Source organism: Paenibacillus sp. FSL R5-0519 (genome assembly GCF_037974275.1).
In the GTDB taxonomy this organism is placed as follows: Bacteria; Bacillota; Bacilli; order Paenibacillales; family Paenibacillaceae; genus Paenibacillus.
In genome coordinates this window covers 519,042-634,384 of record NZ_CP150234.1, presented here as the reverse complement: position 1 = coordinate 634,384, position 115,343 = coordinate 519,042, and the positions used below count along the sequence as shown (strand labels likewise).

Genomic DNA, 115,343 nt, shown 5'->3' with positions numbered 1-115,343 from the left:
CGATAACCGGCCAGTTCCACCCCAAGCTGTTCGCCGGCAGGCTCCATCAAGCGACTATGAAACGGCGCACTCATCATCAATGGGGTTGTCTGGGCATCTTGATCCAGCAAGATGGATTCCACTTGTTCAATCGAATCCTGATGACCGGAAATGGCGTACTGACTCGAAGCATTGTAACAGGAAATCGCAGACCATGCCGTATCGGTTGACACTTGCTCACAGGCTCTGCGGATCATCTCCTCATCCGCACCATCAATGATGGTCATAGCTCCATCTGCTTCATCTGCGATAAACTCCGTCAATTCCCCGCGTCGCTTGGTGATCCGCACAGCATCTCCAAATGTCATGGCACCGGAGCACGTTAGCGCTGCGTATTCACCCAGGCTGTGGCCTGCGCAGAATTGCGGGTTGATCCCGATCTCCTCCATGTAGACACGATAGGCAACCACACTCGCTGTCAACAGCGCTGGCTGCATATTGGAAGGTTTGTTCAGATCAAACAGGCTGCCTTCAAAACTCATTTTGGCCAAATCAAAGCCCAGTATATGGTTGGCTTCTTCATACGTTTGTCGTGCAATCTCGTACTGATCATAGAAGTTTTTCATCATCCCTACATATTGAGAACCTTGCCCTGGAAACAGAAATGCTATTTTTTCCATTGATTACACACCTCGCCTCTTAGATTGGGTTTACGCGATAACTTCCATGGACACATACGCAGGCTGATCCTGAATCATGCTTAGATCGCTCTCAAACAAATAAAAATCTCCGTTCTGCTCAATCTCACGGAATCCGGCAAATTTGTAAGTGATCATCATCGTACGATTGCGATCTGTTGATACAAATTCGGCCTGCAAACGGACATTTGCTTCCTTGGCCATACGCATTACATGATGCAGCAGCAATGTGCCTGCTCCTCTAGACATGACGCGGCAGGACACCAGTAGCAGTTTCAGTGTCCACACTTCGTCATTTAATTCGAGTAGAGCGAGGCCTATTTTTCCGTACGTACCGTACTTGTCTTCCAGTCCTGCTATAAGCAGTTTGTGACGTGGAGAGTACCGGAATTGATCGAGCTCCTCATAAGAATAGGTATAGCCTGTGGCATTCAGTTGATGTGTTCTAACCGTCAGCTCTTCCGCACGTTGCAGATCCCCTTCCTTCACTTCAGAGATCGTGAAGATCATGCCAAGAGAGGCCAGAAATTCATCCTGAGTACCTTCAAATTCCTCCTCCTTCTCATTACGAGCAATATCATTCATGTACATCTTTCTGCGTAAGGCAGAATCCTCAGTAATGAAACGTGGCTTCATCTCTTCCATATCCGTCAAGTCAAGATAGGCCATCGCATCAATACAGAGTACGTCGGGATGAGTGAATAATACTTCCTCACGTTCGAAAGGCTGATCATCGACAAAGGCTATCGTGTCCATTCCAATATTGATGGACTCCACAATGGTTTTTACCGATCGGGATTTGGCATTCCAATTGATTTGCGGATAGATGAAATATTCACGCAGACCGAATTCCTCCAATTTGGCCATTGCCAGTTCATGATCGTTACGGCTGGCAACCGATTGCAGAATTCCCCGTTCATCCAGCGTACGGATGACCTCCACAATATTTTCTTTCAGCGTGACCTCTTCATCCTCCAGCAAAATTCCGTTCCAGATGGTATGGTCCAGATCCCAGATCACACATTTAATTTTTTTCATAACAGGACAGCCTCCTCTTGTACGGATTCATGAGTACTCGCAGCGTATGAAGCAATAACCATCTCATGCATTTGTGTGGTACCCTCAATAATCTCATTCACACGGGCATCCCGGTAGAAGCGCTCCACCGGATACTCCGCACTGCAGCCTTTGGCTCCATGAATCTGTACCGCACGGTGCGCTACCTTGTTAACCATGTCTGCCGCGTAGTACTTAGCCGTCCAGGTTTCCATAATGGAATCCGGATCCATCACTTCTTTCAGATAGCCAGATTGATAACATAAAAGCCGTGCCGCTCTCACATCCACAATAATCTCAGTAAGCATTTTTTGAATTAACTGATTTTCCTGCAAGAGGGCTCCGAACTGACAGCGGCTGCCCGCATAACTCAGCGAAGCCTCTAGACAGGCTTGTCCCAGTCCAACACAACCCCAAGCCACGGTGTAGCGACCATAATCCAAACAATGCAAGGCCACCATAGAGATACCTGTACCTGGGCTCCCCACCATACGATCGGATTCAACGTAAACCTGCTCCAGATGCAGTTCCGCCAGCATCGAACCTTTAACCCCTAACATCCCGTTGATCGGCTGTATCTTCAATCCCGGGTTGTTCCGTTCCACCAGGAACGCGGTTGGTTTACCCTTCACCTGAGCAAAGATGAGAAATAGGTCAGCGAGCTGACCCATTGTGATCCACTTTTTTTTCCCGTTCAGCAGATATCCTTCGCCATTGGACTCAGCTACGGTCTCGATGCTTTTGGCATCACTACCAACTCCCGGTTCGCTCAGACCAAAGGCTCCAGTGATTTCACCCGAGGCCAGACGTGGCAACCAATAGGAGCGCATCTCTTCAGAACCAAACTTCTGAATGGCTATGGCAACCATACCGTGAACCGTAAGCAGACTTCGCACGGATGAACATCCTCTTCCGATCTCCTCATTCAGCACTCCAACCGATATTGGATCAAGCCCCATACCCCCATACTCCCGAGGAATCATGGAACCCAGATAACCTGAGGATTTCAGCGAATCGATCACCTCTGGATGAAGCCGTTCTTCCCTATCGTGCAAGCCTGCGTACGGAACGATATATTGATCGGTAAATGATGCAGCATCCTGCTTGCATTGGAGCTGCTGTTCGCTCAATTCCATTTTCAATACGTTAACCTCCTATAATGGACCGGATGAATGCACATTCTTCACACTATATTGGGATGAGAATCGGTGACTTCTTAGGAACTGACCGTCTTGCTCTCAATCAGCTCAACGATGGCATTAATGGACTTGAAGTTCTGCAAATCCAGATCTTTATTATCGACCCGAATGGAGAATTCCTTCTCCAGGAACATAACGAGCTGCATCGCAAACAACGAATTCACAAAGCCAAGGGCAAAGATGTCCTCATCATCCTGAAGCTCATGCTTTTTGAAAAAACGACCCAAAAACTTGCGAACTCTGCCTTTAACTTCTTCCATGCGTATAACTCCCTTTCTCTCATTAAAATGGTTTTGAATAAGCAAAAAACTTGTTTATGCCATGAACTATTCATGCCATTGATTAGTAACTATAGAACCCTTCCCCTGATTTTCTTCCCGTCTGTCCGGCGTGCACCATCTTTCTCAGTAAAGGACAACAACGGAATTTGGGGTCCTGGTAGCTCTCATACAGCACATCAAGCGAATCCACAACGGTATCCAAGCCGATTAAATCCGCAGTCTCCAAAGGCCCCATCGTGTGCCCATAACATTTGACAAAAATATCATCTACTTCACGTGCTGTAGCCACCTGATCCTGAAGAACAAACGCAGCTTCATTCATAAACAGATGGGAAATCCGGTTAGAGACAAATCCGGGATAGTCGTTCACCAGAATCGTCTCTTTACCGATTGATGACAATAGTTCAGTTACTTCTTCAATGGTACGTTCCGAGGTATGCATCCCTTTGATCACTTCAACAGCTGATTTCAGGGGAACCGGATTCATAAAATGAGTACCGATGACCCGATCAGGCCGGTTGGTTAATGCCGCAATTTTGGTAATGGAGATACACGAAGTGTTCACCAGAAATATGCATGCCTCCTGACAGATCGGATCGATCCGGCCGTACACTTGCCTTTTGATGTCCCACTGTTCGTTTACATTTTCAACGATGATATCCGCTTCACGAAGCATCTCCAGTTCCGTCGTCATATGGATACGCTCCATGATGATCTCCGGGTCTTCCAGTCCCTCCACTTTCTTGAATAACTTCAGCATTCGGATATTGTTATAGATCTCTTCACTAGCGATCTCCAGCACTTCATCCTTGATGTCCACCAAGACAACCTCATGACCTGTCTGTGCAAAACTCTGGGCTACACCACGGCCCATCACTCCTGCTCCGATTACCCCGATCTTCTTCATCGTCCCTGTTCCTCCTGTTTGTATGGGAGAAGCCTCGCTCTCCCTGATCAGAAATTAAAATCAAGATCTTCTGCGGCTGAATCGTAAGAAACCAGCATATGCTTGCTGCTTTCCAGTTCAATCTCGCCAAGCTTCTGTTCCGGATAAAGCAATAACTGTTGCAGCAGCGCTACATAATCGTGAAGCATCTTCTCCGCCGTTTCCCGTTTGAAAAGCTTGGTTCGATACTCCAGATTAAATCGCAGCTTGTCATGTTTCTCGATGATTTCGAGATACACGTCATAACGGCTTTCCGCAGCTCCAAACTCATATGGGGTTGTGGTGAATTTGCCCACTGTAACGTCCACTGTACCTACATTCTGAAGAGCAAACATCGCATCAAATAAAGGATTACGGTGTCTGTCTCTATTCAGGTTAAGCTTCCGCACCAGATCTTCGAACTGAAATTGTTGATTCTCATAAGACTTCAGGGCAGCTTCTCTTACCTCGGTCAACAGCTCCATGAACGTTTTTTCCGATTGTGGCTTGGTACGGATCGTGATGATGTTAATAAAAACACCCACAACATCCTCCAGATCGGCGTGTGATCTGCCCGCAATGGGAGAGCCCACAACGATATCATCCTGATCTGCATATTTGGCCAGCAACACGTTGTACGCTGCAAGCAGCAACATAAACAAGGTTGTTCCTGTCTTGGCAGCCATGCGCTCCAGATCCATAGTCAAGGTTTCATTGCCAATAAACACGACCTGATCTCCTTCGAATTCATTGGCCAAAGGACGAGGATAATCGGTAGGCAATTTGAGCTGTGGGATGGAATCCTTGTACAGGTTCAGCCAATACTCTTCCTGTTTGAGCAGAGCACCGGAAGAGAGCAAGGCATTATGCCACACCGCATAATCTTTGTACTGGATGGTGAGTGGTTTCAGCTCACGCCCTTCATACAGATCAATGATCTCCTGCATAATGATGTCCATCGACATGCCATCCGTAATAATGTGGTGCATGTCAAAAAATACGGCGTGTACACGATCAGCCAGCTTAACCACTTCAAAACGGAATAACGGCGCCTGATCGAGTTCAAAAGGTCTCACGAAACCAAGGAGCTTCTCGGTGAGTTGTTCCCGAGTGGACTCTGAGTAACCCACATTGAAATCGACCTGATCCCAAACCTTCTGATAAGGAATTCCATTCAGAAATTCAAATGAAGTCCGGAACGATTCATGACGTTGAATCAGCTTGCGAATGATCTGTTCAAATGCCCCATGCTCAAAATCTCCCTCCATGATGGAGGCTCTTGGTATGTTTGCATTGGTATTTTGACCCTCCAGCCGGTCTAGAACGACGAATCTCTTCTGAGCAGAAGAAACCGGGTAATAAGGTTGGGGCTCCACACGTTTCAACACAGGTAGTGCTCCCTCGGAATCTCCGCTTATGGATAGACCATAGGACTCTTCCAGATAAGCAGCCGATTCCGCAATCGTTGGATACATCAGGATTTCTGCTGTATTCACAAGGATCGACAACTCTTTGGTGAGACCATTGGCGATCTTGAGGCCCAGAATGGAATCTCCGCCCATCTCATAGAAATCATCGTAAATACTGAGTTCATTCACCCCAAGCGCGTTACTCCATAATCGACCTAAGGTGCTCTCAATAACGGAATAAACTTCGTCTGTCCTACCCAACAACTTCATATCGCCCGCTTCTTCCTGTGAACGACTGGCATCACCCTTGCGTCCGGTTTCAATGGCCTCGCTAATGTCAGAAGAGAACAGCATGAGCGGCATGTCATCAGAGACATGTTGGTAGATTCCCTCCCGATTGAGCTCCCCGATCAGAACTTGGGTTACATCCTTACCCATGGCTTCTAGCAGCCCCTGTATACCTCTCGCTGTCGTGATTGCCTTGAATCCACCATCTGAATTGGCATGAAAATCCCGGGCCATGCCGGTTTCCTTCCACGCCGTCCAATTCACGGCAAGGGTGGACAGACCCGCTTGCCTGCGATGAGCCGCAAACGAATCCATATAAGCATTGGCGGCAGTATAGTCCCCTTGTCCAGGTTCACTAAAAAATGTTGTAGCCGTGGAGAACATGACAAAGAAGTCCGGTTGATCTGCACGTGTCAATTGATCCAAGCTCCATGTCCCCAGCACTTTAGGGCGCATGACACGTTCAAAGGCTTCACGGTCTTTGTTCATCAGGAAACCTTCTCCGGCAACACCAGCGCCGTGAATAATACCAGACACTGGACCGTGCTGCTGTCTGATCTTGCTTAGCACCGATGCGAGCTGAAGGGGATCAGCAATATCTACGCTGTACAGATGTACTTCTGTACCCCGAGCTTCCATCTCTTTGATCCGCCCAATCTGAGCAGCTAACTTGGTTTCCTCCCCTGAGGACAGCACAGCTTCCCATGTTGCCCGTTCTGGAAACGGTGAGCGATTCATCAACACAAGTTTGATTTTCTCCGGCGCTAAAGATAATGCACTCGCCGTCTCCAATCCAATCCCGCCTGTCCCTCCAGTGATGAGGTACACACCACCTTCGCGCATCTGTATCGGTCGTTCGGGCAACAAGGACATCGGAATTTCACCCAGCTCCTGGACGTATCGACGCCCCTTACGGTAAGCGGCAAGATATAACATGTCAGGCTCCCGAATTTCCTGTAACCATTGCTCCATCGGTGTCTCAGCATCGATATCAATGCTTCGACAGCGGAATTGATTCATCTCATGACAGATGGTCTTGCCAAGCCCCACCATAGGTGCGTGTTCTGGACGAATGTACAGTTCACTGCCCGTAACGCTTTGTGTACAAGATGTCACCAGTACCAGATCGACTGGTCGTTTGAAATGAACCTTGGACATCGCTTTGGACAAATAAAACAGGCTATACACGCCGCGATCAAGCGATTCTTCCAATTCCTCCACTGTACCTTCATCTCCATGCTGATCCAGTGCGAAGAAATGAAGAAGCTGCGAGATTTTATAAGGCTCTACCGCTCGAATGAACCGTTCATAATCTTCTTCACATGATCGAATGGTAAATTCAGCATTGGCTTGATTGGTATAGGAATCTCCGCGGTAAACCTTGATTACGAGCCGCCCTTCCGCTTCCAGTTTCCCGGCAACAGATGAGGCGATACCACTTCTATCCATCAATATCACAACCGGTTCTGTATTGCCTCCATGCTGACCAGTCGATATTCGATTCATTTCCTTCCACATGGCCGCATAATGCAATGGAGCCGCGGTCTTTTCTACAGAGACCTCACGCAGCTGTGGACGTTCGGGAATATTGATCCAGCAGCGCTTCCGTTCCAACGGATACGCGGGCAAGCTGACTTTACGAGGATGTTCTCCTTCGTACAGTTCTTCCCAGTCTGCATCTGCTCCCTGTACATACAGATGGGCAATCTGCTTCAACAAATACTCCGACTCGCGTCCATCCTGTACAAAGCTCTGGATGGCCGAACGCATTAATTGGCTAAGACCCATTTTGTCAGATTCGGTCATTTCACCAGGCGCCTTATCCTTCTTACTCTTGGGAACAGTCTTATGTTCGCCGAACTCGACTCCTGTCAGTGCAATGGATCGGAACGATGTGTTCTCCAGCTGCCTCAGCGTATTCAGCAGCCCTTCCGTATCCCGCATCATCATTGACAACCTGAACGGGTAATGCCCTCGTCCTGTGCTTGCTGTACTGCAAATATCTGCGAGTTCATATCGCACGTTCCGGTCAAGCAGACGAACATAATCAGTAACCAGCCGCTGAAGGGCCTCTTCGGATCGAGCAGACAGTACCAACAAATGAGGACGTGCTGGTACAGATACGGGTACAGTCACTGGTGGTTCTTCCAGAATGACATGACAATTCGTTCCGCTGATGCCAAATGCGCTGACCCCACAGCGACGAGGTCCATCCTTCACCTTCCACGGTCGTAATCGTGTATTCACATATACAGGCGAAGCATGAAAATCAATATTTCGGTTAGGACGATTAAAATGAAGATTCGGCGGAATCACGCCATGTCTAACAGCCAGAGCCGCCTTGATCAGACTGATCATACCTGCTGCCTCAGAGGTATGACCCAGATTGGTTTTAATGGAACCGACCGCACAGAATTGACGTCGATCTGTGAATTGTCGGAACGCATTTTGGATACCTTTAATTTCAATCGGGTCACCCAGTGCGGTTCCTGTGCCATGCGTTTCCATGTACGTGATCGTCTCGGGATGAATACCCGCCTGTTTCCAGGCCTTCGTAATAACTTCCTGTTGAGCCGCTGGATTCGGAGCCGTAATGCCGGCTGAACTGCCATCCTGATTCATCGCAGTGCCTTTGAGTACGGCGTATACCTGATCCCCATCCCTGAGCGCATCCTCCAGTCTTTTTAGCATGACTACTCCGATGCCTTCACCAAGCCCGGCACCATCAGAATCATCATCAAATGCTCTTGTCTTTCCGTCACCAGACTCCAGACCTTGTAGCATGTTTTCATTCTTTTTGGTGATCGGCATGGTTGAGATTTTGATTCCACCCACTGCGGCCATGCTGCACTCTCCGCTTAACAGGGCACGCGAAGCAATGTGTACCGCTGTGAGAGACGAAGAACAGGCCGTATCTACCAACATGCTAGGCCCTTTGAGGTTCAGCAAATACGATATACGAGCAGGAATGATGGATGGTGTGTTACCCACCACGGCATCCGGCAGAGCGCCCAAATCGGTCTCATATATGAATCGTGAATACATATCAACAGTGTTTGTTGAATAACCCAAATAGACACCGGTATCCGATCCGGCCAGTTTCCCGCCGCCGTAACCCGCATCCTCAATGGCCCTCCACACGGTCTCCAGGAAGAGACGCTGATTCGGGTCTGTCAGACTTGCTTCTTTCGGTGATAATTTGAAGAATGAATAATCGAATAAGTCAATGTCTTCTATAAAAGCTCCCGCTTTGGAATCCAGTTCCGGGAGGTCCAACCTTGTATTCTGCAAATACCAATCCAGATCTTGTTGTCGTCGTTCCGGGAGAGGACGGATATGATCCACCTTGCCTTGAATATGCTCCCAGAATTCGGATACATCCGTTGTGGAAGCGACATTCAGAGCCATCCCTATAATGGCTAGATCCTCTGACAATGGTCCCGAAGCAGTGTGTCCTGAATGCTGCTGATCTTGTGGACACATCTCTGCTTGCTTCACTGCATCTGATGATGTCTGTTCGTGGCTGCTCACAGGAGCATCCATGTCGCTCAATACATTAAGCGTGTTTTCTTCCGATTCACCGTGTTCCTTGAAAATATATTCGGCCAGCTTGTGAATCGTCGAAAATTCAAACAAGTCCGTTACGGCAAGGACGCCCGGATATCTTTTGGAAAGTCCCGCGTGAATTTTCAACAGCAGAATGGAATCAGCACCAAGCTCGAAGAAATTCTCATAGATATCGATCTCGTCAAATCCGAGAACTTCTTTGCATACGCTGGCAACATGCCGTTCGGTAGCCGTATATCCACCCTCGCTCTTGCCTGTTAATTTCACTTCACCGCTTGATGTACTGCCAACCTTCTTGGTCGACCTCGTTTTGGAAGCAGCACTTTGCAGATATTCAGCCACTCTGCCACTAAGTTCTGTGGACAATCGAACCTGCATTTTATCCAGCAAACGCACACCACCGCCACTGAAGTTCAGCTGCCCGATAAGCACCCTGCGAATGGAGGAATTCATGGCTTGTTCCAAGCCATGTATGGCCTGTGCCGTAAGGACCGTTTTGAAAATGGTATCTGCGGTGAAACCAGCATCCACCGACATGCCCGTCTCTTTCCATGTGGTCCAATTCACGGTGAGTGTGCGCTTTCCTCTTAGGGTACGCTCATCAGCGAAGGCATCCAGGTAGGCATTTGCCGCCACGTAGTCTGCCTGTGTTACACCACTGAACATCGTCGCTACAGATGAATACATCACAAAGAAATCCAGATCGTCACTGTGAGTCAGTTCGTCCAGATTCCAGGTACCATATATTTTGGATGCCAGCACTTCACTGAACCGTTCCTCACTCCGATCCACCAGAAGTTGATCTCCACCGACGCCCGCTCCATGAATGATTCCATGAATAGCACCATAACGTGTACGCATATCCCGAATCACCCGATCCATCGCTTCCCGGTCAGCCACATCCGCACTGTACCAGGAGACTTCCGAACCTGCGGCCTCCAGCTCCATAACGGCTGTAATGAAACGGCGAAGCTTGGCTTGACCGGGCTGATTCATCAGGTTGTCCCAATGTACACGATCCGGTATCGGGGTGCGATTGATCAGAGCCAGACGCACGGGAGCTTTGGAAGCCAGGAAACGCGCTGTTTCCAAACCAATACCACCGCCGCCACCTGTAATCAGGTACACGCCCTGAGGGCGTACAACTAATGGGGCATCTCCTGCAACCTGCACACGCGTAAATTCTTCAACGTAACGTTGTCCATTACGGTAAGCTATCAGGTAGTCCCCCTGATCTTCTGTCCCCAATGCTTCTTCGATCCAATCCTCTGCAGTGGTATCTGCATCTACGTCAAAGGATCGGAAAGAGATGGACGGATGCTCACGGTTCAGTACCTTGCTTAGACTAAGGAATGGCGCATGTTCCGGCCGCTGAGCGGATTCTTCTCCCGTAATATGGTGTGCATTTAATGCAATCAGTGTAATACCAGCAATCTCGGCAAAGTCACTTCTCATCAGGGCACGCACCAAATAGTACACACTGTACGTACCTCGGCGCTGACTGCGCTGCAATTCATTCAGACTTTGAACCCCCGGCTGCGGGGTATCCAGAGAACAGCCAACATGTATGACGTGATCCACCGATTTGCCTTGAAGGCTTGCGAAGAGACGGTCGTAATCCGCTTCCTGGTCACCAAGCGTATAGCGATTATTGATCAAGTCTGCATAAGCAGAACCCAGTGCTGCCCGGATGACCTTCACCCCGGTACGTTCTAACACACGAGCTACGGAGTCACCTGCACCATACTTGCCTTCAATCAACAATACTGTTTCCGGCATAACGGAGATCCCGCTACCTGAACGTTTCCACTCAGCAGTTCTCCATTGCATCGTATAATGAAAATCTTCCGTCTGTTGTGTAGACACTGCCATGCCTCTGTCGATTCGACTGGATGCCAGTTCTTCAGGGAGATCAATCCAGCAGCGATGAGATTCAAAAGGATACACGGGTAAGCTGACACGTCGCACATGCGTACCTTTGTACAATTCCACCCAATCCACATCGGCCCCTTGTACGTATAACGAACCAAGTTCGGTCACCCCTGCTTCATCATCCCACTCGGAGAGGTTAACCCCTTGTGTAAGCTCCTGTACCTGTCGATCAAGCTTCTTTCGTGACGCTTCAGTTATGTCACCAGGTTCAAGCTGTGATTTGCTGGCAGGTACAATCTTGTGCTCCCCATAGCTGAACCACGACTCAGGTTCATTCCACGTTTCTGCCAAGCATAGCACTTGCAGCTTCAAGCCCAGATCCGCGAGATTCTCTGCCACTATAGCCAATCTGAAGTTGTAGTGTCCTCGGCCAACACTGGCGGTATAACACAGGTCCTGGAGATGGCATGTGGGCGGTTTGTCCTGTACAAATCGGCTATATGTTGTGACCAGCTCTCGCAGAGCTGACTCAGACTTGGCGGACAACACGACCAGACCTGCCTTCGCATAAGAAGCGTCAACAACCGTGGCAACCGGTGCTTCTTCCAGCACCAGATGACAGTTCGTCCCGCTAAAGCCAAAACTGCTGACCGCACAGCGCATCGGGGACTCTTTCCCCTCCCATTTGCGGAGTCTTGTGTTAACATACACAGGTGATGTCTTGAAATCGATCTGTCCATTGGGTCTGTCAAAATGAAGAGACGGCGGAATTTCGCGATTTTTGATTACCAGTGCTGCCTTGATCAGACTGACCAGACCTGCCGCTTCATAGGGATGACCCATATTCGATTTCACAGTACCAATCGGACAAAACTGCTTTTTATCCGTATACTTCTGAAAAGCAAGCTCCAAGCCTTCAAGTTCCAAAGGATCTCCCAGCTTTGTGCCCGTCCCATGTGTTTCAATATAGGACAGGGTCTCGGGGTGAATTCCCGCCTGATCCCACGCTCTGGATATCACATCAGCCTGGGCCTCCGGATTGGGAGCGGTGATCCCGATGGAAGCTCCGTCCTGATTAATAGCACTTCCTTTGATGACCGCATAGATCTGGTCTTTGTCCTTGAGCGCTTTACTCAACGGCTTCAGTAATACCGTAGCCACCCCTTCGCTGATTCCAGCCCCATCCGATGAATGGTCAAAGGCTCTTGTTCGTCCATCCGATGCTTCAAGACCCCCGCGGTAATACTCTGTATCCAGTGGCATCAGGTTCACACGCAATCCACCGGCAAGTGCCATATCACAGTCGCCATTCCGAATGGATTGACAGGCAAGGTGTACAGCAACCAAAGAGGATGAACAGGCTGTGTCCACCACCATCGAAGGCCCTTTTAGATCCAGAAGGTATGAGATTCGTGCAGGCATCATGGCAGAAATATTGCCCACAGCTGCATCGGAAGTTAATTGAATATCAATGTCCTGGATCATTCTCAGATAGCTGTCCTTAATGTTACTGGCGAATCCCAGGTATACGCCTGTCCGGCTGCCAGCCAGACTTTTCCCGCCATATCCCGCATCTTCGAGTGCACTCCAGGCTGTTCGCAGGAATAGTCTCTGAAAAGGGTCCATCAGAGCGGCGTCCCGAGGCGGAATCCGAAATAATTTGTAATCAAATTGGTCGATGTCCTTTAGATAGGAACCATCACTGTATTTGATGTCCTCTCCATAGCCTGCATATCGGAGATAGGCATCTATATTTTGACGACGAGAGTCCGGAAAATTGGCAATGGAATCACAACGATCACGGATGTTGTCCCAAAACTCCCCAATATTGTCCGCAGAAGGAAGCATGGCCGATATGCCTACAATGGCAATTCCCTCCGAGTCGCTCCGCCTCCCCTCCGATTTCAATCCTTTGAGCAGCTGGGCAGCAACCTGTTTATCAATTTTGCCCGCGGCTGCATTCTCAATAATGATTCTCAGCATCTGGCTTGTTTGGTTCATCGGGTTCTCCTTCCTCAACGATCCTCGAAGCTCTTGACTGCATCGTCAATGCTCAGACTACCGGCTTCAATGTCTTTAAACAGTTGTTCAAAATCATCCACCGGTTGGGCTGGCTCAGCAGCCGGTTTTATGTCCAACTTGGTCATGACAAATTGGGATAACGCATGCACACTGGTGTACGAAAACAGATGGATCAGCTTCATTTTGCCTGGATAAGCATCTTCGAGCAGAGAAAATAATCGATTTAACAAAATCGAATCTCCGCCCAGATCAAAAAAGCTGTCGTGGATATCCAGCTCTTCAAACCCGAGCACTTCGTTATACATGCCTGCAATCTGCCGTTCGATGCTGTTGTAATCCTCGCCGTCTTTCCCTTTGAGCTCAACATGTGCATTCACCGATTTGTTACGTTTAGCCGCAACAGGAGCCATCTGACGCGACTCTTCCAACTTCTCGGCTTCTTTCAGCCTGTTTGTCATCTCTTCGGTGAATCGGAATGGAAACTTGGTCAACAGCGCTTTGGCAAACCGTGGATGGTATGTAAATTCCCCGATCAACACACGCGGCACCTCTTTGTTCAATGCTGCAAAAAATCCGGCCGTTGCCTGTTCGGTCGGAAGGGCTTTCGTAATGGCGTCCACATTAAAACCATAATCCACAGACATACCCGCTTCTTTCCATGAAGACCAGTTGATCGACAAGGTCTTCAGACCACTTTTGCTGCGTGAGTAAGATAAGGCATCCAGATAGGCATTAGCCGCTGAATAATCCCCTTGTCCAACTTCACTTGACAGCGACAGACCGGAAGAGAAAAAGACCAGGAAATCAAGCTCATCCTGCCGGGTCAGTTGGTCCAGTATCCAGGCTCCCTGCACTTTTGGATGAAGGACTTCGTCAAACGTTTCCTGCGTTTTGCGGATCAAATATCCAACTGCTGGTACACCTGCACCGTGGATCACACCCGTGATAGCCCCATACTTCTCCCTGACATCGGCCAGCACATCCTGCATCGCTGCATAATCCGATACATCGGCTGCATAACAGGATACTTCTGAACCCTGTTGTTCAATCTCCAGGAAATTGCGGAGACGAGCAGCCGTCTTGGATTCGAGCTCAGGGTTGTGAAGCAGTGTTTCCCATTCCGATCTTGCAGGAACTGGGGTACGCCCAATTAGCACAAGCTTGACCTCTGCTTGGGAGGCGAAGAATTTTGCCATTTCCTGACCAATCCCACCTGTTCCACCGGTAATGACGTACACACCATCCTTTTGGATATGGACAGGGGAATCCCCCAACTCATCAGCTTGAACTTCACCCAATTCCTCAATGTATCGAATCCCATTACGGTAGGCAGAGGTATAACTCTGATCTTGGGAACCCATTTCCTGAAGCAGTTCATCTGCCCCTGTGCTCTCGTCCAGATCAATGCTTCGACAGGTAATATGCGGATATTCCAAGGCGAGTACTTTACCCAAACCATATAACGAGGCCGCTTCAGGAGAGAGTCGGCTCTCACCCGTTGTAACTTCGTAGACCTGTTCAGAGACCAACATCATATTCAGTGCGTTGTCACTTCCATGTTCAATGAGCGCACGAATCAGATAAAAGAGGCTATATACGCCTTTTTGCTGACTATGTTCCAAGTCCTGAAGTGTACGAATCTCCGCAGAAGTCGGCACTGCAAAGAGATGTATAATGTCACTGATGGATGTATCCCCCAGCGCTGCAAACAGCTCCGTAAAGTTGCTTTCGGACCCATTCAACGTAAACGATCCGTCCGGTTCGTGCTTGAAAGATTCTCCATATCCGACCTCAATCACTTGGCGCCCCGACTGCTTAAGACGTTCAATCAATACACTTCCCCGATTGCCCTCGTCCTTCAAAATCAAAACTGCACCTGTTCCTTGAATCTGTTCAGGCTCAGTTAGATCCGCTCTCGTCCAGTTCATCCGATAGAATCGGGCTGGCATCGGTTCTTCCGAGACCGCATTGCTGCAAGCTGCTGTAGCGGCGGTACGAGCCGCCTCGGGAACTTCAAACCAGCAGCGAGTCCGGGTAAATGGATAGGTTGGCAGACTTGTTTTGCGCAGTCTGTCTCCTGTGTATAGAAGCTCCCAGTTCAGTTCTGCACCTTGCACATAATTTAGTCCAATCCGGTCCAATATGTCCTGTTCAGCCTGCTGACCCTTACCCATCTTCGCCAGTTCCGGATTCAGACTCATCGTCTGATGGCCTGTGTGCCCTTCTTCTCCACCTGTAGCCGGTGAATCTGGACGACCTTGATCGTTGATAACCTTATGATAACCGTAATAAATCCCTGGATTTTGGTGTCCATTGGGTCCACTACTTTTGCTAAAACTCTCATCTGATCCGATCATTCGTCCAGCTTCATTCAAGCGAAGCAAAAGCTCTTCCGCATCCTGCCCGGTGACCAGTAAACGGTAGGCGTAGTGCCCCCTGCCTGTGTTGGCGGTATAACACAGAGAAGGTACATTCTGAGCTTCAACTTGAGAGAGAACGTGAGCATATTCCGTAATCAGCGTCTGGAGCGCTGCCTGCGTTTTGGCCGATACGGTTAGAAGATGTTCTCCGCGTATTTCCGGCTCTTTAGCCGTAGTGGTCGGTGCTTCTTCCAGCACAATGTGACAATTGGTCCCACTGATGCCAAATGCACTAACACCGCTACGTCGAGGGGTGGCAGCGGTATCCCAATCCCGCAAGCGGGCATTCACATAGACCGGGGATGCCGCAAAATCGATGGCCCGATTCGGTCTGTGAAAATGTTTGGAGGCCGGAATCTGTTTATGTTTCAATGACAAGGCCGATTTGATCAAACCCACGACACCAGCCGCCTCTGACAGGTGACCGATATTCGTTTTGACCGAGCCGATTCCGCAAAATTGACTTTTACCCGTGTGACGCCGGAATGCCTGCTCAATCCCTTGCACCTCCAGGGGATCGCCCAGCATGGTACCACTGCCATGTGTCTCAATATAAGAGACCGTCTCGGGATCGATACCGGCATCCGCCCAGGCTTGAAGAATCGCTTCAGTCTGTGCCTCCGGGTTCGGGGCAGCAATGCTGATGGATTTACCGTCTTGGTTTACACCATATCCTTTGATAACAGCGTAGATCTGATCACGGTCTTCCAACGCTTTATCCAGTGGTTTGAGCATCACCACCCCTGCGCCTTCACCAATACCCGATCCGTCCGAATCGTCATCAAACGCTTTGGTTCTCCAATCGGTAGACTCAATCCCAATTTTGATATGATCACTCTTTAGCGGAACCAGATTAATCTTGATTCCCCCGACGAGCGCCTGATCGCATTGCCCCTCCTTGATTGCCTGACAAGCCAGTGTAATCGCAACCAGAGAGGATGAACAAGACGTATCCACCACCAAGCTTGGCCCTTTTAAATCCAGTAAGAAGGATAACCGACCAGCCGCTACAGAAGCCAGATTACCAACAAGCGAATACGCAAAAGATTCCGGTTCCGCATCGTAGATAAAACGTGAGTATAAATCCCGAATATTGTTGGAAAGACCCAGGTATACCCCCGTACGGCTGCCCGCCAGTTTCCCTCCACCATACCCTGCGTCCTCGATCGCTTTCCATGCCGTTTCCAGAAACAGCCTGTGATTGGGGTCCGTAAGACTGGCTTCTTTGGGTGACATTTTAAAATAGGCATAATCAAATTTATCAATCTCATCCAGATAGGCATTTTCGTTGAATTGAATCTCGTCTGGTGACATGCCTAAATATTGCAGATACGAATGAATATCCGGTATTCTGGATGCCGGAAAGGAACGAATACTGTCCGTACCACTGACGATGTTGTCCCAGAATTCTCCGGGAGAATCAGCTTGGGGCAATTTCAGAGCCATGCCCACAATGGCAATATCTTTGGCAGCATTGGTTGACCCGGACGCAGTATTGGCGTCCTCCTCCGCTTTGAGCTTTTTGAGCAGCTGCACGGCCACTGTTTTGTCCAGACTTCCGTCTTGCAGATGTTCCATGACAAACTTGTATACACTCTCCACCACAGTTCCTCCTTTACAGGTTAATCAGGTTATTCAACGCCTGCTGCAGCGTAACGTCGCCGCTTTCCATCTGGTCGATTACACGCTTCAACTCCTGCTCCATGTCTTGTGGCTTCGAAGTAGACTTCTCATCCATAAAACGAGCCAACCTGGTAATATTGGAGTTCGCAAACAGATCCGTGACTTTGGTCAAACCAGGAAACTGCTGATCAATCCGGGCCTGAACCTGTATGAGCACAATGGAATCAGCACCCATCTCGAAGAAACTATCCCCTACATTAATCTCATGAAAACCAAGCATCGTTCGACAGATGGAAGCGAGTGCCTTTTCGGTTGGTGTATAGGATGCATCTGATTTACCTGTCAAAACCACTTCTCCGTCACGATCCTCTGACGAGGATACTGGAAGACGCTTGCTTGCCAACTGCTTCATCCGTTGGTCCAGTTGAACGCGAATAGAGGAAGAAAGATCAAACGGACTTTTGGCCAGTGCGGATATCAATTGACCCTCATAATGAATCTGACCAATAAGTACTCGGCGAACCAAGGGTTGCCGCATCACAAGAGATAACTGATTCATCGCTTGTTCTGTTGGCATGGCTTTGAACAGCGTATCCACAGCAAACCCGTGCTCTGCTGACATACCCGTTTCCTTCCAGGTAGACCATTGCACCGTCAGCGTGCGCTTGCCCATCATTGATCTGTAGTCGGCATATGCATCCAGGTAGGCATTGGCAGCAATGTAATCCGCCTGTCCCGGAGCGCTGAATACCGAAGCGATCGATGAATAGAGCACCATAAAATCGAGATGATCCTGTTCGGTAAGTTGATCCAATACCCAAGTACCATGTACTTTGGGAGAGAATACCTCGGTGAATCCCGCCTGTGAACGGCTTGTGATCATCTCCGAGCTTCCAACCCCTGCGCCATGGACAACTCCTTTAATTTTCCCGAACTTTGCCCGAAGCTGATCCAGAACTTCACGCATGGCATCCAGATCCGACACATCTGCAGCATGGCAACTAACCTGATGTCCCCGTCTCTCCAGTTCACGAATAACTGTAATTTGGTGAATCACTTTGAGTCTCGATTTTTCCGTAACAATGGCATCCCATTCCTCACGTGCAGGCATCGGTGTACGGCTGATTAATGCAAGGTTCACTGGAGCGTCGGAAGCCAGATATCGCGCGGTTTCCAAGCCTATTCCACCGGTCCCCCCTGTAATGATGTACACACCATCGTTGTCAAAAATAAGGGCATCTTCAGAAGGTACGGATTCGTTCAATGCTCTGAACTCCTGAACATACCGTGTTCCATTACGATAGGCCACTTCATAATAGGAAGATGCCGTACCGATCTCCTGCAGCAACAGCTCCAGAGACGAATCCTCATCCATATCAATACAACGGCAATGAACCTGTATGTTCTCCTTGCCTACCACCCTGCCCATGCCAAAGGCAGAAGCCAGATGAGGTTTTATCCGCTCCGCACCAGTGATGCAATTGACTTCACGGGAAACCAGAATTAGCTCCATGGGCTGACTCAGAGAATTGGACAACAGCGCTCGAATAAACCGGAAGAATCCGTATACACGTTCATCTAGAACAGACTCTAATGATTCCATGTCACTAGCTGCACTTGCTGCATGTTCATCACTGCCCACGCCGTTCAGATACACAACTCTTGAAAGTTGGTCTAGACCCGCCTCTTGCAGCACACGTTCATAGACTTCCACTTGTTCCACATTTCGACCGTCCGGGTCAGATCGCAGAACATCTGCCTGAAGTACGGTATATACCTGCATCCCCGACTGTTCCATACGTGCCGCTATCTCAGCTGCATATTTGGACCCATCCAGCAGTATCAGTGTAGTACCTTTGCTCGCTTCGATCGGCTGATCGGAAACTTCTTTCGCTATCTCCTTCTGCTGCCATACAAGCTCGTAGGCTTCCGGTACCGATCTGGTGCTCGCTTGTGCATACACTGAAGACTGCTCGGGAAGATCCACCCAGCAGCGTGTATTATCGTATGGATACAATGGAAGACTGATTTTACGAATTTCCTCTTCCCTATACATCAGGCTCCAGTCCACGTCACTGCCTGTTGTGTACAGTCTGCATAATTCATGTAATAATCCCGGGTCTGAAGACTCCATGTATCGGGATAGACAATCTCTGCCCTCCTGTTTCAAGATGGACTTCTCCTGTCCAGTCAATTCGTGGTCTTTCCCTTCGATCTTCTCTGTGACTACTTTATGCACGCCATAATAGAGCTGATGCTCACCTGCGGATTCGAGACCTGATGTAGCGAGTAGCCGCAGTTTCATGAGCAGATCGGATGTGTCCGTTACTCCAAGGGCGATCCGATATACATGATGCCAGCGGCCCGTATTCGCGGTATAACATATGTTTTTGAGCGAAAGATCCTGCTGACGTTCCGAGATAAAACGGATATAGTTATCCACCAGCGCAAGCAACGACTTGCGGCTCTTGGCACTTAGCGTGAACACTTCGACATCTCTGGTAATCTTCCGTTCCTGGATCACAGGCGGCTCTTCCAGTACCAGGTGGCAGTTGGTTCCGCTAAATCCAAAAGCACTGACTCCGCAGCGAAGCGGCTCACCATTCCCGTCCCATGGTCTCGACTTCGTATTGACATACAACGGCGAATCCTGGAATGGAATGGATGAGTTGGGCTTGTCAAAATGAAGCGTAGGTGGTAATACCCGATGCTTCAAAGCCATAGCCGCTTTAACCAGACTGCCCACACCAGCTGCTTCAAACAGATGGCCTATATTGGACTTGACCGAGCCTATGGCAACAAACTGATGCTTGTCTGTATATCGGCGCAGTGCTGTGGTAAGTCCATCCATCTCAATAGGATCGCCGAGCTTCGTCGCAGTGCCATGCGTCTCCACGTAACCAATGGTCGAAGGATCAATGCCGGCATCCTGCCATGCCTTCACAATGACATCCGTCTGTGCTTCAGGATTTGGAGCCGTAATGCCAATCGAAGCTCCGTCCTGATTAATGGCACTTCCTTTGATCACCGCATAAATATTGTCTTTATCTGCAATCGCCTTGCTTAGTGACTTCAATACAACGGCGGCTCCGCCTTCACCAAGTCCCGAACCATCTGCTTCCTGATCAAATGGTTTGGTTAATCCATCCGAAGATTCAATGCCCACTTTCAAATAATCGTGATCCAACGGACTTAGGCTGATCCGTGCACCCGCAACAATCGCCATCTCACAATCACCATTACGAATGGCCCGGCAGGCCAGATGGGTAGCGACAAGGGATGCGGAACATGCCGTGTCGATGACCATCGTAGGCCCCTTGAGATCCAGTGGATAGGCAATACGAGTCGGCATCATCGCTGTGATATTTCCTACGATGGACATCGGATATTGATAGGGATCGAGATCACAGATCATTTTGAGATAGGAGTCATTCAAACTACTGGCAAAGCCCATATAGACACCCGTGTTGGTTCCTTCGATGCGTCCACCGTAACCTGCATCCTCTACCGCATGCCATGATGTCTTCATGAATAACCGCTGAATCGGGTCTGTTAATCCTGCCTCCTTCGGAGACAAGCGGAAATACTTATAATCAAACTGGTCAATATCATCCAGAAATGCACCCTGAAGGTACTGCACTTCTTTGTCCGAACCCAGCTTGGCATTCATCCATTGATGATAGACATCCATGTCTTTTTTGCGTCCCTCTGGAAAATCCGTTGTACAGTCCACACCGTTCAAGATGTTGTCCCAATACTGCTCTGCCGTATCAGCCATTGGCATTTCCGCAGCAATCCCAATAATGGCGATGGCCTCATCCTGTTCAACGATTGGTTTCTTTTGCTCCAGGGCAGCAGCAGCTTTTGTTTTTACAGCCGTGCCATTACCCTGATTCACATGCAGTGCCAGCTTATGGATAGACGTATGTGCAAATAAATGAGCAATCTTCACTTTACCCGGAAACTCCTCGTTCAGCCTCTCATGCATACGGATGAGCATGATGGAGTTGCCCCCGAGATCGAAGAAATTATCATAGATATTGATCTCCTGATAACCCAGAATCTCACTGTATATGCGTGCTACCTGCTGCTCGGTTTCCGAATAGAGTCCCCCTTCATTCCCGGAAAGATCTACGGGCCCCGTATGCTTCTCCTGTGGTACGGCCCGGTTGCCACGATTCGATGCTCCCTGATCAGCGATTTCCTTACTCCGCTTCACTCCAGCTTCCAACTTCTCCGACAACCGGAACGGGAACTGCCCAAGTGCAGCGAGATGTTTGCTTCCATAATTCATCGCACCGATGAATACTCGCGAGAGCCGTCTGCTCATGGCTGCTTCCATCGCTGCAATACCATCCGTGGTAGGAATGGTTTTGAACATGCCATCGACATTGATACCAAATTCCACGGACATTCCGGTCTCTTTCCACGATACCCAATCAATGGAGAGTGTTCTGCGACCCTGCCCTGTCCTCCATGCAGCGAAGGAATCCAAATAACAATTGGCAGCCGTATAATCCCCTTGTCCAATCTCACCGATGACAGATATCCCGGAAGAGAACAATACCATAAAGTCCATGTCCTGATCCCGCGTCAGTTTCTCCAGAATCCAGGTTCCCTTCACCTTGGGTCCAAGAATGGTCTGGAATTCCTCATCGCTTTTGCGATAAATAAATCCGTCTCCGGGAATACCTGCTCCATGAATAACACCATGTATATTACCGTAGCGGTGGGTGATATCCTGAATCACGTCCGTCATGCCCGCAACATCGGCCAGATCTGCACTATAATAATGAACGGTTGCGCCCAATGCTTCCAGTTCAAGGATGCCTTGCATCTTGGTACAGCGGGAGTCTTGGCCTGCTTCCAATATGTCTTCCCACTCTTCCTTTGCTGGAAGAAGTGTCCGACCAACAATCGCGAGCTTCACTTGCTCCGAAGAAGCCAGAAACCGTGCTGCTTCCAGACCAATACCGCTTGTACCACCCGTCACGAGATATAAACCGCCTGGACGCACCTTGAAAGACACGCTCTCACTTTCATTAAGATCTATCTCTGTGAAGGTCTCCGTATAACGCTGGCCTTCACGATACGAAACAGCGTATGCTTCACTGTTGATATGTCTTTCCTTGAGGATATCCTTCGCAGATATGGACTGATCCACATCTATAAACTTGCTGCGAATATGTCCATATTCCTGCTGAATCACTTTACCAAGTCCCATTAAGAGTGCATTATGAGGGGTGATCCTCTCTTCTCTTCCTGTGACTTGTCCAGCGTACTCAGCAATCAGGTTCAGATGAATCTCTTCAGCAAAGCCTTTGCTCATAAGCGCCTGAATCAGATAGACCGGTGAGTAGAAAGCTTCCTGTTGTCTGGCTTCAATAGCTGCCAAATCTTCAGGATATAATGAATTGCCCATCATGGATAAATAGATGATTTCGGTAATTTCTCCGTCTGTGAACAAATCTAGTAGCTCAGTATAAGCCGCCGGATTATTTCCGCCGACTTCATATTGATTCTCCGATATTTGCCGGAACTGGTTACCCGGTCTCACATGGACTACCCGCTTGCATTCGTCCTCCAGTTCTGCCGACAGTTCCTGTTCCAATTCGGTACCATTACCGATAATCATAACTGTGCCTGAAGAGGAAGGTGCCGAGGTATGCGAATTCGTATCCCCATCGTCCTCTATCCAGCGCACCGTATGAAAATAGTCTTTTAACGACACAGCCGTCGGGTCTTGAATATCAATCCAGCATCGACTGGGCTCAAACGGATACGTAGGTAAACTTAACTTCCGTACCTGTCTCTTTTGATATAGCTGCCCCCAATCCATCGTTGCACCCTCGGCATAGAGTAAAGCCAGCTCCCGAAGTGCTGATTCATCCCATACAAGAGGACTGGCAGCAAGTTCTTTGATCCGTTCCTGTGCCTGGGATGATTGACGTCTGGTACGCTCACGTTCTTCCGATGCCATTCGCTCGGCTCCAGTAGGCTTAGGCGCAGGAGCACCGATATAGACTCCCTCTTGTGTCTTCAATTGGGTCCACGGTTGTTCCAACAGGTGAATCAGTTGAGCCGTGTCCTCCACAAGCAGAGACAGACGATGTTCATAATGCCCACGACCTGTAGCTGCCGTATAACAGACATTTGCAACAGGAACTTCACGATTCTCCTTCAAGAAACGCTCGTACCGCTGGAGCAATCGAACCAGAGCTTCTTCCGTCTGAGCCGAACACACAAACAGCTGCTTGCCTGAAGCCTGATCCTCTCCCGGGTCTTGAGCAGTAATGGCTGGAGCTTCCTCAAGCACGACATGACAGTTGGTTCCACTGAATCCAAAAGCACTGACACCACATCTGCGCGGGACGCCCTCTTCCGCCTCCCAGGGTCGGAGTTGTGTATTCACATACACGGGTGTTTGCTCAAACCGGATGTTGCGATTGGGTTTGGCGAAATGAAGAGACGGCGGCAGTTTCTGATGTTTCAAAGCCATCACTGCTTTGAGCAGCCCAGTCACGCCTGCACATTCATATAAATGACCGATATTGGATTTCACAGACCCGATCGCGCAAAATTGTTTTTTGGAGGTAAACTGTTCAAATGCATTGGTAATCCCTTTAATCTCAATCGGGTCTCCCAATTCCGTCGCTGTACCATGGGCTTCAATATAACGGATGGTCTCAGGATCGATCCCCGCTTCTTCCCACGCCTTCACGATCGCTTCGGATTGGGCACGCGGATTCGGTGCAGTCAACCCGATGGAGGTTCCATCCTGATTGGCAGCAGTTCCCTTAATGACGGCGTAGATATGATCTCCATCCTCAATGGCCCGACTTAACGGTTTCAAAAGAATGGCTGCCACACCTTCACCCACACCTGCCCCATCAGAGGCATCATCGAATGTCCGCGTCTCCCCGTCCGAGGACTCAATGCCAAATTGCTCATATTTATTAAAAACAGGGAGCGTGTTCACCTTCACCCCACCCGCTATGGCTGCATCACACTCACCACTTCGGATCGACTGACAGGCCATATGGACGGCAACAAGAGATGAGGAACATGCGGTATCCACCACCATGCTGGGGCCTTTCAGATTCAGCAAATAGGATATTCTTCCCGCCAGTACCGCTGTCACATTGCCCGTTACCGAGATGGAGATGGATTCCGGTTCTACATCGGCGATAATATTGGCATAATTATCCCGGGTACTGCTGTAATATCCTACATACAATCCCGTATTGCTGCCGGATAACTTTGCGCCTCCATAACCTGCATCTTCCACGGCTTCCCATGCCGTCTGGAGAAAAATTCTCTGGTCAGGACTCATCAGGGCTGCTTCTTTGGGTGTCAGCTTAAAGTAGCGATAATCAAACTTGTCCACTTCATCCAGGTAGGAACCTTTAATAAAGCTCAACCCATCTTCATCCTGCTGTTTGAAACGTACATATTTCAGAACATCCTCTTGTCTCGCTTCAGGGAACTCCACAATGGAATTCACTTTGTTCTCGATATTGTTCCAGAACTCCTCCACATGATCAGCCATGGGCATATGGGCAGATATGCCGATGATGGCAATGTCTTCACGAGTGTTCTTTTTCTGCTGTTTCAACAGCGTAATCATGTCAATCGCCGTTTTTTTGTCGATTTTGCCGCCAGATGTATTCTCAATAATGTATTTAAGCAACTGTTCCAATATATCGTCCCCTTACATATCAGATATGTTTTAATCCTTTGAGCATATCCTCCATGCTGATCTTGCCATCTTCCAACTGATCAAAAAGAGAATGGACCTCCTCGTCCAGCGCAATTGCAGCACCTGCAGGCTCCTCTACCTGTTTCTTCTCCTGTGAATGGCCTGTTTTATCAGCCAAATATCCACCCAACCGGTGCACAGACGGATGTTCGAACAGATCTGCAACAACGAGTACTCCCGGATACTGACGGTCAAGTTGTGCATACATTTGTTTCACCAGAATGGAGTCAGCTCCAAGTTCGAAGAAACTGTCATGGATATCAATTTCATTAAAGCCCAGAATAGCCTGGCACACTTCCGCCACCTTTCTCTCCCATGGCGTGTATTCACCGTCATCCGCACCATTCAGCACGGTATCCTGCCGGGCTACACTTTGCGGGGTCACTGGCGCTGGAGCCTTCGGTGATGACGCTCTCTGTAGACGTGAATCAATCCAACTCTCGATTGCAGGAGAAAGTCTAAACGGGTAGTTGCGAATCATCTTCAACATGCCACGGTCTGTCGACATCTGTCCTATCAATACACGTTCAATCTGACGCCCTTCCACCTGATCCAGCCAGGTCAGAGCCTCTTTATTGGTCATCGCTTTGAAAAGGGTGTCTACGCCGTAGCCGGTTGCAGCAGCTGCGCCTGTTTCTTTCCAGGTTGACCAGTTGACCGTCATCGTTCCGTCCATCTCTTGGTTGCGATAGGTTGCATAAGCATCCTGGTACGCATTGGCAGCAACATAATCGGCCTGGCCCGGCCCGCTAAATATCGTTGCAATGGATGAAAACATCACAAAAAAGTCTGGATTGTCCTCTCTGGTGAGTTGATCCACGACCCGGGTTCCTTGCACTTTAGGGCATAATACACGTTCAGCTTCTTCTATCGTTCTATCCTTAAGCGGATGATCTCCGCCTACAGCGACCCCCGCACCATGAATGACCCCTGCAATGCGAACATATTTCTGTCGCAATTCACTCAAAATCAATCGCATGGATGCTTCATCTGAAACGTCTGCTTGGTAAGGAAGAACCGTCGCTCCGGCAGCTTCCATGTGTTGCACAGCTTGGATTTTCCGAACTAACACTTCGTTGAATGATGCAGCTACAATACTGTCCCACTCTTCCCGTGCGGGGAGCGAGGTTCTGTTCAACAGTGCGAGTGTAATTCCTGGGTATCGCTCCGCGAGTTGTAGTCCAAGCTCCAGCCCGATGCCACCCAGTCCGCCAGTAATAAGATACAGTCCGTCATTGCGAATGTTGTAGTTCCATTTGGGATACGCAATCGGGTCCAGCGCTCCAAACTGTTGAATGTACCGCGCACCTGCACGATAAGCTACACCATAATCATCACTTTCGTGATCCAGTTCGGCCACAATATCCTGGAGCGAAGTCTCCGCATCCACTTGGATGGAACGGCATTGCAGACGTGAATCTTCTTTGCGTCCTGCCAGACCCAGGCCAAACATCAGGGCAGCCTGAGGAAATACATTTTCTTCGGTTCCCGTAATCGAGTGGATTGGATTCGTTAACAACACCAGGTCAACAGGCTCAAGCGATTGGGCACCTATCATCTCCTGAAGAAGATAGAAAAATGGATGAAAGGACTGATCCTGTTGAATATAGATAATCCGGGTGATCGTCAATTCTCCCAGATGAGCCCACAATTGTTCCATGCTCTCACGCTGGTCTGAAATGACGTACTCCTCGGCAGATACTTGAACGAACGAAGGTCCATTAAACACTTCGATAACCTCATGTCCCTGCTGCTGTAGTGCCTCACGAAGAGATAAATCTTCTCTTTTTCCCTCTCTTTTATTGTTCCTAAAAATAACGATATGACCTTCCGATAACTTCCGAGCGGAATTACGTTCCGGTTCAGGAACCCAACCTAACTCATAATGGTGTATGTTCTCCATAGCGATGGCATCCGTCTTGGCTAGGGAAGGAGGAGCAGATAGCTCAATCCAGCAGCGATGAGCTTCAAATGGGTACGTCGGGATGCTGATGCGACGAACATCCTCACCTGAATACAGGCTTGGCCAGCTTACCTCCCCACCCCCAAGATAGGTTTCACAATGAGCGGTTAAATGCAGCTGACTGGACTCCGGGACTGACTGCTCTCGAATGGAATCCACTCCGCCCTCTTCAAGTTCAATTAGTTGCGCGAGCAACTCCTCTTTGCTTGAAGCAATCTGTACCAGACGGTGTTCATAATGCGTCCGGGATGTGCCTGCCGTGTAACATATATCGGCTAACGAGTGATCGGTTGTTTTCAGATATTTCGTATATTTGGATATATATTGTTGCAAGGCTTGAAGCGTCTTGGCTGAAAGAGGGAAAAGGTATTCCCGCATCTCCGTCTCGCTGTTCGTTTCCACTGCACCCGCCTGCTCCAGAATAAGATGACAATTGGTACCGCTGAAACCAAATGCACTGACTCCCATTCGCACAGGTTCACCCGCAGCAGGCCAGATCCGGTTACGTGTATTTACATACACAGGTGTGCCACTAAAATCAATATTGCGATTCGGGCGATCGAAATGCTGCACCGCAGGTAAAATCCCTTTTTTCAAGGACAATACGGATTTCACAAGTCCGGTAATCCCGGCACTCTCATACAAATGTCCAATATTGGACTTCACCGAACCGATGGCACAAAATTGCCTCTTATCGGTGTATTGCTCAAAGGCTCCCTTAATGCCATCGATTTCAATCGGATCTCCCAAGACCGTCCCGGTTCCATGGGTTTCAATATAAGCGATACTTTCCGGATCGACCCCCGCCGCTTTCCACGCCTTCACAATGACCTCACTCTGGGCTCTGGCGTTCGGCGCTGTAATCCCCATGGAGTTCCCGTCCTGGTTAATGGCACTGCCCTTAATGACCGCATACACCTGATCCTTGTCCTTGATGGCATCCTGAAGTGGTTTTAGCATAATAACTGCCGCGCCTTCACCAATTCCCGAACCATCCGAGCTATCATCAAAGGGGCGTGTCATGCCATTTGATGATTCAATGCCCATTCGGTAGTAGTCCTTGTCCAGCGGAAGCACGTTGAGTTTTACGCCTCCTGCCAACGCCATGTCACACTCACCCAAACGAATGGCATTACAGGCATGATGCACTGCAACCAAAGATGAAGAACAGGCTGTATCCACCACCATACTCGGTCCTCTCAGATCAAGTAGGTAGGATAAACGGCTGGGTAAAATGCAGGATAAATTGCCTGTGACCGAGATCGGCAGAGACTGTGGCTCCACATCATGAATCATCTCTTTATACCGATAACCTTCCAGATCGGACACCAGTCCAACGTATACTCCTGTATTGCTCCCCGCCAGCTTCTCACTGGTATATCCTCCATCTTCAAAAGCGGCCCATGCCGTCTCCATAAAGATACGTTGAGCCGGGTTCATCAAACTGGCTTCTTTCGGTGTAAATCGAAAAAAAGGATAATCAAAGGTATCAATATGTTCCAGATAAGAGCCATCCAAGTATTTGCTGTCTTCACCAGGGTTCATTTTACGTGAGATGTAATTATCGGCATCCTGGCGTCGCTGCTCCGGCAGATCCCTCGTACAATCCAGACCATGCAGCAGGTTATCCCAGAACTGCTCCGCATCATCTGCCAAGGGCATACGAACACTGAGCCCAACGATCGCGATATCACCCGGACGGGTGGTAGCTGGAGTTGCCATTGGTGGAAGCTGACTAGACGACTCCGCCTGAGTAGTGTCACGAATCGCCAGTTCACTGAAATCCATCAGTTTGTTTTTCATTGTTTTATCCCCTTTCAGCCGCTGGGCGGAGACTTTCAATCACTTTGGCAAGCATTTGATCATAGGTTCTGAAAAAAAGATTCCATTGAACGGTATTCATTCGGGGTTTACAATACAGCGTTACCACCATATTTCGTTTTTCATTTTGAATTTCACAGATGACATCAAACAGTTCCTCCAGCGCCCCCCTGCCCCCACTGACATAATCGGCCTCGTAGAATAGCGGACGGATGGCGTCATGTTGCGATTTCACCCCTGCTCTTACCAGATCCTGAATATGATGACCAGGCTGTTCGTCTGCTGTATGTAAAGCTTGTTTAGCTACGGCAAACAACTCATTGAAATCCTGCACCTCTTGCACATCCAGCGGAATGGAACTGATATGGTTCATGCGATAAATCAGTGTATAGACCGTAAGTTGAGGCTGATTGCCAATCTCCGTCAACAGATATGCAAACAAAGACCACAACCATTCTACAGGCGTGCAGCCTGCATTTTTGGACAAGTTTCTGATTTCATTGAAGCGCTCCTTCTCGATCCTGAATTCATATCGATGGTCTTGAACGGCCTGTCCTGCATGCTGCATGTAATCCAAAGGAACAGGATATGCTTCCAGTTCCATGCCTTCCTGGTCTGCGATGAATTTGGCAAGTCTCGAGATCGTGGGATAGGCAAACATATTGGTTAACGTAATCTGAGCCGGATATAATTTTTCAAGTTGATTATAGATCTGGGCAAGAAGCAATGAATCGCTCCCTAAGTCAAAAAAATTAATTGTGGTTGTGACTCCCGCATCAGCTCCCAGTACAACATGAAATACGTCCAGTATGGTTGCTTCCAGCTGTTCAATTGATGTAATCTGCCGTTGATTCATTGGACACCTCACCTCGGTATAGGATTCTACTCCATATAACTTGTTAATGTCTGATTGATCGTGCTTGTAACCCGATGCATACTGCCTTCAAATAAATAAAAATGCCCCCCTTTGTATATCCGGGCGGCACTTCCTTGTTCCGTATAACCTCTCCAGCGTTCTGCACAATCCAGAATATAGCCTTCATCCTCTGCTCCGTTCAGTATCGTAATATCACATTGCAGCTTATAAGGCTTCTCCTCATAAGTATACGTCTCATTCATCTCCAGATCCTTACGTAATACGGGGATAAACATATCCATCAGTTGCTGGTTCTCAAAGAACTCATCCGGTGTACCGCCCATTTCCTTAATGCGGTCTATGAACTGTCCTTCGGGTAAATGGTAATAGACCTGTTCTTTTTTGTAATCCGGTGTTTCTCGCCCAGAAAAAAACATGTGTATCGGTTTCCTGAACTGCTCTTCATGCATTTTGTTATACAGTTCATAAATAATCAGACTTCCTAGACTATGTCCAAATAGGGCATATGGCTCCTCATCTGGCAAATCGCGAGCTATATACTCAAATACATCATCTACACTCTGCTGAATACTTTCATAGAGCGGCCTGGAGAATTTCAATCCTCGTCCTGCAAGTTCAACAGGAGTCAGCACGATAGATTCGGATAACCCTTTTTTCCATTTGTTATATATTGATGCTGACCCTCCTGCATAAGGAACACAATATAATCGCATCTTAGCCATATAATCTCCTCTCCACTTACACGATTTCTCCCCATCTGATCGCTGTAGCGCAATAATACGTTCCAGCTCCAGCCCCAACCAACACGACCCGATCACCCGTTTTCAGTTCGCCTTGATTCACAGCCTCGGCCACTGCAATTGGCAAGCAGGCGTTAGAGGTGTACCCGTATTTCTCCATCGTCATATAGGCCTTTTCTTGCGGGATACCCAAGGCAACGGCCAGTTCTCTAATCAGATTACTGTTTGTTTGTGGGAAGATAAACAGATCCACTTCCCCCATATTCCATTTTACTTTGCGCAAAAGACGGTTCACGAGCCGTGGGATACCCCTGACCAATTGTTCGTATAAATATCGGCCATTGGATGTGTATACGGAAACAGATCCGTCAGAAATGTGTCCATAATGAACAGGCAGTGTTCCGTAACTGATATCTTCCATATTCTCGTGATGCATAATTCCGTTCAGAAAAACGCTGTGATAGGAGTCATGCTCATCTAATTCTTGTAAAACAAATGCCCCTGCTCCATCCCCTACACTGGAACACGCTGCTCGATCCTGCCAATCCGTTACTTTCGAATAGGTATCTGCGCCGATAACCAGAATATTGCTTATATCTTCTTCAGCCTGAAACGTATAAAACGCATTCATTAATCCATAGCTGAATCCGGCACAGCCCGCACGGAGATCCAGACAAATGGCTTGGCCTGCTCCGAGCTTTTCCTTCACGATAGCGGACGGATGAGGTATTAAGCGATCCGGTGTGAAGGTCGCCATAATAATCATGTCTATATCTTCGACATCAATCGCAGCCTGTTCTATAGCTTGTCTCGCAGCCTTCAAGCCCAAATCGCTGGTGTACTCATGCTCGTGCGCAATTCTTCGTTCACGAATTCCAAGATTATGATAGATCCAGCCCGCATTTGCGTTAATGTCCATGGCCTCCAGCCCCTGATTCGTTAACACGGATTCCGGCACATACATGCCAATACCCCGAATGGTCATTTGTCTCATGCAACACGTCTTCCTTTCCTGAATCCAAGGTAAGCAGCCCTCTCTGAAACAATAAATTTCCTGAAGACAACAAAAAAAACAGTTCAGCCGCTTGTTTGCGCTTTACTGTCACATAAATACCTTATTCAACAAAATGTAGGGGTAACTGCTCCAACGTACATAGCTTCGCCCTGTCGATACACGTGGGTGTATTTCAGCATTTATGCATATGACTCCTTTGGTTGCATAATGTGCCTAAGCTTCATTCTGCTCCTCCGGTTTTGGTTGTCGTATGTGACCATAACATATCTGAGTACCTTATCGTTTTTCTTGTGTTGCATATAAAATTTCAACACCCAAATCAACTAATTTAGGTTCATCATTACCTGTTAGATGAAGCCACACCTTTGCTCTGCGTGTATGCTTGTCAATCTTCTTAATGATGCCTTCGTGTCCCACCAACGGACCATCCAGCACCACAACTTTCGTATTTTCCATATATACGGTTGAATAATCGATAATATCTTCCGGATTGATGAGGTTTAGCAATGTGGTCATTTCATGATCCGGGATTGGCGTGCAGCTTGCATTCGTTCCCAGCATTTTAATGATATGAGGAATAGAACAGATTAAGTGGTATGTTTCGGCGGTCATGTTGACTTGAATCAATACATAGCCAGGAAAGACTTTTTTGGTACAGGCTTCAAAAATACCTGATTTCTTCTCCGGAACTTTTCTCTTGGGGATTAAAACTCGGATGGAGGTTCCTAGATACATATGTAGGTATTTCCTAATGACTTCTTCGCTTCCTGTATGTACAAACAATGCGTACCAGTTCATGGCATCATCCTCTGATTAACAAATTAGCCAAGCGGAAATATACATATAAATATGAAAGAATAAAAACCCTAAGTTTCAATTTGTGTAATAAAATGTAATTGTTTTGTTGTAAGTATCTTAACTCATGACTTTTGGAACGTCAATGCTATTAATTCAATTTTATGTAAAATAACCTTACAATTCACATAAAGCACTCGCATTTTGTCTCCTATTCAACTCGTCTTCACTGTAACCAAAAAAAACACTTACAGCACCAAACATCTGTAAGTGTTTTTGTTCATCCTTGTCCTATTCAAACAGGTCCAGACGAAGACGTTTCAGACTTGTATGTTTGATGTACCATTGGCCGTCGATTTTGACAAAAGTTTCGTGGTAGTGCCCAAATCCGTGGAAGGATTTGTTCTCATTGCCCTCCGGGAACGTCACCCAATCTTCCATTGGGGAGATGACCTTCGCTTCATTCTCGGATACAAATTCAACTTCCGCGCTATGAACATGATGTACAGTTACGGCAACATCCACCAGATCACGGAATACTTGTACGATGGTGTCGCGACCTGTTAATACCGGAATTGGATTGCCTTCTGTGCTGAAATCGGCCACTGCATCGGGGGCAAACACATCACCCAAGATGTCCCATTGTTTCGTATCAATATAGCGGCAATAACGCGCCTTGGTGTTCCGAATGTTTTCCAGCGCAAGCAATTGTTCCAGTCCTGTGATCGTTGATTGGCTCATGTGTTGTCCCTCCAGAGATGTAAAATGTGATATAAGATCGGATCAATTATGTATGCACCTATACCTTCCTTATTGTACCATTCGACTTCTATTAGGCACAACGATACAAAAAAATCTTCCCTTACCTCTTGTGAGGTTGAGGAAAGATCTGGATATACCTATGGTAGACGAGTTAATCCTCCCATCAATTCAAGCCTCACTTCCAGCCCCAAGCTACTGCTGTGCACTCCAACTTTTCATCTGGGAAGCGAGTTCTGACATTTTCTTATTGTTCAGGAAACTCTCCATCTCTTCTTCCGCCTGAACCATTACCTGCTGGATCAAACAGCCTGCGTTATGATTCTGGGAACATTCGAACAGGGATGCCTGACCTTCAATCGCATGAATGATCTCCAGGAAAGAAGGATCAGGATTTTTACGACTAAGCCGATAACCACCATTGGCTCCGGATGTGGATTCGATCATACCCGCCTTAACCAATTTGGTCAATATTTTGGACAGGTAGGTTGGTGATACCTTCTGCAATTCTGCAAGTTGGTGAACACTAACCAGTTGTTCAGGGGCAGTGCTTACAAGATGAAGCATGGTATGCAAAGCATAATTTGTTGCTTTTGAATATTTCATGAGGGCACCTCATTATACACGGATTTAATTTATCCATAATAGACTTGATTGGGCTCTCTGTCAAACTACTACACTTCAAGCGCTGACAACATCGAAAGGATACGGGTTAATTGTGATACAATCCGCGATAATCCGTAGGTGTCATCCCCTCATGAGCCATAAACTGGCGATTAAAATAACTGGCATTGGGATATCCCGCTTCCTCTGCAATCTGTCCAATGTTGGCCGAGGGCCGTTCGAGTAACCATTGCTTCGCCATCTGTAGACGTGAACGGGTGATAAACTCCATAGGCGTCATCTCTACAGCACTCTTGAACATTTTGCAAAAGTAATACGAACTCACACCTGCAAGATCCGCCCAGTCCTGTAACAGGAACGGTTGACAGGCCTCTTGCTGCATCTGTGGAAGAAGGGCAAGTACCCGACTCTCCGCCTTACTTGTGGTACGTGTATTCTTCAAAGGTACCGCATGCTGCACGAACTCGGCGAGTACGGAATAGGTCAATGTGGATAGCTGAGCCGGACGCAGCATGGTATTCTGTTCCGCTTCAGTCAGCAAGGCCAGATGAGCCTCTTCCCAGGAGCTACGCTGACGCAATGTCCATAACAGATTACGATGTAACCCCCGTTCAATCATATAATCATGCAGACGTTCACCGTAAAAATGAACCCATCGTACATCCCATGGATCATCTTCACTACTATAATAATGTTGTCGCTGCTGCGGGAAATAAAGTACGGCCTGACCTGCACGAAGTTCATGCTCTACCCCGTCCACTTCCACATATCCCTTGCCCGAAGCAACATAGTGAATATTAAAATTGTTCAGCACACCTGCCTCCCGCAATACGGAATGCTGGGGATGATCCATATAATGTCCAACGGATTCGGGATAACAAAAATATGGAATATCCTGCAGGGTAAGCAATACGGTTTGTCTCATCATAGCCGGTTCTCCTTGATCAACAATATTGTGTTAACTAAATTCAATATATTATCATTTTAATTCATTGATCTATTCATTATAATCACAATATACATTTATACACAGGAGGATACAACACATGAATTCAGTTCAAAAATTGCGTTGGGGCATTCTTGGTAGCGCTAGCATTGCTGTGGAATCCGTCATTCCTGGCTTGCAGCAATCCGAGTTGAATGAAGTAACCGCGATTGCCAGTCGAGACGAACATAAAGCCAAACAAACGGCCGAACAACTTGGGATCGACAAGGCTTATGGCAGTTATGAAGCTTTGCTCGCTGACGATTCCATTGATGCCGTATATATCCCACTGCCGAATCATCTGCATCGGGAATGGACGATCCGGGCTGCAGAAGCAGGCAAACATATTTTGTGCGAAAAACCACTGGCTCTGACAGAGCAGGAAGCTCAGGAGATGGTTCAAGCTTGTGCCGATGCAGATGTGCATCTCGCGGAAGCATTCATGTACCGTCATCATCCACGTTATGAGCAGATCAGGGATATCATCGCCAGCGGTGAGATCGGTGAGATCCGTGGTATTCACAGCACATTTTCATTTAATAACTCCAATGCATCCGGCAATGTCCGCTTTCGGAAGGAGTGGGGTGGAGGTTCACTGTATGATATCGGATGTTATTCCATCAGCGTAGCACGTCTGCTACTTGGTCAGGAACCAAGTGCAGTTACCGTTATTGGCATGTTCTCCCCACAGCATGATCAGGTCGATATGATGGCTTCCGGATTGCTGGAATTCGATAATCACGTTGGTGTGACGTTTGACAGCAGCATGTGGGCAGCCTTCCGCAACACGCTCGAAGTTCTAGGCTCTGATGGCATCATTGAGGTACCCTCGGCCTTTATCGGTCGTCAGGATCGCAGTTCCAACTTCTATGTAACGGCTGGCGGTGAACGCAAAGAGATTGAAGTTCCGCAAGTGAACCACTACTCTCTGCAAGGAGATGACATGGCACGTGCCGTACTTCAGGGCAAGGATCTGCGCTTCGCTCCTTCCGATGCAGTAGCTAATATGAAAGTGCTGGAAGCTTGTCTTCGTTCAGCGGAAGAACGTACACGAATTACACTATAATTGAGAGGATGAACTGACTTATGGAATATATCGAAATTGCTGGTGCAGGTAAACGCGTCTCCAGATTGATTAAAGGAACCGATTATTTCGTGCATAGTGCTTACGATAAAGCAGCTACGAACATGGATGCTTTTCTGTCGATTGGCGGTAACACTGTCGATACAGCACATATTTATTGTGGTGGACAGAGTGAAGAAGTCCTTGGTCGTTATATGAAAGAACGCGGTAATCGTGACCAGATCGTCATTCTTACCAAAGGCGCCCATCATGACCAGAATGGACCACGCGTGAACGCTGATGCCATCCGCAGTGACTTGATGGAAAGTCTGGAGCGTCTTCAGACAGATCATGTAGAGATGTATGCGTTGCACCGGGATGACCCAAATATGCCTGTCAGTGTTATTCTTGAAGCATTAAACGAACATATTGATTCCGGAAAAATCGGCGCAATTGGCGCCTCCAACTGGACCTGGCAGCGTCTTGAGGAAGCCAATGCGTACGCTGCGGCAAATGGCTTGAAGGGCTTCACATTCAGCAGTCCGAACCTCAGTCTCGCCAAAGCAAACGAACCTTTCTGGGCAGGCTGTGTGTCGGCAGATGCAGAGACACTGGCATGGCATGAGCAAACCAAGCTGCCATTGCTATCCTGGTCCTCCCAAGCGCGTGGTTTCTTCACGGGAAGATTCACACCTGAAGTTCGCGATAACGAAGATCTGGTGCGTGTATTCTACAGTGATGGCAACTGGGAACGGTTGCGCCGTGCTGGTGAATTGGCTGAATCCAAAAATACAACGGCGATTCAGATCGCCTTGGCCTACGTATTGAATCAGTCCTTCCCAACCTGTGCCCTGATCGGTGCTCAGAATCAGGCGGAACTGCTCTCCTGTGACGAAGGGTCCCGCATCACGCTGACTCCTGCTGAAATCGCATGGCTGGATCTGGGAAGTGATCTACCTGCTGGCATCTAAAGAGAGCTAGACATTCTATCATTTTTAAAATAATGACTCTAAGAGGCTGATTATCCGCGATAGCACGGATAATCTGCCTTTTCTGTTGTGTAAATAAAAACGATCCAATATTGTAAACCCTATTGCACAATTACCGTAGCATTGTTCTCTTTCACTCACTCGGTTGGAGACAAATATAGAAGGACTTACCCCAGAACAGATCTCTGAAGGTAAGTCCCTTATATCATGGATTAAGACATATAGAATGTTAGAAATTGCACTGTCATTCGTATGGATTACAGTTTAACGATCTGACCTGTTTTCTCGGATTCGAATGCTGCCAGGATCACCTGCAGGGAACGTAAGCCCTCTTCCCCAGAAATCGCTGGAGGTGTTTTCGTTACAATGGACTCTACGAATGCGTCAATTACACCACTTGGCACTTGTTTCTCGTTAGTAGCCATAGCACCAACTTTGTACGTCTCAACTGTACCATTGGTCAGTTCAACGATAACTTCATCGCCTTCCACTGTTCCGATCTTCATAACGCCATTCTCGCACCACAGTACGGTACTATTGTCTCCAGCTCTGTATTGCGTCCAACTTGCTACCAGCGTTCCGATCGCACCGCTCTTCATACGCAGCAAACAAGTTGCGTTATCGTCAACTTGAGTACCTTCCTTGTGCAGTGTGCTGATGAAACCAGCTACTTCAGATACTTCATCATTCAGCAAGTAACGGATGAAGTCGGATTTGTGCACGCCCAGGTCACCCATCGCGCCCATAATAGCTTCTTCTTTACGGAAGAACCAGCTTTCAGCACCGTCCACACTCCATCCTTCCGGACCCGGGTGGCCAAAAGATGTACGGAAATTCAGGACTTTACCGAGTTTGCCGGAGTCGAGAATTTCTTTTGCTTTGACGTGAGGAGGCATCAGACGCTGGTTGTGTCCAACCATCAGATACACGCCATTTTTCTTGGCAGCTTCAATCATTTGCTCGCCTTCTTCAGTGGAAACGGCCATGGGTTTCTCGACCAATACATGCTTGCCTGCATTGGCAGCAGCAATCGCCATTGGCGCATGCAGATAGTTCGGTGTACACACACTGACTGCATCCACCGCTTCATTAGCAAGCAATTCTTCGTAACTGGAGTAAGCTTTACCTCCATAAGTTTCGGCCATTTCTTCCGCACGCTCCACGATCGGATCAGCAAAAGCGACAAGTTCTACGTTCTCATTGGCAGCGTACTCCGGAATATGTCTACGCTGGGCAATGGCTCCACAGCCGAATACAGCAACTTTAATTTTACTCATGTATATAAGTCTCCTTTGACAAATAAGATTCAGCATTTTTCATAATTCGATTCAATTCGCTCTTGGATTATGCATAAAGCTTAGATTAAAATTGGTTCAAATAGTTCTCTTTCAGCCAGTTGTAGCTATTGGATACGCTCTCAAGTGGCGGGTTCTGGCACACATCTTGTTCCACGATCAACCACTCCACACCTGCATTCGTAGCGCCTTCAATAACAGCTGGCAGGTCAACCGAACCTTGTCCCAGTTCCAGCGTTTTCATCTGGCCCTGTTCATCTTTGCTGAAATCCTTCAGATGCAGCAGCGGCAAGCGACCCGCATATTTATTAATATACTCGATCGGATTTTGTCCCGCAAATTGTACCCAACATACGTCCATTTCCACTTTTACCGCTTCTGATGATGTTTGAGCGAACATGGCGTCAAAGGCATTGGCATCGCCAACCTGCCCATGGAATTCAAAATCATGGTTATGGTATCCGAAGATCAATCCTTGCTTCGCTGCTTCAGCTCCATATTGTTGCAATTCGGCGAACAGCTTGGTCCAGCCTTCTGCATTCTCAGGACGATCCTCTGGCATCAGGTAAGGGCAAATGATATATTGTGCACCAATTGTTTTCAGGTAATCGATTTGTTTCTGCAAGTCTTCACGCATCGCATGTAGTGAAACGTGACTGCTGAAGCCTTTCAGCCCAAGTTCATCTAGTAGCGCTTTCATTTCCTCAGCTGGAATATCACCATATCCGGCAAACTCCACACCTTCATATCCAAGGGCCGCTACCTTACGCAACGTACCACGAAAATCTGCTGCAGTTTCATCACGGAGTGTAAACAATTGCAAACCAATATTAAGTTTTTTCATGTCGGATACACCTCTGTTCTCAAATTTGCTTTCATTGCTCTATCTGGTATCATCCTAACGCAAAACAGGCTAGAATGAACATATACAATATAGTCAGAACATGAACTATCTGGTCAAATTTTATTTCCATCATTTTGCATCTATTTTAATGTACCTAATTTCAACTGAAGATATTTACACTGGCACTCCGATGACAGAACAACCTTCCGATCGCTGTTATCCCCAGATTTTCTTGATTCCCTTTTCAAATGGATAAAATCCGAGGATAAAGGCGAACACTCTGTTTCTTCAGGTTCTTTCTGTCCTCTCCGTTATCGTGTAAATGTTAAGTTAATCTATTATGTAAAACATCGATATATTGGGGGATTTTATCTTTGGATACGTTAGAGACATCTGTGCTGATCTGTGACTACTCATACCACTATAAAGCGTTCACTCATAATATGAAGGGTGAACTGCAAACCTATCTGTTCCGTCTGCAGACCGAAGGTTCGTGTAAAGTGTATGTACAAGATGAAGAATTCAGGATGACCAGCGGGGATCTGCTGCTGCTCAAACCTGGCGACGACTATCATCTCGTGGTGGATGAACCACATAAGGAAGGACGCTTGTCCAGCGGAGATTATTATCTGTTCTGCGAGGGCAGTTGGATCGAGAACTGGTGGAAAAGGCAGCAACGTTCCACCGTGAGCCGGATTGGACTTGATGATAAGCTCATCAGCCTGTGGAGAAATATGTTGCTTGAGAAACGCCGCGGACCTCTTGAGGAAAATGCGGAGCTAAAGGATGCGTTACTGCGTGGATTATGTCTATATATTGACCGGGCAATCAAAGAGAATATACAGACCGATCGGGCGGTTTCCTCTGCGCTGAAGTTAAAACGTTATATTGAGGAGCATGCCACAGTTACGTTCAAGCTTGAGGAAGCGGCACGTTATGCCGGACTCAGCCTGTCCCGTGCAGTCCGTTTATTCAAGGAACATTACAATCAGACCATGATTCAATACGCGATTGAGATCCGCCTGAATGCGGCGCTGGAACGTATGAAATACAGTGAAATGACCCTGGAGCATATTGCCGAATCCTGCGGATTTGCAAGCTACTCCTATTTCCACCGGGTATTCCGGGCGCACTTCGGTGTGTCTCCGGCGGAGTATCTCAAATCCAGACAACACGAGCCTATCGATCTAGAACGTGTATGACGTATTAGTATCAGAAACCCATGACCCTTCAAGCAGGTTCATGGGTTATTTTGATAAGACGAAACTTGTAAACAGCTACTTGTAGTCTCTTGATTAATAAGAATGATGTTCACTTCAATATTTATGTGACTCCTACAGAACAAGATTGTACAATTATATAGGACATTTATTTCACAAATTTATACATAGCCATTCATTTCACATCTATCATACTGGAGCGATACATATGCTAACCCACCCGCGCAAAGTCCTCATCATCGAGGATGAACCGGATATCTCACGTATTTTGCGAGATTATTTGACCAAAAATCAATATGAAGCTGTTGTGGCAGCCACTGGACAAGACGGGCTTCAGATTATGGAGCTTATTCAACCAGATTACATCATTCTGGACATTATGCTTCCGGACATGGACGGGATCGAGGTGTGCCGCGAGATTCGACGGCGCAATAATATCCCCATCCTCATTCTAAGTGCCCGAGGCAGTGATACGGATAAGGTACTTGGTCTTGGTTTTGGCGCAGATGACTATATGACTAAGCCCTTCTCGCTGAGTGAACTTTTAGCACGGATTAATGCCCACTTTAGACGTTACGACAGCATGACCTCAGACCTGGACAGAACGGATCTACTGCGCCTTGGAAATCTTGTGATCGATAAAAAAGCCTACAAAGTTACATTGAACGGATTGGAAGTTTCTCTGTCCGCCAAGGAATTCGAGTTACTTCATTATCTGGCAAGCCATAAAAATCAGGTATTCTCCAAAGCCCAGTTGCTTGACGCCATCTGGGGATATGCAACCTATGGTGATGAAAACACCGTAACCGTGTACATTCGCAGACTGCGGGAAAAAATCGAGGAAGACCCCTCACATCCAACTGTTCTAAAGACAGTATGGGGTGTCGGTTACAAATTCATTTATGAATAATGGAGATTGGAGACATCCACATGTCATTAAACACCTGGTTCAGACGTTGGCTGTTAACAACACTTAGCCTTCTGATTATTATAAGTATCCTCGCACTGGCGTTAATACTATTCCAAAACCGAAATTCGGAACAATCCAATCTGTGCCTGAATCAGGTTCGCCTCAAGGTCAATCCGCTTTTACTTGCGTTGGAGCAAAATCATCAACACCTGGACAAACAAACTACTCGAGAAGACATACGTTCCATTGCCAGAGAAAGCGGGATTCTGCTTACCTATGTGAACCTGGATGGAACCGTAGCTCTGTCCTCCGATCCCACCTCTGAAGGAACCCAGGTTAATCTGCGTTCTTCCCTTCATTATGATCTGCATCATGCCGCGCAGACTGTGGACGATAGTGAATCACTTGATATCGCGTTTCCCGTGATGGACGGTCCCGTGGGAAGTCAGATCGGCAATGCTATCTTTTCCATCCCCCAAGCTATGGTTACGGTTCAGAAACCGATGACTTTTACGGTTATATGGATTAGCGTACTATTACTCCTGTCACTGATCCTAGGCTTATTTTTATTTTGGTTGAAAAGAATTCTGGAGAAGCAGCTGCTATCTCCCATTCATCATTTGAAGCTGCATGCGGAATCCATCATCAAAGGGAATTATGATGATCAGATCCAGTACAATAGGACAGACGAAATGGGCGGCCTTTACGCCATGTTGGATTTGATGCGCACAGAAATCAAACATATGAACGAGCTGCGCATCCAGCAGGAACAAGCACAAAAGGAACTCATCACCAATATATCTCATGATATTAAAACACCGATTACCACGATAAAAGCATACATAGAAGCTATTGAGGAAGGGCTATGTAACGATCAGGAAACGCTGATGGAATATATGAGAGTGATGCGGACACATACGGATAAAACGGCCCGACTTGTGGAAGACCTACTGGTTCATGCACTTCAGGAACTAGGGCAGATCTCTGTGGAACCTCGTGAAATGTACATTGGTCCTGTCCTTGAAGCTATGTTGAAGCCTATTGAACATGTTGTTGTTACGAAAGGTCTGATCTACGACGGACCTCACTCCAACCATATCCCCAATGTGTTGGTCGCAATCGACCCTATCCGAATTGAACAGGTGATCTCCAATCTTGTCGCCAATGCTCTCAAGCATACAGCTCCCGGAGACACGATACGTATAGCCACGGAACTGGAATCCGGGTACTTGAAAGTGACCATCGCCGATTCGGGTCAGGGCATACGTGTGCAGGATATGCCGTTTGTTTTCCAGCGTTATTTCAGAGGACAAGCGAGTCATGCAGACCAACGTGTGCAGGAAGGTACGGGACTGGGACTTTCCATCTGCCAAAGCATTATTGAAGCACACGGAGGCCGTATTTCTTTTACTAGTAAAGAAGGAGAAGGTACGACCTTCCAATTCTATCTGCCGATCTGCTGAGCCCACACTCCAAAGCTATTGTGCGGAGCAGCCTTTCATTTCCGAATTAGCCTAGGTGCCTGTAATACTTTATTCATAATTTGATAAGGCTTTCTCAACATCCCTCCTCTAGAATGAATCCTATACTGCACTCGGGAGTGATTCGACTTGTCCAAAAAAGTGATTATCCGTGCACAGAATCTGTGCAAGACGTACAACAGCGGAACCGATCAGCATCATGCCATCCGTAATGTTGATCTCGACATCTATGAAGGGGAATTCACGGTCATCATGGGTAACTCTGGCTCGGGCAAATCAACCCTCTTATATCTGCTAAGCGGACTGGATCAGATCACAGCGGGTGAGGTTTATTTTCGAGACCAGCGGATTGACGCTTATAGTGAACGGGAAATGTCCAACTTCCGCACCCGCCGGATCGGTTATATCTATCAAAGTATCAATCTGGTCCCAGACCTTTCCATCAAAGAAAACATTGCTTTACCAGGATATATTGCAGGAAACAAAAAGAAGGACATTCTATCTCGTGCTGCCGAGCTGATGAATGCCATGGATATTGATGCACAACATAACCGTCTCCCCTCCCAAACTTCTGGAGGACAGCAGCAACGAGCTGCGATTGCACGGGCTTTGATTAATTCGCCGGATATCATCTTTGCAGATGAACCGACCGGAAGCTTGAATATGGAACACGGCACAGCTGTTCTCGATATCCTTACGGATATCCACCGGAAAGGACAGTCTGTTGTTATGGTTACGCATGATATAAAAGCAGCCTGCCGGGCAGACCGCCTGATCTATATTCAGGATGGCAAGATTGGTGGAATCCTTGAGTTCGATACCTATGACGAACATCAAATTCAAGATCGTGAAGCGATCATCTTCGCTTTGGTTACGGGGAAGGAATAACGATGGCGGTCATGTTTAAACTTAGCTTGTCGTATCTGAGTAAAAATAAAATTCAAAACCTGTTCATCACCCTGCTTATTTTGCTGTCTACCCTACTCGTGTCCACATCAGTCATCATCCTGGCTAATACGGGTAACCAGTTCAAGGAAATGCATAGTCGGACCAACGGGTCCCATCAGATCTTGACGTTCGACAAAGGACTGAATGATCCCCAAACTGTGCATGACTGGTGGGCTGCCCAGAACGGTGTTCAAGTCTCACCTTTGCTTACTTACCGCATCTTGTCGGGCATCGCTTTTGGCGGCACTGACATCCCTAACCTTTATCTGTACATGATGAATACCCCGCCTCCCCCGTGGAGTGTAGATGAACTTGTATTTGCAAGTGGTACACAGCATTCGGCTCCTGAACAAGGAAGCGTATGGATCCCAACTTCCATGGCGAATGGCTATAACATCGCTGTCGGTGATACCATTCAATTCAAAACTGGATCTACCACACTTGACCTCGCAGTCTCAGCTATTGTTGTGGATGTTCCTTATGGAGCACCGTTCACCAATACGGCAAGAATTTGGATGAACAGTACGGATTACCAAAATGATCTTAGTACGCTTGCAGGAAAAGATATTCACATGATGGGCATCCATTTTGATGATTACAGTACAAACTCCAGCTACTGGGATCGTTATACAAGCGAGACGGGTGCCCCATTCTTGGAAACCAAAATGGAATTTGAAAGTATCTCATCCTTTTATCTGATCATCAATCAGATCGTCGGGTTCATTATGATATTCTTAGGGGCCGTCATGATGATTATTGCCCTCATTACGATTGGCTTCACCATATCCGATGTCATTCTGGCCAACTACAAAACGATAGGTATCCTTAAATCGCTGGGACTCACTTCCCGGGGCACCATTGGTACCTACGTCATTCAATATACCCTGCTGTCCATCATCGCCGTTCTTCCCGGGCTGGTACTGAGCGTATTCGTCTCCAAATTCATCATCAACATCTCCGTATCGTCCCTGCGAACTGGCCAGGGTGATCTTCCAATTGAGGGCATTGGAGCTGCTATTGTTGTGGGGCTGCTGTTACTCGTCTTGGTTATTGCATTTGTCGTGTTATACGCCAGAAAAGCTCGCACGATCGAGCCTGTTCAGGCCATTCGGTACGGTATGTCGGAGAGCGACAATGTACGCATGGCGCGACGAATGAATTCACCGCTCGCAAACCGGGCCATGTTTGGACGATTGCCCGTCTCTTTTGTAATCGGCATACGCAATCTGATCCAAAACAGCAAAAGCTCGGTTCTGATGTTATTGCTAACAACGATGGCAGCTTCCGTACTTATCCTCGGGTATGTTGTACTGACCAGCATTACCGGAATCTATCAGACGGCGGCCAAATGGGGTTATGACAATGCTAACATTGCCGCAGTTGTTGTGAACAAAACTACGTTTCCGAGAGCTGAGCTGCAGAACGTATTGGAAGAAGACCCTCGCATCAAAAATGTGGGCTGGCAAGGGAACACTACCGGAGTTATCCTTCCAGATCAATCAACCGACGTGGACAGCCAGTCTACCAGTCTTTATCTAAGAGTACTGGATGGAAGCTATCAAGATCTTGGTTTTGAGACGTTGAGAGGAAACAATCCGGAACGCGAAAATGAAATTTCTATCGGGGTTAGTGTTGCCAAGATGTTAAACAAGGATATGGGAGATCTCATTGATCTCTACATTGAAGGAGAGAAGCGCACGTTCATGATTTCGGGCATCTATCAGGCCATCTCCGACTTGTCCGTATCCGGAAGAATTACAGCTCAAGCGGTTCGAAGCGTGAATCCGAATTACGGAGATGTAGATGTCGCGTTTATCAATGTCAACGATCCTTCACAGGCGGGAGCCATTGCTAACCAATTGAATGAGCAGTTCAAAGACTCTGCTTCCATCGTCACGCAAAAAACGCTGCTGGATTCCGTTTATGCAGAAGCTGCAAGCATTCTTGTGTACCCCATGGCTCTAATTGGTCTGCTGTTCATTTTGGTTACATTTATCATTATCTTCAGCACCTGCCGGATCAGTATTCGCAAAGAGAGCAAAACGTATGGCATTTATAAGTCGATCGGAATGACATCTGGAAAAATCCGTTTCTCCATTGCTACTGGAGTAGCTGCATTAGCTCTGATTGGTTCAATGCTCGGAGTCATTGTAGGCGTATACCTTCTCCCCCTGTTACTTGAAAAAGTCTTATCGGGATATGGGATCGTACAGATTCCTCTCATTCTGAACTGGGGAGGCATTATACTCTTTGCTTGTCTGAGTATTCTTGCCGCAGCTCTTGGATCCTGGGTATCGTCCAAAGTGATTCGTCAGGCATCGCCGCGTATTCTTGTCGTCGAATAACTGTAGAAAGAAGGAGTGCTCATGCACAGCGTATACAAAAAGCTTCTGGTCGCCACCCTAGGCTCCGTTGGCTTACTTGCGGCCTGTACGAATAATCCCCTCAACTCCTCATCAGAGAGCGGAAACGCCCAGGGCGCCGAGTCCCAATGGATGAAGCTGATTAGCAATAATGCCATAGATAAGGAACTTGATCAAGTCAGTGAGAAATCCGCATCCAGTCTCTTGGTTGTTGATCATCCTGTAGGAAATATCGAGGTGCGGAGCAGTGAAGATGGTGAACTTCGAGTCCGTACGTACATTCAGGCTTTGAACAATCGTACCGGAGAATCCACTTTGGAAGAACTGGCTCAAAATGCAGAAGTCTCCTTAACGACCAAGGGGAACACAACCACCGTTGAGATCCATCCCAAAGATAAAACGGGAACCGATCTTTGGTCATGGGCCGACCAAAATAAAGGGAATTCCCATTTCATCGTAAACTATGTAATTGAGGCTCCGGCCAATATCGTTGAATATGAGATTTCTACAGAAGTTGGCAATATTTCACTTGCAGGATTAACAGGAAGCTATGAGCTTTCCAATAACACAGGCTCCATTGATCTTAACAACATTCAAGTCCAAGGCAAATCCAGCATCAAATCCGATGCAGGTACCATCATTCTTGATCTGAATCAGCTGCACGATGGAAGCCAGCTCAAAGCTTCAACTGAGTTGGGTACCATCACTGCCCTGCTGCCTTCCAATCTGGCTTACACACTAAAAGCGGAAACCGATCTGGGCAAGGTCTCCGGTGCTTCGAGGGGTAAGAGTGATATCAACGGCGGTGGACCTTTGCTTTCCCTGAGCACATCTGTAGGAACCATTAAGGTAGAGAATAAGTAATTATAAAAAAGCACCCAAAAAGCCCTCTCGTATCCTTCATAAGATACGAAAGGGCTTTTCCACGCAGATCTGGATCGGCTAAATATACTTCAGCTTCGCCACTTCTTCGCAAGCTCGCCAATCTGATGTGGCGTAGTACGGCAACAACCGCCAATAATCCGTGCTCCAGCAGCAACCCATGCCTCCGAAGCATCACTCATACTGCCACATGTACCCTGTCCACTCCACGTCTTCGTTGCTGCATCGTATACTTCTCCCGAGTTCGGATACACAATAACAGGTTTGTCGCTGGCACGGCTGAGAATACCTACGGCTTCCGTCACCACTTCCATCGGAGCACAGTTCAGGCCAATCGCCGCAATCTGCGGCTCGGAGCCAAACGTCTGTGCACATAACTCAAGCGGTGTGCCCTCGCTGATGTTTGTCCCGTCTTTTAAAGAGAAAGATAACCAGGCATATGCATGAGGAAACTCCTTCAGCAAATCAACCAGCACCTGTGCTTCCTGCAAGGATGGAATCGTCTCAAAAGCTAGAATATCAGCACCCGCTTCAAGCAGCGCGGCCATCCGCGGACGATGAAATGCAGCCAACGTCTCATCTGTCACACCGTAGTGACCGACATACTCCGATCCATCAGCTAGATAAGCGCCGTAGGGCCCAACGGATGCAGCAACCATCGGTCGTGGCCGAGCCAAGACCCCTGTCTCGAAGACATCAGACGTTTGTTGTGCCGTTCCGAATACCAGATTGCCCTCCGGTTTGACTGCCGTGTTCTCAAATCCCCCGTCCTGCACTTCTGCCCATACGTCATCTCTCGCCTGTGCAGCCAGCTGCACCGTCTTGCGAATCAGGTCCAACGCTTCTTGCTCTCCGATTCCTCTCTTGCGGAAGCCATCCACCGTCGCCTGATAACTGGATGTAATCGCACAGTCGGCTCCTGCACGGAAATAATCCGCATGGACCTGAACGATAACATCTGGATTCTCGAGCAATACACGAGCCGACCATAGTGGATCATCCAGATCACAGCCATGCTGTTCAAGTTCCGTTGCCAGCGCTCCATCCAGAATCATGACCGGATGCTCACGTAGGATCTGTTCTATGGGATTAGTCTGTTGTACTTGCGTCATGTACTTGTCCTCTTTTCTTATTCACACGTTCTGTCAGATAATAAGCTGCGTAACATACTGCGATAAATGGAACCCCACAATACAGCGCAATTCGCTGTGTCGGGTCGAAAGCAATACCTATACATGAAGCCAGGCATAATATAAATGAAACAATCGGTACCACAGGATACAGTGGTGTACGGTAGACCAGATCTTTGACCTCATGTCCTTCCCGGATATACTGTCTGCGGAACATATACTGGGAAGCGCTGATGCTCATCCATACGGCAACGACAGCCAGACCTGATATGGAGACCAGCGTAATATACACCGTACCTGGCGCAATGATGCTGGACAGCAGAGCCAGTGCACCACCCACCATACTGATCAGAAGTGCATTCAGCGGTACCCCGCGCTTGGTCAATTTGGCAAACCACGGAGAGATCGTTCTTTTGTCAGCCAGAGACCAGAGCATCCGTGAAGATGCATAGAGGCCCGAATTGGCAGCAGAGAGAATCGCCGTCAGAATAACAAAGTTCATGATGTCTGCTGCATAGGGTACACCTACCCGCTCCATTACCGCTACAAACGGACTTTCCAGTACACTGGCATCCGACATGGGCAGCAAGGCGGACAAGATCACAATCGTTCCGATGAAAAAAATAACCAAACGCCACAGCGTGGTATGAATAGCCTTCGGTATCGTCTTTTCCGGGTTCTCCGTCTCACCGGCGGCGATACCGATTAACTCGGTGCCTGAGAATGCAAAGTTTACAGCAAGCATGGTCATCAATATCGCTGTAGCCCCATGAGGGAACCACCCGAATGCTGTAATATTCGAAAGGAATGGAGCCGGTTCAGCATCCGCCATGGGGATGAATCCAAACATCGCTGCACCACCAATAATAATGAAAATTACAATGGTAACTACTTTGACAGATGAGAACCAGAACTCGGATTCCGCAAAAAGTTTTACCGTTAGAGCATTGAACAAAAAGATCATTAGTGCAAAAAGTGCGCTCCATATCCATACGTTTACAGATGGGAACCAACGCTGCATCAGCAGACCGGCGGCTGTGAATTCAGAGCCAAGCGCAACAGTCCAGGTTAACCAGTACAACCAAGCTACCGTGTAACCTGTTGCTGGTCCGATATATTTGGCTGCATAACTATGGAATGCTCCCGTCTCCGGCATATGAACAGACAGTTCACCAAGACAGAGCATTACCAGATATACAACGATAGCTCCAATCAGGTAGGACAGAATGGTGCCCAAGGGTCCCGCCTGCTGGATCGTATAACCTGAGCTCAGGAATAATCCCGTTCCGATGACTCCTCCGAGAGAGAGCATGACCACATGCCGTGCCTGCATTTTCCGTTGAAAATGCCCTTTGTCGCTGTTGTTCTCCATACCTACTGCTCCCTACTTCTTCATCCAGAAAAAACAAAAAAGACCCACTCTTCCTAAAGAGTGCGCCGTTACTGACAAATAAAAACAAACGCTCCTATCTATCAGGCTGTTCACCCGCTGGAATTAGCACAGTATCCTTCAGATCTGTTGCTGAGGTTTCTAAGGGCCAGTCCCTCCACCTCTCTGGATAAGAAAATGATTTTTTATAAATATAGCGATTGATCATGAATGTGTCAATATTTAAATCATAATCTCGCTATTCTGTGGAAGACCCCGGATTGGTGATGGATATCTTGACATCATACGTAATCGGCACGGTGCTGAAGATTCGGTCCCAATCGTCCTTGACCTTCTTCCATGTTTTTGGATGTTTAATACGCAAGCTATCCCGAAAATCCGCTACATCGACTTTATAGGTATGCTGAAGTTTGTACAATACCTGACGAATCTGTTGTTCGGCCAGTTCAGCAAAATCCTTTTCTAATTCTCTAAGATATTCACCTTTTTCCTCTTCCTCGGGAGCGCGCCAATCCTCCATCAGCCAGCCCTCGGATTCAGTCTTCACATGGAATGAAATATCATTGCCAACTACCTTCGGGGTGATTTTCACCTTTTTCTTCTTCATTTCGAACAACACAGTGAATCCTTCTTTATTGTGTGTCTTCAAGACGCCTCCCTTTTTTTTGGAATTGAGCCATGACAACCCTTCCAGATCTGTTTGACTAAGTTCTCCGATGAACTTGGTCGTTTTCCCATCAAAGATGCTGCCTCCGGAGAACTTATCCTCTCCATCGGAGTTTAATACATTCTGTAGCAAGAAGCTCGATCCGGATTGCATTTGTGCGTCTAACTTGGACAGCAGAACCGGATCAAGTATTTTATTGGATATATAAGAGTTGTTCGTAATGCCTGTGAGATAGAATGCTGGTATTCGAGAAGGATCTTGTGATGTTAACACATCTAATGCAGAATGATGACTGATCAGCACCAGGCAGTTCGGTCGAATATCATTATCCCGTAGTACAAAATCAAGTAATTGGTCCAAACCATATTTTTTGGCGATATCCTTGGAGACGACGATAACTTTCAGATGATGTCCAATGAGGGGGCGATCCCGCCTTAGTGCAAACTGGCGGAAGATTTGCAGCATGGAATCTCCACTGAGCTGTTCATTGGCATAGGATGTTTTGCCGGAAGAAGGAGAACCGGATTGCTGGCTCGATTGACTGTCGGAAAAGCCCGGAGCGATCTGCACCGTAGCAGTTACATAGTTCTTCTTAGGATATGAGCCTCCCTGAGCAGCGATGTCTTTCTCGAATTCCGTCTCTTTGCCGACATCAATTCCAAGACCGACATAAAGACTTAAATCCTCTATTTCTCGACTGCTCCAGCATCCGGATATCAATAACAGAATACACAAGGCAGAAGCTACACGTAAGAACATACGGAATGGAATCATACACGCTTGCCTCCTTTTTTGCGAATCAGACTTATCAACAGTAACACCAGAGGTAGAATGCCAAATAAATAAACAGATGCATTGCCCAGCATATCTCCAAGCGCAAAAGTATCGTCCACCGTTTTGGGCATCATGGCTGTCACATAAATGAACGGAAGCAGACCGTACATAATGCCTTTGATTTTTTTGGAACGGAACAAATCACGAATGCCCACCGAAGCACAGTAATGTGTGATCGCGGTAGTCGAAAAAATCTGCATAATCCAGATGACCAGCAATAAGGATTCAAATCGTTCGAATATTAATCCTTGTATCTCGAAGCTTCTTACCAAATCCAGCGTTGGCCAAGTTCGTGTTTTGATTCCATCCAGGGATAGGCTACCGACAACCATGACAACTGTAATTAAATAGATCGCGGTCGTTACGAAGATTCCCCAGCTCATTGCCATATTGCTCTTCTTCGGATTTTTCATATAAGCAGTCATGATTAGCATCACCTCATACCCCGTATATGATAATAGGGAAGGCTTGAGTCCTTTGAAAACAGGCATAAGACCTTCGCCGAGCACTGGTCTAAGATTTCCAATCTCAAATAGCTGATTACTCAGCAGAATTTCAATGACAAATATAATGATTGTAATCGGCAGAATAATCTCGAACACCCTTACAATGACACCAAGCCCGCCTGAGATCATATATATACCGATCCACATGAAGACCATTACAATCGCCCATGTGGGCGTACGTTCAAGCAGATACATCCCTGTTACTTCAGCCATGACTCTAATTTCGAATGCGGCAATCACCATAAAATACATAATCATGGCAAATCCCAATATGTAAGCAATCCAGCTCCCCGTAATTTCACGGGTGAACTGGAATACCGTTTTTCCCGGAAATCTGCGACATAAGGTAACCAGAATAATGCCGACACCTGCAATAATCAGTCCCGACAGAATAATGGATATCCAGACATCCGGTGTTCCGACAGCCTTACTGGTCGTTCGAGGTAACGTCAGGATCCCGGCGCCAAGCATGTAATTCACAATAATGACAACAGCCTGTGTTGTGGTTATCTTTTGTGGGGAACCATTCACTCTACTTCACCTCCAACCCTCGTGTCCATGGGATTCAATTTATTCTTTTCGATCCTTGTCGAGTGGATTACTCATATCGGGACGCATTCTCATCATGTTTAACGGAGCACGTATAACGAAATCCTTCCAGTCATTCATATGATAAGGAACGGCCGGTGCAACATAAGGTACGCCAAAACTGGAAAGTCGAGCCAGATGCGTGCATACAAGCAGAAAGAACATAACCACGCCAAACAATCCGAGTACGGCTGCGCTGAACATAGCGGCAAATCGCAGAATTCTTAGCGTTAATCCCGCACTATAGACCGGAATCGTAAAGGAAGAGATCGCCGTAACCGCAACGACAATAACCAGGAATTGGCTTATGATTCCTGCTTGTACTGCTGCTTGTCCAATAATCAGACCTCCCACGATACCCATCGCTGGCGCAATCGGTTTAGGCAGCCGTATCCCTGCCTCTCTCAGAATTTCAATGGAAATTTCCATGATCAGCACTTCAATGATCGAAGGAAAAGGTACCCCTGTCCGCGTTTCAATAATCGTCAGAACCAGCTTGGTCGGTATAAGACCAGGGTGGAACGAAATAAACGAAATATAGAGTGCAGGAGCGAGCAATGCCAGCATCGCAGCTACAAAGCGCAGCATACGTAAAAAGGTTCCTGGAATCCAACGTTCATAATAATCTTCGGGAGATTGAAGCAACATGCTAAAGGTCACGGGTACAACAAGTACAAATGGCGTTCCATCCAACAAAATAGCTACCCGACCTTCCAACAAAGCACCGATTACCCGGTCAGGCCTTTCCGTATTTAGTACCTGTTGAAAAGGACTCAGGGTACTGTCTTCGATGAGTTGCTCCACATAACCTGATTCGAGCATCGAATCCATATCCATTTCTTCGATTCGCTTGCGGACTTCCGTTACGAGATTAGGATCGGCAATATCCTGAATATAGGCTATCGCCAGGTCTTTTTTGATCCGTGATCCCACTTCATACTTCTGAATAAACAGGCTCTGATTATTTCCGTAACGCCGTAAAATACCTGTATTATCGCTTAATTGTTCTGTAAAACCAATCCGGGGTCCACGGATCAATCCTTCTGACACGGGTTCATTCACACCTCGTGTTTTGATCTTGTGGCCTCCAATTAATAAAGCACCTGGCAAACCATCAACCAGCAGTGCATTTTTTCCGAAAAGCACGCCAACTGAGAGCTCTTGGAGAGACGAAGTCTCCTCAACCAGGCTAACAGGAAGTAATTGATCCTTCAGGTATGCCGACAACAGATGTGCGTTGTCTGGATGAAGAAACCCCTCCTGCTTAAGTAGGGGAACGCCCTCTAACATTAACGGGGAAATCAAGTGATCATCTACCAAGTCCTGATCTACCAGACCTTCGGTGTAGATGACCGCAGCCCGTGTATTCGTTCCCCTAATCGTAAATTCCCGAATGTGCACATCTGCATTTTGTCCAAAACTTTCTTTCACGCTAATCAGATTGGTACTATACTTCTCCGTTAACTTAATATTGGCATAATGGCCTGTCTCGGTTCCTTGACCCTGTCCTTTGGCTGCTGGAGAGATATCCTTCGAGGATATCGAAGGTTTCTTAGAACGAGAGAAGCTTCCGCGCTTAATGGCGGCATTGATCCAGCGCGTAGTCATGGTAATGCCAATTGGAATAATGAAAACCAGGAATGCCTGAATCCATATGGGCCCTTCTGGCACGTAGGATAGAATTGTTGACCACATGTTCCCACCCCAACATTTCTCTGCATGCGAAGCTGCAGGTATTCCCAAGTATTGTGTCCCCGTTTGATCACAATAATTCCCGTTTTTTTGCGGACCATCTAAACCAAAATGCGTTAAGGACCAACCCGTAATCCCATTGTGTGTGTAGTAATCTTCCCAAAGACAAAAAACGGTTCCTCTGTGAGGAACCGCTAACAATTAATAATATTATATTCTTATACGATTCTGGTTACATGCTCTGCCTTGGCATCTAACAAGTGAGCCGATGCAGCGATTGCCATGAAGTCATTCAAAGCGATCTCAATCTGTTTCTGGCTCCGCTCGACGTATTCCTCTACTTTTTTGGTGCCACCTGTAATATTACCAATTTCCTTGGTTATCCCAGTCACGCTATCACGGATCTCATTGATCGAACTCTCCACCATTGCGGATAGTTTCTTGACTTCCTTCGCCACAATATCGAATCCTCGTCCGTATTCCCCAGCATGTGCAGCCTCAATGGCGGCATTTAATGCAAGCAACTGTGTCTGTGATGAAATCTCGCGTATGGTTCGCACCACGCCCTGAATCGATCCCGCTTGTTCCTGCAGATGAGTCAGTGTCGCGCGGTTAGTGGCCGACACCTCTGAGATATATGAGATACTGGACATTAATTCCTGACTCCGTTCAATGCCTACATCAGCCTGCTCATTCAGCTCATTTGACATCGTTTTCAACTCATTCACTACGACTGAAATATTATTCTGACGGTTGGTGATGTTGGTGGCAATTTTGGAGACACCCAGTATTTTCTGATTCATCTCATCGTACACCGGTATATATGTCGCTTCAAGCCATACGGAATTCCCCTTTGCATCCTTGCGTTCAACCTTATCTTGGTAGCTGACACCATTTAATATACTATTCCAAAAAGCGTCATATTCCGGGGTATTTGCAAAATTGCCGAAGCATAGTTGCTGATGCTTCATGCCATACATCTCAGCTACCGTATATCCCATCGTCTGGGCAAAAACCTCATTTACATAAGTTATCCGTCGATCCAGATCAAATCGAATAATAGCCAGACTTTTCTCCATCGCCTTGATGACCAGTGCATCGGTGACAACATCTTTCTTCTCCATAGCTAATATAGGCACTTGATAACCCCCACAGTTCATTCCATAATAGATAGCCTTTAACTAGCAAAACAACCAACAACATATGTATCCATCAGGTTCTAATGACTCTACTATTAATACCCGATTTGCAGCATTTCGGATCACCTGTTGCCATTTATTTTTTTGTAAGAAAATCTGCTCCTCACCTCATCCGCTGGTCATGGCTTACCCTTCAGTAAAATGTCTCTTTCTCTGTATCTACTTTTACGTATCGTAACACATAGCAATGCAGCCTACACTTCTGTATTTTTAACATTTATATGTTATTTTGTATCCACCAGGCCGTTATATACGAGGAAAACAGGACGATTCATCGCGCATCGCCCTTTTTCTTAATTATTCTCATCTTTATACTTTTTTCGTGGTGTCCAGCGCTTCGCTTCACTGTGATGTGGATACTGTATACCTGCTGGGTAGGAGATCAGCTCAATCAGCATCCCCCACGGCGCTCTTCCATACACAAACTGATTCCCTTCCCCGCCTTCAATATGCCCGGACAGTGCTCCAGGCTCTGTTAACAACACTCCTCCTGCTGCCTTGAAGCGTCGTGCAGCTTCCGGCATATCATCCACATACAACGCCATATGCTGTAATCCGTAATCCGATGCCCTGACTGGCTCTGATTGTACTGTATTTGCGTACTAAAATAACTCCATACTGGCGCTCTCCCCGAGCGATAACATTCGAATATGAATAACCTTTGCCCCTGAATGAAGTCCTAATTTACGCTCTGTATCAGGCCCTTCCTGTGGCGGATCATCCGGTGTTATATGGTCATAGGCAAGTTGGGCTCCAAAAGCCTCTTGTAGAAATAGTGTCGCCTGCTCCATATCCGGAACAGTTATCCCAACATGGTCGATACCTCTCGTGATCATGCGATCCCTTCTTTCCTTTCCATTAAACTTGCTTGTACACTGCAAAATCCGTACCTATATGATTTACACGAAAAGAGGCCCGCTATAACCATCCCACATTCCCCGCCATACGCCATCAAGGAAGACATCCCCAGGTTTAAGTCTCCAGTAGATCAACACGTTCCACCCTTTCATTCTTCTTATATTGGGTAGGCGACTCGCCCATCGTCTTTGTGAACAAAATAGTGAAATAATTTGCATTCTGGTAGCCCAATATATGTGCAATTTCACTTACCTTCATGTTCGTTGTGGTTAGCAGCCGCTTCGCTTCTCCCATTCTTCGATAGACGATATATCGAATCGGTGAATCATTATATTTGTCCTTGAACACATGAGATAAATAATAAGGGTTCATATGAAAGTACACAGCGATATCCTGAAGCTTCAGGTGCTGAAGGTAGTTGTCATCGAGAAAATCCTTGATCCGTACGGCGAGATGATCCGAATCTTGTTTTTGTGAGGCATTTGGTTGAGCTAACCGCTGAACTATGGCAAGCAGTACGCCAAGCAGTCCTTCACAGATCTTGTCGTAGCCCGTCTTTTGATCGGAGGACTCCTCATACATGAACTCGAACAGGTCGCCAATCCTGCTAGCATATTCTTTCGTTTCGATATACGGAGACGCGTTTTCAGGAATGATGTGCTCCGTTTGCGTTCCATCTGAATAGATATTCGCTATTCCACAATAATAAAGACTGAGTGGACATTCGGGAGAGGTACATTGTTCATGAATTACACCTTGGTTGTAGATTAACAGATCGCCTTTTTTGACCGTATATGGATATCCATTAATTTTAATAACACCTTCTCCATCAGACACATACACCATTTCGCTGATATCCTCATGCATGTGACTTGGAAAATTCCAATTGGGATTGCCGTTCACTTTTCCTATATATAACAATCTGGAGGATTTTTGCTTGCTTGTATCGATCATTCCTATCTCCTCCTGCATTCGTGTCTAATTATTTTCTAGATGTATTAATATACCCCTTTTGCCACAGCAAGATCTATAATTTTTCAGAAAAATAAAGCAAGATCTTTCATTGTTTTCCCCTCCCCATTTTCTTATGATGAGTCATGCACCTTTAATCCAACCCAATTCAAGGAGTCGAGGATAGATTGAAAAAGCTGATTTTTTATATGATCGCCATTGCAACAGGAGCTCTTCTAAGCTTTGAAGGTGCACTGTATGGCAAACTTGGAGAACACGTTGGCACACTGGAAGCTGATTTCTATAACTTCTTCATGGGTGCGATTATTTCACTGATTCTGTTGATATTCTTCGGTAGAGGAAACCTCTCTGCTATCACCAAATTTCCGAAGTGGAACCTGCTTGGGGGTTTGCTTGGGGTCAGCTACCTGCTTACATTAGTCATTGGTGTTCCCATTGTGGGTGTAGGAATCTCCATGATTGCCATTGTTGTCGGGCAGATGGTGACCAGTATTCTGATTGATCATTACGGATGGCTGGGGAGCAATCGCAAAGCGGTAGGAAGCAAACGAATTGCCGCCTTGGTACTTATGCTGGGCGCACTGGCTCTTACTTTATTCTAGAGGAGGATTACGATGGGTATAGGTTTATTGATTGTTCTTGTCACCTTAGTTGGTGGAGCTGTACTTAGTGCGCAGTCCTCGATCAATGGTACGATTAGCCGAAATATCGGTCTGCTGGAGACGGTTTTCTTCACGTTTGCGTCAGGTACACTGATTCTGGCTGTTCTCATTAATTTTTTTGGCAGTGGACATGTACTCGACTTGCTTCATGCGCCCAAATTACAGCTTTCTGCGGTTTTCCTTGGTTTCGGATATTTATTCCTATCCACATTGGCCGTAAATAAACTGGGCGTAACACCTGCCAACCTTACGGCGATAGTAGGTCAGATTGTTGCCGGTTTTATCATCGACGCCCTGGGGCTTTTCGGTGGTGAATTCATTGCATTCTCTTGGCAGCGAGCTGTCTCACTTATCCTGATGTTCGCTGCATTAGCTCTGATTTTCAGTGAAAAGAATGACCAAGCTCAAGCGGTGACGCCTAGCAAATAAATGAACGGTAGTGCCTGATACTTGATATGAAGTAACGTTTGGACTTGCGGGACCTTCTGGCTGCTCAAACGACCTTGTATAGAAACGAACAAAGAAGAGCGCATGATATCCATGGCTCTTCTTTGTAATGTTTTTAATTTAAAAATCATGCACCGTCACACATAGCTGAATCGCAATACCAAACGGGTCCCGCACAATGCCATAACCTGGACTGAATTCATTTTGCTCGTAAGGTACCAGTACCTTCACGCCCTCATGTTGCATCAGAGAATGATACAGTTGATCGATCGTATGTTTATCCTTGGATTGAATACATAGTGATGTGCTGTTCCCCAGCTGCCATGCTCTCTCCGTGTCCATTGCTTCTTCCGCAATCATGACTTTGTTAACCCCAATCTCAAGTACCGAATGTGTAATATACTCATCTTGACCGGCAGGGTACTCGAAGCCCGGGTTCATCTCCTTCATTTCTTTATAACTTTTCTTGAATATGACTTTAGCGCCCAGGAACTCCTCATAAAAAGCAATGGCTGCCGCTGCATCCCCGTTCATCGACAAAAATGGTATCACTTCAAAATTCATTTTATTGCCTCCCTGTTCCTATTGGATTACACTTATCACTATAACAACGAAAGGTGCCATATCATGGCACCATTAAGAGGGTTAGATATGAAAAAATCAGAACGCATGAACCAGATGCTGCGCTATATTAATCAAAAACAACAGTTCACCCTGCAAGATCTTATGCAGGAGTTCCAGATTTCCAAACGAACCGCGATTAGAGATATCGCTTCATTGGAAGCGTTGGGTGCGCCCATCTATGTCGAATATGGACGCTACGGCGGATATCGACTGCTGCAACAGATGCAGCTGCCTCCCATTTCGTTCAATACGGGTGAACTTCATGCCCTTTATTTTGCGATGCAGGCCCTCCGAAGCTTCTCCAGCTTACCCTTTGAGGTCTCTTTCCGTACCATTCATGAGAAATTTCTGAGCGCGTTATCCGACAAGCAACGACAAGATATTGAGAACATCCGACACCGGGTTTCCTTTCGACATACGGAGCAGATTCGAGATAGTGCACATTTGGAGTTTCTGTTGATGGCTGCTGTGCAGAATATAGTGATCCAGGTTACTTACGCTAGTCAGCGGATATCCCCTGATCATAGGCCATCCCCTGCGAATCTTGCAGAGTCTGAACAATCAGATCCATCATCCCGCACGTCCAACACCAGTATTCGCACCATTCAACCCATCGCACTCTATGCGAGGAAAGGCTACTGGTATTGCCAGGCCTATGATCTGCATAAACAAGCGTACCGAGTATTCCGTTGCGACCGGATCATTTCAGCCGAAGTGTCCGACATTGAACCTTTGGCTCACGTGATTGAACTTCATGCACAGGATACCCATTCGTTATGGGAACCGTCACCAGATGCTATTACATTTCAATGTCGGATTGACGAAACCGGGGTTGAACTTTTCCAGCAAGAACATTTTCCATCCATGCAGATCATACACGTTAAAGAATCGGATAATGAACCAGCACACATGCTTCTTGTGGGTTCGTATGAGACTCATGAACTTGATTTCATTGTTCGGTATCTTGCAGGATTCGGTAAATCCATTCGAATTATGGAACCCGACACGTTAAAGGAATCATTGCGACAGTATTATATGGACTTGTTAGATCATATATAAAGACTATATTTTCTATACCCATTTTACTTCACATGACTTTTAGCTCCGCTTCTGGCCAACAACTTCCGTGCTCTTCTTATTGCCAATAGCTATTTGCACGATGATCTGCAGCACAATGATGATAGCCAAACCATAGAATGCTTGCACAAAGCTGCCTGTCAGGTCGTGAAGCCAACCAATTGCCAGCGGCCCAAGTGCGCCAAGAATATAACCACCAGATTGCGTCATGGCAGACCAGCTGCTGGCTTCCTGAGCATTGCTTGTCTCATCAATCGGCAGCATCAGTGCAATCGGGAATAACCCACCTGCACCAATCCCAAGCGGGATCGCCGCGAGCCACGGACTGACAGAGAGATTCAGCATCAGTACCCCTATCAATTCCAACAACGCACATCCAACAAGCCAGAACACACGCCTTTGGTATCGGTGTACAAGCATGGGAATGAATAACGTTGAGGGCAGTGATATTAATGTAAATAACGTTTGGACGTTGCCAGCAGTCTCTTGGCTATATCCAAGACCCTGAATCGCTGGTGCAAGCCAAGCGGTTAGTGAATAGAAGATCGCTGCCATCAGTCCGAAGAATAAGGTCAGCACCCATGCACGCCTGTTCTTCACTGGTAGTGGCGCATGAATGACAGACGAAGTTTGTCCGGATTGTCGATCTGTACGCGCAGACCAGGCTAACTTTAACCAGATCGGCAATGCAATGACTGCAAGTAATGTCCATGTGGCCAAAGTCCCTCTCCAAGATCCACCCAGCATATGCTGGAGCGGAACGGATAATCCTACACTAATGCTGGCCCCCATCACCATCGCAGTAGAGTAGATGCCGACCATGGCTGCTACTCGGTTAGGAAAATACTGTTTAATGAAGCTGGACAACAGCGGCCCTGCCAATGCAATCCCTACACCGGACAAAAAAGAAGTTAACATCAGCAACGGAGTTGCACCCACGAACAATCGTAATCCTGTACCTATTCCAATAAAAATTAAAGCCAGTACAATAGCACCCTCGTTCCCCAACCTTCGACTTAGTCTTACGGAGAACGGAGCGAATATGCCCATACATAATACCGGTAGTGTTGTTAACAGACTGGCCGTCATGCCACTCAAACCCAGATCATTCTGTATGGTGCTCATCAGAGGAGAAATGGAAGTAATCGGTGGTCTCAAGTTCAGTGAAGCCAGAATCAGCGCCAATACAATATAAAAAAGTTTCATTATGGATCACCTCATGGTAGTAGTATTCTTGCCTTCACCAAAGATCCTATTTGTTAATGACAAGGTCTTCGGGTGGTACACGATTAAGTATAGGATCATTGGAATGATTGAACAATACTATTGTTTCTATTAAAATGATTACTAAAACCAATGATTAGAGGTGAATTTATGGAGATTCGTCAAATGGAAAACTTTATTACAGTGTGTGAGGAGCTTCATTTTACACGGGCAGCTGAGAAACTTGGCATATCTCAACCGACGTTGAGTCAACAAATACGTGGGTTGGAAGATGAGCTTGGAGTTCCTTTGTTTGACCGTGTCGGCAAAAAGATTGTGATGACCCAGGCTGGGACTTTGTTTCTGGAGCACTGTGTACAAATGATCCGGCATCTTCAGAATACCCAAGATGCGCTAGCAGAATTCCGCAATGATCAGCGGGGACGATTGGTTATCGGTGTTCTTCCATCCGATTTGGATTACCGTATCACACCATTGCTCGTTGATTTTCATGCTCGCTTCCCCAAAGTGCAATTGAAGGTGATCTCTTCGATCTATGTCGTGAATCAGGTGTTGGAGAATGAAGTCGACATCGGTATAGAGATCACATCTGCCCCTGATGATCGGCTTGTACGCATTCCTTTGTGCAGTGAAGAATACGTACTGGTCGTTTCCGAGAATCATGATTGGGCTGACCGAAGCACGATTGGAATCCAGGAGTTACGTGATATTCAAACGGTGATGTTCCCCGAAGGATTTACCGGCAGGAAATTAGTCGATGACTATTGTCGTAAATATGGTTTTAGCCTTAATACCATCATGGAGACCAGTTCGGCAACCTCCATCATTAGTCTGGTCAAAGCCAATGTTGGAGGAACACTGCTGCCTTATCCTCTGATCCAAGCCATGAATGAACCCACGCTAAGATGCATTCGAATTACCGATGATCCACCATACCGACACTTTGAGATCATCCATCGGTCCGACCGTTACCTGACGCAATCGGCTAAGGCATTTATTGAGAAAACGATCGAGTATTTCAATCAATGATGAGTTTAGAAGGAGAGGTATTGAATTGAAAATAAGAGAAGTTAGTTTGTTGACACATCAGATCGAGGCCATGAGAGAGTTTTACGGTAGACTACTGGAGTTGGAGCTTGTGGAGGATGATACAACATTCGTTTCATTCCGTGCAGGAGACTCGGTCCTTGCATTCAAGAAGGCACCGGAGGAAGAGAATCCATACTATCATATAGCGTTTACGATTCCAACGAATACACTCGCTGATGCAAAAAAGTGGGCCCAAAACCGTAACATTCCGTTGCTTTCCAAGGATGGACAAGATCAATTTTATTTCCCCTACTGGGATGCAACAGCCTTCTATTTCTATGACCCAAGCGGCAACTTGATGGAATTCATCGCTCACCACTCACTCGATAATGCAGTCGATGAAGCTTTCGAAGCGAAGCATCTGATATGTATAAGTGAAATCGGTCTGCCTGTGGATGATGTTCCTGAGACGATGAGCACATTGAATGAGCATGATCACCTTGATCCCTTTGCGGGAGATGGGAAGAAATTCTCCCCCACAGGTGATGCAGAAGGCATGTTTATTGTGATTGATAAAAAAATGCCCTGGTTCCCAGACGGGCGGATGCCCGGTGTATTTGCTACTGTGGTACAGGTGGAAACTGGGCAGCCCGGTAATCTACGTATACAAGAGGGTATGTACTCTATTGTATCGATTTGAAGTACAAACTTTCTGACTGAAAAGTTCAAGAGGAACGTCCAGCTCAATACTTACCAAAACCATCCTCACATGTGATATCTGCTTTAAGAATTTCGTAGAGATTTTGTTTAGAATTCTCTAATTTTTTTTGCACCTCTTCAATTTCTAATATTTTTGCTTGGATAATGCTTGCTTGTTCATTACTTGAATATCCCTGTTTAGAGACCATAGACTGGATCTCATGAGTCGTAAAGCCTACAGCCACACATTGTTTCACCACTTCCAGATGTTGAATAATGCTCTGCGCATATTTCCGATAGTTATTTTGATCTCTAAGCACATGTTCATCCGTGATAATACCTATTTTCTCATAGTATCGAATCGTGGAAATCGGAAGGTTTACACTGTTCGCTACTTCACTAATCTTCATCTGAATCGCCCCGTTTCTTCTTCTTGCTATAAAGTATACTTCATAGTTTACAATCCTCATAGTGAGACGGATGCCGATATAACCACCGATATCCTAATCTCACCAATATAGATATGAGGAGAGATCGATATGAATACAATTACCGGCCAATTCAACAAAACCAATGATTTTGATACCATCGTCTTGGAACGCCATTCCGTTAAAGCCTACGACCCTGAAGTGAAAATCAGACGCGAGGAGATGATCGAAATATTGGCGAAAGCTTCACGTGCTCCTTCGGCCATTAACATGCAACCGTGGCGTTTTCTTGTCATCGACAGTGCTGAAGGCAAAGAAAAGCTTGCACCACTGGCCTCTTTTAACCAGACACAGGCACTAACGTCTTCCGCTGTCATTGCCGTATTTTACGACGCTAACAATGTTGAGTACATGGAAGAGATTTTCAGCAAATCGGTGGAACTTGGATATATGCCACAAGACATCATGGATATGCAGATGCAGCAGGTTCAACCTTATTATGCGAACATAACTCCAGCTGAACTGCGTGATATGAATCTCATTGACTCAGGCCTCATATCCATGCAACTCATGCTCGTTGCCCGTGCTCATGGTTATGATACGAATCCTATGGCCGGTTATGATAAAGCCCAGATTGCTGAGGCCTTCGGCCTGGATAAAGAGCGTTTCCAGCCCGTGATGTTGATCTCCATAGGTAAAGCAGCCAGAGATGGCTATCCTTCCTATCGTCTTCCGGTTGAAACGATTACGAGTTGGGCGTAACCCACGGTAAGTCTCAAACAAACATGAAAATGGAGAATTCAGTTCAAAAATATTTTTCAATTAATCAGTTACTCCTATCATCCGTGACCAGTTAGATTGCGGATATAAGGGATTATTTAACATTTTTTTTATAATTGAACAACAATTTCAAACCTAATAAACTTTGAAGATGCTCTCCCTTTTTTTACTTCAACAGCTTTACGGTTATCCTCGAGCCTTCAGTAGTAGGTTAGAGGCTTCAAAAATAATTTATAATAACGTCTTTAAGAATCCAATGAAAAGGGGTCCTGATGAAATTTCATCAGGACCCCTTTTGTTATGAAAGAATGATTAAGTGTCTTATATAGAAGACTGGTATTATTAACCTGAAGTCCTTAGCTACCCTTAAGAGTTCACACTTAAAACCTAAATACAAAAAAAGTGTTACTTTCTTAATATTATTTAAACACAACATCTCAGACTTAAATACATTGGAATTGACTAAACAATCTGTAAAAACTCTTGATACTGTCCTGTCTCTGTTTTGTTTGAAAAAAACATGAATTCTTGCCCTTTAGTGGGTGTTGCAATTGAATAATTCAAATAATATTTAGTATGAATCTGTTTATGATAAAGTGCTTCAATTTGACTGGCAATATCATAGGTTAAGATCCAATATCTGTTTCTCATCTTTGTTTGTATTATCTTTGCCAACTCAACATGATCCTCATGCGAATAAAAATTTGTATATAAATCAGGTCCTTTATGATAGTACGGCGGATCAAAAAATGTAAGAGAGTATCGCGTTTTTTTAATTTCCTCTTCTATAAATTCCTTTGCATCATAATTACATACCTTTATTTGATCTGAATAAGAGGCAATTAATCTAATTCTTTTTATGATAGTTTCTTTGTTAAATCGACAATCTAATTTATCAGTTCTATCTTGCTTCTTACCACCGATGACGCCTGCTTTAATAATTCCTGATCTATTAGTTCGATTTAAAAAAAGTGTTGAAAAGGCCAAAGTCAATTCATCGATACTATCTTTTTGTTTTTGAATTTCTCGTTGAATGTACCATTGACTCATATCAATCGGAGTATCTTGTATCAGTTGAATTAATTTTTCTGGTTGAATAACTATTGTATTCCATAAAGCATATATACCACGATCGTAATCATTAATAATTATTTTTTTGACATCTTTATTAATAAGTAAGCGAAGAGCAACCGCAGCTCCTCCCGCAAATGGCTCTATATATGTTGAAACATTGTTTATATTCACCAAATGCTTAATGTAATTATATGTTTTATCCTTACCACCCGGATATCTTAATGGAGAAAGAATGGCCATAGTTGTGATCACCTCAGTCTAATAGTAGCAAAAATCCTTCTTTCTTGGCCATCTAAATCAGACTAAGTGTAAATAGTTATGGAACAACACTAAGATCGGTGTAATTCTTAAATTTACTCTCTCCACTAATTCATCGTAAATGGCAGCATAACTACTATGAGTTATTAAATTTAAATAGTCATATAGTTTATCAGAATCTATAGAACCCAATAAATTCTTGATAGCCTGATACCTCAGCTTATTATCTCCATTACATATTTGAGTTAGTAAAGTTCTTTCAGATAAATGTTCAATTAAGAAATTCAAATTCTGCTTGGGGTTGCCGTGGTTTCTAAGATTTTTGTCTTTTATTACTTTTTCTATAGATAACTCTAACAACTGTCTGACTGATGAAGCAATCATATATCTGTAGTCCTGAGCATTCTCTAGAGATTGGATCTCATTGATCAACATATTAACAGTATTATTAATATTGATATTTACTTCGCCATCAGTAAATGCAGCAAGAGACTTAAAAAACTCATTCTTAGGATGGTTTATTTTGATACCTTTGCTGGATAAAGTAACATTAATATCAACGCTTTTTGAAACAGAATACCCTTTATTATCTAGTTTAACCTGTATGGTATAAGTTCCAATCGGTGCATCTCCAGAAAAAATGTGATTTTCCTTTATAAAGTTCCCATCAGAATTAAACACTACTCTGTCTTTTAAATTTTCCCCATTAGAATCAGTTGCAACTTCAATTAATTCTTTTAAATTATAATCATTATATAATTTCAGAGTTTTTTTAGAGGATTTTAAATTTAACACGAGAGAATAAATTTCTGTTCCACCACCGACTCCTCCTGTTCCACCGCCGACTCCTCCTGTTCCACCGCCGACTCCTCCTGTTCCACCACCGACTCCTCCTGTTCCACCGCCGACTCCTCCTGTTCCACCGCCGACTCCTCCTGTTCCACCACCGACTCCTCCTGTTCCACCACCGGCTCCTCCTGTTCCACCACCGACTCCTCCTGTTCCACCACCGGCTCCTCCTGTTCCACCACCGACTCCTCCTGTTCCACCACCGGCTCCTCCTGTTCCACCACCGGCTCCTCCTGTTCCACCACCGGCTCCTCTCTCATCACCAGAGCCTATATCAATACTAATCGGTAAAATATTTATAAAATAGTTACTAGCTAATTCAGCATTATACACGTCTCCAACTGTTCCTTTATTGGAAATAAAAAATTCAATCATTTCGCAAACCTTATCAAAATGTTTTGCATTATTTAAATCAACTTTGATACCACGCTCCAAATTAAATATTCTAGTTCTAATATCTAAAAAGCCAAACATACGTTCAAATGTAGTAGTGTAACTTTCGTTTTTTATCTTTCCATAGAGCTCTTTTTTATTCGGATCGGCTTCTATTTTTTTATAAATCATATTCCCTAAGTTAAATTGTTGTCCTATAAACTGAGCAGTAAATGTGTCTTTTTCATTTGAACTCCATGTAATCTGTCCAGCACCTGATTGCTCCCCAGAATGAATTTTTATTACATGATTTGCCATTGCTTCTGGATCTGAATAAACTTTAGTGTAGAGAGCCAAACTTTCAACATCGAAACTCTGCTTTACTTTTTCTATAAAACGGTAGGTGCTTGGATACTTTACTTTTATGAGTTCCGCTGTATCATTCATTAATAGTTTTAATGCTGTCAATCTTCTATTTCCGTCATAAACAACGTGCTCACCGTTGGTATGTAGCACTATAAAATCCTGCAGAACTCCTCCTGTTTCTACAATCTCCTGAATAAGTGCTTCTATTTTTTTGGGACCCACCTTTTTCAACTGAAAAAAAGTTAAAATGGCCTCTTCTTCACTATGTACTGGTTTGGGAAATCTGGGGTTTGTCTTTGATAATGTTAATTCAGCTGCAAACATCTCTTTGACTATTGGGCGTGCATACATTAACACTTCCTCCTAACATAAAATGTATATTCCACTATATTATTCGACATTATTTCACATGTTCCTTTAAATTAAGTATGAATTGCTAAGATCATGTCTAAATATGGCTTGTATTAGTCCTTCCTCCTCTTAGTTGCTCTCTATAATCAAAAAAAATTATCTTCTCTTTAGACATCAAAATCAAATAGGCCCTGATGACAAATGCCATCAGGACCCTCTTATATAAACTTAAATATTATAATAATTTAACAATCCGTTACTCAACCGTTACGCTTTTCGCCAGGTTACGTGGTTTATCCACATCGTGACCAAGTGCCAGAGAAGCATAGTATGCCAGCAATTGCAGCGCAACTACAGACAGAGCCGGGCTCAAGAGTGGCAACGTCTTAGGAATGGCAAACGCTTGGTCTACGGATTTCAGCAATGGTGCTACGTGCTCTTCGTACGTAATTGCCAGTACATCCGCGCCACGTGCTTTCACTTCTTTGATGTTGCTCACTGTTTTCTCAAGTACGTTCTCCTGTGTTGCCAGGGCAATAACAGGAATACCGTCTTCGATCAGTGCAAGCGTACCGTGTTTCAACTCACCCGCAGCATAAGCCTCAGAGTGAATATAAGAGATCTCTTTCAGCTTCAACGATCCTTCTTGAGCTACTGCATAGTCCAGACCACGGCCGATGAAGAAGAGATGTTCATGTTTGGAGATTTGCTCTGCATATCCTTTGATTGCATCGGCTTGTTCCAACATGGACTCTACTTGCTCAGGCAATGCTTGCATCGCTGCCAGCGTGTGTGCAATCTCTTCAGCAGTTTGTGTACCACGAACTTGTGCAAGGTACAGACCCAGCAAGTTGAACGCGATCAACTGTGAAGTATACGCTTTGGTAGAAGCTACAGCAATTTCAGGACCTGCCAATGTTGCGATAACATCATCTGCATCACGTGCAATGGAGCTACCCACTACGTTTGTGATTGCAAGTACATGTGCACCATTGGATTGTGCTTCACGCAATGCAGCAAGCGTATCGGCAGTTTCACCGGATTGGCTCACTACGATTACGAGTGTATCTTTGTGCACGATTGGGGAACGGTAACGGTACTCGGAAGCCACATCTGTTTCAACCGGAATACGAACCAATTGCTCAATCACTGTACGTCCAACCAGACCTGCATGGTACGCTGTACCACATGCAATGATTTGAACGTTACGGATATTTTTAATTTGTTCTTCAGTCATTTTCAACTCAGGAAGTTGAACTTTTTTGCCTTCATTATCGATGCGACCCAGCATTGTATCACGATATGCTTTTGGTTGCTCATGAATTTCTTTCAGCATGAAGTGCTCGAATCCGCCTTTTTCTGCGGTAACAGCATCCCAATCGACACGAATCATTTCCCGAGAAATAAAGTTGCCTTCAATCGTCATCAATTCGACAGCATCATGTGTCAATACAGCCATTTCACCATCATTGAGAATGTACACATTACGTGTATGTTCCAGAATTGCCGGGATATCAGAACCAATGAAGTTCTCGCCTTCACCAACACCAATAATCAATGGGCTAGCTTGACGTACAGCAACGAGTTTCTCAGGTTCATGCTCTGTCAATACACCCAGTGCAAATGCACCACGCAACAGCGTGATCACTTTTTGTACTGTTTTAACGATATCACCATTGTATTCACGTGCAACCAGGTGAGAAATGACTTCAGTATCTGTCTCGGAAGTGAATGTATGACCTTGGGAGATCAGCTCATCCTTCAGCTCCAGATAGTTCTCAATAATACCGTTATGCACAACAGAGAATTTCTGGCTTCCATCCGTGTGTGGATGGGAGTTCTCATCTGATGGTTTACCATGAGTTGCCCAACGTGTATGTCCAATTCCGGCATTACCAACCAGTGGCGCACCATCCAGTTTGGCTTCAAGGTTCGCAAGGCGACCAAGAGCTTTCGTGATTTGCAGACCTTCTGGTGTGAATACCGCAATACCTGCAGAATCATAACCACGATACTCGAGTTTCTTCAATCCTTCGACCAATACCGATTGAGTGTTCTTATTACCAATATATCCAACAATACCGCACATAGTTTATTTCCTCCGTTTGTATATGAATACTGTGTCACGAAGAGAAACAGGCAGAGGCGGCATATCGGAAAAATGAGTGATTGCCTAGCGTTTCATGAATACTTGGTACTTATTCAATTATCAATGATCAGAGCGACCTCGTGTCGCCCCGCTGTCATCATAAGCTGTTATGAATGCAATCATGAATGTACATCATTTTCCCGTCCGCGTACTGTTTACGCTCTTCACGCACATTCATTTGAATTTTAGTATGACTCTTGCACCTGCACCGGCGCGTTGTGTGGACAGTCACCTATCCATTTTCCGCAATCCGGTTTACGGCTCTGGTGCTTCACCGGGAGGTCCCCGCCGAACAATCCGAACACCTCCACCTCGTCAGCTTGATTGCCGTTGATCTTAATCAGCCGTTCTTCAACCTAGAAGAAATCCTGATCAACATCATCCCGCGCAACTCCAAGCTCTGGCGCTTGTGTAACTGTAACCTTACGTCCCTCACTTTCTGTGTCTGAATGACGACTCCACTCATTATATGCACGTCAGGTCCATTTTGCAATGGAGCAAAGTACCTGTGACAATTTCAGCATATTTACCCACAATCCCGACCGGATAATCGGACCTATGGTCTCATCAGGCCGGGACGCAGGAATATTCATGAATAGAGGAAATTCAAAAAGTCCGCTTTTGATTACGAATCATGCCTAATGGCATTATCAGCATCGAATATGAAATTCAGCCGAAATAAGCGGGAGCTTACGAAGTATGTTTACTATTGAAACATTGTGGTTGCTCACGTAGTTTGCCTACACTCCGCTACTTCATTTCTATCTTCATTCCATCTTCTTGGTACTGAAAACCAGACTTTTTGAACACGTACCAATCCTATACCAGTTCTTTTTGAACTACATCCGCGATTTGAGACACAAATTGTTCAAGTTCGTCTTTGTCTGGTCCTTCTGCCATAACACGGATCAGAGATTCTGTCCCAGAAGCACGAACGAGCACACGCCCATTATCGCCAAGTTGTTGTTCTACTGTAGCAATAGCTTGCTCAATTGCAGAATTGCCTTCATATTTGCTCTTATCTTCAACACGCACATTCACCAATACTTGTGGGTACTGGGTCATTAGCGCTTTGAGCTCACTCAGTTTTTTACCGGAAGCCTTGAGCGTATCCACGAGTTGAATCGCAGTCAGCATGCCATCTCCCGTTGTATTGTAATCCAGGAAAATAACATGGCCAGATTGCTCTCCGCCTAGGTTGTAACCGCCGCGACGCATTTCCTCCATCACATAACGGTCACCTACTGCAGTTTTAGCTGTTTTCAGTGCAAGTTTCTCTGTTGCTTTGTAGAATCCGATGTTACTCATAACCGTTGATACAACAGTGCTGTCCTTCAACTTGCCTGCACGATTCATGGCATCACCACAGATACACAGAATGAAGTCTCCATCCACCTCAGCGCCAGTCTCATCAATAGCAATCAGACGATCTGCATCCCCGTCAAAAGCAAGACCCAGATCCGCTTTATGTTTGAGCACTTCCTGTTTCAGGTTCTCTGGATGCGTTGAGCCACATTGCTCATTAATATTCAGGCCGTTTGGCTCAGCGCCAATGGCAATGACTTCTGCACCAAGTTCACTGAATAATTTCGGTGCCAGCTCATAAGCTGCTCCGTTCGCACAGTCCAAAACAATTTTAAGACCAGAGAACGACTCATTAACCGTCGTTTTCAGGAAGTCGAGGTAACGATAACGGGATTCCTCATCCATCGTTACTGTACCTAGACCGCCACCCACTGGTCGTGGCAATTGATCTGTCTCCGCATCCATCAGCTCTTCAATCCGGTTCTCTGTCTCATCGGACAGCTTGAAGCCATCTCCCCCAAAGAACTTGATACCGTTATCCTCTACAGGATTGTGGGAAGCCGAGATCATCACACCTGCGTCAGCTTTCAGCAAACGTGCAATATATGCTACTCCCGGAGTGGATACAACGCCCAGACGAATTACATCAGCGCCAATGGACAACAGACCTGCAACCAGTGCGGATTCCAACATCAATCCCGAGATACGAGTATCCATGCCAATAACCACTTTTGGTCTTTCCACACCACCTGCAAGCACGTAACCACCACAACGTCCAATGCTGTAAGCAAGCTCTGCCGTTAACTCTTTATTGGCAACTCCTCTTACACCGTCTGTACCAAAATATTTCCCCATGATTTAACTCCTTCTATTCGCATCATATACGAGCACTAATATTATTTTTTGAGAATTTTAAAATTAGAACTTTTACGGATTCGTGCCACTTTTACTGCCAGTACCGCTGTTATTATTATTTAAATTACCTCGACTGTTTGTGTTCCCCTGTTGGCCCTGATCCTGAGTATCCGTATTCGATTCCGTTTCTTCTTCATCAGGAACAGGCTCAGTCCCCCCATTTTCGACCTCTGCTGGTGAAGGGTCAGGTGCTACCGTTCCCTCGTCAGTCGGCTCTTCGCTAGGAGTAGTCGTTGTGTCTTCAGCCTTTTCGCTAATTTTGACCGTTGCACTCAGAGCATTGGACGATTCATCCAGTTTGGCATAACGGGGCAGGTCGGCTTCAAGCTTGATCTCATGCGTTCCAACCGCAAGTCCAGCAAGATCACCTGTCAACTTGATATCCTCACTACTCAGACCCTCAAGCATGCTTGGTGAGCCTGTGAGTGTAAGGTTCAGACCGCCGCTTCGAGGCGTAACCAGCGTCCCTTCCAGTCCATTTCCCGCACCGGTAAGTGTGATAGGGACGTTCGGAAAGACTTTCGTTGTCTCCTCTGCCTCGTCAAATGGTGATATGGTTACCTTGAGCTGAATCGAACTAGGCTCGATTTTCTCAAAACCGGAAGGCGGCGTCAAGTCCACGTTAACTGTCGATGTACCCGACTGATCAAACTGGGTAAGATCAAGGGTTACTTGGTCGTAGGACTGTATACCCGCAAGCGCATCCTCAGATCCATAAACCGAGACTTCTTTCACGCTAGGCTCTACTGTGGAGAGAACCAGGCCTTCTGGTAGCTGTCCCGAATATTTGATTCTTAAGGGTATAGATGTATAGGGCTGACTGACCGGAACTCGGACTTCAACCGTTTGAGGCGTTATAATCGCGTTTTCAAGGACCTTACCTTCAGCATCATATGCTTGAAGTTTCACTTTTTTCTGTATGACATCTTCCTTGGCATCTTTTACGCTCAGACTGCCCTGGACCTTCGCTACTGCCTCGAGTTGTCCTTCGGGCAGAGTTACCTTGACCGGCGTCGAAGGTTCGATCACGGGCGTTCCAGCGCTGTATCCGGCGGATGGTTCCCCTTCGGGTACAATATTCACATTGAAGGATTTGGTGCCCAATTTTTCTACATTCACGGTAACCATGGAAGGCTCCATACTGACTACTTCCACCCCGGATGGCAAATCAGGTACAAGCGGCAGTGTATTCGACCCATCTTTCACTTGGCTCAGATCCACCAGTACCTTGTAATCATCATTGGTAAAAATCGATGTGAGCATCGAGCGCTGTCCTTTAATCTCCAACCGGACCTCATCCGTACTTAATGAAGTAAGCACATAGCTGTTGCTGTCTAATCCATAAGGTTGAACAGGCACCGTACGTTCCACAACCTTATTGGTTGTGCCTGTTGTAATCGTAGGGGTGGTTGGTACTTCATCCAGATGAATCATGAACCAGAGCAGCAGACTTACCGCAAGCGCAAGTATTTTGGCGAAGTTATTATTGTTAAACCACTTATCCATTGTTACGTCCTCCCTTCCGTTTCCAGAAGGTTGTCCAACCATTCTTTTTCAGATTGGATGTAGGGCGCAACTCCTCATACAGTTTGGCAATCAGTGATTCTTCCTTAATATCACGAACGACCTGCCCGTTCATCGCCAGTGATACTTGTCCGGTCTCCTCGGAGACAACCAAACAGATCGCATCTGCAACTTCGGTGATCCCGATGGCTGCACGATGGCGTGTCCCCAATTCTTTACTGATAAACGGATTCTCTGATAATGGCAAATAACAAGCTGCCGCCGAAATCTGTTTCCCTTGTATAATGACGGCTCCATCATGGAGCGGTGTATTTGGAATAAAGATGTTAATCATCAGCTCCGAGCTGACCAGAGAGTGCATCTTAATACCCGATTCTGTGTAATCGTTCAGACCCGTTTCACGTTCAAATACGACCAATGCGCCGATTTTACGCCGTGACAGATAATTAACAGACTTAATAATCTCACCAATTAACACCGTTAACTCTTCATCACTCGCTGCCGCTGAACGACCAAATAGCTTACCGCGTCCCAATTGCTCCAGACCACGACGCAGTTCCGGCTGAAAGATAATGAACACCGCAACGACACCAAACGTAAACATTTGGTTCATTAACCATTTGAGCGTATACAGGTTTAGCCACGTACTTAATGCCCAGATCAGCAAAGGAACAGAATTCCTTTCAGGAGCTGAACAGCACGTGTACCCCGCACAAGCAAAATCAGTTTGTACATAATATAGGTAACGATCAATATATCGATAACGTCCTTAATGGACTCTGTCCACGTTAAGTCAGCAAAATAATTCATAAGCCAGCCCCCGCTATCCCCATTGATGAGTAAACCCTGATCTCATATTAACCCATTAGGATTTTATATAATCCTTTGTCTGCGCATTTTTGCATCATTCGATATATACAAAATGCTTATCTATATGTAGTAGTATGTTCTCTTTAGTATCTAGGTTATAACGTTAACGTTCAGGTTGCAAGTTACGGCAGTCTCAAACTGCACATAAACATCACATTTACCATGAATTACAAAGTTTACGTATAAAAAAAGAGTACCCCATGCAATCTGGAGGTACCCTGCTTGGTATATACCATTGAAGATTTTACCCTGTTCTAGCGATAAGCCACTTCATTTACCATATTGGTTATTTTGTACCAGACCCAGTCCAGCGCTTGATCAATACTTTTCACCTGACCCGAAATATGCGCCGTTGAAGCCTGAAACAGTTGTCCGTCGATAACCGTCAGATTGCCGTTCACATCACCATATACTTGTGCGGTTCCATTTTCTATCGTAAGATCGCCAGCAATTGACTTACCTTCAGGAACAATAACCGTGTTACCCTGAATCACGATCTGGTCCAGATTATTTCCCTTAACAACCATTTCGTTATTCTGATTCCAGAAATTCAAGGCGCTAAAGAGCATCACGACCAAAAAGAAGGCTGCCGCCGTCAGCGCGGGATGTCCTTTGACCCATTTGAGCCATATTTGCTGTCTCTTGGGCTGGGGCAGAGCATTCATAATTCGATTGGTCAGCTCATCAGAGGCAGACGGTGAATAGTGTTTCATGGCAAAGAGTAGCATTTCCGTCTGTTCCAACTCTTTAAAGCGCATGCGACAATCCGGACAGATCACCAGGTGACTTTTTAATTCAACCTTCTGGGCCGGGGACAACGACTCATCCAAACATTCATGCATTAAAGAGACGGCCGAGTTGCAATCCATATGAGAGCCAATCCTTTCTTAAATCACTTAGTCCATGAGCCATTAAAAAGCACGCATAAGACTTGCATACATTACATACGCATCCGTTTCGGATATGTTTCAAATAATTTTGCCCATATTTCAAGGCGTATAACATTTATAACTTGTATTCCAATTTTTTACGTAGAAAATCACGGCCCCGATGAACGCGTGTCTTGATCGTTGTTACGGGCATACCTGTCACGTCACTGATTTCCTGTAACGACAAGTCCTGTAAATACCTTAGAATCATAACGGACTTATACTTGGCTGGCAAACTGTCAATGGCTTCACGAATGAGCGTTTGCGTCTCTGACAGCAGTGCCTCACTCTCTGGTGTACGATCATCACTCGGAAGCATCGCATAACCATCCGATCCTTCCTGATCATTCAGTTCAGCATCCAAAGAGTATGAAGGTTTCTTTCTGCGCAGTCGGTCAATACACAGATTGGTGGCGATCCGGTAGATCCAGGTTGAAAACTTCTGGTTCGGATCATACTTATCCATATTGCGAAACACACGCAAAAACGTCTCCTGCACAACGTCCTCAGCTTCATGACGATTGTTCAGCATCCGATATGCCAAATGAAACAGCTTGTCCTTATATAGTTCAACGATTTCTGCGAAGGCTCTCTGGTCGCCTTTAAGCACCAGTCTCACAAGCCTATTCTCCAAATTGTCCACCCTTATTCCCCCAGACATGCTGATGGGTCTTCCGTCTTCTGATACCCGTCCACACTTGTAATTCACCAATCAAATCGTAAATCAACTTTGGTCAAAAATCAAGACTGTATGACAAATATCCGCCAAAAACAGTAAAAACGGGAACTCCCGCAGGAGTCCCGTTTCATCTCTCACTCCGTAGAGTAGAGAATGGAGCTATTATTTAACAACGTAATGGGTACTTTGTTGCATATAATTTTTCAGATGCAGTTAAATTCTCAACCTGTATTACGCAGCCCTGCAGCGATGCCATTGATGGTCAGCAACACTTCTCTGAGCAGTTCCGTATCGTCCTCACCACGTTCACGCATATCTCTGAGCTCACTTAGAAGCTGGACCTGCATGTAGGACAACGGATCAACATAAGGGTTACGAAGACGAATGGATTCTTGAATAACCGGTACATCATCCAGAATTTCAGCTTCTCCGGTAATTTTCAGAATAAGCTCTTTTGTAAGCTTGAATTCAGATTCGATTTGTCCATATATGCGATCCCGTGCTTCCTTGTTGGAAGTCATGGCTGAGTACTCTTTGGCAATGACCAGATCTGCCTTCGCTACAGCCATCTGAACCGTATCAATCAGCGTGCGGAAGAATGGGAAGCTTGCATACATTTCTTTTAGGACAACCAGATTTTCCTCTTTATCCTGATAGAAACTTTGCAGCCCTGTTCCTGCCGCATACCATGCCGGAAGCAGATAACGACTTTGCGTCCATGCAAATACCCAAGGAATTGCTCTCAGATCTTCGAACTTGTCGCTACCTTTCCGTTTGGACGGACGCGAACCAATATTCAGTTCACCCACCTCTGGAAGCGGTGTGGATTCCTTGAAGAAGGTAAAGAAGTCCGGATCACGGAAAATCAAATCCTGATATTTCGTCAAAGATACTTGTGAGATCTCTTTGATGATGCTGTCCCAATGACGCTCGGATTCTGATTCTTGCGGCTCAAGACCATTCAGTGCTGCTGTAATCAGTGCAGAAGTTGCCTGCTCCAGACTACGGTATGCAATTCCCTGAAGGGAGTAACGAGAAGAAATAACCTCTCCCTGCTCTGTAATCTTGATGCCTCCACCAATGGTATGCGGTGGTTGAGCAAGAATACTGCGATTGAGTGGCATGCCGCCACGTCCAAGAGCTCCGCCACGTCCATGGAAGAACTTCAACTTAACGCCGTGTTCATTACCTACAGCCGTGATCGCATTCATTGCTACACGCAGTTCCCAGTTGGCTGTAACCACTCCGCCATCCTTGTTACTGTCGGAATAACCTAGCATGATTTCATGTAGTTCATTCCGTCCTTTTACGCTTGCGCGGTATACAGGAAGGTTAAATAGCTTCTGCATAATGTCCGAAGCCGCATGAAGGTCATCAATCGTTTCAAACAGCGGTACCGCTTGAAGTGTAGATACAACCTCACCATTGTTTCCTTTGGTGAATAAGCCTACTTCCTTGGCAAATACCATAACCTCCAGCAAGTCACTTGCGCCCTGTGTCATACTGATCAGGTAACTTGTAATACAGCCGGTCCCGAATTCGTTCTGGGCACGCTTAATGGTACGGAAAACATCCAGACACTCTTTGGTTCCCTCCGTGTATTGGTGATAAGGAGAAGTAAGCGGACGCGGATCATCCAGCAAACGAGCAAGCAGATCGATTTTACCGTCTTCAGTCAGACGCGCATAATCTTCTACAATGTTCATTTTCGCCAAAATCTCCGACATCGCATTTTCATGTTCCTGACTGTGCTGACGCACATCCAATGCTGCGGTATGGAAACCAAACAACTCAACTTGACGAATCATTTTGCGAATAGTTGTATCCGCTACGTAATCGGCAAAATGATGGCGCAGACTTCGATCAATAATCATCAGATCATCAATCAAATCCTGAGCGCTATGATAACGGTCAACCTGACCTAATTTGTTCTCATCCAATACATTGTTCAACTTGGCAATCATATAGGCCAACTTGATGCGGTATGGCTCTTTTTCATTCCGCCACATATCCACTTTTTTCAACGTTACACAACTACGGTCCTGCTCAATCGACTGCACCAGCTCATCCGATACGTGGATGATGTTCGTGCTGAAGCTGAGATGGCCCATAAGTTCAATCATAATCCGTTGGTATTCACGCAAAGCGAGCTTGCGCTGCATCAACAACGTCTGCCATGTTACATCTGAAGTTACCGAAGGATTTCCATCCCGGTCTCCACCGATCCAGGAACCGAACCGCAAATACGTCGGCACATGCCAGTCATGGTCAGGATAAAATTTGTTCAGGCAGCGTTCCAGCTCCTGATATACATCCGGAAGTACGTGGAACAACGTTTCATGAAAGTAGTACATCCCGTTCCGCACTTCATCGAGTACAGTCGGTTTGCGGTCGCGAAGTTCATCTGTCTGCCAGAGTGTAATAACCTCATTCAGCAGTTTCTCACGCAACTGTTCACGTTCACGCAACGTCAGCGTAGGATTATCAAGTAGCATGACATCTTCGGATATCCGTTTGTGGATGTCCAGAATAACCCGGCGCATGGCTTCGGTTGGGTGAGCTGTCATAACGAGTTCCAGCGACAAATCGTCGAGAATCTCTTCTACTTCTGTATGAGACAATCCACGTTCCTTAAGATCCTGTACTGCTTTCTCAATCGATCCTGGCTGCACAGCGTCCCCTGCAGAACGTTCATAATCCCGTTTACGCCGGATCCGATGGTTTTGTTCAGCAATATTAACTAATTGAAAATAAATAGCGAATGCCCGAATAACCTGATGACGATTGTCCGAGTCTAATTCCTGGATCATCGTTTTGAACTCTGCATAGAGTTCTGGCAGAAATTCTGCACGCAACGATTTGCTCGTTTCCCGAATCTTCTCAACGATATCTAGAAGCTCCGTGCCGCCTTGATGGACAAGAACTTCTCCGAGTATATTGCCCAGGAACCGCACGTCTCGCCGAAGCAGGTTGTTGGATTGGCTTTTGCTGGCGGTTACCATAGTTTCAGTCATGCTTATCCTCCCATCTGATCGTTCCATTCGTACACGCAAATTTGACACCTTCATAACATCATACAATAAAATGGTACGAAAATCTTCATTTTTCTACTAGAAAAAATGGGGATTATCCCCGATTTACAGCACAAAAACACGCTTTTTTATTCATTTTCTTGTTCTGCTTCAATTAATGGTCATATGCTGTCGCATGATACCTTTTTCACATACTTTAGATAAACCTAAGGTCTCATACCTATACCTAAAAACTCATAAATATACGATTAATTTAGATATGAGTAACCGTACATGTTTATAAGGTAAAACTGCATAATTTCATTATTTGTAACCAGGTTCATACAAAGAAACATGACCGGCAAAGCAAGCTTTTGTATACTTTACCACAGTGACGCAATAAATTAAAGATGTAAATATAATTTTCTTCATAGTACAGTCTGCTTTTTAGAAAAGTTTCTTATGTATTTTGTCCTAACATACTGTATTAAAGGATAACTTTACAGATCATTCCTACATAGTTTTCTTGTCCTCTTGGGCAGATTAATCTGTAGCTCTAAAAAAAGGAGGACTCAACTTAATGAAAAAAGCTACAACGATTATTGCTTCTGTGCTTCTCGTCGCCTCTTTAGCTGGTCCTGCTGCTGCTGATAATCATATGACCAAAGGAATGGACACCAACGGTTCACGTGTCCAGTCTTATCAGGACAGCAACTACATGAATCGCACAAATACCAACATGAACATGGATGGGAACTACCGCAACAATGGTGACTATCGTACGAACAGTGTTCGTGCTAACGCCGCAACAACCAATCGGGATAATGGCATGGATTGGGGCTGGCTCGGTCTGCTGGGACTCCTCGGTTTAGCAGGCATGCGTAGAAGAGTAACCGATCACAACGAGCGCTAATTGGCCCAAATCCCAGTCTAACTGATGCTCTAAAAGTATCTTCTTCCCAAATAGTAAACAAAAGAGCCAAGCGACCCTATTTAGCATACAGAGGTCGTTTTGGCTCTTTATAATAAACCTGTAAAGCTACATAATATAACTGCTTCTTCGCGCATAAAAAAATAAAAAAACCTCCATATGCGGAGAGTTTTTTTATAAATAATGTAAGCGGGTGATGGGAATCGAACCCACGCTATTAGCTTGGAAGGCTAAAGTTCTACCATTGAACTACACCCGCATAATAACAATCGGGATGACACGATTTGAACATGCGACCCCCTGGTCCCAAACCAGGTGCTCTACCAAGCTGAGCTACATCCCGATATTAATGAAAATAATGGCGCGCCCTGAGAGATTCGAACTCCCGGCCTTTTGATTCGTAGTCAAACGCTCTATCCAGCTGAGCTAAGGGCGCAAATATTGGAGCGGAAGACGGGAATCGAACCCGCGACCCTCGCCTTGGCAAGGCGATGCTCTACCGCTGAGCCACTTCCGCAAATAAAGGATGCGCGTGGAGGGACTTGAACCCCCACGTCAAAGACGCTAGATCCTAAGTCTAGTGCGTCTGCCAATTCCGCCACACGCGCATATAATGGTGAGTCATGAAGGGCTCGAACCTTCGACACCCTGATTAAAAGTCAGGTGCTCTACCAACTGAGCTAATGACTCATAAAATGGCTGGGGATATAGGATTTGAACCTATGCATGACGGAGTCAAAGTCCGTTGCCTTACCGCTTGGCTAATCCCCAATAATTAGATGGTGGAGGCTGAGGGGATCGAACCCCCGACCCTCTGCTTGTAAGGCAGATGCTCTCCCAGCTGAGCTAAGCCTCCATCTATATGAGCCGTAGGGGATACTCTCACTTCGTTCGAGACTGCGAAGCAGCTGCTAACGAAGTACATCCTCCGACGAACCTTTGGGATTCTCATCCCTTGTTGAAGCAATAGGTATTGCTATGACCCGTAGGGGATTCGAACCCCTGTTACCTCCGTGAAAGGGAGGTGTCTTAACCCCTTGACCAACGGGCCCCATTTCCAAAGCTCTCAACCGGGATCGAACCGGTGACCTCATCCTTACCATGGATGCACTCTACCTACTGAGCTATGAGAGCAAATGGCTCCCCGAACAGGGCTCGAACCTGTGACAACTCGATTAACAGTCGAGTGCTCTACCAACTGAGCTATCAGGGAATAATATGCATTTGCAAGGCAAATGCATTTCATCGTACAACGTCCACATGCAGAGCCTGTTTTCTATGTATGATGAAAGAGTTCGCTTGGCGGCGTCCTACTCTCCCAGGACCCTGCGGTCCAAGTACCATCGGCGCTAGAGGGCTTAACGGTCGTGTTCGGGATGGGTACGTGTGGAACCCCTCCGCCATCGCCACCAAACGCGTAGCTTACATTTCAGAGTTCGTTCTCTGAAAACTAGATTCGAAACGAAACATGCGATTTATAACTTGCTATTGGATAAGCCCTCGACCGATTAGTACTGGTCAGCTCCATGCATTGCTGCACTTCCACCCCCAGCCTATCTACCTCGTCGTCTTCAAGGGGTCTTACATACTGGGAAATCTCATCTTGAGGGGGGCTTCACGCTTAGATGCTTTCAGCGTTTATCCCGTCCGTACATAGCTACCCAGCGGTGCTCCTGGCGGAACAACTGGTACACCAGCGGTACGTCCATCCCGGTCCTCTCGTACTAAGGACAGCTCCTCTCAAATTTCCTACGCCCACGACAGATAGGGACCGAACTGTCTCACGACGTTCTGAACCCAGCTCGCGTACCGCTTTAATGGGCGAACAGCCCAACCCTTGGGACCTACTTCAGCCCCAGGATGCGATGAGCCGACATCGAGGTGCCAAACCTCCCCGTCGATGTGGACTCTTGGGGGAGATAAGCCTGTTATCCCCAGGGTAGCTTTTATCCGTTGAGCGATGGCCCTTCCATGCGGTACCACCGGATCACTAAGCCCGACTTTCGTCCCTGCTCGACTTGTAGGTCTCGCAGTCAAGCTCCCTTATGCCTTTGCACTCTTCGAATGATTTCCAACCATTCTGAGGGAACCTTTGGGCGCCTCCGTTACTCTTTAGGAGGCGACCGCCCCAGTCAAACTGCCCACCTGACACTGTCCCCGCACCGGATTACGGTACCAGGTTAGAACCTAGATACGATCAGGGTGGTATCCCAACGTTGCCTCCACGCAAGCTGGCGCTCACGCTTCAAAGGCTCCCACCTATCCTGTACAGATCGTACCCAAATTCAATATCAAGCTGCAGTAAAGCTCCATGGGGTCTTTCCGTCTTGTCGCGGGTAACCTGCATCTTCACAGGTATTAAAATTTCACCGGATCTCTCGTTGAGACAGCGCCCAAGTCGTTACGCCATTCGTGCGGGTCAGAATTTACCTGACAAGGAATTTCGCTACCTTAGGACCGTTATAGTTACGGCCGCCGTTTACTGGGGCTTCGGTTCACAGCTTCGGGACTAATCCCTAACCACTCCCCTTAACCTTCCAGCACCGGGCAGGCGTCAGCCCGTATACTTCGCCTTACGGCTTCGCACAGACCTGTGTTTTTGCTAAACAGTCGCTTGGGCCTTTTCACTGCGGCCCCCTCGTGCTATTCACACTACCGGGGCACCCCTTCTCCCGAAGTTACGGGGTCATTTTGCCGAGTTCCTTAACGAGAGTTCTTCCGCGCGCCTTAGAATACTCTTCTCGCCTACCTGTGTCGGTTTGCGGTACGGGCACCTTCACCTGGCTAGAGGCTTTTCTTGGCAGTGTGAGATCATGACCTTCGCTACTATAATTTTCGCTCCCCATCACAGCTCAGCCTTATGATGTGCGGATTTGCCTACACATCAGCCTTACTGCTTAGACGGACATCCATCAGTCCGCGTCACTACCCTACTGCGTCCCCCCATTGCTCATAACGGCTTACGGTGGTACAGGAATTTCGACCTGTTGTCCTTCGACTACGCCTTTCGGCCTCGCCTTAGGTCCCGACTTACCCTGAGCGGACGAGCCTTCCTCAGGAACCCTTAGGCTTTCGGCGGATCAGATTCTCACTGATCTTTTCGTTACTCATACCGGCATTCTCACTTGTATAATGTCCAGCGCTCCTTACGGTACACCTTCAACCCTTATACAACGCTCCCCTACCCCTGATGCAAGCATCAAGCCATAGCTTCGGTGGTGTGTTTAGCCCCGTTACATTTTCGGCGCAGAGTCACTCGACCAGTGAGCTATTACGCACTCTTTCAATGGTGGCTGCTTCTAAGCCAACATCCTGGTTGTCTGTGCAACTCCACATCCTTTCCCACTTAACACACACTTGGGGACCTTAGCTGATGGTCTGGGCTGTTTCCCTTTTGACAATGGATCTTAGCACTCACTGTCTGACTCCCGGAAGTAAGTCTATGGCATTCGGAGTTTGACTGAGCTTGGTAACCCTTGCGGGCCCCGCACCCAATCAGTGCTCTACCTCCACGACTCTGTTTTCCGAGGCTAGCCCTAAAGCTATTTCGGGGAGAACCAGCTATCTCCGAGTTCGATTGGAATTTCTCCGCTACCCCCACCTCATCCCCGCACTTTTCAACGTGCGTGGGTTCGGGCCTCCAGTGCGTGTTACCGCACCTTCACCCTGGACAGGGGTAGATCACCCGGTTTCGGGTCTACGTCCACGTACTATGTCGCCCTATTCAGACTCGCTTTCGCTGCGGCTCCGGCTCTTCACCTTAACCTTGCACGGGAACGTAACTCGCCGGTTCATTCTACAAAAGGCACGCCATCACCCCTAAAACGGGCTCTGACTTTTTGTAAGCACACGGTTTCAGGTTCTATTTCACTCCCCTTCCGGGGTGCTTTTCACCTTTCCCTCACGGTACTGCTTCACTATCGGTCGCTAGGAAGTATTTAGCCTTGGCAGATGGTCCTGCCGGATTCATACGGGGTTTCACGTGCCCCGCACTACTCGGGATCCGTCTCGGAGGGAACAGACTTTCAATTACAGGGCTTTTACCTTCTTTGGCGGGCCTTTCCAGACCTCTTCGCTTAACCGGTTCCTTTGTAACTCCATGTGAGACGTCCCACAACCCCAAAGAGCAAGCTCTCTGGTTTGGGCTTCTCCGCGTTCGCTCGCCGCTACTGACGGAATCACTATTGTTTTCTCTTCCTCAGGGTACTTAGATGTTTCAGTTCCCCTGGTATGCCTCTACACAACCTATGTATTCAGTTGTGAGTAACTGGAAATTACCCCAGCTGGGTTTCCCCATTCGGACACCCCCGGATCAAAGCTTGCTTACAGCTCCCCGAGGCAGTTTCGTTGTTCGCCACGTCCTTCATCGGCTCCTAGCGCCTAGGCATCCTCCGTGTGCTCTTAGTAGCTTAACCAAATTGCTCCGGTTTCGATTGCTCGCTTCCCTTGTTTTGCTTGCGCAAAGCCAAAAGTCGCTCCCATTCGATACCATCGTACGTGCAATCTACCGTTTTTATTGAAACTTGTTATACACAAGTTCAGCTAAAAAGGAATGTTCTAATTCGCATTTACTTTCGTTTCGATATCTAGTTTTCAAAGAACAAACTTGTAAAACATTTTTGGTGGAGCCAAGCGGGATCGAACCGCTGACCTCCTGCTTGCAAGGCAGGCGCTCTCCCAGCTGAGCTATGGCCCCATATAAAATTTAAAGGTATAGATGGTGGGCCCTGGTGGACTCGAACCACCGGCCTCACCCTTATCAGAGGTGCGCTCTAACCAACTGAGCTAAGGGCCCACATTACACATACTGTTTGAACCCAAAATGGGTTACGCTTGGCGGCGTTCTACTCTCCCAGGACCCTGCGGTCCAAGTACCATTGACGCTGAAGGGCTTAACGGTCGTGTTCGGGATGGGAACGTGTGGAACCCCTTCGCTATCGCCACCAAACGTTTGAGAGTTTGAGCTCTCAAAACTGAGCAACGAGTGAGTAATTTATGCAGATCTAGTCTGCTATTTGAATGTTTCCACGCGGGAAACGATTCTCCATAGAAAGGAGGTGATCCAGCCGCACCTTCCGATACGGCTACCTTGTTACGACTTCACCCCAATCATCTATCCCACCTTCGGCGGCTGGCTCCTTGCGGTTACCCCACCGACTTCGGGTGTTATAAACTCTCGTGGTGTGACGGGCGGTGTGTACAAGACCCGGGAACGTATTCACCGCGGCATGCTGATCCGCGATTACTAGCAATTCCGACTTCATGCAGGCGAGTTGCAGCCTGCAATCCGAACTGAGACCGGCTTTTTAGGATTCGTTCCACCTCGCGGCTTCACAGCCCGTTGTACCGGCCATTGTAGTACGTGTGTAGCCCAGGTCATAAGGGGCATGATGATTTGACGTCATCCCCACCTTCCTCCGGTTTGTCACCGGCAGTCACCTTAGAGTGCCCACCCGAAGTGCTGGCAACTAAGATCAAGGGTTGCGCTCGTTGCGGGACTTAACCCAACATCTCACGACACGAGCTGACGACAACCATGCACCACCTGTCTCCTCTGTCCCGAAGGAAAGGTACATCTCTGTACCGATCAGAGGGATGTCAAGACCTGGTAAGGTTCTTCGCGTTGCTTCGAATTAAACCACATACTCCACTGCTTGTGCGGGTCCCCGTCAATTCCTTTGAGTTTCAGTCTTGCGACCGTACTCCCCAGGCGGAGTGCTTAATGTGTTAACTTCGGCACCAAGGGTATCGAAACCCCTAACACCTAGCACTCATCGTTTACGGCGTGGACTACCAGGGTATCTAATCCTGTTTGCTCCCCACGCTTTCGCGCCTCAGCGTCAGTTACAGCCCAGAGAGTCGCCTTCGCCACTGGTGTTCCTCCACATATCTACGCATTTCACCGCTACACGTGGAATTCCACTCTCCTCTTCTGCACTCAAGTCACCCAGTTTCCAGTGCGATCCGGGGTTGAGCCCCGGGATTAAACACCAGACTTAAATGAAAGCCTGCGCGCGCTTTACGCCCAATAATTCCGGACAACGCTTGCCCCCTACGTATTACCGCGGCTGCTGGCACGTAGTTAGCCGGGGCTTTCTTCTCAGGTACCGTCACCTTGAGAGCAGTTACTCTCTCAAGCGTTCTTCCCTGGCAACAGAGCTTTACGATCCGAAAACCTTCATCACTCACGCGGCATTGCTCCGTCAGGCTTTCGCCCATTGCGGAAGATTCCCTACTGCTGCCTCCCGTAGGAGTCTGGGCCGTGTCTCAGTCCCAGTGTGGCCGATCACCCTCTCAGGTCGGCTACGCATCGTCGCCTTGGTGAGCCGTTACCCCACCAACTAGCTAATGCGCCGCAGGCCCATCCCCAAGTGACAGATTGCTCCGTCTTTCCAGTTTCCTTCAGGCGAAGAAAACAACTATTCGGTATTAGCTACCGTTTCCGGTAGTTGTCCCAAACTTAAGGGCAGGTTGCCTACGTGTTACTCACCCGTCCGCCGCTAAGTATCAAAGAAGCAAGCTTCTTATCAACTCCGCTCGACTTGCATGTATTAGGCATGCCGCCAGCGTTCGTCCTGAGCCAGGATCAAACTCTCCAATAAAGTATTGAAAAGAGCGATAAGCTCATTTTGAATCTGACGAGATTAAAAATCTCATTTGTGCTCCAGCCGATCCAAGCCAAGGCTTGTTTCAAACTTTCGCGTTCATTCTGCAAGCAGAATGTTTACTCACTCGTTGTTCAGTTTTCAAAGATCAAAGATTCAATTTAGTGCTGTTTTTCATGTTGTCGTCGTTTCAGCGGCGACTTTTATAATATATCATGTCCAAGTTCTCTTTGCAAGCATTATTTTTCGATTATTTTCAATCGTTTTATTTTCATGCTTGTTTTTGCGAACCGCTCCTAAAAAAGGAACGAAAATTAATTTACCATATGAATTTAGAAAGGTCAACCCTTTTTCGACAAAAAGTATGATCCCCTCAACAATTTCACACTTTCACGGTTCAGAGGTACAGCCCCCGCTATCAAGAGCCGCACCTCACTTCAATTACTGTGAATCGAATATATGACTAGCTGCAGCATTAAGGCTTCGACTTTTTCAGCTTCCCACCTCTTGCATACTTGGACAACTCTTTTGGCGGGGCAAATCGCGCATACATGCGGAACACAGTCTTATATCGGCTCGCAATGGCGTATTTAATCTCTTGGTCAAGACGATTATCACTCAGATCGAAAAGCATCTCATCTAATTCTTTACGCAGCACATAGTCTAGTTCCTTGCATTCCTTCTCGTTAAACAGCATACCCAGCATTAGAGTTCTCCTTTTTGTGCATAGCCTCTTTATCACACACCTTCACAAGTTCCATGCAGCACCCCGTGCATTCGCTTTTTGTGAGTGCTGCTGGAACCCGTTTTATTGTTATGGTCAACTTTCTGAAAATTTATGAATGCCAACCATGACAAAATTTTATCCTCTCACCAGAGTATACGTAAGTGTGCTTTCAATGATTGCTGCAACAAGAAGCAAGATGACAACCCAGAAGGATGCCGTTAACGTCCTATTCATGAATGCTCTCCACCGGGTCCCTAACGTATTTCGTTTGTCACTTCCAAGTTGTACAAGACTTTTAATAACCAGACCACCAAACTTCAGTCCGAATGCGCAAGCAATAATAATGACGGGAATCTCAATAATGCCATGCGGAAGCAGGCCTTTAACCACAATATCATAGAAAGTTGCTCCATAATTCATGGTGGTGTGCACTACAAATCCAAGGACCATCCCATTGATTAGCAGGAAGATGACAGGCAGAATACCGAAAAATATACCAGCGTAGATGACGAGCACACTTTTGATTGCATTATTGAAAAAGATAAACAGGAAGAAGTTCCACTGCACATTCCCCCCCTGCTCCAGCCGCTCACTAACTTCACGTAATCCTCCAATTTGATTCAACAACAGTTCTTCCAGTGGCCCTGTGCTCACCCATCCTGCCCCTATTCCAACAGCAAACAATACCACGGACCAGATTAATGCACTGCGGATGGAACCAAGATCTCTAAGAAATGTACTGAATTTTAACATAATAACCTCCTGTAGAATCTAAAATGATGGACAAACAAGGTGCCGTTACGAATAACTGGGGAGTACGAGCATACATTGGAGAGTAAACAAGCATTTCTTATGGGAGAGGGGCGCTTATTGAAATGAACTCGTTCTATGTATTTAGCGGCAAAAAGATTAAACGGTACCTGATTGTCCTCGTTGCTGCCATCTTTGCGATCGGTATTATTTATCTGGAGAGAGGCAATGTCTCCGTATTCTCGGAGGAAGCACCATCAGCCGTCTACAGCGTTCCAACCGAGAAGAAGGTAATTGCACTTACCTTTGACATTAGCTGGGGAGATAAACGGACAGAGCCGATTCTGAAAGTTCTTCAGGAGAATAAAGTGCAGAAGGCAACCTTCTTCCTTTCCTCCCCCTGGAGCAAGACACACCCCGAAATTGTTACTGCCATCAAAGAGGCAGGATATGAAATTGGCAGCCATGGTCACAGACATGAGAACTACAGCAGCCTGACCGAGGAAGAAATTCGCAAAGAAATTTCGACAGCTCATAGCATTTTAACCGATTTAACGGGAAAAGAACCGAAATTACTGCGTCTGCCCAACGGGGACTTTGACAAGCGAGTGCTTCAGGTAGCCAATAGTCTGAATTATCAGGTTGTTCAGTGGGATACCGACTCTTTGGATTGGAAAAACCCCGGAGTACAGACCATTGTTGATCGCGTAGTAAGCAAAGCACATCCAGGGGACATCGTACTGCTGCATGCAAGCGATTCTTCTAAACAGACTCATGAGGCACTTCCTGTCATTATCGACAAATTAAAAAATCAGGGCTATGAATTCGTAACTGTATCTGAATTGCTTAACCATTCCAGTGTGGAAGGTAAGGAAGTTCGTGATCAAGCCAGTGGTCAGTAATTGGCAGATTGCCGGATCTACAGACTCTATACGAGCTTAAAAGTTGAAAAGAGCTAACCAGGTTAGCTCTTTTTGGTATGTTTTATACTAATCGAAATTTATGCTCGACTTTCATTCAACTGTTCTGCCTCTCCACTGACGCTGGGCTTCGCTGATACATCCACAAGCCTATGCAATATCAGCATTTGGTATGCATTACATAAGAGCAAGGGTACCACAATAAATATGGTTGCCGCATTCACATCAATACGCAATACGCCAATCGTCTCCACTATGGTGACCGCAATCATGAAGAAAAGTGTAGGTACAAGCGCGGAGAGATGAGTCAGCTTTACTTTTACGTAAGCGGTAACAATTGCTGCCGCCAAAATAATGATACCCAACACAATATCCGACATGCGCTCCCGGTCTCCGCCAACAAACAGGCGCAAAAACATTACGTCAAGCAGCGCTAGAACCGTTAGTACAATCTGCACGATCTGCCAGCTACGCTTAGGAAATACACCTTTACCCATGTAATTCAATATCAGATATGCAAAGAAACCCATTTGTGAATACACGCTGATCATAACCCCTGATCCAAATAGGATCAAAAGATACAGAAGAAAATCATTTAATCCATTTGTTTTCTCCCCGTTCACCAGCATCATAATCAATCCTGTACCTAATGCTCCCGCTGCCCCAATAAGCAAGGCTGTCCAAAACAGGAAAAACCATTTACGTAAATTCAAATGTTTTCCACCCCCGAGTGTTTATTTTACCAACCTTCTCAGCAAAAAACCATCATTGCTCAACATATTTCGCCCTTTCCCATCACATACTACATCCAGTATCTAATCAAGGAGGGATTGTACACATGAAACGGCCTTTGTGGCAGCTATGCTGTGTCGTACTGGGGCTATCCGTCATGCTTGCCGGCTGCGGTTCAGATCAGAGTTCTTCGCCTCCTCAGGGCAGTTATAAAGAGATGAAAACAATGGTTGTAGATATTTTGAAAAGTGACGAAGGCAAGAAAGCAGTGGAGGAAGCTCTTACAGGTCAGAGCTCATCCAGCGGAAGCAGCAGTTCGGAAGAAGGTGGCGGTTCGGGTGGTGCTTCGGGATCCATTGGTATGAAAATGTTAATGCCTGTGCAATCTTCGGAACAAATACGTATTGCAGTAAAAGATACCATCACAGCTCCCGAATATAAGAAGGAATTCGAAAAGATCATGACTGATCCTCAGTTTGCGGGTGAATTTGCCAAAGTGATCAACGCACAAAGTAAACAACTTCATATGGAACTGATTAAAGATCCCACCTATCAAAAGTCTGTTGAATCCATCATGAAGTCACCTGAAGTATCCAAGATGTTCATGGATATGACGAAGACTCCGGATTATCGTAAACAGACGATGACTGTCATGCAGGAAGTGATGCAAAACCCATTGTTCCGCATGGAAGTGCTCACTTTGCTCAAGAAAGTTGTACAGGAAGAGTTGCAACCGAAAGTGGAAAGTGGCGGAAAACAGGGGGAAGAGCAAGGCGGACAGCAAGACGGCCAAGGTGGTAGTGATGGCGGAGATGGTGGAAGCAGTGGAGATTCGGGCGGCGGCGGATCATAAACAGCAGGTGTTAATACACACCACAGATACTGAAAAGCCTGCATCCAAGTGGACGCAGGCTTTATTTGTATTTATAACACGCATACCGTTAGAATTTGGAATCAATGGATCGGGCCACTTCATCGTAGATAGCCCCTATACGGGAATCTGCTTTGTAGACAGAAGGTGAGAAATCCGGTTCGGAAGGATGATTATCCGGCGTCCCTAATGGTATCTGGGCAAGCAGGCTTGTATGCAGACTTTCCGCAAGTCTTCCCCCGCCTCCGCGACCAAAGACATAATCCTTCTCGCCGCAACTGCCACATTCATAATAAGCCATGTTCTCAACCACACCAAGCAACTCATGATCGGTCTGAATGGCCATTGCACCCGCACGTGCAGCGACAAAAGCTGCTGTTGCATGTGGCGTGGTCACAATAATTTCCTTGCTCTGTGGCAACAACTGATGCACATCCAAAGCAACATCTCCCGTACCTGGTGGCAAATCCAGTAACATATAATCCAACTCGCCCCACTGGACATCAGTAAAGAATTGACGCAGCATCCGGCCGAGCATGGGTCCTCGCCAGATCACTGGATTGTTCTCCCGAATAAAGAAGCCCATGGACATCACTTTGACTCCGAAACGTTCAACCGGTTGGATAACGCCATCTTCAACGACCGGATATTCTTCAATCCCCATCATGTCAGGTACACTGAAGCCGTAGATATCCGCATCAATCAAGCCCACTTTCTTGCCTTGACGTGCCAAGGCTGCAGCGAGATTAACGGTCACCGTTGATTTACCAACGCCACCTTTACCACTGGCCACTGCAATAAAACGAACCCCTGATTCAGGACTTAACAACTCATGTCCATCCAGGCCCGCTGCGTGACCTTTTACGAGCACTTCGTCCCGATCCGGCTCTTTATCAGGTTGTCCCATATTCAGGCTCTCACGATCATGCTCAGAAGCTGCACGTACACGAATATGTACATCCCTCAGTCCGTGCTGGGACAACAAATTACGTGCTGCATCACTCAAGGCTGTTGAATCCTCAGGTCGATTTTCCAGTGTCACTATGGTCAGAGCCACATGATTTTCTTTCACCATAATATCTCGAACCCATTCCAGTTCGGTCAGACTTACTCCCAATTGTGGTTCTTGTAATGGCTGTAATAGTTCAAGTATCTGTTCTTTTGATAACATCAGACAGCACCTCAGCTTTATCTATTGGCATGTAATTAGGTATGCTGATCCAATTATATCATTACCTTTCTTATTCTGACTAACTTTTAGGCCGTTCTCCTGAGGAATATCTGAGAATCCCATTATAAATCGATGCAGCCACCTTGCGTTGGTACGCTTCGTCCGCAAGCATACGTGCCTCTTCCGGATGAGAAAGGAAACCTACTTCTACCAGCGCTGAAGGGATCTTCAGAGCCTGTAACAGATAAACCGTGTTTACCGTTTTGGCGATTCGATCTGTATTCTCCAGATTACGAACCATCTCTTGTTGAAGCAGATTAGCTAAACCTTCGTTATCCGGATGGTTAGGTGTATAGAAAACCTGCGCTCCACTCCATCGGTTGGATGGAACACTGTTCATGTGAATGCTAATAAAGAGATCTGCTTGCTTATCCTCTATCCGTCGTACTCTTTGTTTCAGATCTTCCGTCTTGCGTTTGGAGTACCCTTTGGTGTCCGATTCTGCCAAATCCGTATCGATCTCTCGTGTCATAACCACTAAGGCCCCTGCCTGTTGCAAATAATCTCTCACATACAAGGCGATCGACAGGTTGATATCTTTTTCAATAACACCCTGCTTGCTTACCGCGCCTCCATCTGGACCTCCGTGTCCTGCATCAATGGCAATGACTTTACCCGCCATCGGCAAACTCCAATAACCTGAAGTCTTCGCGGAAGGCAGCTCATAGGACATTACTGCCACTAACATGGCTAGCAGACAGAGGCTCAGCATGACCCTTTTGATTGTTTTTAACCTGATCCAGACTACAAAGTGTTTCCCCATATTTTTACGCATAAAAAAACCACCTCGTCCCTATAAATGACTCTAATCATCTATATGGGACAAGATGGACAAATATACCGTTAGGAGCGGACTTGCTCCGCCATTCCTTCAATCAGCACCTCAGTACGTGTAAATTCAGGAGGAGGGCACTGACCGTCTCGGAGCAACCCACGTACTTTGATGCCGGAAAGCGTCATGAGGTGCTCTTATCATGTGGACAAGTTTTGCTGGATGCCTAGTGCGTCTACAATCTCCATAGCGCTCTTTTGAATGTGTATCTATTATTTATGAAGGCCACATTCTGTTTTATCATTACCAGACCAACGTCCAGCACGAGGGTCCTCACCAGGCATAACCTGACGTGTGCAATGCTCACAGCCAATACTCGGGTAGTTCTGATCATGAAGAGGATTATACACAACGTTATTATCACGAATATATTGCCATACATCCTCTGTGGTCCAATGCGCAATCGGATTAAACTTCATCAAGCCAAATTTAGTATCATATTCAACCTTCTTGGAGTTTGCACGAGTTGGTGCTTGATCTCTACGAATACCTGTAATCCATGCATCATACTGAGAAAGAATTCGTGTTAACGGTTCGACTTTGCGAATGTTACAACACGCATTTGGATCAGACTTCCACAATTCTTCACCGTGTTGAGCTGCCTGTTCTTCCGGAGTAATCTTAGGTGACACGCGTACAAATTCAAGGTTGTAGTTCTCTTGCATCTTATCGCGTGTTTCGTATGTTTCTTTGAAGTGGAAATCAGTATCCAAATAAAAAATATCTGTCGATGGGCTGATCTTCTGCAACATATCTACAAGTACAACATCTTCCGCACCAAAGCTACATGCAAAAGTGATATTAGGAAATGTTTCAATAGCATACCGAATAATATCCTCTGGACTCGCAAGCTCCAGTTCCTCTGCCTTCGTGCGTGCCAATTCTTCTTTCTCCAATAAGTTCATCTGCGTATTTTCCCCCATTCTGCATTTCAATACACGTTAAAGCCGACTAATCTAATATGAATTATGTTTAGTATAAATCTTTCATTGCGGATGTCAATGCCTGCCATATGGTAAAATAAATCACTTTATTCTCTTTTTGATCGTCGCTATCGTAAATAATTTGGTTCAATTTATCCTTTTCTCTGTTCATGAGATAAAAAAATGAACTTGGCTCAAGTCATTGGACTGGTTAGAATACATTTCATTGCCTAGAAGTGCTTTGTTGGTGCTGAGTTTGAAAAGTTTATATCGCCAGGAAAAGCATCAGATTATCAATCATCGATTAACATGAAATAAAGTGAAGAATAAAGTTTTGAAGAGCAAACCGAATACATTCAATAAAGCAGGCTTGAGCCCTAATTGATGATTTTATAAAGAGCTGTTTTAGAACGTGTGGGAAACGATGGGAATGAGCATAGCGTATCATCATAAACGATTTGTGAGGTGTAGTGAGGTTTAGTAAGAAGTATTAACTCTGATATGAAAAACTGTATTAAGGAACATTAATGAAGATATTAAACACATATGATGCGACAATGAACAGTCATGCGGACACATATGAGTGTTATGGCATAAGTGATATATATATTATATGCGAAATCTTCATGAAGACATAAAAAAGCCTTTGGCCGAGGCCAAAGGCTTTTAATATTAACGTTTGGAGAACTGAGGTGCGCGACGAGCCGCTTTAAGACCGTATTTTTTACGCTCTTTCATACGTGGGTCACGAGTCAGGAAACCTGCTTTTTTCAGGGAAGCACGGTATTCCGGATCTGCTTTGAGCAGAGCGCGGGAGATACCATGACGGATTGCGCCGGCTTGACCGGAGATTCCGCCACCATGAGCAATAACAAGAACGTCATAGTTGTTGAGCGTTTCTGTCAAGTTCAGTGGTTGTTTTACGATCAGTTTGAGTGTTTCCAAACCGAAGTATTCATTAATATCACGTTTATTGATGACAATGCGTCCTTCACCCGGTACAAGGCGAACACGTGCTACCGAATGTTTACGACGACCTGTCCCATAGTATTGTACTTGTGCCATGAAACTGTCCTCCTTTTAATTAACCGCGAAGTTCGTAAACTTCTGGTTTTTGTGCTGCATGTGGATGCTCAGTGCCTCTGTACGCTTTAAGTCTCAACTTCATTTTCTCGCCCATGCGAGTTTTAGGAAGCATACCGCGAACAGCCAATTCCAACATACGCTCAGGTTTGTTTTTAACCATCTCTTCAGCAGTAGTTACTTTCAAACCACCTGGGTGCATCGAGTGACGGTAGTATTTTTTACCTTGCATTTTCTTACCAGTCAATACGATTTTCTCAGCATTGATGATAACAACGAAATCGCCAGTGTCCACATGTGGAGTGAATTGTGGCTTGTGTTTGCCGCGAATCAAAGCAGCTGCTTCGCTCGCCAAACGTCCGAGGGTTTTGCCTTCAGCATCAATGATGTGCCATTGGCGCTCAACTTCGTTAGGCTTCGCCATGTACGTAGTACGCATGAAAAGTTCCTCCTTAAAATGTTCAAAATCATCATTTTCATTTATCTTCGTTCGTTAAGTTATAACTTTAGGTGTTGATGGATTGTAAATTTGATGTGAACCTCTTAATTGGGGCTGTGGGAAAGCCATTAAGAAAACACAACTTTTATATTACATGATAGGCGATTAAATCGCAAGTGTTAATTAAGCTTTTCACTCACCAATTTTAATCTTTTGTATATTCAAGATCCCAGAGCATTAAACCGCAGCTAACTGCAGTAGGTCCTGCAGCAGATCGATTACATGCAGCAATCATATTCGGTACATCAGAGGCTTTCCGTTTGCCCTCTCCGATCTCCAGCAGTGTGCCTACAATGATTCGAACCATATGCTGCAAAAAGCCGTTACCACTCACATAAATGTGAATGACACCCTGATCACGCGGATGGTCTCTGCACATTGATCGGTCCACTTCAATCCATGCTTCGTATACCGAACGGATATGATTCTCTTTCTGAGACTTGCGTGAAGCAAAAGAGGTATAATCATAGGTCCCTATGAAATGTCGTAAGGCATCCTGCATTGCCGTAATATCAAGCTTCGCATGATGATGATACTGCAGTCTTCTGTTGAATACATCCGGAAACTGATTCGCATTGACTGTGTAACGATATGTTTTCTTTTTCGCTGCATAGCGAGAATGAAAATCAGCCGAAACTTCAATCGCATCAATAACGACAATATCGGAGGGTAATCTGGAGTTGAGCGCAATACACCAACGTTCAATCGGGATTTGGGATTCCGTAGGAAAATTGAAGATCTGTCTGCGAGCGTGAACGCCTGCATCTGTTCGGCCTGAACCTGTAATTTTAACCTTCTCACCGGTTAAAGCACGAATCGCATCTTCAAGATGATCCTGAATGGTATTCCCACCCGGCTGTACTTGGAAGCCGTAATAGGCAGTGCCATCATAAGTTAACGTCATACATAAGTTCCGCATTAATACCACACCTTTGTTCCATACTATACATATCCCTATCCCGAACAGCAAAAGAAGCCCCTTACGGAGCTTCTATTACAGCACGAATTCCGAAATGAAGAGAAAAAAAGGGTTAATCCAGAATCGTTGATTCTGTCCCCTTTCCTCATCTCATCTGTTTTACGCGCGGTCTACCAGTTCCAAGTAAACCATTGGCGCTGCGTCACCACGACGAGGTCCCAGTTTCAAGATACGAGTGTATCCACCTGGACGCTCAGCGTAACGACCGGACAATTCGCTAAACAGTTTTTGGATTGCATCTTGCTCACCATCGATAGTTTCGCGGCGAACATAAGCTGCCACTTGGCGACGGGCATGAAGATCTCCCTTTTTCGCTTTAGTGATCAGTTTTTCAGCAATAGAGCGAACCTCTTTTGCTTTCGCTTCAGTTGTCTGAATGCGTTCGTATAAGAACAGGTCGGTTACCAGGTCACGGAACAAAGCTTTACGTGCGCTGGAATTACGGCCCAACTTTTGGTATGCCATTGTTTTCCCTCCTTCACTTCAAGCACTCGGCTGTCTATTCTTCTGTACGGAGTCCCAAACCAAGTTCCTCAAGCTTCTCTTGAACTTCTTCCAAAGACTTGCGTCCGAGGTTACGGACTTTCATCATGTCTTCTTCCGTTTTCGTAGTCAGCTCTTGCACGGTATTAATACCGGCACGTTTGAGGCAGTTGTAGGAACGAACAGAGAGATCCAGCTCTTCGATCGTCATTTCGAGTACTTTTTCTTTTTTGTCTTCTTCTTTTTCGACCATGATCTCTGCATCTTTCGCTTCGTCTGTAAGACCCACGAAGAGCATCAAATGCTCAGTCAAAATTTTAGCGCCAAGGCTTACAGCCTCTTCGGGACGAATACTTCCATCAGTCCAAACTTCCAACGTGAGCTTGTCATAGTTGGTCACTTGACCGACACGCGTATTTTCCACAGCGTAGTTAACGCGACTGATCGGGGTGAAGATGGAATCGACTGGGATGACGCCGATCGGCTGGTCATCGCGTTTATTCCGATCTGCCTGGACGTAGCCGCGACCGCGATTGGCAAAAATACGCATGTGAAGTCTCGAACCTGGTCCGAGCGTAGCGATGTGCAGATCCGGGTTAAGGATTTCCACATCGGAGTCAGCACGGATATCTCCAGCCGTAATTGCTCCTTCGCCTTCAGCATCAATCTCGAGCACTTTCTCCTCATCCGAATGAATCTTAAGCGACAGAGCTTTCAGGTTAAGAATAACCTCCGTAACATCTTCCATTACGCCAGGAACTGTAGCAAATTCATGCAGAACGCCATCGATTTGAACCGAAGACACTGCCGCACCCGGCAGTGACGAGAGCAAGATTCGGCGAAGCGAGTTTCCAAGCGTCGTACCGTATCCGCGCTCAAGCGGTTCTACTACGAATTTCCCATAGGTGCCATCATCGTTGACGTCTACCGTCTCAATTTTCGGCTTTTCGATTTCAATCACTGCAATACCCCTCCTTCAAAACGTCGGTCCTCTATGAAACATTTACCTTCTCTTGCGAAAACATGTAGTAGTATGCCTAAACAACCATTATTAGCAGATTGTGCCGGAAATATACCACACGCAGGGGCAAATCTCATTAGACACGACGACGTTTTGGAGGACGGCATCCGTTATGCGGGACTGGAGTTACGTCTTTGATCAGGTTAACTTCAAGACCAGCAGCTTGCAAAGAGCGGATCGCTGCTTCACGGCCTGCGCCTGGTCCTTTAACCATAACCTCAACGGCTTTCATCCCATGTTCCATTGCAGCTTTGGCAGCAGTCTCAGCAGCCATTTGTGCAGCAAACGGAGTCGATTTACGGGAACCTCTGAATCCGAGACCGCCGGAGCTTGCCCACGAAATTGCATTTCCGTGAGGATCCGTAATAGTAACGATAGTGTTATTGAAAGTGGAACGGATATGTGCCACGCCAGATTCAATATTCTTACGGTCACGACGTTTAGTACGTACGACTTTTTTCGGTTTAGCCATTTTCTCTTATCCCCCCTTATTATTTCTTCTTGTTCGCTACTGTACGACGAGGACCTTTACGAGTACGAGCATTCGTTTTCGTACGTTGTCCACGAACAGGCAGACCACGACGATGACGAACTCCACGGTAACAACCGATCTCCGTCAAACGTTTAATATTCAAAGAGATTTCTCGACGCAGGTCACCTTCTACTTTGACCTCTTTATCGATACTTTCACGCAATTTGCTGACTTCATCTTCCGTCAAATCACGAACACGAGTGTCCGGATTGATGCCTGTTGTGCTCAGAATTTTCTGGGAAGTCGTTTTACCGATTCCGAAAATATAAGTCAAGGCGATCTCAACGCGCTTATCACGTGGCAAATCCACACCAGCTATACGTGCCATTTTACGCTACACCCCCTTCTTTAACCTTGTTTTTGTTTGTGTTTCGGATTTTCACAGATAACCATAACATTCCCTTTGCGGCGAATGACTTTGCATTTTTCGCAAATCGGCTTGACCGAAGGTCTTACCTTCATGTGAATTACCTCCTCAAAGTTTTGCTAAGCAAAACCCTCTTCGTAAGCATTGACCTTGTTCTACTATTGTAAAACCGGCTTCGAAGCTTTCGCAAGTTTTGCCGGGCAAAACCCGCTTCATAAGCTTCACAGTTCATTGCAACTGTCTACTACTATTTACGGTAAGTTATGCGACCTTTTGTTAAATCATAAGGCGACAACTGAACAACTACTTTGTCTCCAGTCAGGATACGAATAAAGTGCATCCGTAGTTTTCCGGAAACGTGAGCGAGAATTTGATGACCGTTCTCAAGCTCAACCTTGAATGTTGCATTCGGTAGCGGTTCAAGAACCGTACCTTCCACTTCAATGACATCTTCCTTGGCCATTAGTCAGTCTCCTTTCTCTTCAGCTTGAATGTTGGTGGATTCCAGAAATGAATGGACCGCATAGCGGAGCTTTCCATTTGTCACCCGACCACTCTCGTTTAAACTGTTCACAACCTCGCTGCTAATCATGGGCTGGAGTTCAAGATGAAGAAGATTCTTCTTCTTGGGTTGATCAAACTTACGTTTGTCTCCATCCGCGATATATACGAACTTACTGTCCGCTATAGCAACAATTACTGCGGCTTGGTCCGCATTGCGGCCTTTACGGATCTTCACAAGTTGACCGAGCTGCGGATTAGACTGACTGTTCATGCCTCATCACCTACGCATTCAGTTTCGTGAAAATTTCCATACCATCTGGTGTAACTGCTACGGTGTGTTCAAAGTGGGCACATAACTTTCCATCAACCGTGACGACAGTCCAGTTATCTTCCAACGTTTTCACATACCGTCTTCCTACGTTAACCATCGGCTCTATGGCCAGCACCATGCCCGCTTTGAGCCGTGGTCCCCGATCGGGAAGACCATAGTTCGGAATCTGTGGTTCTTCGTGCAGATCTGCGCCTATGCCGTGACCGACATATTCACGAACAACAGAGAACCCTTCATCTTCAATATATTTCTGAATCGCATGAGATATTGTAAACAAGCGAACGTCCGGTTTTACCAGCGCCAGACCTGCGTATAACGAAGCCTCGGTAACGTCCAGAAGACGACGGGCTTCTTCGGAAATACGGCCGACCGGATAAGTCCAGGCGGAATCTCCATGATACCCCTGGTACTGCGCGCCAATGTCAAACGTAACGATATCGCCCTCGTTCAACTTGCGTTTGCCGGGAAATCCATGTACCAACTCTTCATTTACTGAAGCGCACACACTGGCAGGGAAACCGTTATAACCTTTGAAAGACGGCACAGCTCCTTGACTGCGGATATATTGATCAGCCATATGGTCAAGTTCACCAGTCGTAATACCGGGAGCGATATGCTCTGCCAAGAGACGATGCGTTTCCGCAACAATTCTCCCTGCTTCCCTCATCAAGCCCAGTTCCGTTTCGGACTTACCAATGATCATCAATTAACCTCTCAGTAAGGACACGATTTCTTGAGAAACTTGATCGATATCCTGTTCTCCGTTCACTTGACGAAGAAGACCTTTAGTCTCATAGAACGTGAGGAGTGGTGCTGTTTTGTTGATATACTCGTCCAGTCGTGTACCTACACTCTCTTCATTATCATCAGAGCGTTGATACAACTCACCAGCGCATTTATCACAAATACCTTCCTGCTTAGGCGGATTGAATACCACATGATAAGTGGAACCACAGTTTTTACAAATCCGACGACCCGTCAAACGAGCGAGTAATTTGTTGCGATCCACTTTCAGGTTGATTACATGATCGAGACCTGAGTTCAATCGGTCCAGAATGCCATCGAGCGCTTCTGCTTGTGACAGGGTTCTTGGAAATCCGTCCAAGAGGAAACCTTCTCTGCAGTCAGGCTGCTGCAAACGTTCTTCAACGATGCCAATGGTTACATCATCTGGTACAAGCAATCCTTGATCCATATATTCCTTGGCTTTCAGGCCAATGGGAGTTCCCTGTTTGATCGCTAGACGAAATGCATCGCCTGTTGAAATATGGGGAATACCGAACTCTTTCACGATGACGTCTGCTTGTGTTCCTTTTCCTGCCCCAGGAGGGCCCATGAATAGGATGTTCACGTTATGTCACTCCCTCCAAGACTACCCTACATCAACAAACAGCACAATAGGTGCCGGCAAGTAAATCTTCACTCGACCGGTACCTATTGCCTATTTATTGATAAAACCTTTGTAGTGGCGTTTGATCAATTGGCTTTCGATTTGCTTCATCGTATCCAGCGCAACACCGATAACGATCAGGAGGGATGTTCCTCCAATTTGCGCAGATTGAGGCAAACCAGAAAGTGCCCCTAAGAATACAGGCAGAACGGAAATGACTGCCAAGAAGATGGCTCCGGCCATTGTCAAACGAGTCATGACACGGGTCAGATATTTCTCGGTTGCTTTACCCGGGCGAATGCCTGGGATGTAACCGCCGTTCTTTTTCATATTATCAGCCATCTGCTGTGGATTCATCTGTACAAAAGTATAGAAGAATGTGAAACCGAAGATCATCACAACATACAGTAACATACCCAGAGGTTTGTGAGTAGTCAGATTCTGTCCGATCCACTGTGCCCAGATGCGATCTGCCCAGAAGTTGGCGATGATCGTTGGGAACATCAACAGCGATGAAGCGAAGATGACAGGGATAACACCTGCTGCATTAATTTTCAGCGGGATATGTGTATTCTGTCCACCGTACATTTTGTTACCTACGACACGTTTAGCGTACTGTACAGGAATTTTCCGAATCGCCTGCTGAATGTAAATGACCCCTATGATGATCAGCACAATAACAATTGCGATGATTACACCTTTAAGAATATTCATAAACAGTTGGTCAGGTTGGATGAAGTCAGATTCGATCGTTTGTTTGATAATATTAGGCACCGTAGATAGGATACCTGCAAAGATCAAGATCGAAATTCCGTTTCCTATGCCCTTCTCGGTGATTTGCTCACCAAGCCACATCAGGAATGAAGTACCGGCCGTAAGTACAATCGCGATCAAGATATAATCTGCAAATGTAGCGTTAGGCACCATCTCTGTATTGTACAAGCGGTTGAATCCGATCGACGTACCAAACGCTTGAATCAATGCCAGCCCGATGGTTAAATAACGGGTCAACTGTGCAGATTTCTTCTTACCTTGTTCACCTTGCTTTGCCCACTCCGCTAATTTAGGAATAACGTCCATGGAAAGCAACTGTACTATGATAGACGCAGTGATGTAAGGCACGATCCCGAGCGCAAATATCGAGAACTGGAAGAGCGCTCCACCCGAGAACGTATTGAGAAGTCCAAAAACTTCTTTACCCGCAGAATTTGTCGCTTCGAATACATCTTTATTAACTCCCGGTACGGGAACAAAGGATCCGATGCGGTAAATGATCAGTACAAAAAGGGTAAATAATACCCTTTTGCGCAGATCTTCAACCCGCCAGATATTCTTTAGGGTCTTGAACATTAAATCACCTCAGTTGTACCGCCGGCAGCTTCAATTTTCTCAATAGCAGATTGAGAAAACTTATTAGCTTTAACAGTCAGCTTCACAGTGACATCACCGTTACCCAGGATTTTGATTCCGGATTTAGCGTTTTTAACTACGCCATTCGTCATCAAGAATTCTGGAGTTACTTCAGTACCCGCAGCAAAACTGTTCAGGTCTTCAGTATTCACAACTGCATATTCTTTGCGAGTTGGGTTTACAAAACCACGTTTTGGCAAGCGACGATACAATGGATTTTGTCCACCTTCGAAGCCTGGACGTACTCCACCGCCAGAACGAGCGTTTTGTCCTTTGTGACCGCGACCTGATGTTTTACCTGTACCACTACTTGGACCGCGACCAAGACGTTTACGTTCTTTGCGGGATCCAGGAGATGGTGAAAGCTCATGTAACTTCATCGTTCGTTGCACCTCCTTAAAGATTTGTGGGATTAACCCGTTTTTAAGCTTCTACTTCTTTAACAGCAACCAAGTGGCTTACTTTGTTAATCATACCACGGATGGCAGGATTATCGTTTTGTACCACTTTGCTATTGATTTTGCGCAAACCCAATGTTTTCACAGTTGTTCTTTGCGTCTCCGGACGTCCGATCAAGCTGCGGACGAGGGTAATTTCTAATTTAGCCATGAGAATTCCCTCCTTAACCCAGAAGCTCTTCGACGGATTTTCCGCGCAGTTTAGCCACGTCTTCAGCACGCTTCAAACGGGACAAACCTTCCAAAGTCGCATTGACCATGTTCATGGAATTCGAAGAACCCAGAGATTTTGTCAAAATGTCACCCACACCAGCAAGTTCGAGAACCGCACGTACAGGACCACCAGCGATAACACCAGTACCTTCAGATGCTGGTTTCAACAGCACGCGTCCTGCGCCGAACTTACCTGTTACCAAGTGAGGAATCGATGTTCCTACGAGTGGAACGTGTACAAGGTTTTTCTTAGCGTCTTCAATACCTTTGCGAATTGCATCAGGTACTTCGCCCGCTTTACCGATACCAGCTCCAACCCAGCCGTTGCCGTCGCCGACTACAACCAGTGCGCTAAAGCTGAAACGGCGTCCGCCTTTTACTACTTTAGCTACGCGATTAATATTTACAACTCTTTCAGTCAGTTCCAAAGTATTCGGATCTACACGCAAGTCGTTAACCTCCTTTTGAAAAATATCTTAAAACTCAAGTCCTGCTTCACGAGCCGCTTCAGCCAAAGCTGCGATACGACCATGGTACAGATATCCGCTACGGTCAAATACGATGTTGGAAACACCTTTGTCTTTCGCACGTTTAGCAACGAGTTCGCCAACTTTACGAGCTGATTCAACAGATGCACCATTTTTGATGTCAGTGCTCAATTCTTTGTCTACGGTAGACGCGGAAGCGATTGTTACACCAGCAACATCATCGATGATTTGAGCATACATATGTTTACCAGAACGGAATACGTTCAAACGAGGACGTGCTGCCGTTCCTTGGATTTTCTTACGAACACGAAGGTGTCTTTTCAGACGAGCCTTATTTTTATCTGGTTTCGTAATCATCTCAAAGATTCACTCCTTTCAGGTTACCTCGCTGGCTTCAAAGCAGAAGCCACGGGGTATATTAGAAACACACGAAGCAAGCAAGCCGAAAGCCGCGCAAAGGCGGTAAGAGAAATCTTATTTCTTCTTACCGGCTTTACCTTCCTTACGGATGATACGCTCGCCTTCATATTTAATACCTTTACCTTTGTATGGCTCAGGTTCACGTACGGAACGGATTTTAGCAGCGTAAGCACCTACGCGCTCTTTGTCGATTCCGCGAACGATGATTTTTGTATTCGAAGGTACTTCGAATTCAATTCCCGCTTCCGGTGTAATTTCAACCGGGTGAGAGTAACCAACGTTCAGAACGATTTTATCTCCGGATTTGCTTGCACGATATCCGACCCCAACCAATTCCAGAGATTTCGCGAATCCTTCAGTAACGCCGCTCACCATATTGTTTACAACGCTGCGCGTTGTGCCGTGCAAAGAACGGTGAGTTTTGTTATCGGAAGGACGCACAACTGTGATTTCGTTATTTTCAACTGTAACCTTCATGTCTTTATGAAGCTCACGAGTCAAAGTTCCTTTTGGTCCTTTTACCGTAATAACGGTGTTGTCCAGGGTGATGTCTACACCACTTGGTACTGTGATTGGTTTGCGACCAATACGAGACATATGTTGCACCTCCTATCTTGTGACGTTATATTACCAAACGTAGCAAACGACTTCTCCGCCGGATTTCGATTGACGAGCTTCTTTGTCCGTCATGATACCTTTGGATGTCGAGATGATCGCGATTCCCAGGCCACCAAGTACACGAGGTACTTCATTGCTTTTCGTGTAAACACGAAGACCAGGTTTACTGATTCTTTTCAGACCAGTGATAACGCGCTCGTTATTTTGACCGTATTTCAGGAAAACACGGATAATCCCTTGTTTGTTATCATCGATAACTTCAGCGTCACGGATGAAACCTTCACGCTTCAGGATATCGGCGATTTGTTTTTTCATTGTCGAAGCAGGCATTTCTACCGTTTCGTGACGAACAGTGTTCGCGTTACGAATACGAGTAAGCATATCTGCAATTGGATCAGACATAGTCATTGTGAGTTAACCTCCTTCCCGTTCAGGACTTTTTACCAGCTTGCTTTTTTCACGCCAGGGATCTGGCCTTTATAAGCTAATTCACGGAAGCAAATTCTGCAAATTTTGAACTTTTGCAGGACCGAATGTGGACGTCCGCAACGCTCACAGCGTGTATATGCACGTACTTTAAACTTTGGTGTACGTTGTTGTTTAACTTTCATCGAAGTTTTTGCCACTTAGCCTGACACCTCCTAAATAATTTCGGAGAAAAGGGAGTCTTTCCAGACACCCGGAAACGTTATGCCAACATTACTTAACGAAAGGCATTCCCATTTGCGTGAGCAATTCGCGGGACTCTTCGTCTGTTTTCGCCGTTGTTACGATGACAATATCCATACCGCGGACTTTATCAACTTTATCATACTCGATCTCTGGGAAGATCAATTGCTCTTTCAGACCCAGTGTGTAGTTACCACGTCCGTCGAAAGCTTTACTCGATACACCGCGGAAGTCGCGGACACGAGGAAGCGTAACGTTGAACAGTTTATCGAGGAAGAAGTACATACGCTCGCCGCGCAATGTTACTTTCACACCGATAGGCATATTCTCACGCAGTTTGAATCCTGCGATTGATTTTTTTGCACGAGTGATTACAGGTTTTTGACCTGCGATCAGTTGCAAATCGTTTACTGCGGAATCCAACACTTTGGAGTTTTGGACAGCGTCGCCCACACCCATGTTGATAACGATTTTCTCGATTTTCGGCACTTGCATTACCGTTGTATAGTTAAACTTCTGCATCAAAGCAGGAGCGATTTCTTGCAGGTAACGTTCTTTCATTCTTGATGCCATGAATCATAGCCCTCCTTTCTCATTCGGTTCAATTAGTCGATAATTTCTCCGGAACGTTTAGCAACGCGCACTTTCTTTCCGTTATCCAAAACTTTGTAACCTACACGGGTTACTTTTCCGCTCTTCGGATCGATGTGCATTACGTTGGAAACGTGAATCGGAGCTTCCTTCTCGATAATGCCGCCTTGCGGGTTTTGCTGGTTAGGCTTCTGGTGTTTTTTCACCATGTTAACACCTTCCACAAGGACGCGGTTCTCACGAGGATAAGCAGCGATGACACGACCTTTTTTACCTTTGTCTTTACCGCTGATCACCATAACCGTATCTTCCTTTTTAACGTGAAGTTTGTTGTTATGGGATTCCAGAACTTTTTTCACTCTTGGCATTTCGTACACCTCCTGTTTCTAACATCACGAGATTAAAGCTTTAGATTACTTCTGGAGCCAAGGAAACGATTTTCATGAAGTCTTTATCGCGAAGTTCGCGAGCAACTGGTCCGAAAATACGTGTTCCACGTGGGCTTCTGTCGTCTTTTACAACAACCGCTGCATTTTCATCAAAACCGATGTAGGAACCGTCTTTACGACGTACAGAACGTTTCGTACGAACGACAACCGCTCTAACTACATCACCTTTTTTGACAACGCCGCCTGGTGTTGCTTGTTTAACAGAACAAACGATCAGATCACCGATTTGAGCTGTACGACGTCCCGTACCGCCGAGTACGCGGATACACATCAGTTCCTTCGCACCGGAGTTGTCAGCCACAGTCAAACGTGTAAATGGTTGAATCATTTAGTATTCCTCCTTTCAGCAGTGCTGCTGAGCATTAGATGATAACCGCTTTTTCTACGATTTCAGTAAGTCTCCAGCGTTTATCTTTCGAAAGCGGACGAGTCTCCATGATTTTCACCGTGTCACCGATTTTCGCAGTGTTTTCTTCGTCATGTGCTTTGAATTTTTTAGTAACCTTAATGCGCTTATGGTACAAGTTGTGTTTTTTGTAAGTTTCTACAGCAACAACAATTGTTTTGTCCATTTTATCGCTGACCACTTTACCAGTTTGCACTTTACGTGCGTTACGTTCTTCGCTCATTGTTGGCCTCCTTCCTGATTACGAACGGATTGTCCATCCTATCCCTAATTAACCGATTCCCAATTCTCTCTCACGGATAATGGTTTTAGCACGAGCTATTTCTTTCCGCACATCACGGATGCGAGTCGGGTTATCCAGCTGACCGGTAGCTAATTGAAAGCGGAGGTTAAAGAGTTCTTCTTTAAATCCGGCAATCTTTTGCTCGATTTCAGCAGAGGTTAGGTTGCGAAATTCACTAGCTTTCATTTGCTTCACCACCCAATTCTTCACGTTTCACGAACTTCGTTTTGATTGGCAGTTTGTGAGCGGCAAGACGCATTGCTTCGCGTGCAATTTCCTCCGGTACACCAGCAAGTTCAAACATGATCTTACCTGGTTTCACTACTGCAACCCATTTTTCTACGTTACCTTTACCGCTACCCATCCGAACCTCGAGAGGCTTTTGAGTGATTGGTTTGTCTGGGAAGATTTTGATCCAAACTTTACCACCACGTTTGATGTAACGAGTCATTGCAATACGAGCCGCTTCGATCTGACGGTTCGTAATCCAAGCCGGTTCCGTAGCTTGCAGACCGTATTCGCCAAAGTTCAGAGTCGTTCCGCCTTTAGCTTGGCCTTTCATATGTCCACGTTGTTGCTTACGGTGTTTTACGCGTTTTGGTACCAACATGATTAGTTGCCTCCTTCCTTAGCAGCTTGTTTCTTAGCCGTAGGAAGAACCTCTCCACGATAGATCCATACTTTTACGCCGATACGTCCGTAAGTAGTATGAGCCTCTGCAGTACCATAGTCAATGTCAGCACGCAGTGTGTGCAGTGGAACAGTTCCTTCGCTGTAGCCTTCAGAACGTGCGATCTCAGCACCGCCAAGACGTCCGCCTACTTGAGTTTTGATACCTTTAGCACCGGAGCGCATAGTTCTTTGAATTGCTTGTTTCAGAGCACGACGGAAAGAAACGCGACGTTCCAATTGTTGTGCAATGCTTTCAGCTACAAGAATAGCGTCCAGGTCTTGGTTCTTAATTTCAGAAATGTTGATGTGTACTTTTTTACCGCCAGCAATTTTCGTAATTTGGTTACGAAGATTTTCAACTTCAGATCCACCTTTACCGATAACCATACCTGGTTTCGCAGTGTGAATCGTTACGTTCACGCGGTTAGCCGCTCTCTCAATTTCCACACGAGATAAAGCGGAGTCTTTCAATTTATTTTTCAGGAATTCACGAATTTTCACGTCTTCCATCAAAAGATCACCGAAGTCTTTGCCTGCATACCACTTAGATTCCCAGTCACGGATAATTCCGACACGGAGTCCGACTGGATTTACCTTTTGGCCCACACATTTCCCCTCCTTCTACTTCTCAGATACCACCAAAGTGATGTGGCTAGTACGTTTGTTAATACGACTTGCACGTCCCATTGCACGAGGGCGGAAACGTTTCATTGTCGGTCCTTGGTTCACGTAAGCTTGCGAGATAACCAAGTTATTAACATCTAAAGAATAGTTATGTTCCGCATTCGCAATAGCGGAGTTAAGCAACTTCTCAACGATAGGAGAAGCGGATTTCGGAGTGTGACGGAGAATGGCAACCGCCTCACCTACTTGCTTGCCGCGAATCAAGTCAACAACGAGTTGAACTTTACGAGGAGCAATCCGGATAAACTTAGCATGTGCTTTTGCTTCCATTGTGTAACCTCCTCTCAAACATTAAAGATGTTCATTTATCTTCTTGTTTTCTTATCATCATCAGTATGGCCTTTGTACGTACGGGTTGGAGCGAACTCACCCAGTTTGTGTCCGACCATGTCCTCAGTTACATACACTGGCACGTGTTTACGACCATCGTAAACGCCAAATGTGTGTCCGATGAATTGTGGGAAAATTGTAGAACGACGGGACCAGGTTTTGATTACGTTCTTCTTACCTGAAGCTTCCATCTCTTCTACCTTTTTGAGCATGTAGCCATCAATGAATGGCCCTTTTTTCAAACTGCGACCCATGTGGAGATCCTCCCTTCAAACGTAGCTATTATGCATCCGCAGATGCCTCACGAAGTTATGCACAGTGTGTATTACTTCGTGCGGCGGCGAATGATGTATTTATCAGAAGCTTTATTTTTCTTACGCGTTTTGTAACCAAGAGTAGGTTTACCCCATGGTGACATTGGCGATTTACGTCCGATTGGAGCACGACCTTCACCACCACCGTGTGGGTGATCGTTAGGGTTCATTACTACACCACGAACCTCAGGACGTTTACCCAACCAACGGCTACGACCGGCTTTACCGATTTTGATGAGCTCGTGGTCTTGGTTACCAACAGATCCGATTGTCGCGCGGCAAACTTTCAAAATACGACGAACTTCTCCGGAAGAGAGACGAACGGAAACGTATTTTTCTTCTTTACCAAGCAATTGAGCTTCTGTACCAGCAGCACGAACCAATTGTCCGCCTTTACCTGGTTTCAACTCAATGTTGTGGATAACGGTACCTACTGGAATGTTTTCAAGTGGCAGTGCGTTACCGATTTTGATGTCTGATTCAGGTCCGGAGAATACTTGATCTCCAACTTTCAAACCTTTAGGAGCGATGATATAACGTTTCTCACCATCAGCATAGTGAATCAGAGCGATATTGGATGTACGGTTCGGGTCATACTCAATCGTAGCAACGCGGCCCGGTATTCCATCTTTAGTACGTTTGAAGTCAATGATACGGTATTTACGTTTGTGTCCACCACCATGGTGACGAACTGTAATTTTACCTTGGTTGTTGCGGCCTGCTTGTTTGCTCAACGGGGCCAACAACGATTTCTCCGGCTGATTTGTGGTGATTTCCTCAAATGTAGAAACGGACATGTTCCGTCTTGCCGGGGATGTTGGTTTATACTTTTTGATTGGCACTGGGTTTCCCTCCTTACTTCAAAAATTCAATTATACAGTTTCAAAGAACTCAAGCGTTTTGCTGTCTTTTGTCAACGTTACAAACGCTTTTTTCCATTCGCTTGTATATCCGGAATAACGTCCGTACCGTTTTGGCTTAGCTGGAACACGAAGCGTGTTCACGTTTTTCACTTTTACGTTGAAAATAGCTTCTACAGCCTTTTTGATCTCGGTTTTGTTTGCACGGATATCGACTTCAAATACATATTTCAAGTCATTCATCATGTCAGCAGTACGTTCCGTAATAATCGGACGTTTTACAATATCACGAGGATCCTTCATTACGCGAGCACCTCCTCTACCTTCTGAACTGCTTCTTTCGTAATGATCAATTTGTCGTGCGAAAGCACGTCAAGAACATTAATACCGTCAGCAGCTACGAATTTCACGCCTGGAATATTCCGTGCGGAAAGAGCTACATTATCATCATAGCTAGGAGCTACGATCAAAGCTTTACGTCCCACTTTGAGGTTACTCAAGATGGCAGCGAACTCTTTAGTTTTAGGCGTGCTCAACGTGAGAGCGTCCAAAACGATAATGTCATTGTCAATCACTTTGGATGAAAGGGCAGATTTGATCGCCAAACGACGAACTTTCTTAGGCAGTTTATACGCATAGCTCCGTGGTGTTGGACCAAATACGATACCGCCGCCTTTCCATTGTGGTGAACGAATTGAACCTTGACGAGCGCGACCTGTACCTTTTTGTTTCCAAGGCTTACGTCCGCCGCCACGTACTTCAGAACGTCCTTTTACTTTGTGGGTACCTTGACGAAGGGAAGCGCGTTGCATAAGAACTGCATCGTACAGAACGTGTTGATTCGGCTCAATTCCGAAAACAGCATCGTTCAATTCAACTTCGCCTACTTGGCTACCATCTACATTGTAAACTGATACTTTTGGCATTTTGTGTTCCTCCTTTCTTCAGTGGTTATTTTTTCACCGTTTCTTTAACTTTGATGAGACTGTTTTTCGGTCCAGGAATGGAACCTTTCACGAGCAACACGTTACGCTCAGCGTCTACTTTAACTACTTCAAGACGTTGAATTGTAACTGTATCATGTCCCATGTGTCCTGGCAGGCGTTTGCCTTTAGGAACGCGGTTAGCTTGGATCGAACCCATCGAACCCGGGCCACGGTGATAACGAGAACCGTGAGACATAGGTCCAGTGCTTTGTCCCCAACGTTTAATTACGCCGGCAAAACCTTTACCTTTAGAAACACCCGTTACGTCAACGAATTCGCCTTCAGCGAAAATGTCAGCTTTCAGTTCTTGGCCAACTTCATATTCAGCGATGTTGATACCGCGAACTTCACGAACGTAGCGCTTAGGGGCAGTGTTCGCTTTTTTAGCGTGACCTGCTTCTGGCTTGTTAGCATTTTTCTCTTTCTTATCGGAGTAACCGATTTGAATTGCTTCGTAGCCATCGTTCTCAATGTCTTTCTTTTGCAAAACAACACAAGGGCCTGCTTCGATAACCGTTACTGGAACAACGTTACCTTCAGGAGTAAATACTTGAGTCATTCCGAGTTTTTTTCCTAAGATTGCTTTCATGTTGACACCTCTTTTCCTCTATACATGGTCTTTGTTGTAGCTTGTATTACAATTTAATTTCGATATCTACACCGGACGGCAGATCCAAGCGCATCAAGGCATCCACAGTTTGTGGAGTCGGGTTAACGATGTCGATCAAACGCTTATGTGTGCGTTGTTCGAATTGTTCCCGGGAATCCTTGTACTTGTGCACCGCACGAAGAATAGTAATGATTTGTTTTTCAGTAGGAAGCGGAATCGGACCGGATACACCTGCACCCGAACGTTTTGCTGTTTCAACAATTTTCTCCGCGGATTGATCAAGAATTCTGTGGTCGTAAGCTTTCAAACGAATACGAATTTTTTGCTTTGCCATTTTAGTCCCTCCTTCTATCGCCCAATTTTTTATCGGACATACTCCGTGAAAATTTTCTAGCCACTGTCCCATGGCAAAGGGGCCGGGTGTGCCAGTAACCTCTCACATCATCGCAACGTCACAGAACAACATTCATTATTATATAGAAAAGATAGGCGTATTGCAAGCATATTTAAGAAAAACATTTAAACTTATCTTTTCTGATTGAAATGACTTCGTTTATTGTAGTGTTTATCTTCAATATCCAGGCTGCCTTGCCAATCCTTCTAAACTCGTAAATGATGTTCATTTTATATGACGCAGGTTCCGAAACTTTACACATAATAAAAGAGTTCTTTATCCGATGTCGGATAAAGAACTCTTCCGAAGCTTCGTTACAATACAATGTTACTCGTTCCAGTACACTGTTGCATATGCTTTATTCAGCGTTAAGCCGAATTATTTTTGGATCGATGCTACGGAACCGGCACCTACTGTACGTCCACCTTCACGAATGGAGAACTTAGTTCCTTCTTCAATCGCGATTGGGGAGATCAGGGAAACAGTAACTGTGATGTTATCACCAGGCATTACCATTTCAGTACCTTCAGGCAAGTTGATGATGCCTGTTACGTCAGTTGTACGGAAGTAGAACTGTGGACGGTAACCAGTGAAGAATGGTTTGTGACGTCCGCCCTCTTCTTTAGTCAAAACGTAGATTTGAGCTGTGAATTCTGTGTGAGGCTTAACAGAACCCGGTTTAGCCAAAACTTGGCCACGCTCGATGTTGTTACGGTCAACACCACGAAGAAGTGCTCCGATGTTGTCACCTGCTTGAGCGGAATCCAGCAATTTGCGGAACATCTCAACGCCAGTTACAACAGATTTTTTAGTTTCTTCAGTGATACCAACGATTTCGATCTCTTCGCCGACTTTAACAGTACCACGCTCTACACGGCCAGTAGCAACAGTACCACGACCAGTGATAGAGAATACGTCCTCGACAGGCATCAAGAAAGGCTTGTCAGTTTGACGCTCAGGCAGTGGGATGTAAGTGTCGATTTCTTTGAACATCTCAACGATTTTTTGAGCCCATTCGCCATCTGGGTTAGCCAGCGCTTCACGAGCAGATCCACGAGTGATTGGAGTATCGTCACCTGGGAACTCATATTCGTTAAGAAGGTCGCGAACTTCCATCTCAACCAATTCCAACAACTCTTCGTCTTCAACCATGTCACATTTGTTCAAGAATACAACAATGTAAGGTACGCCTACTTGACGGGAGAGCAAGATGTGTTCACGAGTTTGTGGCATTGGGCCGTCAGCTGCGGATACTACCAAGATAGCTCCGTCCATTTGTGCCGCGCCAGTGATCATGTTTTTAACATAGTCGGCGTGACCTGGGCAGTCTACGTGAGCGTAGTGACGAGTGTCAGTTTCGTACTCAACGTGTGCTGTGGAGATAGTGATACCGCGCTCGCGCTCTTCTGGAGCTTTGTCGATTTGGTCGAATGCTACAGCAGCACCACCGTAAGTTTTGGACAATACAGTTGTGATTGCAGCAGTCAGAGTTGTTTTACCGTGATCGACGTGACCGATAGTACCGATGTTAACGTGGGGTTTATTACGTTCGTATTTAGCCTTTGCCATTTGAACGTGGCCTCCTTAAAATTATAATTTTATGTTTTCACTGAATGAAGTGCTCCGAAATGAATTCTTATGCACTTACATCCAGTGTGAGAAAACTACTCGGTGCCTTTTGTTTTGGCAACGATTTCTTCAGCGATGCTCTTAGGAACTTCTTCATAGTGAGAGAGTTCCATGGAGAACACGCCGCGTCCTTGAGTACCGGAACGAAGAGTTGTAGAGTAACCAAACATTTCAGACAAAGGTACCTTGGCACGGATGATTTGAGCTCCACTACGGGAATCCATACCTTCGATGCGGCCACGACGGGAGTTCAACATACCCATTACGTCACCCATGTACTCTTCTGGAACTGTTACTTCTACTTTCATGATAGGCTCAAGCAGAACTGGTTTACACTTGTCTTTAGCCGCTTTAAGCGCCATTGATCCGGCAATTTTAAATGCCATCTCGTTGGAATCGACATCATGGTAAGATCCGTCTACGATTGTAGCCTTAACGTCAACAAGCGGGAAGCCTGCGATAACGCCGTTTTTCATTTGCTCTTCAATCCCTGACAGTGCAGGTTGAATGTATTCTCTAGGAACGGAACCACCGACAACCTTACTTTCGAACTGGCTGCCTGTACCCGGCTCGAGAGGTTCGAATTCAACCCATACGTGACCGTATTGACCACGACCACCGGATTGACGTACGAATTTACCTTCAACGCGCGCTGGAGCACGGAATGTTTCACGGTAAGCTACTTGTGGTTTACCCACAGTAGTTTCAACCTTGAACTCACGACGCATACGGTCGATGATGATATCAAGGTGAAGCTCACCCATACCTGCCAAGATAGTTTGACCTGTTTCTTCATCAGTATGAGCACGAAGAGTTGGATCCTCTTCAGTCAACTTACCGAGAGCAACACCCATTTTGTCTTGGTCAGCTTTGGTTTTAGGTTCAACGGCGATTTCGATAACCGGATCAGGGAAGTTCATTGACTCCAAGATAACCGGATTTTTCTCATCACATAGTGTATCACCTGTACCGGTATCTTTCAAACCTACGGCAGCTGCAATATCACCGGAGTAAACTTCAGTGATCTCTTGACGGCTGTTCGCATGCATTTGAAGGATACGACCGATACGCTCACGTTTGTTTTTAGTTGCATTCAATACATATGAACCGGATTGAAGAACACCGGAATATACGCGGAAGAATGTCAATTTACCAACGTAAGGGTCAGTCATGATTTTGAATGCCAATGCGGAGAATGGCTCTTCATCAGATGACTTACGAACTGCTTCAGTTCCATCTTCAAGATGACCAGTAATTGAAGGTACATCTGTTGGAGCTGGCAAGTAGTCGATAACAGCATCCAACATCAGTTGAACACCTTTGTTACGATATGAGGATCCACAGATAACAGGGAAGATCTTAACATCTACAACACCTTTACGGAGAGCGCCTTTGATCTCTTCGATAGAGATTTCTTCGCCTTCCAGGTATTTCATTGTCAATTCCTCATCCAGTTCTGCAACACGCTCAATCAATTCATTACGGAGTTCTTCAACTTGCTCTTTGAATTCCGCAGGAATTTCTGTTTCTTCGATATTTTGACCAAGGTCATCTTTGTACATATGAGCCTTTTGTTCAACAATATCGATAATACCGATGAAATCATTTTCAGCGCCGATTGGAAGCTGAATCGCAACAGCGTTCGCTTGAAGGCGATCACGCATGTCGGATACAACGTTCAAGAAGTCAGCACCGATGATATCCATTTTGTTTACATATGCGATACGAGGTACGCCGTACTTATCAGCCTGTCTCCATACAGTTTCAGACTGAGGCTCAACGCCTTCTTTCGCACTGAATACACCAACTGCTCCGTCCAATACACGAAGGGAACGTTCAACTTCAACAGTGAAGTCAACGTGTCCCGGGGTATCAATAATATTAACGCGGTGGCCTTTCCAAGCAGCGGTAGTCGCAGCGGAAGTAATCGTAATTCCGCGCTCCTGTTCCTGTTCCATCCAGTCCATTGTCGCAGCGCCTTCGTGTACTTCACCGATTTTGTGCGTACGTCCTGTGTAGAACAAGATCCGCTCAGTTGTCGTGGTTTTACCCGCATCAATATGAGCCATGATCCCGATATTACGTGTATTTTTTAAGGAGAACTCTCTAGCCATGAAATGGGTCTCCCTTCAAAATAGAAGTTTTTTATTGTGAACTGAATCCTACCAACGGTAGTGAGCAAACGCTTTGTTCGCTTCAGCCATTTTGTGCGTATCTTCACGTTTTTTAACGGAAGCGCCTGTGTTGTTGGAAGCGTCGATGATCTCAGCCGCCAAACGCTCTTCCATTGTTTTCTCACCGCGGTTGCGGGAGTAGTTCACGAGCCAACGTAGTCCCAGAGCAGTACGTCTCTCTGGTTTTACCTCGATTGGTACTTGGTAGTTGGCACCGCCGACACGGCGAGCTTTAACTTCCAGGACTGGCATGATATTCTTGATTGCTGCTTCAAATACTTCCATCGGGTCATTACCCGTACGTTCTTGAATCAACTTGAACGCATTATACAGAATGCTTTGAGCAACACCGCGTTTTCCGTCGAGCATGATGCGATTGATCAAACGAGTAACCAACTTGGAGTTGTATACCGGATCTGGCAACACGTCTCTTTTCGTAACTGGACCTTTGCGTGGCATGGATATCCCCCTTTCTTTCTTGTTCAGCAGACCCTGTACCTTCCAGACCTAAGCCAGAAGGCTTTCAGGTTCTCTGCTTATAATGGTTTAGGCTTTTTTAGCTTTTGGACGTTTTGCACCGTATTTCGAACGAGCTTGCATACGGTTGTTTACGCCTGCAGTATCGAGAGCTCCACGAACGATGTGATAACGAACCCCTGCAAGGTCTTTAACTTTACCTCCGCGGATCAATACCACACTGTGCTCTTGAAGGTTATGTCCGATTCCCGGGATATAAGCAGTTACCTCGAGACGGTTCGTCAAACGAACACGGGCATACTTACGAAGTGCAGAGTTTGGTTTACGTGGAGTCATTGTACCTACACGAGTGCAGACACCACGTTTT

99 protein-coding genes, 13 tRNA genes, 4 rRNA genes, 2 pseudogenes and 1 riboswitch (2 of these 119 cut by a window edge) are annotated in these 115,343 nt (G+C 46.2%); of the genes and pseudogenes, 17 read left to right on the top strand and 101 right to left on the bottom strand.

The annotated features are described in order from the left end of the window. The 16 genes from fabD to MKY73_RS02635 all read right to left on the bottom strand — a co-directional run. Window positions 1–659, bottom strand: partial view of an ACP S-malonyltransferase gene (fabD, locus tag MKY73_RS02710; RefSeq protein ID WP_339305527.1) — the 5' portion only. It extends 601 nt beyond the left edge of the window; 659 of the gene's 1,260 nt are visible here — the first part of the coding sequence; it begins with the start codon at window positions 657–659; the stop codon falls past the left edge of the window. 30 nt (window positions 660–689) lie between these two features. Continuing rightward, window positions 690–1,715: an HAD-IIIC family phosphatase gene (locus MKY73_RS02705; protein ID WP_339305526.1), complete on the bottom strand. Its 1,026-nt coding sequence runs from the start codon at window positions 1,713–1,715 to the stop codon at window positions 690–692. Continuing rightward, window positions 1,712–2,869, bottom strand: a complete 1,158-nt coding sequence (locus MKY73_RS02700; RefSeq protein WP_339308465.1) for an acyl-CoA dehydrogenase family protein — start codon at window positions 2,867–2,869, stop codon at window positions 1,712–1,714. The genes MKY73_RS02705 and MKY73_RS02700 overlap by 4 nt, the downstream gene beginning before the upstream one ends. A gap of 80 nt (window positions 2,870–2,949) precedes the next feature. Next, complete coding sequence (locus MKY73_RS02695; RefSeq protein ID WP_076212934.1) at window positions 2,950–3,192, bottom strand: acyl carrier protein; 243 nt, start codon at window positions 3,190–3,192, stop codon at window positions 2,950–2,952. Between the two features lie 82 nt (window positions 3,193–3,274). Continuing rightward, complete coding sequence (locus tag MKY73_RS02690; protein WP_339305525.1) at window positions 3,275–4,120, bottom strand: 3-hydroxyacyl-CoA dehydrogenase NAD-binding domain-containing protein; 846 nt, start codon at window positions 4,118–4,120, stop codon at window positions 3,275–3,277. Between the two features lie 47 nt (window positions 4,121–4,167). After that, complete coding sequence (locus MKY73_RS02685; protein WP_339305524.1) at window positions 4,168–13,275, bottom strand: SDR family NAD(P)-dependent oxidoreductase; 9,108 nt, start codon at window positions 13,273–13,275, stop codon at window positions 4,168–4,170. Between the two features lie 14 nt (window positions 13,276–13,289). Further along, on the bottom strand, window positions 13,290–17,318 hold the full coding sequence (locus MKY73_RS02680; protein WP_339305523.1) for an SDR family NAD(P)-dependent oxidoreductase: 4,029 nt from the start codon (window positions 17,316–17,318) through the stop codon (window positions 13,290–13,292). 13 nt (window positions 17,319–17,331) lie between these two features. Further along, window positions 17,332–25,038, bottom strand: coding sequence for an SDR family NAD(P)-dependent oxidoreductase (locus tag MKY73_RS02675; RefSeq protein WP_339305521.1), 7,707 nt, complete (start codon window positions 25,036–25,038; stop codon window positions 17,332–17,334). A gap of 19 nt (window positions 25,039–25,057) precedes the next feature. Next, the gene (locus tag MKY73_RS02670) at window positions 25,058–28,864 is read right to left on the bottom strand and encodes a beta-ketoacyl synthase N-terminal-like domain-containing protein (RefSeq protein ID WP_339305520.1); all 3,807 of its coding nucleotides are present in this window, start codon (window positions 28,862–28,864) and stop codon (window positions 25,058–25,060) included. Window positions 28,865–28,868: 4 nt separating this feature from the next. Further along, complete coding sequence (locus MKY73_RS02665; RefSeq protein ID WP_339305518.1) at window positions 28,869–29,738, bottom strand: phosphopantetheine-binding protein; 870 nt, start codon at window positions 29,736–29,738, stop codon at window positions 28,869–28,871. Window positions 29,739–29,764: 26 nt separating this feature from the next. Continuing rightward, window positions 29,765–30,481 (bottom strand): thioesterase domain-containing protein, encoded by a 717-nt coding sequence (locus MKY73_RS02660; protein WP_339305516.1) that lies wholly within the window; start codon window positions 30,479–30,481, stop codon window positions 29,765–29,767. Between the two features lie 16 nt (window positions 30,482–30,497). Next, entirely contained in the window at window positions 30,498–31,493 is a 996-nt protein-coding gene (locus tag MKY73_RS02655; RefSeq protein WP_339305514.1) for a ketoacyl-ACP synthase III, read from the bottom strand. A 297-nt stretch (window positions 31,494–31,790) separates the two neighbouring features. Next, window positions 31,791–32,312 (bottom strand): antiterminator LoaP, encoded by a 522-nt coding sequence (gene loaP, locus MKY73_RS02650; protein WP_339305512.1) that lies wholly within the window; start codon window positions 32,310–32,312, stop codon window positions 31,791–31,793. A gap of 288 nt (window positions 32,313–32,600) precedes the next feature. Then, complete coding sequence (locus tag MKY73_RS02645) at window positions 32,601–33,050, bottom strand: nuclear transport factor 2 family protein (protein ID WP_339237911.1); 450 nt, start codon at window positions 33,048–33,050, stop codon at window positions 32,601–32,603. A 213-nt stretch (window positions 33,051–33,263) separates the two neighbouring features. Further along, window positions 33,264–33,674 carry an Rrf2 family transcriptional regulator gene (locus MKY73_RS02640; protein WP_091019160.1) on the bottom strand — a complete coding sequence of 137 codons (411 nt, stop codon included), beginning with the start codon at window positions 33,672–33,674 and terminating at the stop codon, window positions 33,264–33,266. A gap of 106 nt (window positions 33,675–33,780) precedes the next feature. Then, complete coding sequence (locus MKY73_RS02635; protein WP_253441065.1) at window positions 33,781–34,620, bottom strand: helix-turn-helix domain-containing protein; 840 nt, start codon at window positions 34,618–34,620, stop codon at window positions 33,781–33,783. A 118-nt stretch (window positions 34,621–34,738) separates the two neighbouring features. On the opposite strand from MKY73_RS02635, the gene MKY73_RS02630 reads away from it, so the two are divergent. After that, the gene (locus tag MKY73_RS02630; RefSeq protein WP_339305510.1) at window positions 34,739–35,743 is read left to right on the top strand and encodes a Gfo/Idh/MocA family oxidoreductase; all 1,005 of its coding nucleotides are present in this window, start codon (window positions 34,739–34,741) and stop codon (window positions 35,741–35,743) included. Between the two features lie 20 nt (window positions 35,744–35,763). Then, window positions 35,764–36,711 carry an aldo/keto reductase gene (locus tag MKY73_RS02625; RefSeq protein WP_339305509.1) on the top strand — a complete coding sequence of 316 codons (948 nt, stop codon included), beginning with the start codon at window positions 35,764–35,766 and terminating at the stop codon, window positions 36,709–36,711. 275 nt (window positions 36,712–36,986) lie between these two features. Here the strand turns inward: MKY73_RS02625 and MKY73_RS02620 are convergent, their stop codons facing one another. Together MKY73_RS02620 and MKY73_RS02615 are read right to left on the bottom strand one after the other, a co-directional pair. After that, window positions 36,987–38,006, bottom strand: coding sequence for a Gfo/Idh/MocA family oxidoreductase (locus tag MKY73_RS02620; protein WP_339305507.1), 1,020 nt, complete (start codon window positions 38,004–38,006; stop codon window positions 36,987–36,989). Between the two features lie 85 nt (window positions 38,007–38,091). Beyond that, window positions 38,092–38,868 carry a sugar phosphate isomerase/epimerase gene (locus tag MKY73_RS02615; RefSeq protein WP_339305505.1) on the bottom strand — a complete coding sequence of 259 codons (777 nt, stop codon included), beginning with the start codon at window positions 38,866–38,868 and terminating at the stop codon, window positions 38,092–38,094. A gap of 374 nt (window positions 38,869–39,242) precedes the next feature. Between MKY73_RS02615 and MKY73_RS02610 the strand changes: the two genes are divergently transcribed. The 6 genes from MKY73_RS02610 to MKY73_RS02585 all read left to right on the top strand — a co-directional run bounded on the left by MKY73_RS02610 (window position 39,243) and on the right by MKY73_RS02585 (window position 46,654). Next, on the top strand, window positions 39,243–40,070 hold the full coding sequence (locus tag MKY73_RS02610; RefSeq protein ID WP_339305503.1) for an AraC family transcriptional regulator: 828 nt from the start codon (window positions 39,243–39,245) through the stop codon (window positions 40,068–40,070). A gap of 226 nt (window positions 40,071–40,296) precedes the next feature. Then, window positions 40,297–40,998, top strand: a complete 702-nt coding sequence (locus MKY73_RS02605) for a response regulator transcription factor (RefSeq protein ID WP_339305501.1) — start codon at window positions 40,297–40,299, stop codon at window positions 40,996–40,998. Window positions 40,999–41,018: 20 nt separating this feature from the next. After that, a complete protein-coding gene (locus MKY73_RS02600; RefSeq protein ID WP_339305500.1) occupies window positions 41,019–42,461 on the top strand; it encodes an ATP-binding protein in 1,443 nt (480 codons plus the stop codon). A gap of 147 nt (window positions 42,462–42,608) precedes the next feature. Continuing rightward, complete coding sequence (locus MKY73_RS02595; protein WP_339305499.1) at window positions 42,609–43,367, top strand: ABC transporter ATP-binding protein; 759 nt, start codon at window positions 42,609–42,611, stop codon at window positions 43,365–43,367. A 2-nt stretch (window positions 43,368–43,369) separates the two neighbouring features. Continuing rightward, entirely contained in the window at window positions 43,370–45,772 is a 2,403-nt protein-coding gene (locus MKY73_RS02590; RefSeq protein WP_339305498.1) for an FtsX-like permease family protein, read from the top strand. 21 nt (window positions 45,773–45,793) lie between these two features. Continuing rightward, the gene (locus MKY73_RS02585; RefSeq protein ID WP_339305496.1) at window positions 45,794–46,654 is read left to right on the top strand and encodes a DUF4097 family beta strand repeat-containing protein; all 861 of its coding nucleotides are present in this window, start codon (window positions 45,794–45,796) and stop codon (window positions 46,652–46,654) included. A gap of 89 nt (window positions 46,655–46,743) precedes the next feature. On the opposite strand, the gene mmuM is transcribed toward MKY73_RS02585, so the two are convergent. From mmuM to MKY73_RS02540, 9 genes are all read right to left on the bottom strand, one after another. Continuing rightward, window positions 46,744–47,784, bottom strand: coding sequence for a homocysteine S-methyltransferase (gene mmuM / locus MKY73_RS02580; RefSeq protein ID WP_339305495.1), 1,041 nt, complete (start codon window positions 47,782–47,784; stop codon window positions 46,744–46,746). Beyond that, window positions 47,762–49,174, bottom strand: a complete 1,413-nt coding sequence (gene mmuP, locus MKY73_RS02575) for an S-methylmethionine permease (protein ID WP_339305494.1) — start codon at window positions 49,172–49,174, stop codon at window positions 47,762–47,764. Before mmuP ends, mmuM begins: the two co-directional genes overlap by 23 nt. 91 nt (window positions 49,175–49,265) lie before the next feature. Next, a riboswitch (SAM riboswitch) is annotated at window positions 49,266–49,368 on the bottom strand. Between the two features lie 62 nt (window positions 49,369–49,430). Next, window positions 49,431–50,633, bottom strand: a complete 1,203-nt coding sequence (locus MKY73_RS02570; RefSeq protein ID WP_339305492.1) for a Ger(x)C family spore germination protein — start codon at window positions 50,631–50,633, stop codon at window positions 49,431–49,433. After that, complete coding sequence (locus tag MKY73_RS02565; protein WP_339305491.1) at window positions 50,630–51,730, bottom strand: GerAB/ArcD/ProY family transporter; 1,101 nt, start codon at window positions 51,728–51,730, stop codon at window positions 50,630–50,632. The genes MKY73_RS02570 and MKY73_RS02565 overlap by 4 nt, the downstream gene beginning before the upstream one ends. A gap of 39 nt (window positions 51,731–51,769) precedes the next feature. Further along, window positions 51,770–53,482, bottom strand: a complete 1,713-nt coding sequence (locus MKY73_RS02560; protein WP_339305489.1) for a spore germination protein — start codon at window positions 53,480–53,482, stop codon at window positions 51,770–51,772. 215 nt (window positions 53,483–53,697) lie between these two features. Next, window positions 53,698–54,618: a PAS domain-containing methyl-accepting chemotaxis protein gene (locus tag MKY73_RS02555; RefSeq protein WP_339305487.1), complete on the bottom strand. Its 921-nt coding sequence runs from the start codon at window positions 54,616–54,618 to the stop codon at window positions 53,698–53,700. Between the two features lie 353 nt (window positions 54,619–54,971). Continuing rightward, window positions 54,972–55,223 (bottom strand): hypothetical protein, encoded by a 252-nt coding sequence (locus tag MKY73_RS02550; RefSeq protein WP_339305485.1) that lies wholly within the window; start codon window positions 55,221–55,223, stop codon window positions 54,972–54,974. A gap of 57 nt (window positions 55,224–55,280) precedes the next feature. Continuing rightward, window positions 55,281–55,514: a VOC family protein gene (locus MKY73_RS02545; protein ID WP_339305483.1), complete on the bottom strand. Its 234-nt coding sequence runs from the start codon at window positions 55,512–55,514 to the stop codon at window positions 55,281–55,283. A 136-nt stretch (window positions 55,515–55,650) separates the two neighbouring features. Then, the gene (locus MKY73_RS02540) at window positions 55,651–56,490 is read right to left on the bottom strand and encodes an AraC family transcriptional regulator (RefSeq protein ID WP_339305481.1); all 840 of its coding nucleotides are present in this window, start codon (window positions 56,488–56,490) and stop codon (window positions 55,651–55,653) included. Window positions 56,491–56,696: 206 nt separating this feature from the next. Here MKY73_RS02540 and MKY73_RS02535 point away from each other — a divergent pair, with 206 nt between their 5' ends. Both MKY73_RS02535 and MKY73_RS02530 read left to right on the top strand, forming a co-directional pair. Further along, the gene (locus tag MKY73_RS02535) at window positions 56,697–57,110 is read left to right on the top strand and encodes a DMT family transporter (RefSeq protein ID WP_339308463.1); all 414 of its coding nucleotides are present in this window, start codon (window positions 56,697–56,699) and stop codon (window positions 57,108–57,110) included. 12 nt (window positions 57,111–57,122) lie between these two features. Next, window positions 57,123–57,599 carry a DMT family transporter gene (locus MKY73_RS02530; protein WP_339305480.1) on the top strand — a complete coding sequence of 159 codons (477 nt, stop codon included), beginning with the start codon at window positions 57,123–57,125 and terminating at the stop codon, window positions 57,597–57,599. A gap of 138 nt (window positions 57,600–57,737) precedes the next feature. Here the strand turns inward: MKY73_RS02530 and MKY73_RS02525 are convergent, their stop codons facing one another. After that, window positions 57,738–58,181 (bottom strand): VOC family protein, encoded by a 444-nt coding sequence (locus tag MKY73_RS02525; protein ID WP_339305479.1) that lies wholly within the window; start codon window positions 58,179–58,181, stop codon window positions 57,738–57,740. 87 nt (window positions 58,182–58,268) lie between these two features. Here MKY73_RS02525 and MKY73_RS02520 point away from each other — a divergent pair, with 87 nt between their 5' ends. Beyond that, on the top strand, window positions 58,269–59,300 hold the full coding sequence (locus tag MKY73_RS02520; RefSeq protein ID WP_339305478.1) for a YafY family protein: 1,032 nt from the start codon (window positions 58,269–58,271) through the stop codon (window positions 59,298–59,300). 39 nt (window positions 59,301–59,339) lie between these two features. Here the strand turns inward: MKY73_RS02520 and MKY73_RS02515 are convergent, their stop codons facing one another. Further along, window positions 59,340–60,524 carry an MFS transporter gene (locus tag MKY73_RS02515; RefSeq protein WP_339305477.1) on the bottom strand — a complete coding sequence of 395 codons (1,185 nt, stop codon included), beginning with the start codon at window positions 60,522–60,524 and terminating at the stop codon, window positions 59,340–59,342. A 183-nt stretch (window positions 60,525–60,707) separates the two neighbouring features. Between MKY73_RS02515 and MKY73_RS02510 the strand changes: the two genes are divergently transcribed. Next, window positions 60,708–61,571, top strand: a complete 864-nt coding sequence (locus MKY73_RS02510) for a LysR family transcriptional regulator (protein WP_339305475.1) — start codon at window positions 60,708–60,710, stop codon at window positions 61,569–61,571. A 25-nt stretch (window positions 61,572–61,596) separates the two neighbouring features. Next, window positions 61,597–62,271: a VOC family protein gene (locus tag MKY73_RS02505; protein ID WP_339305474.1), complete on the top strand. Its 675-nt coding sequence runs from the start codon at window positions 61,597–61,599 to the stop codon at window positions 62,269–62,271. Window positions 62,272–62,314: 43 nt separating this feature from the next. Here the strand turns inward: MKY73_RS02505 and MKY73_RS02500 are convergent, their stop codons facing one another. Then, a complete protein-coding gene (locus MKY73_RS02500; RefSeq protein WP_339305473.1) occupies window positions 62,315–62,680 on the bottom strand; it encodes a MerR family transcriptional regulator in 366 nt (121 codons plus the stop codon). A gap of 129 nt (window positions 62,681–62,809) precedes the next feature. Here MKY73_RS02500 and MKY73_RS02495 point away from each other — a divergent pair, with 129 nt between their 5' ends. Next, window positions 62,810–63,460, top strand: coding sequence for a nitroreductase family protein (locus MKY73_RS02495; protein ID WP_339305472.1), 651 nt, complete (start codon window positions 62,810–62,812; stop codon window positions 63,458–63,460). Between the two features lie 480 nt (window positions 63,461–63,940). Here the strand turns inward: MKY73_RS02495 and MKY73_RS02490 are convergent, their stop codons facing one another. The 9 genes and pseudogenes from MKY73_RS02490 to ppc all read right to left on the bottom strand — a co-directional run bounded on the left by MKY73_RS02490 (window position 63,941) and on the right by ppc (window position 78,133). Next, window positions 63,941–64,792, bottom strand: coding sequence for a DNA adenine methylase (locus tag MKY73_RS02490; protein WP_339305470.1), 852 nt, complete (start codon window positions 64,790–64,792; stop codon window positions 63,941–63,943). Window positions 64,793–64,849: 57 nt separating this feature from the next. Continuing rightward, window positions 64,850–66,748, bottom strand: coding sequence for a ParB N-terminal domain-containing protein (locus tag MKY73_RS02485; protein ID WP_339305469.1), 1,899 nt, complete (start codon window positions 66,746–66,748; stop codon window positions 64,850–64,852). 256 nt (window positions 66,749–67,004) lie between these two features. Continuing rightward, complete coding sequence (gene glmS / locus MKY73_RS02480) at window positions 67,005–68,837, bottom strand: glutamine--fructose-6-phosphate transaminase (isomerizing) (RefSeq protein ID WP_339305468.1); 1,833 nt, start codon at window positions 68,835–68,837, stop codon at window positions 67,005–67,007. A gap of 879 nt (window positions 68,838–69,716) precedes the next feature. After that, window positions 69,717–71,057: a phosphoglucosamine mutase gene (gene glmM / locus MKY73_RS02475; RefSeq protein ID WP_339237964.1), complete on the bottom strand. Its 1,341-nt coding sequence runs from the start codon at window positions 71,055–71,057 to the stop codon at window positions 69,717–69,719. A 72-nt stretch (window positions 71,058–71,129) separates the two neighbouring features. Beyond that, a complete protein-coding gene (locus tag MKY73_RS02470) occupies window positions 71,130–72,623 on the bottom strand; it encodes a CdaR family protein (protein WP_339305466.1) in 1,494 nt (497 codons plus the stop codon). Continuing rightward, a pseudogene (gene cdaA / locus MKY73_RS02465) lies at window positions 72,616–73,451 on the bottom strand (diadenylate cyclase CdaA). Before cdaA ends, MKY73_RS02470 begins: the two are co-directional and overlap by 8 nt. Before the next feature lie 314 nt (window positions 73,452–73,765). After that, complete coding sequence (locus MKY73_RS02460; RefSeq protein WP_339237968.1) at window positions 73,766–74,380, bottom strand: zf-HC2 domain-containing protein; 615 nt, start codon at window positions 74,378–74,380, stop codon at window positions 73,766–73,768. Window positions 74,381–74,516: 136 nt separating this feature from the next. Continuing rightward, complete coding sequence (sigW, locus tag MKY73_RS02455) at window positions 74,517–75,083, bottom strand: RNA polymerase sigma factor SigW (RefSeq protein ID WP_339305465.1); 567 nt, start codon at window positions 75,081–75,083, stop codon at window positions 74,517–74,519. 257 nt (window positions 75,084–75,340) lie between these two features. Further along, window positions 75,341–78,133 (bottom strand): phosphoenolpyruvate carboxylase, encoded by a 2,793-nt coding sequence (ppc, locus tag MKY73_RS02450; protein WP_339305463.1) that lies wholly within the window; start codon window positions 78,131–78,133, stop codon window positions 75,341–75,343. A gap of 577 nt (window positions 78,134–78,710) precedes the next feature. On the opposite strand from ppc, the gene MKY73_RS02445 reads away from it, so the two are divergent. Then, window positions 78,711–79,043, top strand: coding sequence for a WGxxGxxG family protein (locus MKY73_RS02445; RefSeq protein WP_339305462.1), 333 nt, complete (start codon window positions 78,711–78,713; stop codon window positions 79,041–79,043). Window positions 79,044–79,249: 206 nt separating this feature from the next. On the opposite strand, the gene MKY73_RS02440 is transcribed toward MKY73_RS02445, so the two are convergent. From MKY73_RS02440 to MKY73_RS02350, 19 genes are all read right to left on the bottom strand, one after another. Further along, window positions 79,250–79,320: transfer RNA gene (locus tag MKY73_RS02440), tRNA-Gly, on the bottom strand. Window positions 79,321–79,330: 10 nt separating this feature from the next. Beyond that, a tRNA-Pro gene (locus MKY73_RS02435) sits at window positions 79,331–79,404 on the bottom strand. A gap of 16 nt (window positions 79,405–79,420) precedes the next feature. Continuing rightward, window positions 79,421–79,497, bottom strand: a tRNA-Arg gene (locus MKY73_RS02430). Between the two features lie 6 nt (window positions 79,498–79,503). Continuing rightward, a tRNA-Gly gene (locus MKY73_RS02425) sits at window positions 79,504–79,578 on the bottom strand. 10 nt (window positions 79,579–79,588) lie between these two features. Beyond that, window positions 79,589–79,669: transfer RNA gene (locus MKY73_RS02420), tRNA-Leu, on the bottom strand. Window positions 79,670–79,675: 6 nt separating this feature from the next. Then, window positions 79,676–79,751 (bottom strand) — tRNA-Lys (locus MKY73_RS02415). Window positions 79,752–79,757: 6 nt separating this feature from the next. Next, a tRNA-Gln gene (locus MKY73_RS02410) sits at window positions 79,758–79,832 on the bottom strand. A 9-nt stretch (window positions 79,833–79,841) separates the two neighbouring features. Continuing rightward, window positions 79,842–79,917: transfer RNA gene (locus MKY73_RS02405), tRNA-Val, on the bottom strand. A gap of 123 nt (window positions 79,918–80,040) precedes the next feature. Further along, window positions 80,041–80,112, bottom strand: a tRNA-Glu gene (locus MKY73_RS02400). A gap of 10 nt (window positions 80,113–80,122) precedes the next feature. After that, window positions 80,123–80,195, bottom strand: a tRNA-Thr gene (locus MKY73_RS02395). A gap of 3 nt (window positions 80,196–80,198) precedes the next feature. Beyond that, window positions 80,199–80,274 (bottom strand) — tRNA-Asn (locus MKY73_RS02390). Window positions 80,275–80,358: 84 nt separating this feature from the next. Then, a 5S ribosomal RNA gene (gene rrf, locus MKY73_RS02385) occupies window positions 80,359–80,475 on the bottom strand. A 74-nt stretch (window positions 80,476–80,549) separates the two neighbouring features. After that, window positions 80,550–83,476: ribosomal RNA gene (locus MKY73_RS02380) — 23S ribosomal RNA — on the bottom strand. Between the two features lie 205 nt (window positions 83,477–83,681). Beyond that, window positions 83,682–83,757: transfer RNA gene (locus MKY73_RS02375), tRNA-Ala, on the bottom strand. 22 nt (window positions 83,758–83,779) lie between these two features. After that, window positions 83,780–83,856: transfer RNA gene (locus tag MKY73_RS02370), tRNA-Ile, on the bottom strand. A 36-nt stretch (window positions 83,857–83,892) separates the two neighbouring features. Continuing rightward, a 5S ribosomal RNA gene (rrf, locus tag MKY73_RS02365) occupies window positions 83,893–84,009 on the bottom strand. Window positions 84,010–84,111: 102 nt separating this feature from the next. Continuing rightward, window positions 84,112–85,663: ribosomal RNA gene (locus MKY73_RS02360) — 16S ribosomal RNA — on the bottom strand. Together the 16S, 23S and 5S rRNA genes with 13 tRNA genes alongside form the textbook arrangement of a ribosomal RNA operon. A gap of 478 nt (window positions 85,664–86,141) precedes the next feature. Next, window positions 86,142–86,372, bottom strand: a complete 231-nt coding sequence (locus tag MKY73_RS02355; RefSeq protein WP_017692114.1) for a hypothetical protein — start codon at window positions 86,370–86,372, stop codon at window positions 86,142–86,144. A gap of 156 nt (window positions 86,373–86,528) precedes the next feature. Beyond that, window positions 86,529–87,146, bottom strand: a complete 618-nt coding sequence (locus MKY73_RS02350) for a stage II sporulation protein M (protein WP_339305460.1) — start codon at window positions 87,144–87,146, stop codon at window positions 86,529–86,531. A gap of 122 nt (window positions 87,147–87,268) precedes the next feature. On the opposite strand from MKY73_RS02350, the gene pdaB reads away from it, so the two are divergent. Next, window positions 87,269–88,045 carry a polysaccharide deacetylase family sporulation protein PdaB gene (pdaB, locus tag MKY73_RS02345; RefSeq protein WP_036607219.1) on the top strand — a complete coding sequence of 259 codons (777 nt, stop codon included), beginning with the start codon at window positions 87,269–87,271 and terminating at the stop codon, window positions 88,043–88,045. A 98-nt stretch (window positions 88,046–88,143) separates the two neighbouring features. Here pdaB and MKY73_RS02340 read toward each other — a convergent pair whose 3' ends face one another. Beyond that, on the bottom strand, window positions 88,144–88,776 hold the full coding sequence (locus MKY73_RS02340; RefSeq protein ID WP_339305458.1) for a KinB-signaling pathway activation protein: 633 nt from the start codon (window positions 88,774–88,776) through the stop codon (window positions 88,144–88,146). A gap of 125 nt (window positions 88,777–88,901) precedes the next feature. Here MKY73_RS02340 and gerD point away from each other — a divergent pair, with 125 nt between their 5' ends. Then, window positions 88,902–89,648 (top strand): spore germination lipoprotein GerD, encoded by a 747-nt coding sequence (gene gerD / locus MKY73_RS02335; RefSeq protein ID WP_339305457.1) that lies wholly within the window; start codon window positions 88,902–88,904, stop codon window positions 89,646–89,648. A gap of 88 nt (window positions 89,649–89,736) precedes the next feature. Here gerD and MKY73_RS02330 read toward each other — a convergent pair whose 3' ends face one another. From MKY73_RS02330 to rpsL, 42 genes and pseudogenes are all read right to left on the bottom strand, one after another. Next, window positions 89,737–90,837: an Mrp/NBP35 family ATP-binding protein gene (locus MKY73_RS02330; RefSeq protein WP_339305455.1), complete on the bottom strand. Its 1,101-nt coding sequence runs from the start codon at window positions 90,835–90,837 to the stop codon at window positions 89,737–89,739. A gap of 79 nt (window positions 90,838–90,916) precedes the next feature. Further along, the gene (gene cwlD / locus MKY73_RS02325; RefSeq protein ID WP_278298126.1) at window positions 90,917–91,672 is read right to left on the bottom strand and encodes an N-acetylmuramoyl-L-alanine amidase CwlD; all 756 of its coding nucleotides are present in this window, start codon (window positions 91,670–91,672) and stop codon (window positions 90,917–90,919) included. Between the two features lie 68 nt (window positions 91,673–91,740). Beyond that, window positions 91,741–91,901 (bottom strand): annotated as a pseudogene (sat, locus tag MKY73_RS02320) (sulfate adenylyltransferase); the annotation flags it as partial. Window positions 91,902–91,941: 40 nt separating this feature from the next. After that, a complete protein-coding gene (locus tag MKY73_RS02315; RefSeq protein ID WP_339237987.1) occupies window positions 91,942–92,634 on the bottom strand; it encodes a phosphoadenylyl-sulfate reductase in 693 nt (230 codons plus the stop codon). A 690-nt stretch (window positions 92,635–93,324) separates the two neighbouring features. Then, window positions 93,325–93,717, bottom strand: a complete 393-nt coding sequence (rpsI, locus tag MKY73_RS02310; RefSeq protein ID WP_017692105.1) for a 30S ribosomal protein S9 — start codon at window positions 93,715–93,717, stop codon at window positions 93,325–93,327. A 19-nt stretch (window positions 93,718–93,736) separates the two neighbouring features. Beyond that, window positions 93,737–94,174 carry a 50S ribosomal protein L13 gene (gene rplM, locus MKY73_RS02305; RefSeq protein WP_024633564.1) on the bottom strand — a complete coding sequence of 146 codons (438 nt, stop codon included), beginning with the start codon at window positions 94,172–94,174 and terminating at the stop codon, window positions 93,737–93,739. A gap of 205 nt (window positions 94,175–94,379) precedes the next feature. Continuing rightward, a complete protein-coding gene (gene truA / locus MKY73_RS02300) occupies window positions 94,380–95,153 on the bottom strand; it encodes a tRNA pseudouridine(38-40) synthase TruA (protein WP_339305453.1) in 774 nt (257 codons plus the stop codon). Between the two features lie 159 nt (window positions 95,154–95,312). Then, a complete protein-coding gene (gene rplQ, locus MKY73_RS02295; protein WP_017692102.1) occupies window positions 95,313–95,678 on the bottom strand; it encodes a 50S ribosomal protein L17 in 366 nt (121 codons plus the stop codon). Between the two features lie 34 nt (window positions 95,679–95,712). Further along, a complete protein-coding gene (locus MKY73_RS02290) occupies window positions 95,713–96,657 on the bottom strand; it encodes a DNA-directed RNA polymerase subunit alpha (RefSeq protein ID WP_017692101.1) in 945 nt (314 codons plus the stop codon). Between the two features lie 136 nt (window positions 96,658–96,793). Beyond that, a complete protein-coding gene (gene rpsK / locus MKY73_RS02285) occupies window positions 96,794–97,189 on the bottom strand; it encodes a 30S ribosomal protein S11 (RefSeq protein ID WP_017692100.1) in 396 nt (131 codons plus the stop codon). 19 nt (window positions 97,190–97,208) lie between these two features. Next, on the bottom strand, window positions 97,209–97,577 hold the full coding sequence (rpsM, locus tag MKY73_RS02280) for a 30S ribosomal protein S13 (RefSeq protein ID WP_062329455.1): 369 nt from the start codon (window positions 97,575–97,577) through the stop codon (window positions 97,209–97,211). 20 nt (window positions 97,578–97,597) lie between these two features. Then, window positions 97,598–97,711, bottom strand: a complete 114-nt coding sequence (gene rpmJ, locus MKY73_RS02275; protein ID WP_003333770.1) for a 50S ribosomal protein L36 — start codon at window positions 97,709–97,711, stop codon at window positions 97,598–97,600. Between the two features lie 152 nt (window positions 97,712–97,863). Then, window positions 97,864–98,079 (bottom strand): translation initiation factor IF-1, encoded by a 216-nt coding sequence (gene infA, locus MKY73_RS02270; RefSeq protein ID WP_017692098.1) that lies wholly within the window; start codon window positions 98,077–98,079, stop codon window positions 97,864–97,866. A gap of 3 nt (window positions 98,080–98,082) precedes the next feature. After that, window positions 98,083–98,391 carry a KOW domain-containing RNA-binding protein gene (locus MKY73_RS02265; RefSeq protein WP_091039171.1) on the bottom strand — a complete coding sequence of 103 codons (309 nt, stop codon included), beginning with the start codon at window positions 98,389–98,391 and terminating at the stop codon, window positions 98,083–98,085. Window positions 98,392–98,401: 10 nt separating this feature from the next. Further along, entirely contained in the window at window positions 98,402–99,154 is a 753-nt protein-coding gene (map, locus tag MKY73_RS02260; RefSeq protein ID WP_036607191.1) for a type I methionyl aminopeptidase, read from the bottom strand. Between the two features lie 3 nt (window positions 99,155–99,157). Then, window positions 99,158–99,802, bottom strand: a complete 645-nt coding sequence (locus tag MKY73_RS02255) for an adenylate kinase (protein ID WP_339237992.1) — start codon at window positions 99,800–99,802, stop codon at window positions 99,158–99,160. A gap of 90 nt (window positions 99,803–99,892) precedes the next feature. Further along, window positions 99,893–101,191: a preprotein translocase subunit SecY gene (gene secY, locus MKY73_RS02250; protein ID WP_339257564.1), complete on the bottom strand. Its 1,299-nt coding sequence runs from the start codon at window positions 101,189–101,191 to the stop codon at window positions 99,893–99,895. Further along, window positions 101,191–101,631: a 50S ribosomal protein L15 gene (rplO, locus tag MKY73_RS02245; RefSeq protein WP_062836188.1), complete on the bottom strand. Its 441-nt coding sequence runs from the start codon at window positions 101,629–101,631 to the stop codon at window positions 101,191–101,193. The genes secY and rplO overlap by 1 nt, the downstream gene beginning before the upstream one ends. A 43-nt stretch (window positions 101,632–101,674) precedes the next feature. Beyond that, window positions 101,675–101,860: a 50S ribosomal protein L30 gene (gene rpmD / locus MKY73_RS02240; protein WP_017692092.1), complete on the bottom strand. Its 186-nt coding sequence runs from the start codon at window positions 101,858–101,860 to the stop codon at window positions 101,675–101,677. A 13-nt stretch (window positions 101,861–101,873) separates the two neighbouring features. Beyond that, window positions 101,874–102,371, bottom strand: a complete 498-nt coding sequence (rpsE, locus tag MKY73_RS02235) for a 30S ribosomal protein S5 (RefSeq protein WP_017692091.1) — start codon at window positions 102,369–102,371, stop codon at window positions 101,874–101,876. A gap of 27 nt (window positions 102,372–102,398) precedes the next feature. Then, complete coding sequence (gene rplR / locus MKY73_RS02230) at window positions 102,399–102,767, bottom strand: 50S ribosomal protein L18 (protein WP_017692090.1); 369 nt, start codon at window positions 102,765–102,767, stop codon at window positions 102,399–102,401. A gap of 117 nt (window positions 102,768–102,884) precedes the next feature. Continuing rightward, on the bottom strand, window positions 102,885–103,427 hold the full coding sequence (rplF, locus tag MKY73_RS02225; RefSeq protein WP_017692089.1) for a 50S ribosomal protein L6: 543 nt from the start codon (window positions 103,425–103,427) through the stop codon (window positions 102,885–102,887). A gap of 30 nt (window positions 103,428–103,457) precedes the next feature. Beyond that, a complete protein-coding gene (gene rpsH, locus MKY73_RS02220) occupies window positions 103,458–103,856 on the bottom strand; it encodes a 30S ribosomal protein S8 (RefSeq protein WP_017692088.1) in 399 nt (132 codons plus the stop codon). Window positions 103,857–103,888: 32 nt separating this feature from the next. Next, on the bottom strand, window positions 103,889–104,074 hold the full coding sequence (locus MKY73_RS02215; RefSeq protein WP_013312154.1) for a type Z 30S ribosomal protein S14: 186 nt from the start codon (window positions 104,072–104,074) through the stop codon (window positions 103,889–103,891). Between the two features lie 73 nt (window positions 104,075–104,147). Next, entirely contained in the window at window positions 104,148–104,690 is a 543-nt protein-coding gene (rplE, locus tag MKY73_RS02210; protein WP_253441169.1) for a 50S ribosomal protein L5, read from the bottom strand. A gap of 32 nt (window positions 104,691–104,722) precedes the next feature. Then, window positions 104,723–105,076 (bottom strand): 50S ribosomal protein L24, encoded by a 354-nt coding sequence (gene rplX / locus MKY73_RS02205; RefSeq protein WP_017692086.1) that lies wholly within the window; start codon window positions 105,074–105,076, stop codon window positions 104,723–104,725. A 40-nt stretch (window positions 105,077–105,116) separates the two neighbouring features. Beyond that, the gene (gene rplN / locus MKY73_RS02200) at window positions 105,117–105,485 is read right to left on the bottom strand and encodes a 50S ribosomal protein L14 (RefSeq protein ID WP_017692085.1); all 369 of its coding nucleotides are present in this window, start codon (window positions 105,483–105,485) and stop codon (window positions 105,117–105,119) included. 34 nt (window positions 105,486–105,519) lie between these two features. Further along, window positions 105,520–105,786: a 30S ribosomal protein S17 gene (gene rpsQ / locus MKY73_RS02195; RefSeq protein ID WP_017692084.1), complete on the bottom strand. Its 267-nt coding sequence runs from the start codon at window positions 105,784–105,786 to the stop codon at window positions 105,520–105,522. 48 nt (window positions 105,787–105,834) lie between these two features. Further along, window positions 105,835–106,032, bottom strand: a complete 198-nt coding sequence (gene rpmC / locus MKY73_RS02190; protein WP_017692083.1) for a 50S ribosomal protein L29 — start codon at window positions 106,030–106,032, stop codon at window positions 105,835–105,837. Next, entirely contained in the window at window positions 106,022–106,456 is a 435-nt protein-coding gene (rplP, locus tag MKY73_RS02185) for a 50S ribosomal protein L16 (RefSeq protein WP_017692082.1), read from the bottom strand. The genes rpmC and rplP overlap by 11 nt, the downstream gene beginning before the upstream one ends. A gap of 2 nt (window positions 106,457–106,458) precedes the next feature. Further along, window positions 106,459–107,124 (bottom strand): 30S ribosomal protein S3, encoded by a 666-nt coding sequence (gene rpsC, locus MKY73_RS02180; protein ID WP_339237997.1) that lies wholly within the window; start codon window positions 107,122–107,124, stop codon window positions 106,459–106,461. A gap of 15 nt (window positions 107,125–107,139) precedes the next feature. Then, window positions 107,140–107,472, bottom strand: coding sequence for a 50S ribosomal protein L22 (rplV, locus tag MKY73_RS02175; protein ID WP_024633583.1), 333 nt, complete (start codon window positions 107,470–107,472; stop codon window positions 107,140–107,142). A 35-nt stretch (window positions 107,473–107,507) separates the two neighbouring features. Further along, a complete protein-coding gene (gene rpsS / locus MKY73_RS02170) occupies window positions 107,508–107,786 on the bottom strand; it encodes a 30S ribosomal protein S19 (RefSeq protein WP_062836183.1) in 279 nt (92 codons plus the stop codon). Between the two features lie 71 nt (window positions 107,787–107,857). Next, the gene (gene rplB / locus MKY73_RS02165) at window positions 107,858–108,688 is read right to left on the bottom strand and encodes a 50S ribosomal protein L2 (protein ID WP_017692078.1); all 831 of its coding nucleotides are present in this window, start codon (window positions 108,686–108,688) and stop codon (window positions 107,858–107,860) included. Between the two features lie 30 nt (window positions 108,689–108,718). After that, complete coding sequence (gene rplW, locus MKY73_RS02160) at window positions 108,719–109,009, bottom strand: 50S ribosomal protein L23 (RefSeq protein ID WP_017692077.1); 291 nt, start codon at window positions 109,007–109,009, stop codon at window positions 108,719–108,721. After that, window positions 109,009–109,632, bottom strand: coding sequence for a 50S ribosomal protein L4 (gene rplD, locus MKY73_RS02155; RefSeq protein ID WP_278298120.1), 624 nt, complete (start codon window positions 109,630–109,632; stop codon window positions 109,009–109,011). The genes rplW and rplD overlap by 1 nt, the downstream gene beginning before the upstream one ends. Before the next feature lie 25 nt (window positions 109,633–109,657). Next, window positions 109,658–110,281 (bottom strand): 50S ribosomal protein L3, encoded by a 624-nt coding sequence (gene rplC / locus MKY73_RS02150; protein ID WP_053779208.1) that lies wholly within the window; start codon window positions 110,279–110,281, stop codon window positions 109,658–109,660. 46 nt (window positions 110,282–110,327) lie between these two features. Next, entirely contained in the window at window positions 110,328–110,636 is a 309-nt protein-coding gene (gene rpsJ, locus MKY73_RS02145; protein WP_017692074.1) for a 30S ribosomal protein S10, read from the bottom strand. Window positions 110,637–111,074: 438 nt separating this feature from the next. Continuing rightward, complete coding sequence (gene tuf, locus MKY73_RS02140) at window positions 111,075–112,265, bottom strand: elongation factor Tu (RefSeq protein WP_062836181.1); 1,191 nt, start codon at window positions 112,263–112,265, stop codon at window positions 111,075–111,077. Between the two features lie 95 nt (window positions 112,266–112,360). Further along, window positions 112,361–114,439, bottom strand: a complete 2,079-nt coding sequence (fusA, locus tag MKY73_RS02135) for an elongation factor G (protein ID WP_253441175.1) — start codon at window positions 114,437–114,439, stop codon at window positions 112,361–112,363. A 48-nt stretch (window positions 114,440–114,487) separates the two neighbouring features. Then, window positions 114,488–114,958 (bottom strand): 30S ribosomal protein S7, encoded by a 471-nt coding sequence (gene rpsG, locus MKY73_RS02130; protein ID WP_018753997.1) that lies wholly within the window; start codon window positions 114,956–114,958, stop codon window positions 114,488–114,490. A gap of 87 nt (window positions 114,959–115,045) precedes the next feature. Next, window positions 115,046–115,343: the 3' portion of a 30S ribosomal protein S12 gene (gene rpsL / locus MKY73_RS02125; protein ID WP_017692070.1), read on the bottom strand. The gene runs 125 nt beyond the window's last position; 298 of the gene's 423 nt are visible here — the last part of the coding sequence; the start codon falls outside the window, past its right edge; the stop codon is at window positions 115,046–115,048.

What these genes read in the sequence shown, in the direction of transcription:
- MKY73_RS02600 (WP_339305500.1), top strand. Translation starts at nt 41,019, where the DNA reads ATGTCATTAAACACCTGGTTCAGACGTTGGCTGTTAACAACACTTAGC.
- rplE (WP_253441169.1), bottom strand. Translation starts at nt 104,690, where the DNA reads ATGGCATCAAGAATGAAAGAACGTTACCTGCAAGAAATCGCTCCTGCT.
- loaP (WP_339305512.1), bottom strand. Translation starts at nt 32,312, where the DNA reads ATGAACTGGTACGCATTGTTTGTACATACAGGAAGCGAAGAAGTCATT.
- MKY73_RS02615 (WP_339305505.1), bottom strand. Translation starts at nt 38,868, where the DNA reads ATGAAAAAACTTAATATTGGTTTGCAATTGTTTACACTCCGTGATGAA.
- MKY73_RS02460 (WP_339237968.1), bottom strand. Translation starts at nt 74,380, where the DNA reads ATGGATTGCAACTCGGCCGTCTCTTTAATGCATGAATGTTTGGATGAG.
- MKY73_RS02520 (WP_339305478.1), top strand. Translation starts at nt 58,269, where the DNA reads ATGAAAAAATCAGAACGCATGAACCAGATGCTGCGCTATATTAATCAA.
- rpsJ (WP_017692074.1), bottom strand. Translation starts at nt 110,636, where the DNA reads ATGGCAAAGCAAAAAATTCGTATTCGTTTGAAAGCTTACGACCACAGA.
- MKY73_RS02655 (WP_339305514.1), bottom strand. Translation starts at nt 31,493, where the DNA reads ATGAGACAAATGACCATTCGGGGTATTGGCATGTATGTGCCGGAATCC.
- rpmJ (WP_003333770.1), bottom strand. Translation starts at nt 97,711, where the DNA reads ATGAAGGTAAGACCTTCGGTCAAGCCGATTTGCGAAAAATGCAAAGTC.
- glmM (WP_339237964.1), bottom strand. Translation starts at nt 71,057, where the DNA reads ATGGGGAAATATTTTGGTACAGACGGTGTAAGAGGAGTTGCCAATAAA.
- rplD (WP_278298120.1), bottom strand. Translation starts at nt 109,632, where the DNA reads ATGCCAAAAGTATCAGTTTACAATGTAGATGGTAGCCAAGTAGGCGAA.
- MKY73_RS02550 (WP_339305485.1), bottom strand. Translation starts at nt 55,223, where the DNA reads ATGGCGTTGTATGTGGATGATATGCCGGAAGCTGCACGACGCTTCAAG.
- MKY73_RS02570 (WP_339305492.1), bottom strand. Translation starts at nt 50,633, where the DNA reads ATGATTCCATTCCGTATGTTCTTACGTGTAGCTTCTGCCTTGTGTATT.
- MKY73_RS02705 (WP_339305526.1), bottom strand. Translation starts at nt 1,715, where the DNA reads ATGAAAAAAATTAAATGTGTGATCTGGGATCTGGACCATACCATCTGG.
- rplQ (WP_017692102.1), bottom strand. Translation starts at nt 95,678, where the DNA reads ATGGCATACCAAAAGTTGGGCCGTAATTCCAGCGCACGTAAAGCTTTG.
- rpsK (WP_017692100.1), bottom strand. Translation starts at nt 97,189, where the DNA reads ATGGCTAAACCGAAAAAAGTCGTACGTACTAAACGTCGTGACCGTAAG.
- glmS (WP_339305468.1), bottom strand. Translation starts at nt 68,837, where the DNA reads ATGTGCGGTATTGTTGGATATATTGGTAATAAGAACACTCAATCGGTA.
- fusA (WP_253441175.1), bottom strand. Translation starts at nt 114,439, where the DNA reads ATGGCTAGAGAGTTCTCCTTAAAAAATACACGTAATATCGGGATCATG.
- secY (WP_339257564.1), bottom strand. Translation starts at nt 101,191, where the DNA reads ATGTTCAAGACCCTAAAGAATATCTGGCGGGTTGAAGATCTGCGCAAA.
- MKY73_RS02495 (WP_339305472.1), top strand. Translation starts at nt 62,810, where the DNA reads ATGAATACAATTACCGGCCAATTCAACAAAACCAATGATTTTGATACC.
- MKY73_RS02470 (WP_339305466.1), bottom strand. Translation starts at nt 72,623, where the DNA reads ATGGATAAGTGGTTTAACAATAATAACTTCGCCAAAATACTTGCGCTT.
- MKY73_RS02625 (WP_339305509.1), top strand. Translation starts at nt 35,764, where the DNA reads ATGGAATATATCGAAATTGCTGGTGCAGGTAAACGCGTCTCCAGATTG.
- MKY73_RS02630 (WP_339305510.1), top strand. Translation starts at nt 34,739, where the DNA reads ATGAATTCAGTTCAAAAATTGCGTTGGGGCATTCTTGGTAGCGCTAGC.
- MKY73_RS02635 (WP_253441065.1), bottom strand. Translation starts at nt 34,620, where the DNA reads ATGATGAGACAAACCGTATTGCTTACCCTGCAGGATATTCCATATTTT.
- MKY73_RS02445 (WP_339305462.1), top strand. Translation starts at nt 78,711, where the DNA reads ATGAAAAAAGCTACAACGATTATTGCTTCTGTGCTTCTCGTCGCCTCT.
- MKY73_RS02590 (WP_339305498.1), top strand. Translation starts at nt 43,370, where the DNA reads ATGGCGGTCATGTTTAAACTTAGCTTGTCGTATCTGAGTAAAAATAAA.
- rpmD (WP_017692092.1), bottom strand. Translation starts at nt 101,860, where the DNA reads ATGGCTAAATTAGAAATTACCCTCGTCCGCAGCTTGATCGGACGTCCG.
- rplO (WP_062836188.1), bottom strand. Translation starts at nt 101,631, where the DNA reads ATGAAGTTACATGAGCTTTCACCATCTCCTGGATCCCGCAAAGAACGT.
- rplP (WP_017692082.1), bottom strand. Translation starts at nt 106,456, where the DNA reads ATGTTGGTACCAAAACGCGTAAAACACCGTAAGCAACAACGTGGACAT.
- rpmC (WP_017692083.1), bottom strand. Translation starts at nt 106,032, where the DNA reads ATGAAAGCTAGTGAATTTCGCAACCTAACCTCTGCTGAAATCGAGCAA.
- MKY73_RS02560 (WP_339305489.1), bottom strand. Translation starts at nt 53,482, where the DNA reads ATGTGGTCAACAATTCTATCCTACGTGCCAGAAGGGCCCATATGGATT.
- MKY73_RS02515 (WP_339305477.1), bottom strand. Translation starts at nt 60,524, where the DNA reads ATGAAACTTTTTTATATTGTATTGGCGCTGATTCTGGCTTCACTGAAC.
- MKY73_RS02535 (WP_339308463.1), top strand. Translation starts at nt 56,697, where the DNA reads ATGATCGCCATTGCAACAGGAGCTCTTCTAAGCTTTGAAGGTGCACTG.
- MKY73_RS02605 (WP_339305501.1), top strand. Translation starts at nt 40,297, where the DNA reads ATGCTAACCCACCCGCGCAAAGTCCTCATCATCGAGGATGAACCGGAT.
- rplF (WP_017692089.1), bottom strand. Translation starts at nt 103,427, where the DNA reads ATGTCTCGTATTGGTCGCAAACCAATCACAGTACCAAGTGGTGTAGAC.
- MKY73_RS02585 (WP_339305496.1), top strand. Translation starts at nt 45,794, where the DNA reads ATGCACAGCGTATACAAAAAGCTTCTGGTCGCCACCCTAGGCTCCGTT.
- mmuM (WP_339305495.1), bottom strand. Translation starts at nt 47,784, where the DNA reads ATGACGCAAGTACAACAGACTAATCCCATAGAACAGATCCTACGTGAG.
- rpsQ (WP_017692084.1), bottom strand. Translation starts at nt 105,786, where the DNA reads ATGAGCGAAGAACGTAACGCACGTAAAGTGCAAACTGGTAAAGTGGTC.
- MKY73_RS02620 (WP_339305507.1), bottom strand. Translation starts at nt 38,006, where the DNA reads ATGAGTAAAATTAAAGTTGCTGTATTCGGCTGTGGAGCCATTGCCCAG.
- MKY73_RS02315 (WP_339237987.1), bottom strand. Translation starts at nt 92,634, where the DNA reads ATGAACTTATTGGAGAAAGAAGAATTGGCACGCACGAAGGCAGAGGAA.
- rpsS (WP_062836183.1), bottom strand. Translation starts at nt 107,786, where the DNA reads ATGGGTCGCAGTTTGAAAAAAGGGCCATTCATTGATGGCTACATGCTC.
- MKY73_RS02355 (WP_017692114.1), bottom strand. Translation starts at nt 86,372, where the DNA reads ATGCTGGGTATGCTGTTTAACGAGAAGGAATGCAAGGAACTAGACTAT.
- rplR (WP_017692090.1), bottom strand. Translation starts at nt 102,767, where the DNA reads ATGATTACGAAACCAGATAAAAATAAGGCTCGTCTGAAAAGACACCTT.
- infA (WP_017692098.1), bottom strand. Translation starts at nt 98,079, where the DNA reads ATGGCCAAGGAAGATGTCATTGAAGTGGAAGGTACGGTTCTTGAACCG.
- MKY73_RS02485 (WP_339305469.1), bottom strand. Translation starts at nt 66,748, where the DNA reads ATGTATGCACGCCCAATAGTCAAAGAGATGTTTGCAGCTGAATTAACA.
- rplN (WP_017692085.1), bottom strand. Translation starts at nt 105,485, where the DNA reads ATGATTCAACCATTTACACGTTTGACTGTGGCTGACAACTCCGGTGCG.
- MKY73_RS02350 (WP_339305460.1), bottom strand. Translation starts at nt 87,146, where the DNA reads ATGTTAAAATTCAGTACATTTCTTAGAGATCTTGGTTCCATCCGCAGT.
- MKY73_RS02530 (WP_339305480.1), top strand. Translation starts at nt 57,123, where the DNA reads ATGGGTATAGGTTTATTGATTGTTCTTGTCACCTTAGTTGGTGGAGCT.
- MKY73_RS02660 (WP_339305516.1), bottom strand. Translation starts at nt 30,481, where the DNA reads ATGGCTAAGATGCGATTATATTGTGTTCCTTATGCAGGAGGGTCAGCA.
- rplC (WP_053779208.1), bottom strand. Translation starts at nt 110,281, where the DNA reads ATGAAAGCAATCTTAGGAAAAAAACTCGGAATGACTCAAGTATTTACT.
- rplX (WP_017692086.1), bottom strand. Translation starts at nt 105,076, where the DNA reads ATGCCAAGAGTGAAAAAAGTTCTGGAATCCCATAACAACAAACTTCAC.
- rplW (WP_017692077.1), bottom strand. Translation starts at nt 109,009, where the DNA reads ATGAAGGATCCTCGTGATATTGTAAAACGTCCGATTATTACGGAACGT.
- rpsH (WP_017692088.1), bottom strand. Translation starts at nt 103,856, where the DNA reads ATGACTATGTCTGATCCAATTGCAGATATGCTTACTCGTATTCGTAAC.
- rplV (WP_024633583.1), bottom strand. Translation starts at nt 107,472, where the DNA reads ATGGAAGCAAAAGCACATGCTAAGTTTATCCGGATTGCTCCTCGTAAA.
- pdaB (WP_036607219.1), top strand. Translation starts at nt 87,269, where the DNA reads ATGAACTCGTTCTATGTATTTAGCGGCAAAAAGATTAAACGGTACCTG.
- ppc (WP_339305463.1), bottom strand. Translation starts at nt 78,133, where the DNA reads ATGACTGAAACTATGGTAACCGCCAGCAAAAGCCAATCCAACAACCTG.
- MKY73_RS02670 (WP_339305520.1), bottom strand. Translation starts at nt 28,864, where the DNA reads ATGAAAAACAAACTGATGGATTTCAGTGAACTGGCGATTCGTGACACT.
- truA (WP_339305453.1), bottom strand. Translation starts at nt 95,153, where the DNA reads ATGCGGAACTTATGTATGACGTTAACTTATGATGGCACTGCCTATTAC.
- rpsM (WP_062329455.1), bottom strand. Translation starts at nt 97,577, where the DNA reads ATGGCACGTATAGCTGGTGTGGATTTGCCACGTGATAAGCGCGTTGAG.
- MKY73_RS02690 (WP_339305525.1), bottom strand. Translation starts at nt 4,120, where the DNA reads ATGAAGAAGATCGGGGTAATCGGAGCAGGAGTGATGGGCCGTGGTGTA.
- rpsG (WP_018753997.1), bottom strand. Translation starts at nt 114,958, where the DNA reads ATGCCACGCAAAGGTCCAGTTACGAAAAGAGACGTGTTGCCAGATCCG.
- gerD (WP_339305457.1), top strand. Translation starts at nt 88,902, where the DNA reads ATGAAACGGCCTTTGTGGCAGCTATGCTGTGTCGTACTGGGGCTATCC.
- MKY73_RS02645 (WP_339237911.1), bottom strand. Translation starts at nt 33,050, where the DNA reads ATGAGCCAATCAACGATCACAGGACTGGAACAATTGCTTGCGCTGGAA.
- MKY73_RS02545 (WP_339305483.1), bottom strand. Translation starts at nt 55,514, where the DNA reads ATGATCACGAGAGGTATCGACCATGTTGGGATAACTGTTCCGGATATG.
- MKY73_RS02330 (WP_339305455.1), bottom strand. Translation starts at nt 90,837, where the DNA reads ATGTTATCAAAAGAACAGATACTTGAACTATTACAGCCATTACAAGAA.
- MKY73_RS02640 (WP_091019160.1), bottom strand. Translation starts at nt 33,674, where the DNA reads ATGAAATATTCAAAAGCAACAAATTATGCTTTGCATACCATGCTTCAT.
- MKY73_RS02700 (WP_339308465.1), bottom strand. Translation starts at nt 2,869, where the DNA reads ATGGAATTGAGCGAACAGCAGCTCCAATGCAAGCAGGATGCTGCATCA.
- cwlD (WP_278298126.1), bottom strand. Translation starts at nt 91,672, where the DNA reads ATGCGTAAAAATATGGGGAAACACTTTGTAGTCTGGATCAGGTTAAAA.
- MKY73_RS02695 (WP_076212934.1), bottom strand. Translation starts at nt 3,192, where the DNA reads ATGGAAGAAGTTAAAGGCAGAGTTCGCAAGTTTTTGGGTCGTTTTTTC.
- MKY73_RS02525 (WP_339305479.1), bottom strand. Translation starts at nt 58,181, where the DNA reads ATGAATTTTGAAGTGATACCATTTTTGTCGATGAACGGGGATGCAGCG.
- map (WP_036607191.1), bottom strand. Translation starts at nt 99,154, where the DNA reads ATGATCATTGGTAAGTCCGAAACGGAACTGGGCTTGATGAGGGAAGCA.
- tuf (WP_062836181.1), bottom strand. Translation starts at nt 112,265, where the DNA reads ATGGCAAAGGCTAAATACGAACGTAATAAACCCCACGTTAACATCGGT.
- MKY73_RS02490 (WP_339305470.1), bottom strand. Translation starts at nt 64,792, where the DNA reads ATGGCCATTCTTTCTCCATTAAGATATCCGGGTGGTAAGGATAAAACA.
- MKY73_RS02685 (WP_339305524.1), bottom strand. Translation starts at nt 13,275, where the DNA reads ATGAACCAAACAAGCCAGATGCTGAGAATCATTATTGAGAATGCAGCC.
- mmuP (WP_339305494.1), bottom strand. Translation starts at nt 49,174, where the DNA reads ATGGAGAACAACAGCGACAAAGGGCATTTTCAACGGAAAATGCAGGCA.
- MKY73_RS02540 (WP_339305481.1), bottom strand. Translation starts at nt 56,490, where the DNA reads ATGATCGATACAAGCAAGCAAAAATCCTCCAGATTGTTATATATAGGA.
- MKY73_RS02500 (WP_339305473.1), bottom strand. Translation starts at nt 62,680, where the DNA reads ATGAAGATTAGTGAAGTAGCGAACAGTGTAAACCTTCCGATTTCCACG.
- rplM (WP_024633564.1), bottom strand. Translation starts at nt 94,174, where the DNA reads ATGCGTACTACGTACATGGCGAAGCCTAACGAAGTTGAGCGCCAATGG.
- MKY73_RS02665 (WP_339305518.1), bottom strand. Translation starts at nt 29,738, where the DNA reads ATGAATCAACGGCAGATTACATCAATTGAACAGCTGGAAGCAACCATA.
- MKY73_RS02510 (WP_339305475.1), top strand. Translation starts at nt 60,708, where the DNA reads ATGGAAAACTTTATTACAGTGTGTGAGGAGCTTCATTTTACACGGGCA.
- rpsI (WP_017692105.1), bottom strand. Translation starts at nt 93,717, where the DNA reads ATGGCACAAGTACAATACTATGGGACAGGTCGTCGTAAACATTCGGTA.
- MKY73_RS02265 (WP_091039171.1), bottom strand. Translation starts at nt 98,391, where the DNA reads ATGAACAGTCAGTCTAATCCGCAGCTCGGTCAACTTGTGAAGATCCGT.